Raw genomic sequence first — 112,845 nt, forward strand, 5'->3', positions numbered from 1 at the left:
CGCCTGTTCGATCAGCGCGGCTTCGTCGTCGAAGGGCATCGCCACCAGCACCGGACCGAAGATCTCTTCCTGGCAGATGCGCGAACTATTCTGGAGTCCTTCCAGTATGGTCGGCTGATAGAAGAAGCCGTTTTCGCGATCGTCGCCCACGGGACGCTCGCCGCCGCACAGCAGGCGCCCGCCCTCTTCCAGACCAATCGCCACGTAGCGCTCCACCGACTCGCGATGCTTCGCCGTGATGAGCGGACCCATCTGCGTATCGGGCCGCGACGGGTCGCCCACGCGCAGCTTGCGCGCGCCTTCCACGAGCCGCTTCATGAACGCGTCGTAAATCGAGCGCTGCACGAACAACCGCGATCCGGCGATACACGAGAGCGCGCCAACGCACCCGATACGATCGATGCGCCTGGCAAGGTCACAGCTTCAGACCGCCCGAGGCCTCGATGACGGCACCGGTGATATAGCTGGCAGTAGTAGTCGACGAGGTTGATCGCATTCGACGGCGTGAAGAACACCAGAAGGAGCAGCCGGACCCGCCAGTGCCTCGGCGTACAGATCGACCGGGACGCCATCGACATTCGTGCACACCGACACCTCGCCGCCCCACTCTTCGATCATGCGACGCCCGCCATCTCGATTACCGCTCGGTGTCAGCGCGGGAGTTTCGACAAAACGGCTCTCGACGAGCAGTTGCAGGGCTGCCGCGTGCAGCGCCCGCAGCGCGCCAGGTTCGCAAGCGACTGGGTGCAGATGTCTGAAGCTGGCCTGAGCGTTGTTCGGCCCGCACAGGGTTAACTCGCCACCGCAGCCGACGCTGTGCTTCGGCGGCCAGCGTCAAAACGGACCCAAAAATTCGAACTCGTTCTGATGGGCTGTCCACTCGTGGTTGAGAGCGAATACGAATAGGCGCCTTCAGCTTCACGTCGCAACGCGTGGATCTGCTACGCAGTGCGCATTCGGCCGACGTCAAGCCGAGGGCGTGGCGAATAGTCAGTTGTCGTCTGACCGGACAGGCGGGCGCTCGTGCGGTACCGGCTCCTCTTTATCTGCATCCGGTACAGATGACTCGGTCTGAGGCGTCGCGCCAGGGAGCGGCTTGTCTCGCGTCCCAGGTGGCTCGACGGATGTTGTGGCGGGGTCTGACGGCATCGTATTCTCCGGATGACTGGGGAAAATCCCCACTACCACAGTAGCACTTAACATCCGGCGAGGAGCAGCCGCTCGCCGCATTGCCGGCGCAAGGTAACGTCGAGCCATTCAGATGTCCAGGTTGTCGGACACAGTTCGACGTACCCATCGATGGGTAACGCTACGTCTCGCCGGAATAAAATGGACAACGCAAAACGCCGGTTTGCACGCACGCATCGCCTAAAATGCAAGCATGCCCCCGACCTGGGAAGGAGGCTGCCATGGCCGAGTCGATGACGGGTGTGCTGTTTGGGGTGATTGCGCTGATCATAGCTGCAATATTGGTAACAGAGCACTACAAACGCGCGCATCACAGGAATCCCCAATCCCGCTGGCTGGACACGCATCCCGTGCGGGACTGGTTGCACCATAAGCATTGATGGCGCAGCCAGAATTAAAAGCCCCGCTCAAGGCGGGGCTGACCTGGCCGGACTGCATTCGGGACTGCGGCTTTGCCAATGGAGATGCGCCTTCAGCTTGCGGCATCCCCGACTGCGATCATCGTGATCGTCTGCTGATGCCAGTGCAATAGCGTCGAGGGTAGCGGCGGCTACGGGCGCGGGAGGGGTTTTCGTCATGCCATTTCCGGTTCGTTTGCGAAGCCGTGGTGGTCCGCAGCCGCCAGGCATCTCCGTCGGCAGCGGATCGCCTCCTCGGTGCCTTCTCGGCCGGGTTCGGGCGAGAACTGCCGGTGCGCAGATAGCGCCAAACCGCGTTCGCGCCAACGATGCAATGCGCCCTGTTCGGGTGCCAGGATCCAAAGACGACCACGCTGGAGACGAATATGGCCCGCGCTGAAAACACGCACAACGGCTTTGAATATTCAGTTCAAACGCTCCCGAAACAAGGCGTCGGCGGTGCGGATTTGCAGATATTCGGGTTCCGCGGCTTCGTGCTTATCCCGAACGACACCGATGCTCAGCCCGCCACGCAAATTCCGGTTCAATGCCTTGAAGAAGAGGGCTACCGTCACGAAAACTGGGCGCTGGATGCTGCCATTGATGAAGCAAAAGCCATCATCGACGGCAAGCGCCCACTGAAAGGCCCGACAGCGCTCCGATAAGAGTGGCAGACTTACCGAACGCCGCGCGGCATGCCTGGATGGCCGCGGCGTGGTGCGCGAATTCGCTCGAATCGACGGAATGGCTGGAACCGCCTTCGAGACGCACCTCGATGTCGGTGACGGGATAGCCTGCCAGCGCTCCGGTTTCGGCGGCATCGCGCCCCCCTGCTCCACCGCCGGGATGAACTGGCGCGGCACAGCCCCGCCAGTGATTGCGTTTTCGAAGCGCATGCCCGAGCCGCGCGCGCCGGGGTGCAGCGAAAGAATCACATGGCCGTACTGGCCATGCCCGCCAGTCCGGTGGACAAAACGCCCTTGCTCAGCCGCCACTTCGCGCGTGATGGTTTCCTTGTAGGCCACGCGCAGCCGCCCCATTTTCGCCGCTACACCGTATTCGCGCTCCAACCTGTCCAGCAAGATTTCGAGGTGACAAAATTGCTTCAGGAGTCCGTCGAAGAAGCAATTTTATGCAGAATCTCTTGAAGTGAAATTGTTCTCGTTATGAGCTCGCGGATCGTGCCGGCCTCTTTCGCTCAGCAGGCGTGCGAGCGGACAGGACTATTCGTAATGTGGGCCTCGCGTCGTGGGCAACGCGCGCTGCGCATGATGATGGCAATCACATGCGCGGCGGATGGTGCCGCACGACGTGCTCGCGATGCCAGACGACGGCTTCAAGCCGCGAATGAAGATCGAGCTTGTGCAGCAGGTGCTTGACGTGGACCTTGACCGTGCCCACGCTGATATCGAGTCTGCGCGCAATGGCCTTATTGCACAGGCCCTCGACGAGATAGTCGAGCACCTCCTGCTCGCGCGCCGAGAGATGGGTCTCGCTGGCGTGAAGCGGCCGGTCGCCCGACAGCGCGTGAACGAGATTGCCGGTCACCGACTCGCTGAGCACCGCGATACCCTCCAACACCTTGCGCAGGCTCAGACACAGTTCCTCGGGCTCCATGTCCTTCAGCAGATAGCCGTGCGCGCCGGCGCGCAGCGCGGCCACGACATCCCGTTCGCTGTCGGAAACGGTCAGCACAATGATGCGGGCGTCAACGCCTTTCTCGCGCAGCAGCGCGATCGTCTCGACCCCGCCCATCTCAGGCATGTTGAGGTCGACCAAGATCACGTCCGGCTTAAGGTCGAGCGCAAGTCCGACGCCTTCGAGCCCCGACGCCGCTTCTCCGACAACGTGAAAGCCCGCGTTCATCTGGATGAGTTGCGCCACGCCTCGACGGAACAACGCATGGTCGTCGATCAGAAGAACGGTGCGGACCGATTCCATAGTCCTTTCATCATACATAACGATAATACGCCGACGATCCATTGATCGCTTCCATCATAGACCACCGGTGCAATCGCGCGGCCGTTATGCCGCTTGCCGGTAGCTCATCGCCGGCCGTTCGTCGGGTGGCGGGAAGACCCGCCAGCAGCCGTCGCCGTGCCGGAAGAAGAAGAGCGCTCGAGGATTGGTCGGATGCGAGACCTCGACGCAGATGAACCGTGTGTTGCCCGCCGCCGTGCGGCCGAACTGCGTCACGTGGGCCGGCACGGCCGGGGTCGGCGCCAGCCACTTCTCCACCAGCCCTTGCAGGCTTCGTTTCTGCGTGTTCATCGCTTGCTTCCTTGACTCCGCCTCTCGAACATCCAGCCTGCACAGCATCGTGTTGCTCACGCGGCCGCCCTGACGAGGTCGTCGGACAGCCCGAACTGGCGCGCGATCGTCAGAAGCCGCTCGCGCCACTCCCACTTGCCGAACACGTCGTGGACGTTTTGCAGACAGCTGAGCAGCTCGATTGCGACCGGGTCGTAGACATTGATCCGCGAGCGAAGCAGCGCCCTGCGCAGCGCGGCGATACCCACGTCCATGTACGCTGGTATTGCGTCCAATGACTGTTTGCCGATATAGCGAACCGGCACCCCTTCAATCGCCGTCGTGTAATCGGAAGGCTTGATCAGGCTGCCGACAGGGCATCCTCCGCAGTAGCCACGATATGCGCCGCCACCAAGTGGCAGCAGCGCCGCGCGACCTTGGCAGAAAAGGTGCTGCACTGCGTGGTCGAAGATCTGCTGATAGGTCAGAAAATCACGGCTTTTCATGATGCTGCTCCGCCAAATCTGTCGTCGATTCGTGTCTCTAGTATGGCGGGTCGACAGCGCCTTGAAATCCGCCAGAGGGGGCTCCCCCTTTTGGGGTATTGGGAGCAATCAACCCAGAAAGCCACGACGGATTTGACGCTTACCGGTAGATTTGCTCGCGCGAGGACCGTTTGTCTGGCACTTCGTTATCAAACAATTCACCCCAATGCGTACAGTGCTCCCGTGCGACGCGTCGCTCACGCACGAGGACATGACGCGATACCGGCAATTCCCCACCGATCCCCAGCCCAACTCGACGTGGATCACCGAAAACGGTGCCCGCTATTCGATGGACGATCCGCGCTGGCGACCGTTCGCGCGCCGGCTAGAGCCGGGCAGCATCAAGCAGGCCGTCGTCATCATTGACGGCAGAATCGCGGAGCGGCTGCTTTTTCCATATCGACATAAATGTAGGACTGGAGATTGCATCCGATTCAAAAAGTTGATCCCTTTTATTATTTTAAAATTCTGTGCGAAGGTCCCGTGAGACGCGCAGCTGATCGAAATGGTCGCACATCGGACCGACGCTCAGTCGTGCCAAGATCGTCGCGGCTACCGATGCGGTGTTGATGTTCGCGAATTCAGCCGGGCTCAGGTGAAATTCCTTCGCAAACAATGGCATTAATGGCGCACACGCGAACCACGCGAAGAAACAAACGAAGAACGCGATCCATCGAAGTTGAAACGCGCATGGGGACCGTGCGCAAACTGAAAATATCGATGCGGGTGGCTTTGCCTGGCATGAGGTGTCTATCATATAAGACGGCGTATCCCCGATGCGAATGTTGCTCCCGCCTCCGATCTGGTTTTCCCCAGTGCGGACGAGGGTATTTAACATCGAAGAATGTTATCGTTTCGATTCGGCTTTCGGGCTCTACAAAATCACCACTTGAAGCAAGGGAGTCGGTTGACCCGATCTTGTCCTCACGCAGCATGCGGAATTCCTCTGCGCAATTTGTCGGGCATTTCAATCCGGAGCAAACGGTCAAGTTTGGCCGTGCATTGCAGATAACGTCGACGGCAAACCAAAGTTATTTGTTCATCGTAAATTCGGACTATCTCCTGCATTAAACGAGTTGCGTCATCGCCAAGGCTCCAGTCATCCGTTGCGTACGCATGTTCGGCGGCTGCGTCCAACGCAATCGAATTGATGAGCGACTTGTGTTATCAGCGCTTTCCTTCGTGGAAACCGTGCCCTCTGCGGAATCCTTCCGGCCAGCAAAAGGAAAGGCGTCCGGGCCGCGTTGACATTGAGTGTTCAGGTTAATCCGGCAGACCTGATTGACAAGTGCATCGAACAGCGGGGTGAAAGAGCGTCTCAACCACACTGCCGCCTCCTTCATTCACAACCTCTGCACCTCGCTCCCGAGCATCACCCACGCATTCAAGCAGATACTCGCACTTGCGCTTGTCAGGCAGCGGCGTGATTACGACATCGGGCTCCCACGGCATGCCTCGCTTAAGGGCATTGACTGCCTCAGCGAAGCGCTTCACAAATTGCTCCGCAATCGACTGGTGCACCCAAATCATCTTGATTGCCGTACAGCGCTGCCCGTTAAACGATAGCGCCCCTGCTACGCATTCACGAACGGCAAGGCGCTCAGGGAGCACGATCACGCCGACCATCAGTTGCTCCATCGCCTCGCTATAGAGCGAAGCAATACAACGATCCTCGTGAGCCGACCGATGCAAATCGAGCGCGCGCCTCAAATGACGCACGAGCCGCTCACAGAGCGCACGATCGTCGTTCGAAAACGGAGACGCGCTCTCGGGCCGAGTGAGCCGGAGACCCTATAGCGACTGGTCCGTGCCGGAAAAATCAATCGCCATGACGTGAAACATGCCGCGCGGCGCACACTACGTCGGGTAATGGCTCGACGCGCGCCATTGTGCTTCCGGGAACAGGTCGCCGTTCGTCACGAGCATGCCGACCGGCAACGCTGAAAATGGGCTCAGCGCAAGGTGGGGATTGCGCAGGTCCACGATACGTCGGTCTGCACTGCCGGAGAAAATCACGCTGCCCTCTTGCAGGGTCGGGGATTGACGAATGAAGGGGTGCTGCGTGTCCCGGTCCCGCACGCTCGGACAACGTGAGTGTGGTACAGGCGTGAAGACTGTCGCCGAGAAGACGACCCCAGGTGTGATCTGGATGCGCGATTCGGGATTCATGCACCGATCCCGGTGCCAGGCGGCTGGTGCAACTCTCGATATGGATCGCCAGCGAACGCCGGCCTTCAACCAGCGCCTCGCCGGTTCCCTGAAAGTCTGCCTGGCCGCTGAGACCCGGGAATTCGCCAATACCCGTGACCGGATCGAACTCCACCGCGGCTTCGTTGCCGTTGATCATTCTGGGGCGAATCCACGGCCGGCGATCGGTCATGACGAGCACCCTGGGGTTGGATCAGCGTGCGTCGAGTGGATGCTCTTGCAGAAACGTCCGAAGGGCTTCGTTCATGCGTGTCTGCCAGCCTTCGCCCGTTGCCCTGAACACTTCGACAATATCCGCGTCGTATCGCATTGTCAGCTTGACCTTCGGATTTTCGAGCGGTGGCCGGCCCATGCGTTTCGGGGGCGCCGTTTGCGGACTGCTCATCGCATCAGGCGGCGTCGGCGTGGCGATGTGTCATGTCGCCGCGACCCGCAAGCAGACCGTCAACCGAGATGTCCTCGTCGATCTCGTCCCAATGCAGCCCTCCTGCGCTGATCTCGTAATGGAGCCGCTGCTCGGGCGTTGCGTGCAACAGTCTCGGAAACCAGGCAAGCGGAACGCCGAGCGTGCGCCCGTCTTCCAGCTCGACCCACATCACGAAATCGTCGAATCGCAGCTCTCTAGCTGAAGTGCTCATTCCACCTCCTTTCGATCAATTCGCGGTTCTGTTCGACCGCATCCATCAGCAGCGCCTGCTCCTTTGCCGAGAACCCTGAACTGCTGGCCACATGCACGTCGGGATAGAGCCAGATCTTCGCCACACTTGAGCCCAGCTGGGCGTGGATGTGAACCGGCTCGCGAGGGTCGCCTTCGTTCGAATAGAAGAAGAACCGGATACCGTTGTATCGAAAGACGACAGGCATTGACAACCCCGTTGAGATTGCACTTATTGTACCGTCAATAAGTCGGCGCCCAAAGCAGTTTCTGGGTGGGTAGAGGAGCACTGTGTTAGCAGAGTTTCCTGCGTGGGGGCGCTGAAGGCGTCCGGCGCGACAGGGAATCAGGGGCGTGCCAAGCGGAGCAGCCCTTCTTCTTGTCGCGTGAGAACGACTTCCCGTTTGACCCTGGCGTTGCGAAAGCTGACCGAGTCCATCACGTCCGAACAAGCTCACAGAGTGAGCATAGGTGCCGGAAAAACTGGGCGCTAAGCGTAATGCCGTTCATGCTTAACTGAACGGCACGTTTGCATTCGGGGCTCAATGGCCGGGTGACGCCGGGCTCCAAAATGGCTTCCACGACGGCCGCCCGGCGCAACCACCGAATGTGTGAAAGCGTGCCTAATCGGATGCACGGTGAAAAACACACATGCTTTCAATGAGTGCTGCGATCTTCAACACAGGCTCGCCGCGTTCGCTTCGATAAATCGCGTGATACTCGATCTGAGGCAATGCATCCTCTGTCTCGAACACGGCGAGCAGGCCCTGCGCTATCTCTTCCCGGAAGAACTCGGTCGGCAGCACACTGACGCCGAGTCCTGCGATCGTCAGTTGTCCAAGCACGGGAAGGCTGTTCGTGCGAGTGGCAAGGCGCGCGGAGACACCGTGTTCTCGCAGCCACACTTCATGAACGCGGGCGGTGACGGACGATTCGGCTTGCAGCAATAGCGGGTAATCGGCCAGCTCGCCCGGTTCGATACGACGCTTGCTGCCGAATCGCTGAGGACTGGCGACCCACGCCGTGCTGAGCGTGCCGACGACGATGTTGCAATACCCCGACGGCCAGCGGTCGATCTTTGGCACGACCACGATATCCAGGGCGTTGTCGTCGAACTGTTCGAGCAGCGTGCGGCTCGAGTTCACTTCCGGATCGATGGTCAGACGCGGATAGTGTTCGCGCGCGTGCTCGATGAAGCGTCGCAGCCATGTCAACGCCGAGATCTCCGTCACGCCAATTCGCAAGCGCCCCGCAAACGGATCGGGATCGAGCATCTCTTCGCCAATGCGCGCCAGCAGATCGACGACCTGGGCGGCGAGCGGCAGCAATGCGCGGCCTTTCGTCGTCAACGCGGGCCGCTTCTGGCTGCGCTCGAACAACTCGGCGGACAACGCCGCCTCCAGCTCCGCAATGCGCTTGGACACCGCCGACTGCGTTGTGTGCAGGCTCTCAGACGCCGCGCTGAAGCTGCCGAGCCGCGCCGTCGAGAGGAACGCCTCCAGTTGCTTGACCGTGGGATACATGGCATCTCCAGGAATTTTTCTCTTGATATCTCGCGAAAATTTATCGCTTTTTTGCATTCTTGTCGAAGCCTAGACTGCACCCATGAACAGTGAAGGGCACGGGCCCATTCTTTCAAGGGAGACAGGCATGACAGAGTCGGGCATACGCATCGAGCCACGCGCGCAGGGACTGAACGAGCGGCAAAGGGAGGCCTTCGCCGGCCTGCCGGTTGCCGCATTGAGCGACTGCATGGGCCGCTGCACGGGCACGATGCATCTCGCACCCCGGCACGGCGACGCGCCGCTCGTCGGCAACGCGGTGACGGTCAAGACGCGGCCGGGCGACAACCTGATGATCCACAAGGCGTTCGACGTGCTGAAGGCCGGCGACGTCCTCGTCGTGGACGGTGGTGGCGCCTGCGCCAACGCATTGGTCGGAGACCTGATGATGCAGATGGCGCGGCGCATCGGCGTGGCGGGTTTTGTGATCGACGGTGCGGTGCGCGACGTAGCGGCGTTCCGCGAGGCGCGTTTTCCCTGCTATTCGCGCGGCGTCACGCATCGCGGACCGTACAAGGACGGCCCCGGCGAAATCAACACGGTCGTGACCATCGACAGCATGGTGGTGTATCCGGGCGACCTGATCGTCGCGGATGCCGATGGCGTGCTGGCGATTCGCCCCGACGATGCCGCGGAGGTGCTGGAGCACGCGATTCGCCACGTCGAAAAGGAACAGGCGTTTCGCGCGGCGCTTGCGAACGATGCCGTCGATCGCACGTGGGTCGACGCCCGCATCGCCATCCTGCAGGGAGCATGCCGATGAGCACGGTCACAAACATCCTGCCCACGTCTGCTCGCCTTGCGCGCATCAAGCCATCGGCTAGCGGTTCGGCGCGCGAGCGCGTGATGCAGCTGATGCGCGAAGGGCATACGATTCTCGATCTCTCGATCGGGGAGCCCGATCTCGATACGCCCGACCACGTGAAAGCCGCCGCCATCGAAGCGATCACGCGCGGCGATACGAAATACACCGGCGCAGCAGGCACTCACGCGTTGCGCGAAGCCGTGGTCGAGAAATACCGGCGCGAGAACGGCGTGACGATCGATGCGTCTCAGGTATTCATCGGCAGCGGTGCAAAACAGGTGCTGCACAACGCGTTCGCCGCGACCCTCAACGCGGGCGACGAAGTCGTCGTTCCGGCGCCGTACTGGGTGTCGTATCCCGACATGGTCGCGCTCAGCGACGGCGTGCCTGTGATCGCACCGGCATCGGCGGCGCGCGACTACAAGCTGACAGCCAGCGAACTCGATCGCGCGATCACGCCGCGCACGCGCTGGGTGGTGCTGAATTCGCCGAACAACCCGACCGGCGCTTCGTACAGCGAGCGCGAACTGCGCGAACTCGCCGATGTGATTCTTTCGCACGAACGCGTCTGGCTGCTTAGCGACGACATCTACGAGCACTTCCACTACGGCAAAGGGAAGGCGCTCACGCCGCTCGAAGTCGTGCCCGAACTGGCCGAACGCTCGCTGTCGGTCAACGGGGTATCGAAAACCTATGCGATGACCGGCTGGCGCATCGGCTATGGCGTCGGTCCCGCGTCGCTGATTCGCCAGCTCGTCACGCTGCAGTCGCAAACACTCAGCTGCGTTTCGTCGATCAGCCAGGCCGCAGCGACGGCCGCGCTCAACGGTCCGCAGGACTTCGTCGAGCATTGTGTCGCGACGTTCCGCGAGCGGCTCGATGCCGCGATGCACATCCTCGGCACCGTCGAGTTGCTCGACTGCGTGCGGCCGTCAGGCGCGTTTTACATCTTCCCCGGTTGCGCGCGCGTGATCGGCAAGACTACGCCTGACGGCAAGCGCATCGGCTCCGATGTGGACTTCGCCGCGTATCTGCTCGACCATGCGAAGGTAGCGGTGCTCGACGGCTCGGCCTATGGTGTCTCGCCATCCATTCGCCTCTCGTTCGCCACGGCACTCGATACAGTGAAAGAGGCCTGCCACCGCATCAAATCGGCCTGCGAAGCGCTTAAATAAGGCGCTCATATAACGACACAACGATGGAGACACTCACGTCATGAAACGGTTTCTCACCCTGGTCGCGAGCCTGATCGCGCTCGCGCACGGTGCCTTCGCGCACGCCGATGCCCTTGCCGACATCAAACAGCGCGGCACGCTCATTTGCGGAACGCTCGGCACCGCGCCGCCCTTCTCCTTTCAGGACCCGAAGACCCGCGAAATCGTGGGCTACGACGTGGACTTCTGCAAGGCGATCGCCGACGCATTGAAAGTGAAGCTGCAGGTCAAGCTGATTGCCGTCGATGCCCGCATTCCCGAACTGCTGCAAGGCCGCGTGGACGTGGTCGCGGCCAACCTTGGCTACTCGAAGCAACGCGCGGAGCAGATCGACTTCAGCGACGCCTATTTCGCGGGGCCTTCGAAGCTGCTGGTGCGCAAGGATGCGAATCTCACTTCGCTCGGCCAGATGGAGACGAAGCGCATTGCGGTGGTCAAGGGCTCGACCGCGGAACCCGCGGTGCGAAAGGTTCTGCCGCAGGCGAGCATCGTGAGCTACCCCGACCCCACCAGCGGCTTTCTCGCGATCCTGCAACACAAGGCCGATGGTCTATGCGCCTCCGAGCTTGCGCTGGTGAAGATGCAGCGCCAGGCGGATGCGGCAGCGCCGCTCGTGATCATCAGCCAGCCCGTGTTTTCGGAGCAATGGGGCATCGGCATCCGCAAGAACGAGCCCGCGTTGCGCGACGCCGTCGATCACGCGCTCGAGGCGATGGAGCGATCGGGCCAGGCCGCCGCGATCTTCGACAAATGGCTCGGCACCAGTAGCGAATACAAGATCCACCGCGGCTTCACGATCGCGGCGATTCAAGGGTGAAATTCAGGCCTGCACGACGGGTCCCGCGAGGAGTTTCTCCATGCACTATCAGTTTGATTTCGCAGCGGTGCTGCACGGCGACTACCTGAGGTGGTTCATCGACGGCACGCTCGTCACGCTCGCGCTCTTTGGCGTGGCGTGGGTCGGCAGCATTGTCCTTGGCGCTGCACTCGCCGTCGTCAGGCAAAGCGGCTTGCCTGGCGCCCCCCGCGCAGTGGCCGCGTACGTCGAATATCACCGCAATGTGCCGCTCGTCGTGCAATTGCTGTTCTGGTATTTCGCGGCGCCGAGCCTGTTCCCCGCGGCGTTGCGCGACTACCTCACGACTCACGGCAGCGAGTTTCCACTCGCTGCAGTCGCGCTCATATTATGCGCCGCAGCCTATGTTTCCGAGGACCTGCGCAGCGGCCTGCGCGCCATTCCCCATGGCCAGATGGAAGCCGGCCGCGCACTCGGCATGAGCTATCTGCTGACCATGCGCACGGTGATCATGCCGCAGGCGTTGCGCGTTTCGCTGCCCCCGCTCGTGAATCAGGCATTGCTGCTCTTCAAGAACACCAGTCTCGCCATGGCCGTGGGCGTCGCCGAGTTGACATATGAAGCCAAGGAAGTCGACAGCAACACGTTTCGCACCTTCGAAGCGTTCGCAGTCGCGACGGTCATCTATCTGGCGATCTCGTTCGCGATCATGTTCTGCGGCGCAAGGATCGCGCGTCGGTTCAACGCTGCGGGAGCAAGACGATGATCGACATCCTCAGCCAGTACTGGCAAACGTTCCTGGTCGGCCAATATCCGCAAGGTCCGCTGGGTGGCGTGACGTTGACGATTTTGATCGCCGTGTTCTGCATCTCCGCTTCATTGCCCATCGCATTGCTCATTGCCGTGTGCCGGACTTCGCCATGGCGCGCGCTGCGCTTGCCCGCGTTCGCGCTCGTGCAGTTCGTGCGCGGCATGCCGCTGCTCATGCTGATTTTCTGGGCCTATTTTCTTTTGCCGGCGATTACGCATGTCACGGTGTCGGGCGTGGTGACGCTCATCTGCGCGCTGATCATTTATCAGGCCGCGTACCTTTCCGAAGTGATCCGCGCCGGCATTGAAGGTATTGCTCGAGGACAAACGGAAGCCGCTCGCGCACTCGGACTCGGCTACGTCACCACGCTGCGTCGAGTGATCTTGCCGCAGGCGCTCTACAACGTCTTGCCGAGCATGCTGAGCGAGTTCATTTCGACGATCAAGGAGACGTCGCTCGGCTACGTGATCGGCGTGCAGGAACTCACGTTTGCCGCCAATCAGGTCAACAGCCAGTTGCTGACGCGGCCGCTCCAGGTCTACGTGCTACTGGCCGCAATCTATTTCGTGATCTGCTTTGCGCTCACGCGCAGCGTGCGCTACCTCGAAGTCCGCATGAACCGCAAACGCACGGCGCGTGCGGCATCGCAGCCGGTGTCCATCCTTTCGACCATCGCGGGAGAGTGAAGTGATAGAACTGAACAAGGTCGACAAGTCGTTCGGCCACCATCAAGTGCTGCGCGGCATCGACGAAACCATCGCGCGCGGCGAAGTTGTCGTCATTTGCGGGCCGTCCGGTTCCGGCAAGTCGACGCTGATCCGCACCATCAATGGCCTCGACAGCATCGACAGCGGCTCAATCGTGCTGAATGGAATTTCGGTGCACGCGAAAGGCACGAACCTCAACGCGCTGCGCCGTCAGGCTGGCTTCGTGTTCCAGCAATTCAATCTCTTTCCGCATATGGACGTGATGACGAACCTGACGCTCGCGCCTTTGCGTCTGTCGAAGGCTAGCCGCCGCGAAGCCGAGGAAAAGGCGAAGGGATTGCTCGACAAGGTCGGCTTGAGCCACAAGGCGGGCGCCTATCCGGGCACGCTTTCGGGTGGCCAGCAGCAGCGCGTCGCGATCGCACGCGCCCTGATGATGGATCCCGCCGTGATGCTGTTCGACGAGCCCACCAGCGCGCTAGACCCGGAGATGGTGGGTGAGGTGCTGCAAGTGATGAAGCGCCTCGCGCGCAGCGGCATGACCATGCTTTGCGTCACCCACGAAATGAACTTTGCGCGAGAGGTTGCTGATCGGGTCATTTTCATGGACGACGGCAAGATACTCGAGCGCGCCACGCCGCAAGATTTCTTCCAGAATCCGCAGCACGAACGCGCAAGGCGTTTCGTCTCGGATATCAAGGCGCACTGAGGAACAGGGGGCCTGTTGGCACGAATTTGGCATGCAAGGAACCCGCACGCTGAGCTTTTCGGATGGAAGCGTGTCAGTGAAGCGCGATTCGCCTGTTGTACACCGCAAGCGAGGCGGCGCTCCGCGGCTTCAAGGTAGTGGTCCCGTTCATAAAGTCGCGCGTCAACGGGCGACGCCGTGAAGGCCACCGCCCGTCGAATAGCAATCCGTCGCGGCCCCTCTTTTGGCTAGCGCCTCACTGTACCGGTGTGCCCGAGCCCGTCACCGTGCTGATTGGCTGGAACTTGCCGCCTTTTGCCTGATAGAGCGTCACGGTCGCAGCGCGAAGGTCGCCCTTGGCGTCGAAAGCGATCTTGCCGGTCACGCCGCCAAACTCGACCTTCTTCATCGCAGGCAGATAGAGAACAGGCGATCACCATGGAATCACCCTCACAACCAGCGCGTCCGCGAACGCCGCAGAGCGAACGCATCGAGGCGACGCAGCGCCGGGCAAAACCCTGCAGAACATCGAAGCAATGGCACGTTCCGGGGCAAAGCGCCAGCCGACGCGGGATGCGTTTAAACAGAAGTCAGCGCCAGAGCGATGCACTGCGGTGAACGCAATTGCATATCGTGGCCTTTGGATAGGCCCCACTTGCGCGGAATAGCTACTATTCTTTCAAACCGTCGCCTGCGAACCGGCTCGCATCAATCGTGACGTTCAGCGTCGGGATCAGGTACGGGGATAGTCCACTCATCCACCGCTTCCCCCGCTTCAGGTTCGCGCTCTCGCCGAAGTTCCAGGATGCGCCCGTGAGCGACAACGACTTTCAGGTCGAATCTCACGCCTTTTCGGAAGTGGAACAAATAAGCCGTGAAGGAGGCTGTGTCGCTGGCAAAGTAATCGTCGCTCAGAAACTGTCGGCGCGCGACACGTCCATCGCTTGCCACCCAATAATCGGCCATGGCGCAATCGAGCGACTTTGTCTGCCACTCCTTTCTCGGCAGGTCTTCGGGGAACGGCTCGAAATCCTGAGAAAACGCGAATATATCGTTCATCCTCGAGCGCGGCTTTGCTGCTGTTAGCGTCAGCCAAGGTTAGCATATCCTAAGTTTTCGTATATCAAGCTTCCGAATTCATCGACAGGAATCGCTCGTCCCGGTTGCTGCCTCCCCAACGTCATTCTGCATATCTAATTTAAGGAATAAGCCGATAGAATTTTCGGACACGGGCAGATACCGTCCTTTTATTCCGAGCAAGGGGACAGGCGAGCTTCCAGTTGTCGCTGGCCGTTTTTATGGCGACTTGCTGGAGAACTTTCGGCAAATTCCCCTGACTTGATACAGCCAGACGTCGCGTGGAAGCGGCCATCCTTATAGGGCCGGAGGAACAATAAAAAGCCAGCAGAAAACATGCGGGATGAATAGAATCAACTCACGACACGGGGAGAGCGCAATGCCCAAAGTTCGCGTGCAGCAGTTTCATGAGACGGATGACGAGTTCCACGAACTCGGTGGTCTTCAAGTCATTGATCTGACCGAAGCGGAGCTCACCGCGCTCCAGGACCATGACGGGGAAATCACATGGCTCGAAGGCCGAAGGGAATATTTTGGGCTCGCAGACGAGGAGCACGTGAAGGAGTGATCCAGGCCGGCGACGCCTGGGGCGCTTGCGCGACCCGCGTTACACCTGGGCCCGGGAAAAAGGCCCCAGGGCAGCCCCGCGGCCACACAAATACCCACGTCGCGGTTCAGGAGTGAGAGCCGCGCTGCAAGTCTATGCGTGCGTACCGTCCCAGGGCAAGGTTACGAGAGCTCACCCATACCGACACGGCAAAGTCGAGGTCGTGAGTAATTCATGACGCGCGATCGCGCACGCCTTCGTACAGGACACGCACGACCCGGTCAGCGCGTTCCCGGTGGCCAGGTGCGTGTACTGTGCATCAGACACTTCGCTCCCGATCGCTTCGCGGTGCTCCAGTTGCGCCATCGAGGCGACCGCAAGGGCGAGCAAGCTTCATAGCCCTGTAGCGCGCCGCCGGCGTCGTCGAACTCGTCATCGTGCAGGGGCGAGAGACGTGCTGTCTATAATGGCAAACTCACGATGCCAACGATTGCATGGAGCACTACCTTATGAGTCAACCCCGCGGGCGATATGCGGGATCCCGGGACAGCGGCCAACGCCAACCTCGCCACGAAAAGCAATCTCCGCCCAACCGGCAGAGACAACCGTATGTGAAGGCGCCTCCCCGGGACGCCACCCAGACTGCCTCCATTTTCAAAACACGATCGTTTCAGTTTCTGGTCGATGCGGTAGGCGCGGAGAATATCGCGATAGCCCTTGAATCCAGCATGTCGCGCGTGGCCGAACTCCTGAACGGCGAGCGGTTCACGCCCGAGACCGCCTTTCACATGGAAACCACGCTCGGGTTGCCACAGGGCTTTTTTGACCGGCCCAATCCCGGTCTCCCGGCCGAGACCATCGCTCGCCTGAAGTCACCGCTCGACCTCATTCAATCGGACGACGGAGCAGACGTCGAGCCGGAAACACCCAAGCCGGCTTCTGCCCTGGACGTCGGCCAACAACCCCTTTTTGAAGATAGTTTGTCCGAGGAAGCGCAAATGCCGAAGAATGCAACGGGCGGGTCGCCCAGGGCCGTCAAGAATCGTCGAAGCGAAACGGCCGAACCGACCAAACCTCATGCGCCGCGAAAAGCTTCGCCATCGAAGGACAAGACGTCGCCTGAAACGACCCAACAACAACCGCTGGCACTCAACGATGGCGCGGAGGTAGAAAACATCCGGCGCGCCAACCTTCACGTGCTCACGAGTCGCAACGGATCGAAAGCAAGACTGGGGGTGGTCATGGCGATGAGTGGATCCAACATGGCCCATCGGCTACATGGCAAGAAGCGCATGGACAGTGTCGAAGCAAACCGGTTCACGGAGCGCCTTGGTTTGCCAGCCGGCTGGCTGGACACCCCACGCGCCGAAGCCGAGATTCCGGAGTCGGTATCGCGTATGCTCGCCCCTGCTCCGCGTGGTCGCGTTTCGGCTCAACAACACGAGCCGCTTGCGCCCGTAACCAACGATGGCGTGCCAGGGAAGTCCACCGATGCGAAGGCGCACAAGGGGCGCGGGCGGACCCGCGCCCTGGGCGATTCGGAAAGCCCCTCACCTGTGTCGGCGGATGTCGCGGGAGAGAAAGACACGATCGTCGTCAACTCTCAAGATCCGGTCAGTGATCTTCCCGACGACCTTGCCGGTCGCTCACCTGAAGAAAGTCATGGTGAGGCCCCGGCAGCCGCACCGGCGCCCCTGGAGTCGCTCCCCGCCACCGCGATACCGCAGCGAAACCCGGTACCGCTCCCCTTTGCTTCGGTGACCAGCCTTGACAATCTTCACGGTATTGAACCGATAGCGGAAGCCTTGATCAAGACGCTGGCAGGTAAAGCACGCACGGGTCGCCTGGACGAACTGAAAGCGCTGGAACTTTTGCAGCAGGCGATCCTGTTGTGAGCTGGTGGTAGTGTGCCAGGCCCCCTCGCGTGACGACGCATCAAACGCATCGAGGTGGCCTGGGCCCGGTGTGCGCGAAAAATCGTCGCGTTCCGGGTCGACGAGGTCACGCCGAATCCCGCCGAAGGGTTCATCTTTTCCGATGCCACCTGGCGCGGCACCCGCTGCCTCATCGCTGAAAGGCAGCGCGTCAGCCAGCGCATGCAGGTCAAGGTCACGACTGCCATATGTGGTTACCCTGCACGAAGGCTGGCACGGGCGCACACCGCGATCCAGGTTTGTCGTGCATTGGGCCCGGCTTTCCGCCGGGCCGTCGGGGCCACTTGCCACTTGCGACTGCCGACCGGCAGATCGCTTTGCGCGCGACCTTCATGGCGCCGCTTATACGCTCCCTCTGCGGGTGATCCATGCCCAGCCCTCGGCGAGGGCATCAGCATGGGCCTGCTCGCGCAGAAACGCACCCCACGCATCGACGGGCCGGACGCTCTTCGCCTTCTCGAGCCAATGTGCGCGCTCATGCTCTGCGAGCCCGTTCCACCAGTCAATGCCCTCCTCTGGCGCGGCGTCGGGGTCAGCCGGATAGACACCGCTGCCCATCTCCTCGCCATCCAGGTAAAAGCGAAGGTGATAGCCGCCGCCGGGTTCAGCGGTGCGCGGTGAGACACGGTAGGTGTATTTGGGCATGCGGGGCCTCCGTGGTCAAGCTGGGTGGACCCACCTTGACCCGTGAACGTATCGCCGTGTCATGGTACTTCGGGCTGGCGTTGCCCGCCGTCACCCGATGCCTGCAAGCTGGATGCCTTTCGGTCCGGAAATGCGCGGCGGTGACATGGTGCGTACGCATCGTGTCGTTTCCGTGTCGATTGCCAGTGTGAAGGCCTGCGATCCGCGCTTGCGCCTGATTCACACCCGTCGTCCATGTTGTGCACCCCGACGATGGCTGACGCCTTCAGAAACGGATGCCGTCGGCGCGACCGGCGGCAGCCAGTCGACAGCCACGCCCTGACAGCCGTTGGCTTCCATTCAGCGCTGCCTTCTGCGGAAGTCCAGGGCAAGCGCGAAAAGCATGACAAAAACAATGAAAACCGCCTTCGCGAAGCACTCCGCCTCTTTGGCGAAGGGACTGAAAGCACACACTGCTGAAACGGCCGCGACAAGGAAAAAAGCGATTGAATATATCACTTAGGTGTCCAGAATTAAAACATCGTTTTCAACGGACAAGCCCCGCTTCGGGCGTCGGGAGAGGGCCACTGCGCCGGAAACTGCGATCCACGTTCATGCGGGGCAATCCATCGTCAGGCCGCACCGTTCCCGTCGCGAACGGCCTGGCCGGCTGTCGGGCCACCGTTGCCCGACCCGATAAAAAACGGCGTGCGCTCGCGCCAGGGCACGAGGGGGACGCCGTTGTCCGGGGTGAGGCGCCTGCGCGCCCTTCGTGGGCCACGCAAGCCCGATGTGTCCTGCACCCGGCACCGTTGCCGCTCACTCGACGCATCAAGCAATATTCGCGCCATTTTTATGGAACCCATCAACGGCCGAGGATTCCGCAGCCATGCACCACGGGCCATGCATCCTGCCGCCCCACAGCGGTGCGCCGCGACGCGATCCGCACCCGTTCTGCGCAGCGCGCGTATCGTCCGGGTGGCGACGCAGGCGCACGGTGCGCGGGTTCACGCCGCCCCGGAACGGGGGCCGACACGCGCCCCGCCGTCGCCGCCGCCTGTCACCCTGCCTGCCCATGGCCTCCTGCATCGATGGCTGATTGATGCATTGCATTCCTGATTAGATACCCGACGGGAATCCGGCAGTCCGGCTTCCGGCGTCGACAGGAGACGGTCGCGACTGACTGGCGCCGGGAGGCGGTCGACCGGTCTGCAGGCCGGAAGACCGTTGACCATTGCGGGCCGCGCAGCGGAGGGTGGGGGGACCGGCCGGATGACCGTTAGTTGCGATGTCAGCCCGGCCGGCCAGTTGTACGCCCGGAATTTGACATGGTGTCGCATTATCAATTTTGGAATGGGGGCGGCCCGTATTACCGAGGATCGTTGCGATGGGATGTTCCCTTATCGGACTCAAAGTTGGTCGTCGTGTCTGCGAACCCGTCTCATCGAGACTCCGGCCGGCTTCGCCACCGTCAAGGAGCCAGACGTTCAGGGCCACCGGCCCGGGACGCCACGCATTGCGCGGTCCAATCGCGTCGTTCCGTATTGTTTCGGCTGCGGCAACAGTGAGTTCGCCGTTTAGGTATTTACCCTAGCCATCGGACCTCCTAGACTGCTTTCACACCTGCGGGCAACCCCGGTTCGCAGCAAAAAATGCAAATCTGGAGGTAATTGTCATGAAGTCGCTGATCCAGGCTGTCGTTATCGCCGCCACCCTTGCTGCCCCGGTCGCAGTCTTCGCCCAGTCGAACCAGCCGTTGACCCGCGCACAAGTCCGTGAGGAACTCATTCAGATCGAAAAGGCTGGCTATAACCCGGCGAGTTCGAACCCCTATGAATACCCAGCGAACATTCAGGCTGCTGAAGCCCGCGTCGCTGCGCAAAACAGCGCCGTGGGCGGCGTGACCAGTGGTTCGTCACAGGAAGGGCACGCGGCGCAGTAAGCTGCCCTCCGCAACAGTCGCGATTCCCCACGGGCCCGCCAGCGCATCGTCGCGATGGCGGGCCCGTTGCGTTTCAGATGTTCGCCGCATTCGCCACGATCGCTTCCGGTTCAGTGGAGCCTGGCCGCGTGACGACGACGCGCGGTCGCAAGAAAGAAGCACGGCTTCCGTCTGCCCGACCGGAACCGCACCGATCACCTTCCACTGGAAATCGTCCCCGGCGGTCCGCTTCCGCAGGCGGCCATTGAAGTCGATGGTCGATTCAAATTCGTCGGTGGCCGCGAGGAGACGAAGGACCTGACGGCGTTCGTCGATGAACTCGTGTTCCCCGATTCTGAAATCACCCTCAAAGGCGTCGCGCAGACGCTCCAGAGCTACGCACGTGTCACCACCGGGTTCGTGGGAAAAGAGAACTTCCGGAATGTGGTACATGATCTGCCCGCCCTTCGCTCAGAACAGCGCGGCCTGTTCGTGGTGCGCCGCTTCCCCAGCCGTTGCTTCCCGCGCCGGACCACGCGCATCTGTTACCGGACGCGCCGCCGCTGCGTAGACGGTGCCGCCAGCCTTGAGGCTCACGACGAGCGCCTTGATCGCATCCAGGGCACTGGTGAAAGCCGTCGGCCGCCCCGGCACAAACCAGCCGGCGTTGTGTGGCACGGTGTCGTTCCTGACGCATCCGAGCTCTGCCGCGAGCACGCCAAGCGCTTCTTCCACCGTGTTGACCATCGGCAACGACGGCGGCGCGGAAAGAAGCGGCCGCTGAACCGCGGGCGCGACTGGCGCCGGTGCCCTGGCCGCAAGTCCGTCGTTATCCAGCAACGGGTCGCCGATCGCGGTATCCGGCGGGGTGCCCGGTCCCACGGGCTCCATCCACTGCATCATCCGCGCAAAGTCAGTGGCGTCCGGAAACCACCGGACGTCAGATCCATCGACAATCGCCTTGCGCGTCCCGCCTTTGTGGCTGAGCGTGTAGCCGGTGATCTCGTAGCCGCAGCGCTCCATGATGCGCGCCGCTCTTGCGTGTGACACCTGCGTCACCGCGTCGAGCGCAGGGAGGACGGGCGCAGCATCCTGCATCCCTTCGGCTGCGTCATGCAGTTTGGCCTCGCTGGCCTGAGCGGGCGTCGTGTCTTCCATGGGCTTCCTGGTTAAATCGATAATCCTGACTTCAGTCGTCGAGCAGGCGAAGTGGTGCGGGCACGAGCACAATCATCGACCGTTCGGCTTCAGGCGATGTCCAGGCGGGGCACACTTGAAGTCGACCCTGGCCGGCAAGATGAACACGTGGCGCCCTCTCGTCCACCCCGCCATCGCAATCGGGAGCTGAAACCAGCGCCCAGCCTGTCGCTGTTCCCGTATGAATCGGGCGCGATTTTATGCGCGCCGTGTTCGATGTTCAACATGTGTCGGCATCAACCGGATGGCTCGCGATCGCTGCGGCGCGCTTTGAGCAGCACGAGGCTGCGAATGTCGCTGGTTAATACGGGAGAACGTGCACCATCAGCGCAGCTGCTGCGACGAGAGCAAATGGCCAGGATCGCAGGGAAAGCTGCCAGTCCACCCTCGACGGCCAGGCTGATGCCAGAATTTGTCCGAGCAAGAGCCAGATGAATACGTCCCAGGATGACAACACGAATCCGTTGCGTACGCGCAGCAAGGCGACCAGCGGAGCGACGACGAAGCCCAACAGCGGGGCCAGGCTCGCCGGTGCCGCGTTCCACCACCGCAGGTTCTCGAATTCCACCACGCCGAACACATAGCTGCCGTCACGCGCGCGGCGTGGCCACAACGAGAGGCGAACCGGCCGCGCGCCCACGAAATACCCGACGATGAAGTGCTGCAGCTCATGTGCGACCGTTCCCGGGAAGGCGATCATCGCAAACGCGAAATTGGCACGCCCCCAGCGCACCAGGATCAAGGCCAGCAGGACAGCCGGCGAGAGGTAGGCGAGTACTGGCCTGAGCGGAACGCTGGCGGGAAACGGCATCATGAGTATCAGGGTTGCGCGATGACCACGCACGTTGGAGACACGGGATGCACTGCGGCGCCTTCAGCGCCAGAAGCCATGGCAACTGATCTGTCGAGAATCACGGTTTCAGAGCCAGGGTTGAATAATACGTTATGCCCCGACCAGCACCCCGTTGCTTCACGCAGGTCGGAGTGATTACGCGCGCCCCTGGTTTCGGCGAATGGAGTCATGAGCCCCATGCCTCCGCCGCTCTTTCGCTGGGCTGACACGGGTCAACTGAGTGCTTTACAACATCCCCGCAACGGAGCCCGGTTTTCAGGAGGGTGTCACGGCCGGCGCGCCAGAAGATACCAACGACTTCCATCGCACCTCATATGGTGGCCCGTACCCGCCCGTTGATCGTCATCGGCATTTTCACAAGCTCTTCGCGCTCGACACCGTGCGGCCCGATCTTCACAAGCTCACCAGTGCGGCATTGAAGACGTCGATGAAAGACCCGAGGCGCTGCATTGCCCCGCCGTCCGGCAGCGTGCGTTCTCGTTGCTGACTTCTCAGCGCATATCCCTTCAGCGTTTTACGCAAGCTCATCGAACAGGTCTGGCCCTCCACGAGACACAGTGGGCTCGGGGATCTCTCCGGCGCGGACCTGCGCCAGCAGGCCCGGCGGCAGCCAGACCTCCTCCAGCGTGCTGATTCCACCTTCGATCAACTGTTGCAGGAAGAAAGACGGTTTGTGGCCGGTCGTTTCGGCCAGTAGCCGAAGCCTGCGCTCGATGGCCGGATCGATGCGGACCGCTACAACTTTCAATTTTTCTGCTTTCCTGGGCCTGACCAACCTGCGCTCCGCAATTTTCAACGTACGCGCATTCTACGCGGAGCTCCCGGATGTAATGAACTTGCATGTCAGGATTAGTGCCAAACACCTCACATCGTACCTGCACGCATGTGTCCATCGTGCCCGCAACGCTTCGTGCTCGCCGGCTCGCGTCACGCGCTCGCCCGATGGCGTCGCGCGCGTTCACTCACCGCCTGCACGCCGACAAAATCACCATCAGTCACCGATGCGATCCCTACGCTGCCCGGCGAGGCAACTGACGTTTATTTTCCGGTGCGCAAACCTGGCTTCAGATCAGGAACCTGTCGCGGTTCTTCGGATGAATCTTGGCGACATTCAAAGAGCTGAAAGCACAAATGGCCGAGCTCGAGGCGCAGGCGGCGGCGGCCCGGGCCTGGGGACACCCACCGTGCGTCCGCAACTGATTCACCGATGCCTGGAAGAGCCCCTGCTGCCGCACGCCTCGGACAAGCGGCAACGAGATCGAAGCCGACGGCCATTTCGTGTGCGGACGCTGCTCTAACCTGCCGCGAAGCAGCGTACCAGCGAGCCGTGGCGCACTGCCGGATGGGGGCCGCGGGTTCAAATTTCCTTCAAAAATTCGACACTAAACACAACTATCAAGATAATCTCAGGAGTCTGATTCAATCAAAGATATTAAATTTAATTAGTTATGCGATATTACGTGAGGGGATTTGACCGAGTCGAAGAAAAACGCCAGAGCTAACGTCGCTCGTGTGATACCGCTACCCATTCGAGTCAATGATGGTATCGAACATACAAACGCTGACCCTCGACTCATCGCGATGCCGGTATTTCCACAAGCAGCGGCCGATCGAAACCGAGCTCTGCGGGTGCGAGGATCGCTTCGTTACGGACCGCGGCGCTGCGCGAGGCGACCTACGTTGATGCGCGCGGTCCCTCCCTCACCTCCCCATGGTCGGACGAGCACGACTATTGCACCGGGCTGGCCTACGTGCGCCATCGATCGCACGTAGCGTCGTCGAACGACACCTCTATGCGGATGTTCTGGCTTCACGGCATCCTTACCACATCCGACTTTCACGACAAACTGCGTGGCGCACAGTCCTCGATTGGCCAGCGCTGACCGCCCCGACCAATGCAATTTGACCCGAACCTCTGTCGTGCACTGCTCCCCTGCAATCCCCTTTGCCGCCGGAGGGCGTTAACTGTGTTTGCAAGGTACCGACAGTTAGTTGCGTTCCAAATTCATTGCGTCCAGTGAACAAAATGGACGTACCGCATAACCCTGAGGCTCCCCCGCAGGGTTATGTGTCGCTCCTACATATCCCCCTTTTCTATGACATCGGCCTTGCTGCACGTTACGTCGAAGCCATAGGGATATGGTGGAGTTCGGCCCCGTTACATGGAGCAGGTCACGACGGCCTCAAACCGGGCTGGAGTCTGAAACTCTCAATGATTCAGGGATAAATTTGGTGTCCGCTGTTGACCCGACCGCAAGGCCCACCAATATGCCGTCACGAGATCAGTCGGCGAGTTACGGACATGAAGCAATCGATCGTCCCGTCAACCAACTACGGGAGCACGTGTAAAAAGCATTGTTGTTACATGGGCCAAAGTCGACTCCTGAACATTACGTCGCTGCCCTGGAGCCATTCAATCGCGCATAGACGAACTGACCCAAGTACCATCCCAACTCCGTGTTCGTCAAAAAATCGTCCTCAGATACGTCAGCTGGATCCAGTTTCAGACGGCGAAGCATGAGCTTGCCAGCCCGAGATGCAACCCAACCCCGCACGTACTCCTTTCTGCCCTTCGGGTCTGAAGACTTGTAATGTTCGATTCCCCGCTCAGCCTCTTCGTTGATACGCGCCCGCGATTCCTCATCTCGCGAGGCAATACTTTGCAGAACTGATGAACGCAGATCGTCCTTTGCGGCCTGCTGTTCCGCGTCGGCGGTCAAGAGCCTGGTTTGTACATCGACCATCGTGCGTTCAGCTTCGGACATCTTCCAGTTGTCGCGGAGTGCCTGCATCAAATATCCCGATGGGCTCTTCTTGACCTGCCCACGGTGCAATCTGAAACGGGTGTATTCGATTGCCTGCTGGATGCGCTCATCGGTCCAGGTAGCGCGATTGTCCGAAATTTCGGCAAACTGCTTGGAAGAAAGATTGAATTCGTCCTTGAGGGCTTTGTAGATCACGCTGGCGTCCGCGAGGCTGGCCATCACGGCATCTGCAGTGTCCTTGCGTTTCAATATGAAGCGAATTCGATCGATCTTCTTTGACGACGTGGATTCAGTTCGAGTTTCGTAAGACAGATCGATATCTGAGACCTCGTTAATCTCCTTGACGGCCGGTTCGAGCCAGTCCCGCTTGAAGTATTTAAAAATCGCAGCGTTGGCGCCCATTTTTCCGGGCCACGTACGCATGACGTCAAGCGGAATCCACTCGGTGCGGCCGACTGGCACACTCGGCAAAACATTGTCGTAGATTGAACGCGCCAGGCTTCTCGTGAAAGCCGTCGATATGCGCAAGCTCAGCCAGTGGGACTTGCGTGGATCGCGAATGTGAGGAACGAGCGATGGATGGACGTCGAAGCTGATTCGCCCTCGGTGAAAGGCCACTAACCCCAGCAGCTGGACCTGGACCCACAAGTCATCTTCGTTGGGCTCCCGGTCGGACGGCGTGTTCGTCACGCGAATCTTGGCGTTCTGGGCCTCATCCGCGATTGTACGAAGGTGCTTGAGATTGCGACTGTCATAGCGCATCAGCCATTTGAAATAGTTCAGCTCGACGTCGAATTGGTTCAGCGGCTGCGGCTCTTGCGCGACAATAAAGTAAGCCGCGTCCAGGAACCTGCGTGCCGGAAGACCGAGATTTACAATTTCGGTGAAGAAGTTGTTTCTCTGGTACCCGATTTCACGACTCGCTTCGGAAACCGGAAGGCCCAGGTCGAACATATCCTCGAATAGAGCCAGCGCCATCTGCCGCGGCGTCGTTTTGTTCCCACCCTGGTCCGGATTGTTCGACGCCATCGTCACTGCCCCCAATTAGCCTTCGCGACTTTACCACCAACAGGTGAGGTGTCAACACAAGGAACCTCACCTTCGTCGTATTCCGAAGCCCATGGCCCAATGGTCGTCCTATTGGAAGACCAGAGTGCACAATGAGCCTCACCCAAATGCACAACAGATCTCACCTGTGCACGCTGGATTGGGCTATAAGCAACTGATTAAAAAGAGAAAACTCATCCAGAAAGCACGTATTCACAACAAACCTCACCTCTGTGGATAAAGTTTCGCACGCACATTGAGCCTCACCATTTCCCCACACTGCACCTCACTATCGGGTGATCGAAACCTCCCGATGATGCACAACGAACCTCACCTTGTGCACAGAAAACCTCACCTTTCGAAGGTTAAGGTATTGTTTTCATTACATATCTGGAGAGGCTGTTAGTTTGTCGGTTCGTTTTAGGTTTACAAAAACAACCTACTAACCCCGTCAGCAATGATTTCGATTACGCATGGAGAGTGGGTTCGATGCGACCTTTCGGCCCCGTCCGGACGGGGTGCAGCGCATTCATCAACCCGAGTCCCTGAAAATCGGGTTCAAAACCACGACATCAGGATTAGCTCTGTGTTGGCGAAGGTGAGGTTAGTTGTGCAAGGTGGAACGCGCTCTGAGATTTCGCGTTTCTTGATGCCAGATGGTGAGGTCCGTTGTGCTAGTGGATCGGTTTTGGCTGTCAATCTGGAGAAATCCACTTGGACGTGCACTACTCGACGCTCGCGGCTAGGGGGCGGTAGCCCCCAATGGTGAGGTCATTTGTGCAGAAATGTGAGGCCGTATCCGCTTGAGGGGCGGTTTCAGTGCAAAAATAGCGAAAACACTCCGATTTCCCGCACTTTTCGCCCGATCGAACTGGATTTTTTCGACATTTCCTGTATTCTGAGCTTCATCGAATTTCCTTCGAAAACCTCAGAATGGTAAAAACAAGCCAACTCCCAGCCGTAGATCGGACGGTTCCATTAGAACAGATCAGTGAGTTCGCCGAGAAAGTGTCCATTTTCACGGATGAGCTTCGTGAGACGATCCTCGCTCCAAGGCCTCGCAAGACTGCTCCGGTCTTCAAGACCGGTGAAATTGCGGCCATGTGCAACATCACGCATTCACAGGTGCAGTACCTGGCGACGAAAGGCGACGGGGAACTGCCGCCTGGAACAGCAGCGGGCGCCGGAAGGACAAGAACCTTTACCTTGGAGGAGGCTCGTGTCTGGGTGCAAAAGGTCTCCGATATATATCAGACGCCGCTGGTCACTGGAACCAAGGAGCCAGATGGCAAGATCATCATCACTGCGCAACTGAAAGGCGGATCAGCCAAGACGACGACGACCATGTGCCTCGCACAAGGGCTAACGTTGCGTGGACGCAAAGTTCTCGTTGTTGATCTGGATCCGCAGGCGTCCCTTTCTGAACTCTGCGGACTTTACGCAGAGAAGGACGTCACTCCTGAAGACACGGTTCTACCCTATATCTACGACCAGAGTATTGAAGGCGGACTTTCGGCGCGCGTGCAATCGACGTACTGGGACGGACTGGACGTCATCCCCGCTCATACCGAGTTGATTGGGGCCGAGTTTCATTTGCCGGCGATGCAAAAGGTGAAGCCCGGGTTCAAATTCTGGACTGTGTTGAGAGAGGGCCTTGAACCGCTGCGCAAGCAGTATGACTACATTCTGATGGACACCTCGCCGTCGCTCTCCTACATGAATTTGAACGCGCTGCTTGCCGCGGATGCGTTGGTGATGCCGATGGTCCCCGAGAATCTTGACTTCATCAGTTCACTATCGTTTTGGCGCCTGTTCTCGGACGTCTCCAAAAGCTTCATCAAATACGAGCAAGGAAAGAAGTACGACTTCATCTCCCTTTTGCTTTCAAGAGTGGACTACGGACGCACGTCATCGGCACCGATCGTCCGGGCGTGGGCTGAAAGCGCATACGAAAACTGGTTGCACGCGATCGAGGTGCCTGCCAGTTCGGTAATGAGCACTGGCGCTCTGGCTTTCTCGACCGTATTTGATGTTAGTAGCACCCACAGTGCGGCAAAGGCGCTCCAGCGTGTGCGACAGCCGTTGATTGATTACTGCCGCTGGCTAGACGAAATCTATGAAGAAAAATGGAGGACCGCGCAATGAGCAATATGCGTGAACAACTACTGGCAAAGACGGCTGGCATCCGGAAGACCTCGTCCATCAAGGAGGACGAGGTCAAGCGTTCGGAGCGGACGCAGACTGCCCCCGGGATGGCTGGTGCGCTCGCGGTTGCTCAACTCCGCGTGCAAGAACTGGAGGCCGCCGGCGTGACGTCGCAATTGCCGGTCGCCGAAATTGCGCCTAACCCGTGGCAGCCCCGCAGAGTCTTTAACGAAGCGAAACTGAGTGAGTTGGCTGAGTCGATTCGCGAGGTCGGACAGGTGCAGCCGATTGTGGTCCGGCGGGTTGAATCGGGTTACCAGATCGTTGCTGGGGAACGTCGCTGGCGTGCACACAAGGTTTTGGGCCTGGACACCATTAAATCGGTCGTCGCCGATTGCTCGGATTCTGATATGGCTGTTCTGGCGATGGTCGAGAACGTCAGCCGGGACGATCTTTCCGACTACGAGATTAGCTTGTCGATTCGGAGAACCGAGAAGGAGTTTCCCGATCGGAAGCGGCTGGCCGAAGCGCTGGGTCTTTCCCGGAGTGGTCTCTTCCAGTTTCTTAGCTTTGACAAGCTGCCGCCGTTCATCCTCAAAGATATGGATATCCAGCCGCGCTTGTTGGGTGCCAATGCCGCGGACGCGATCGTATCGACGATTCGCAAATTTGGAGAAGCCGGATTGTCCGCCGCGCGGGAGGTGTGGCCTGACGTGGTGTCGGGAAACCTTGATCAGGGCAAGGCTGCGGCAGCGATCAAGATGATCGCGACGCGCGGCGCAGTTTCCGCGACAGCGAACGAACGGAGCATCGACAAATTCTTTGCTGGGAAGGAGCACGCAGGGTCGATAACGAAGGATGCGAACGGCTTTGCTATCAAGTTCAAGCCCGGCATGGTGACGGATACACTTGAAGCCCAGATCAGAGAACTTATCAGCAAGACATTCAATCATCAGCCAAGGTGACCCGGACTGACTTTAAGAAGACCCGCGTGAAGCGGGTTTTTTTTCGACCTCAGCACCGGAAATTTGCCAGGACTTTAGACTTGCTTCGGGCGTTTGGACACACATTCAAACATGCACATCGCCGTGGGCGGGGGCAAATGCTTCACTGCGCTCGGGACGGAGAGGTGGTCGCGTCCATATTATGGACTTCGTCATTGAGCGTGCGGCCGTGATCGCGTACTCGATCCGATTGCGGTGGATGTGTCAGATATTTAGACTGAGCTACCCCCAAAGGAATTTGTCACCTGCCTTTCGCTGCGGTAAAGAGTCCATACTATGGACTGAGCGAAGAATCGCCGGTTGCTCGCGCCTCATGGCTGGGTGCCCAGGTGTGAAGCATCAATATGTTGTATCGGTTCGCCAGGACCGAGTCTGAGAGACCGGACTGCGCCCAACGTCCAACTTTCCAGGAAAACCGCCGGTTCAGCATCCGTAAGAAGGCCCGACTCACCTTTGGCCGTCGACTCGATAGGGCTCAAGAGATCAGCATTTCCGGCTCGAGCGAGCGGCATGCCGCTGCCATCGTGGCGTGACGGCGCCCGTTGTGCGCAAGTACTTTGGCCGCTATCTGGCGAGCGATTTGGCGGCTCTGCCGACGCTTCGTCGTGCACGATCGCTCCAGCGAGAGCGCTGATGATCATGGAATTGCGCCAGCAGCGCCTGCTACGGCCGCAGAATACTCGACAGGTTGGTGTGTCTGCCTCAACGGTCAGCCAGGTGCTGGCTTACGCCAGACGGTCCCGTTTGATTGATCTGCATCCTGACTTGCCGCATATCTATATAAGGTAAATCGTGCGCATTGCGCGCCCTAACCTTCGCGGACGTACCAGAACTCTGCTAACCGCAGCGACGCGTTCGCAAGCCAAGCAGACAGCATTACTACGACCGGCATCCGCGGCGTCGTGGCAATGCTCAGGCTACCCAATTCGAGAAATAACTTCGTGTGACGTAGCGCCGAGCATAGTGTCGCACTTAAACGCTACCCACGTCGCATCAGGATGCCTCAGATGTAAGGGCGAGGCGCACGCTTATTCGGGTGGAGAGGCTAGTTCATAGTATGGACTAGCCTCTCCAATCGACCGTCGCGCGCAACGTGCGAGTACTTGCGTACAGTGCGGATTAGCGTTCGTCTGTGCTGTTCATGAGGATTCGGTCAATGAAGAAGCGTGACGCGCCGCTTCATAGGTTGACGCCGTTCTGGCCCGTTTGGTTACGGGCGCAATCGCTCGAGAATTTGCATAGTTACAGCGGGCTTGTCACGACGCTTCGCCGACTCTGTTTTTTGAAAATTAAAGCCCGGAGATATCTACGATTTCACGGGAAGGCGGTGTTCACTCTATCCATCGGACTTACCATGAGCGAGTCCATACTATGGACTCGCTCAGGCACGATCGAACGATGCATAGTGTGGCAGTTCAGGAAGCTGCCACGCTCTCCACGGTTGTCGTTCCACTGCTTGGCCCCGAAATTTGACGTGGTTAGCAATCGGGCGCAGATGCGCTGACTGCTTTTCAAGGCCAAACATTGGCTGATTTGAGCCCCTCACCCCGATCTGGCAATTTTGCCTGCGGCGCTTTGGGTTCTCCTGTTGCGGATCATTGGCGACGTAACGACTCCCACGCTTGCATTGCGTTTCGCATTTCAATGCAGGCATTGCCTGACGCGGGATGCGGAGCTCGAGCGATATCTCACGCGGCGCGGCAGTCGATCAACACTTCTGACTGCCGGCAACGGGTGCCCGATCGTTCGTACCAGAGGGATTCTGCGCTGTCGGATGAGTGCCTATGAATGGGGCTAGTAGCCCAAACCGCGACCGTCATTGTTACGGAGTCGGGCTGACGCATCCCACGCCGAGCGTCGGTGTGACGTCATCCGTAGGAGCCGTCCTACGATGTCTCGCGAGCACACGCCTCGACATAGTTTTGGCAAGCAAGAATCCGCGGAGATTCCGCTCCAACGCTGGACCTTGTGGTGTCGTGACTAAAGCATGCGGCACGCCCCAGGTAAGCGGGTGTCGCCAGAATACTTCTGACTGTACAGAAGGGCGAACTGTGATTGATGCATCGACGCCGCTAGAGATGTCGCTAACTACAGAATTCCGTCCGATCAGGATTCCATGCGGGCTATCTTTCACAGGAAGGAACATTGAGTAATGTGGCTCTGGGGTGGTGTGGCACGCTCCGTCGGAACGCGATTAGCAGCACAACATCTTGCGCCGCGCCGTGCGATCCGGATCAGGTGCGCCGACAATTGATTCGGGTGTTGACCGTCAGGGAGAGCATCCGGGGGATGCGTAACCCTCCGGGTACTCTGACGGTTGGTTTTCAAACGGCATCGACGGTCGAGTGCGTTGTCCCAAATGCAAGTGCTTGATGACCAAAGGTGGCAGTGTCTGTGCGTGATGGCACCCGGCTGAGATTTACGGCGAGCGTCAGAGTGATCGGTTGTAGAATCGCCCAACCGCGGCGTCGACAGTGCAGCACACCGATTGGCTTGCGCTGGAAGCATTTAATCAAGGGCCGCGATTCGCCGCGGACCATTGAACGCAGGTGTCCAAACCTTGACTGCTTTCGCCGGATTCGGATTGATTGGCCGTGCATGAGAGCTTCTCGAAACGCTGCCGTTTATGGTGCACATTATGCAACTAACCGCACGAAACGTCCGATCATTGATCGTACAGCGCGAATTCCGAGGAAGGGCCTCCGACAATTACCCATGTCAAATACTCAAATCGTGGACAGTCACGGCTATAAGCCGGCGAATCACGACGGGCACTTTCGTGAAACATTCGGGGATGGTTAAAACGGGGGCCGAAACCCAGACCAGGCGGGTGGTTGGACCTAATCGCCAAGGAATGTTTCACGCATTCCCGGTGCGATTACGGCCAGTTTCACTCACCATCTCGCCCGAAGCCGCCAATTCTGACTTCCTGCGCTGGGATGTATCAAAAAACACGTAATTTGTAATGTCGTGGAGTTGGTGGAGGTAACGGACGGATTCGGCGGTGACCGGGGCCAAACCGTCGTCGGAGAAAAGTTCGCCTTTGGGGAAGTCTTGCGACATCGCGTGGGCTGGAGCGCAAGCTCCTTAAACAAGCTCTCGAAATATTCCTGCGCGCTCCACGCGAGCGATTGGGCGATCGATTTGTTGGCGAGGTCCATGGCGCCATCGTCATCGCCGGCTAGCACGGCATTGTAAGTCAGGGCATCGTAGTCGATCTTGACATTGAGTGCTTGTTGGTACGACGGACCCGCTTCTTGCAACGCTCGATGGCCAGGCGGTCCTGCCTGCGCATTGCAGGCGCGGTTGAGAGGAGCGAAAGGCGTCCATAACTGAAATGGGAGCGGCACCAGACGCATCGAAACGGCGCCTCGATTATGCTGGCGCTGACGATGTAAGGCGTCTCGCGTCGCCAGTGTGGACAACGCGTTTCGAGTGATTGTTGATGCGCGGGACAGCGGTCTTCCTCCTCAAGCTGATGCAGCACGCTGTGATAGCTGTGAGCCGCGCATTGTCGGCAATATCGGAAATTTGTGTGATACCGGCCATGCCGCTGGGCATCATGCAACGATACGAGCAACACGTTTCTGGGCAAACGTATCAAGCGGCATAGGTCCTTGACGTTGATCGCCTTGCGCACCGGCACCACGCCTTCAGACGGATCAACCACGGGGCACACCAGGTGGAGCAGTACATGGCCCGGCAGCGCGTTGGCGCAAGCGAACTTCCACAGGATCGAGAGCAGGGGTTCCCCCGGCATCAGCCATGTGACATTGAAGACGCCGTCCAACGCCAGCCGGAGTTGCCATTCATCGAATGTCAGAATCGGAAGGCGTGGCGGCTTGAGCGCATTGGCACTACGCTTGGGCAAGTATGCGTCCGGTGGCATGGCGGGACTGAATATAGCCGCAGTGTTGTACGGCGTAGGTCCACAAGGCTGACTCGGGACAGTAACCCGGCGCATCCTTGAGCTCGCTTTCCTTGAGCACAATCTCGACGGCACGTGCGAACGATTCCATTGGGATCGAGAGGCTTCCTGGCAAGCTCGCCTTGTGGTGTGCGGCGTCGAACGCCTGCAATAGCAGACCAGCGTCGTTGACCAGGCGATAGCCGGCGTCAAACGCTCGCGGCACGTAGAACCGCGTGAAGCTCCAAGGGGTGCCCTCCGGGTAGGCGGTCTGATCGTAGCCATTCAGGCACGTGGCGACATCCTCGGCATTCCTGATGCCGTAGAACGCAAGTTCCTCGACCATGAGACGCACGACAATTTGTGTTTTGCCGGCGACCTGCAAGGCCGTCTTCTGCGCCAGCAGTTCCTCTTGTCCGACGAGGAACGTGAAGAGCTTGATCTGCTGGCGCTCGAGCACGTCGTGGACATCGCGTAGCCATTCGTACCGACTGCGCGTTTGGTGCTGTGCAGTTTCAAAATTTCCTGCCGCAGTTTCAGATCGTGCGGTACGCCACGCCACGCCCCTTGTGCTTCGAGCATCAAGATCTGCATCAGGCTTGCCGTTATCCACGGCGACAGGATCGGCCAGGAGTAGCAATTCCTGACGGTCACCGTAGCAGACCTGGAAATCCGCGAGTAACCGGCGACCACCGAACTGGACAAAGCCAGGGCGTTCGCAGAAGGCACGCACGGTCGGATCTGACTCGAGCACGATCCATTCATCGACGGCGTAGCGTCGGTCGATTGCTTCGTTTAGAGTGCAAATAAAATCGTCAATTCGGAGCGCAGAATCCCAACACTACAAGGATTCCGAAGTGACAACTTTGTTTTCTTCTACGGAACGAGAGAGCCTTTTCAAAAAACGCTGCCGCCGGAAAAAGACGAGCGAAAATTTCACCCTCAACCCTGGGAGCCAGCGCGCCCCGTTTCCGGATCGGCGGAAAATTCGTGCCGTAAGTCATTGAACAGGCTTGAGCCCAAAGCAATCCAGCGTCCAGTGCTTCCTGTCCGGTATCCAAGACACCCACGACACCTGATGTCTCGACCAGCCTGTTGTCCCGGGTAATTGTGCCGCTCGCGGCATAACGTTCGGGGGCGAGCAGTTCATCCTGCTTCACTATTGCGTGACGCCACAAGACATAACCCCGGTACCTTTCCTGCTCCATTGCTTTCAACCTCGCTTGATTGACTTTCGGCTTACAGTGGTTGAGAGGTTCAGGGGAAACGTCGCGCAATAGTGTGGCTTCGAAGGTCAAAGCAGCCGGTCGTGGAACGGGCGTGGAGTTGAGTTTATGTGGGTTGCTTCGACGAGTCCTCGTCGATGTTCTCTGACAACGTGCGGTAAAGCATCTCCGCCATTCCTTGAGCCAGCCGGAAAGGTGTACAACGCGCAGGCCATTTTCGCTGCAGGCTACACGCGCGACATCACTTTTTACGGTGGCAGGCAGGCGCGTCCTGAGCAACAGGCCGTATGCAGATGCTTTACTCAGTCTGCCGATCCTGCCCGCGTGACGGGGTGATCCTCCGGCGCGCATTCGTCATCTGAGCGCCTGGCGACGGCTGACGAGCCAGGAGCCTCTGGAGCGAGGAAGATGGTATTGGCTTCGGGGCCCATTCGGCGCTTGAGCGGCGCGGCTCTCAAGCGGCGCCAGCACGCTCGGTCCTGATTGTGGCCAGTCTGCTCCCGCCGTATGTCATCTTTTTGCGTTCACGATTTCGCGTATGGGACGGAAAGGAGCATCGGTCACGCGAACGACGACCTGCAGGCATGTGTCTGGACAATAGGGCGTTGAACGGTTTGCGGCGAGGTAGCATTCGAACGGAAAAGGCAGCAGGTGCGGTACGCACAGACAACATCGGACGTGATTCTATTTTTATCCAGTGACATTCAAACCGTTGCGCGCCGCTCATTCAATTTGCACGAGCGTACTGATAAAGTCATAATCACCACCGCGACGATGGCGACAATTCTGACGCGCAGACCGAACTTCGATATGCCAGGGAAGTTCCAGGATCGCATGAACGGTAAACCCCACAGGGAGGAATAGAAATGGCTACGCTGGACGCAATCAATTCGAAAATTGCAAAACTCCAGAAGCAGGCAGCGACAATCGCCGAGAAACAGACGTCGGTGGGCCTGACCAAAATCCGTGAGCTGATGCAAAAGCACGGACTGACTGTCGCTGACATTGAAGCCTTTGTCGGCAAAAAGCGCGGTCGCAAGGCTGCAGCTACGGGTGCAAAGGCAGCAGCAAAAGCACCACGCGCGAGCGTCCATCACGTTGCACCCAAATACGCGGATCCGAAAACGGGCGCGACGTGGACGGGTCGTGGGCGCGCACCCCTCTGGATCCGCGACGTGAAGGATCGTTCGAAAGTCCTGATTGAAGGCGGTGCGACGGCTAGAGATACCGACGAAAAAGCGGCACCGGCGAAAACGGCATCTGCAAAGCGTGTTGCGGCGAAGAAGGTCGCGAAGCAGCCGGCCGTCGCGAAAAAGGCTGGCCGAAGTGCGGCTGCTCCGGCAACGGGTGTACGCGGACGTAAGGCCGCAGCACCCGCGAAAAAGGCTTCGGCACCGCGCAAGGTCGCTGCCAAGAAGGCACCAGCCGTCGTTGAGGCGACTGCGATGCCTGAAGTCGCGGCAGCGTAACGGGTGATTCAGCCGTGGCTGGCGGAGCGACATGCTGGCCACGCCGCATTCGCAGCCCGCTACGGCTGATCACTCAGGTCCCTTTGCGCGTCGCCTTACGTCGAGGTGACGTCTTTCCGTGAGGAAGCGCGGACGCAGGTCCGCGTGCCTTTAACCCCATGCCCCACCGTTTCGAGCTGGTTTCGCTGGCGTTGCCAGCAGACTGTCCACCGGAGTCGGTTCCTTCCGCGGTCGGTCGGCTGATCTCGGCCGCCTGGCCGGGCATGAGCCGCGCCCAACTCGTGGACCGTGCCCGTCGGCTCGACATGCGTGCGTCGCTGCGGGTGCAGCCCGGTTTCGGACCGGATGGGCTGACGCAGTTCAGGCTCGCGCTCAGCTTTGCGGATGAGCGTTTCGAACTGATCGCCCATGTACGTCGGGTTATTCGCCGACGCACAGGTGCAAGGCGCCAGAAACCGTCACTGCCTCCAGCGCGCGATATCAGGCAACAAAGCCTTTTCTGAGTTTTCCCGAGGCCGCGCAACGGCGCCGATCGTCAGGCAGGCGTCACCGCGGGAATAACAAACGCTAGAGAATCCTGAGATTGCGAATCTTTCCAATTGTCGGTGAGCGTTCAATGATCAGGCTGGCGATGAACTCAGGCAACAGGGCGCGCGGCACGTTCGCGGGAACATCGGTCACGAGTTGCGAGGGCACCTGAACGATGAATTCCTCCGACGCAGAGGCCAGGCTATGTTCGTAAGCGACGCGAATTTCCATGTGTTTTCGTTCGGGGAAGTTGTTGCCGGCAACGCATTCGGCGTGCGCAGCAGCCGTGCATCGTTCTGGCCGCAGTGTAGCGCGGAATGCCCTGGCCGTTGCTCCGCTGGGGGCTGTTGAATGGTTTGTTATGAGCGCCTGCGCGCTTTGCCAGCGATCGCAGGGTATGCCGATCGCGATCTCTCCTTTGCCACGCACGTGCGGGAGTTTGGTCTCCGTCTATGGGAACCGGTTACCAACGGGCTGCACTGGATAGCCATTTGACGGTTGCGTGCGGCTTGCTTCAAACCGCGCGTCTTCGCTTGGCGGCGAGGTTGAATGCGCGTCGCGCTGACTGATGTGTGATCCCGGTTCATGAGACACGATGAAGCTACCGTGCAACCTGGACGTGGCTTTCGTTGCTACGGGTGTCACGTGCAGCCAGATCAACGATTCGGGCACATTCTACCCTCCAGTGCGATCTGCCTCGATGAGCACCTCTCCGAGGCCACGCTCAACGCGTTCGATGTCCTCGATGCCCGAGCTTTCCGTTTCTTGCCCGGGTGATGAAGTTCGCGATGATGATGACCTGGGAGACGAGGTTGATCAGGGCGCGGTCCGCTTCACCATTGCGCAGACGCTCCAGCGCGATTCGTGCACGCAGCACGAAATCCGTGGCTTCTTTCCGGGGCATCGGTAGATACAGTGACTTTGCATGCGCACCCGTCGGTGGTTGACGCGATGATCGATAGCGCTTCTTGTTGGGCATGTCCGGTAGCCGGTCGATGGATTTCGAGACGACATATGGGGCCTTCGCGCAAGGGTCAAGAGCGAACGGCAAATTAATCCTTGAACCGGCTTGGTCTCGCAGTCAGTACAACGCCACGAAAGCAGGGCAGTTGCAGACGCCATACGGAATAGTGCAGGGAAAGCGTGGGATTATTCTCGCGCCTCATTGGCCCGGGAGAAACGAGAATTTGAATGCAACTAACTGTCAATTGCCCTCACAAACCGCCTGCGCCTTTTCAGGCGAAAGGAAAAGCGATCCGCAACGAGAGGCCGCATGACAGCCAGGCAGGCAGTATGACTTCCTGAGGGTGAGAGGCTGGCCTGCCGCACGGCAGTCATAGCAGTCATTCCCGGCTTTCCGTATCCGCTTTGCAAGCTGCTCGCAGTCGGCGTCAGTAAATGGAGCTAGAAGCAGCTTGCCCAGTCTGGATCGGAGGTGAAGACTAGACAAGCGGAAATTAGCGACAGCCACGACCATCGGGAACAAAATTGCTTCAAGAAAATGGAAGCGGACGGAGCACGTGTTCCAGCGCCCTGTATGTAGCTGGGCTCGAACTAGCATGGATATGCGTCGAGAATGTCATCCAGAACAGGAGTTCGTGACAACATCTGGAAGATCACACGGCAAGGAGATCCACCATGGCAGCGAATGTCACGGGCACGAAGAAAGCTACGGAAGTTTCACTATCGGAAGACCTTTTGTCCGAAGCCCGGGATCTCGGCGTAAATGTATCGCAGGCTGCTGACGCCGGACTGGCCAAGGCTGTGTCGGACAAACGTGCTGAGCTTTGGCTGAAGGTGAACGCGGATGCGATCGCGTGCTCCAACGTCTATGTGGAGCAGAATGGGTTGCCGCTTGATGAGTTCAGACGGTACTGATGAAGGGCCCGCTGTTGATGTGCGTCCCGCTAAATATGGCGATGTGCTCGACACAAGGCGGACGCACTGCGGATCGTATCCATAACGTCAATTGTCGACACGGCGCACGACTGTAAAACTATCAGAAGGGTCGTCTGGCACGCGTCACGCAACGTGACGCGTGGAAAGCCTGAGCAAGACATGACGGACAGAAGTTCAAATCGTCTGTGGATGACGTCGACGCTTGCGACGAACCAGAAAGACCGCGACCGGTCCAAGAATTTGGCGCCATGCACAAGCACGGCGGCACAGTTCGGTTTTCCGGCTTGACGCATTAGTCTGCAGCTAATCGGCCTTTGACATGGGGGCTGTCCTCGGATACTCGTACGGGTTTCGGCCCGGACCCAGTCATTCTGAGCTTGATTGGTAAGTGGCTCAGCGCGGGTGCGATGCATAACGGAGTGATCATTCGGACTGGGGAGTTCTTTTGTAGGCAAACGACACACTCCGGCGTGCAGGATCTATGCTGGATCTATTCCAGACAGCCACCTGGCTATTACTGTGCCCATGCAGCAGATTTGATGCCGTTGACGGGACGCCCCGTCTTCCGATCCACGCAATACAAAGGAGACACCATGACAATCCGAGTTGGACGATGGCTCAGCAGAAACGGTGGCGGGCTCGAAATCCTTTCCATCGGGCCAGGTGCCCATTTCACCGGGCGCTATCAGACCAAAGTGGGAAAACCTGACCCCAACGCATGGTTCGAAACGCACGGCATGACCGACGGCTCGCTCATCGGGTTCACAGTGCTCTGGAAGAATCAGTCGGAGCAGCATGCCTCGCTGACAACCTTTGCCGGTCGCTATCTGGCCGCGGGCGATCAGGATGGCCTCGGCGACGCATCGCGGGAACGGATCGAGGCCCAATGGGTGCTTGCCCGCCTCTATGAAGACGATGATCCCGGCAAGCCACACGCGATGTGGGAGACCTTTATCTCCAACTCCACCGTCTGGTACTGGACGCCCTGACTGATCATCCCAGCGCGAGCCCGGCGTGTACCAGCAATTGGCGGAAGACTGCCAATCGCACCGTACCGGTCTCCCCCAGTCTTTGACAAACATGCACGTGCGCGGTCATGTCGGTGTGGCCGCGCAACGCGTCCCTGCACTCGTGCTCCGAGGTCTCCAGGTGGACACCCGTCAGAATCGCACGGCCTTTGCCCACCCGTGAACTCACAATAGCGGGCGGGGCGTCTTCGATACCCGTGTAGACGGCCAGAATCTGCACATTGGAGCTCGGTGCATGGCCGAAATCGAAGCGACAGCCGCCATGGTAGTACGTGTAAAGCGACATCGGGGCATCGGTCAGTCGATCTGTCGTCCGAATTTCCACCGCAGCAGCGCTTCGCGGCGTGCCGTCGTAGGTGACGCCCCCCGTGAGCTCGGGTAACGAGCCGACCGCGAGCGCGTCCACGAAGCGCAGCTCGCGTGTGCCACAGATCGCGCCCCCGGTCCCGGCGTGGAATGCGAGCTCCCTGCACGCGTAGTACGCGCCCGCGCAAATGCCCAGGTAGGCACCGCCTTCTTCAACGAACTTTCGGATGCGCCCATTGGGACCGCCATTCAACGCTGTGCAGTAGGGCAGGTCGGCACCACCCGGCATGACAAACAACACCGCGTCATCGAAGAGCGCGGCGTCGTGCCTGATGTCATCGGCCATGACCGCGCGGATCTCGTACGCCCCGGGGCGAAGCTGCTGCCCGATCGTTCTCATCAGGCGCGAGGTCCCGTCGGAGGTTCCGGCATCGATATAGGTCAGGATCTGAGGCTTCGGCATGCTGATTCGTGGCGGTCCAGTGCGTATCTCGTTCATGGTCTTGATCCACTGAACGAATTGTGGTCTGGTTTCGTGATTACACTAAGTTTGTTTGTAATGTCAGCTTCCATGTTCCAGCAGTTCCGAATATTCCATATGACAATACAATCCCTTCGTCCCGCCAGTCGCCAATTGAAGACGTTGCCCGAGCAGATCGCCGGGCGCATCTTCACGTCCATCGCGAGTGGTGAGTACGCCCCGGACGAGCGCATCGGAAAACTGCCATGCCAGATTTGACCGTTGCTGATGCGCTTCGGCTCGCGATCAATACGCTGCGGGACGTCGCTGAATCGCGCAAGATGCCCGCTGGCGTCGAGCTGGACGATGTAACTGCCGGGCTGCATGCGGCCGCCGCTGATGTACTGGATGAATCGCTCGATCAGCTGCGCGGGTACGAATAGGAAAACTCCACGCGCTCGGCGTCATCGCTTTTGGACGGCCCGAACGAAATCCAGCCGTGCCCCCAAAGCGTGACCTCGTCACGGCGAAGGATGACCTCGTGGCCGCCGTCGATGGTGATGCGCGTGCCGTTTGAACTGCAGTCGAGCAGCACATACCGTCCGCTGCGGCACTCGATCGACGCATGGATCCTCGATGCGTGGCGGTCGTGCACGACGATGCTCATGCTCGCATGACGACCGATGGTCACTTGCGTCGATGCTTCATTCATCTCCACGCACACGTCCCGATAACGCAGAGTCAACACTGACGAGTCAGACGGGCCCTGCAGGTCGCTACCCAAGACTGTCTGATCGGCGCTTTGTTGCCAGATTGCCTCGAACAACTCCGTTGGCTGTCTCTTTCCCCGTGCCTGTATTGGGTAAAGATGGCGCGCCAAATGACGAAGTTCGGCAGGAAGGCAATCAATGGTGTCCTGGCTCGTGATGATTTGTCCTGGCGAAGCAAGCTCCCTGAGCCGGGCTGCCAGGTTCACGGTGTCGCCGAACACGTCGCCGGATTCGTCCGGCAATACGGTACCGTAGTGAAAGCCGATTCGCAGCGACATTGGAATTCCCTCTATCGACGGCAACTGGTGGATAGCCAACTGCATATCGATTGCGGCCTGCATCGCGTGTTCGGCAGACGGAAACACCACCATGACTTCGTCGCCGATGGTCTTGACGATTCGCCCACTCAGCGTTTCCGAACACGATTTCATCAGCGCGATACAACGCGCAATCGTCTCGAAGGCAACCATGTCGCCGACGGTCTCGTAGAGTCTCGTGCTGCCGCTTACGTCTGCGAACATGACTGACTTTTTAGACGTCTCAAGCTTCGATTCACCATCCATGAGCATCGCGTCAGGTCGTTCGCTGGCGCCGGAACGCCGCTCATGACCTGCTCCTTGGCAGGGCTTCGCTTCTCAGTGTAGTACCCGGTTCGGCGTCCGGTCGGTCAAACGCTGCCGCGTGGAACGCGGCCATCAAATCAAGCTTGATGCAAGCATGGAATGAGCCCCTAATTGTTCTCGAGTGCGCCCGATGGATCGCGAGGCGATATGCGCTGCACAAATTGCGGGCCGAGAACCGCGATGACGAGAGATTCTGCAAGTACTGCGGAACCGGGCGTGTGCGGATCTGCTTGCGTTGCGGCAACGCGTTGAGTCCGATCGTGAAGTTTTGCGGCGAATGTGGCGCGCTTGTCTGCGGGCCGTCATCGCCGTCGGAGCCGGCGCGCACGCGAGTGCCGGCTCCCCCGCCTGTCCAATACACACCTCATACATTGCTACGCGCATCGTGGCCGACCGGGCAGACCACCGTCTTGCGGACAACCGGGCTCTTCAGGATATGCTGAGATTCAGACGAACCGCCACAGTCTCGCCGCGCTCGACCAGGACGAATCGCGAAAGCCCGAACGACGTGCAGATCTGTACGACTGGATCGCTCAACTGTTGAGTCGCGCCTCGTCGATACCGCCGGAGGCAATTGTTTCCGCTCTGCTGAGCGAATCTCCAGATGAGTTGGAGAAGGCGGTGACCGGCCTGCAGGCAGAGCCACGCTTGCATGAGACGCTTGCTCACTGCAGGGCAGTTGCACATCGGCGCGTGAGCGAGCTTCGCGCGGCAGGCCAGAATTTCCCCGATATGACCGACAGGCTTCGCATCCTGGACGGCACGCCGGGGCAGTTGCAGGCCTGACTGAGTCCTCTCTCAACATCTCTACGTGCTGGGGACCGCTGAGCTCACTTGAGCTCGATGATCGAGCGGCCCGGAGGCGCACCCGCATCGAACTTGAAGCCGCCGGGGTAGGTGGTATCGAACGTCAACTGCGCCACGACGTTGCCGTGTGCGTCCTCGACGGTGAGCAGTGGCGGCGCCGTATAGACGAGTTTATTCGCTATGGTATCGAGTTCTATCTTGTGGGACGCAGCAAAGCCGGAAATATTGCCCAGAAACGCACCGGGGTTCAGCAGCACGAGCCGCGCACCGTTGCCCAGGAACTCGATGGTCTGGCTCGACGGCACGGCCTCGACCGAGGCGATGCCATTGAGCTGTAATGCGATCTTGCCGGTGTCGACGATCGTGCCGAGGCATCGCAAATGGCCATTCTCAGCGACCGTGATCGTGCTGGCGTTATCGATATCGCCGATGAGGTTCAAAGCGTTGGCGGCCGTTACCGTTCCGGCGATGTAGAAGCCCGCGGCCGCCGTCACCGTGCCGCTACCGCTCAGCGTCGCTGGTGGGTTGACGGCAAGGGCATTCGTTTCGATCTGCCCGCCGCTCAGGGTGAGCGTTCCATTCACGAGAATCGAAATGCCCGCGGACACGAAGCCGTTGTTCTCGACCGTGAGCGAGCCCGTTCCCATGTGCTGGACCTCGAGCTGATTCTCGACGACGAGGCGCGCGTTCCCGCCTGTGACCGTCACCGTTCCCACGCCTGCCGGCTGCGTACCCGTGGCCGGTGCCCAACCGATCGCGAGATCCTTCGCGACGACGGTCCCGCCTTCGCTAACCTCCAATGTCCCGTTGGCTTCGCGGCCGACAATGACCTGTCCGCGCGCCTGCAACAAGCCATTGGTTGACACCTGAACCTCGCCATTGGCACCCGGGTGGTTGCCGATCACGAGCGGCCACGGATAAATGAGCGGATCGTCGTTGCCGACGCTGACAGTGCCTGAATTCCGCACAATCAGTTGCCCTTTGTCTACCTGCCCCACGGACATCGGCAGATTGCCGCCGTCGACGACGGCATTTTCGCCGTCCACCACGAGCGTCGCATTCGACCCGGGGGCCTTGCCCGTTGGCGCAACGGCAGCCAGCATGATTCCGTAGTTGTCGATGGTGTGCGTTCCGGCTATCACGACACGGCTGTCTTTGCCGACTGTGAGCGTACCGACGAACGGTGCTTGCGCGCCCTGGGGGAGCTGAACCCCGATGTGCAGCATCGGTGCGGTCAGGACGGCTCCAGGAAGCAATGTCACCTCCCCGTTGACAGGGCTTCCGTAGGTCGCAGTCAACTGCCCCGCAACGCGATCCGTGCCTTGAAAAAATAGAGTCTCGACGGTCCCGCCGCCGGTGATCGCCTCGGCGGCACTCGCGATGGTGGCGAAATCATTCGGCCCCGGCGGCACGCTTGCCACCGTGCTTCCGAGGTTCCAATTGGCTGCCACGGCAAAGACACCCGTGCCCGAACTTCCCGTCCATTGATAGTTGGCCATCGTGACGCTCCCTGGCTGCCAATCGCGTCTGCCCAAAAAACACATAGACGATTTCGGGCGTTCCTTTGGAAGAATCGGAACTCGTCTTGCGCGAACGGTGTTCGAAATATAGTGCGAAATTCGCGCACTACAAGAAATTCGAGAGCGTGAAAGGTAGGGGGTAGGGCAAATGAGCTGCCAACTTTGCCTGGAGGTATTCCCACTCAAGAGTGACGCGTCTGATCAGCGTTCTGGACGGTTCGATTCTGCGCGTTTGCAAAATGGAGACCTATTGAGAATGCAAAGTTGAATTTCCTTTTCGCTTGTGCCGTTCGCGTTCGGAGGAAAAGCAAGGAGAATCTCATTCGCTTTTTGTCTTGGTGGTCTACAAATATTTCGATCGCCGATCGCAGAAAACCGGGGTGGCAACGGTTCATGCAATCAGCATAACGCAGCTCGCGTTGTCCTCCAGATACTCCAGAACTACCTGAAACCGAAACTGCTCGTCGTAATTCGCCATGAGAAACACCCCAAAGGTTGAATCGAAGTCCAGCTTTTGCGGGGCAGATCAAAACAACGGGCCATTTTCTATGTTTCACAACGTCCAAAGCATCGAAACGATGTTCATCGCGTCGCAAGCGGTGTCAACCCGGACAGCGATTTACATCGAGCGCCAGCAAGCGAAGTCGGCAGCTTGCCGCCCTGCGCCGCCGCGCATGGGCAACGATCAATACCAGCAGATCGTCAGCGAAGCTGGCAGCCTTGGAGTAGGTGTAGGAGGACGCAAACAAAGCCCTGTCGGCGATTTCCCAACACTGTTCAGGTAAGTGATGGTCACGCCCAAACTTGCATCGTCGCGATGCACGTTGGGATGCGCTTTGCGCGGATTGTGCCTGGATGGCATGACATGTGCATAGTGTGCTGCAAGCAGCTGGCCGCCTGACTGCTCCTGCAACCGCCCTGTTCAAGGAGACCCATCATGAATACGTTGACCATCCGCGATATTCCGATATCTGCAGAGCTTGATCACCAGGAAATGGCCAACATTCAAGGCGGTCGGATAAAAATCATCGGCCAGCACGCCGGCTCGCTCCTCACGTCCGCTGATGGCGACCCCGTCGGCGTGTATGTCGACGGCGTGCTGGAAAACTCCGTTGGCGACGGCTACTACCACGGCTGAGTTTCCAGCGAAATATCGACTGCAGAGGCACAGCGGCGTAACTGGGGAGGCTGACGTGGACCAAACGGGGCTGGGTTTGGCTGCAGGCACGATCGTGCTTGCGATCGCTGTGGTTGGCGTGGCGGCGCACTACCTCCGTGAGCGGCGTCGGGCTGATCTTCTGCGCAATTTCGATCACCATGAATGGTGGCAACGAACCCACGGTGCAGCCTGCACTTCAGATGGCTCCGATGCAGGAAGATGGGCAGTGCATACAAGAACGAGGCGGACACAACGAACGGGGAATCAATTGTGAGCGACGGGGATCGACCGTGGGACGCCGCGACCACAAGAATAGGACGCCTGGAAGTAAAACCCGGTTGAATGTGATGAGGTTAGAAATAAAGAATAAACCGGGTTCCGCATTTCTGGCCGATTTCCATCAAGTGATGGAGGGTAGAGGGGGCGCGGGAAAATATAGCGAGAGCGTACTCCACCTGCGCATATGTTCATCCCAGTCTTGCACGAGGCAAGGGTGGCCGCTTTGAGCAGGACCTCATTCGATACAGGAGGAAATGAGCGAAGTGAAGCGGCTTGTTTGTGCAGACAACAAGACATGCCGCACCATTGGCAATCGTTAGAGGTAGCTCATCATGAAATCCCTTGGTAAAACCGTCGTTATCCTTACCATTATGGCAGCTCCGGTTGTCTCGTTCGCACAATCGGACACCGCCCTGACTGCTGCGCAGGTCCGCGCCGAGCTCGTCCAGCTGGAACAGGCTGGCTACCGCCCAGGTGACGGCGACAACACGAACTATCCAGCCAATATCCAGGCTGCCGAAGCGCGCGTGGCTGCGCAGAACGGCGCGAGTAGTTATGGCGGCATGGTCGGCGGGTCGTCAGCGTCTGGTGCGCCCGCGGCCGGTGACAGCATGAAACCGATTTACTTCGGTCAGTAAGCCATTGGGTTGACGAACCGTCTTGCATGGTTTCGGGGGCGGGCCGCGGTGCCTGGCGTTTCGAACCTGGCGACACGGCTCGGAGTGGACGTCGACCGTGAAGACCGGCACGTCGGAGCGTCCCACTTTGCCTGTAAGTCGGCTTTTACTGCGCTTGGCGCTGTAGATCTAGCGCGCCAGCCGATCCAACGCCGTACACGTTCGACGAAAGCCCCTTCCTCCGAATGGAGGGGGGCTTTTTTTGAGTTCTTCGCGGATTACCGGGATACGCGGCTGAGGCGGTCGGCGCAATCGGCACGAGAGCACCCGATGCCATCGAAACCACGCGCCTCGACTGAAACGAAGGGCACCCTGCGGATGTGACTGCGCGCTTTGTTGACGACGGGTGTTGATGCTTAAGGTCAAGAGAAAGGCCGGTGAGTTAGCAGTACAGACCGAGCATAGGGTTGCCGAAGTTCAATCCGGAAGGAACACAACACATAGGCCTCACAGGACTGTAGTTCCGCCAGGGGATTCTGACGTCGATGCCGATTTGACCCATATGCCGAAGTTCGCGTGACCCACCACGGTAGTCGGTCGACCCGTCGCTTCCCGCATTCCTTCCCTTCGAAAGATGGCCCAATGCCATTTCGACATGCTGGTCAATCGCATATCTGCGTCCACAAGGGATTCGGATTCGATTGAGGAAACAGGCAGACCGCCTCTGGGCATGGGCTCGCGTCGCCGGTCCATAAAAAGAATCTCCCGCCATAGCTTGATTTGGCAGTAGATTATTCAGTCATGGACGCCGAAAGCGTTATTAAAAAGAAGAAATTTTTTATTTTGGCTGAATAAACTTTTGTTCGGCACGGGGCTGGCCACAAACGCGGTAAATCCCCTGGCCTCGCGTTTTCACATTGCCGCCGGGATCCGGCGGCAATGTTCCCCGCGCTGCGAAGCCATCCCTTCACGGCGCCCAATCATATTGCCTGCCCACAAGGAAGGAACACTGATGGACCGACTGACGACCCATACCGCCGGAACGCTTTTTGGGCTTCATGGCGAACCCGCTCACGAACGCATCGTGGTTGCCAGCGATGCAGCATCCGGCCTTCAGGCGGTCATCGCGGTGTATAGCACCGCGCTTGGCCCGGCTTTTGGCGGTTGTCGCTACTGGCAATATGCGTCGGACTATGAGGCATACCATGATGCTCTTCGCCTCTCGCAGGGTATGGCCTTCAAAAACGCACTGGCTGGCCTGCCGTTCGGCGGCGGCAAGGCCGTCATCCTGCGTTGCCCCGAGTCGCTCGATCGGACTGAACTTTTCAAGGCATTCGGCCGCCTTGTGCATTCGCTGAACGGCATCTACATTACGGCCGAGGACGTCGGCACCACGTCAGACGACATGCGCGCCGTGCAGTCTGAAACATCGTGGGTGAGCGGCATTCCTCGTGCGGATGAGGCCTATGGCGGCAATCCATCGCCGCGTACCGCTTATGGCGTGTTTGTCGGCCTCAAGGCTGCCGTGCAGGTTGCGCTCGGACGCGACACGCTCGATGGTGTGTCGGTGGCAGTTCAGGGACTCGGCTCGGTTGGCTGGGATCTGTGCGAGCGCTTGCATCAAGCGGGGGCACAACTCATTGTGGCCGATATCGATGCGGGCCGAACCACCCGCGCCCGGGAGCTGTTCGGTGCACAGGTGGCCGATGTCGGGCGTATCGCCGGCGTCCACGCGGACGTATTCGCGCCGTGCGCGCTTGGCGGTTCGATTACTGAGACGGTTGCCGCGCAGTGCCACTTCAAGGTCATTGCTGGCGGGGCGAACAATCAGCTGCTATCGCTCGACAACGGCGACACGCTGCAGCGGCGCGGCATCTTTTACGCGCCGGACTTTCTGGTGAATGCCGGCGGCATCATCAGCTGCGTCCGGGAGTATCTCGGTGCCACCGATGCGCAGGCCGTTCTCGATGAGGTCGCGCTGATTGGTCCGCGCGTGCTTGAGCTCGCGGACCGGGTGCGCGTCACCGGTGTCGCGCCTGGCCGTGCAGCGGTCGCCTGGGCACAGGAAAAGATGGCTGCCGTCTGACGCTGGCGGGCCCGGGCGAACGGATGGAGGACCGGCTTCGCGACGCGGCGCGCTTCGTTGACGAGCAGTCGAACCCCAGCGATGCGCAGAAGAAGCTGCCCGGGAAGTTCGGTACGCAGCCCGCGCATGGCTTCAGCGAGACCGCCGGCGGCGACGGCGGCTGCCAGGTGCGGGCGCCGTCTTCGCGAGTGCCCATAGGGCGACGGAGACGAGAGCGCTGGCCGGCGCTCCCGGGTTAGTCCGCAGAGCAGATTGCGGGCATCTGGTGACACTGTGATGCGATTGCCGAACGGACTGGAGCAGGGTGCCCTGCTTCGTGGCGCTACGTCTCTCCCCCGTTTTATCCGCTATCTCGCAGTCTGACCAGGTCATACCTGCTGCATGTTGCATTGCACAAATTTATCTGGTAGTATTTAGGATTCCCCAATCTGCGCACACCGGATTCCGCCGGAGGCATTCCAGCCTCGATCGCCCGTGCGTCATCCACGATTCCGTTCGCACCCCGACAGATCAAATACTGATCTGTCGGGGTGCCCGCGACGATCGTCGGCCAACCTGTCGAGGAGAATGTAGTGGCAAATCCCGTTCGCGACGATTCAGTGTCCCGCGTGATAGCGGTTACGTCAAAGGGTGGCCGCCGCACGCCAAAGGGCAAGCCGCCAGCCGTCGAAACAGCGCTGGACATCCAGACGATGGCGCGACAGGACGAGGAGCGTCAACGCCAGATGCGCGCGCTGATCGCGCTTGGCCGTGAGCGCGGCTATCTCACGCACGTGGACATCAACGATCACCTGTCAGACAACGTTACGCAAACGGCCGCGATGGAGACGATCGTCAGTACGTTCAGCGACATGGGGGTGGCGGTGTACGAGCAGGCGCCGGACGCGGAGACGATCCTGTTAACCGGTGTCGCGCCCGCCGTGGCATCCGACGATCAGGCGGACGAGGAAGCGGAAGCTGCGCTGTCGACCGTTGATTCCGAATTCGGACGCACGACGGATCCGGTCCGGATGTACATGCGTGAAATGGGGGCCAGGGAACTGCTGACCCGCGCCGGCGAAATCGAGATCGCGAAACGCATCGAGGATGGCCTGCACGACATGATTCAGGCGATCGCTGCATGCCCGTCTGTCGTGGCCACCATGCTTGCCGAGGTGGACCGCATCGTTGCCGGCGAACTGCGTATCGACGAACTGGTCGATGGCATCAGTGACGAGGTGGACGAAAGCGCAATAACGCTGGACTCCGAAGAAGATGAAGCGGAGGCCTCCGCCTGCGACGATGACAGGGACGGTGACGATGGTGAGCCGGACGCAGGGGATCCGGAGGCAGCGAACGCAGCCCGTCTGGAGCAACTCACGAACGACAGTCTTGCGGTTTTCGCGCGAGTGCGTGCGCTGTTCGGGCAGTTGCCGGATATGCGTGCTACAGGCAAGGCACGTTCCGCGGCCGTTGCGCGAGTGCGCCCGGAGATCCAGCGTGAACTGGCGCGGATCCGGTTTACGGCCAGAACCATTGATCGCCTGTGTGCCAGTGTGCACGAACAGATCACGGAGGTTCGTGCGATCGAGCGCAGCATCCTGGAGATCGCCGTCGACCGTTGCGGCATGCCACGCGAGTCGTTTATCGAGTCGTTCCCGGGCCACGAGACTGACCTTGATTGGACCAGCCGCGTGGTGGCGACTTCGCCGCAGATTGGCGCGGCGCTCGAGCGACACCTGCCGGCCATTCAGGCCGGACAGCAGAAACTCGCCAACATTGAGGCCAGGGTCTCGCTGCCGCTGCAGCAGTTCAGGGAGATCAACCGCAGGATGAGTGCTGCGGAGTCGAAAATGCGGCAGGCCAAGCGGGAGCTGATCGAAGCGAATCTTCGTCTTGTTATCTCAATTGCCAAGAAATACGTGAACCGCGGCATGCCGTTCCTGGATCTGATCCAGGAAGGCAATATCGGCCTCATGAAGGCGGTGGACAAGTTCGAATACCGGCGCGGCTGGAAGTTTTCGACGTACGCCACCTGGTGGGTCCGGCAGGCTGTCACGCGTGCGCTTGCCGATCAGGCCCGAACCATTCGTGTGCCGGTGCACATGATCGAGGCGATCAACAAGCTGAACCGGATTTCGCGCGAAATCCTGCAGCAGACGGGACAGGAGGCACACCCCGCTGTCCTCGCCGAGCGTATGGAGATACCCGAGGAAAAGGTGCGCGGTATGCTCAGAATTGCGAAGCAACCGGTGTCGCTCGAGACCCCTGTGGGCGACGATGCCGACGCGACGCTCGGCGACCTGATCGAGGATGTCTCAGCGAGTTCACCGGCTGAGGCCGCCATTCACGCGAATATGCGTGCCGCAATCGATGAGGCGCTCGACGGGTTGTCGCCACGGGAGGCCAAGGTCCTGCGGTTGCGGTTCGGGCTCGATACGACCTCGGAACACACGCTTGGAGAGGTCGGCGAGCAGTTTGGCGTGACCCGTGAGCGAATCCGCCAGATCGAGATCAAGGCGATGCGTACGCTGAGGGAGCCCATTCGCGCTGACAGGTTGAGGCCGTTTGTCGAGCGCTGAGCAAAAGCGGGGCAGGCCCCCTGTCGACGCCCGACCGGCAGCGATGCTGCGTCGACCTGATCGCTGCTCCGCAGGACGCGTGCCTTGCCCGGGAAACTTACAACGGCGTGATGTTCGCTGCCTGTTTCCCCTTGGGGCCCTGCTTGACTTCAAAACTCACCTTCTGGCCTTCCTGAAGGGTTTTGAAGCCAGATCCCTGAACCTCGGAGAAGTGCGCGAACAGGTCTTCGCCGCCGTCGTCCGGCGTGATGAACCCGAAACCCTTGGAGTCGTTAAACCACTTGACAGTACCTGTTGCCATGTTCTGGATGTTCCTCGGAAGACTGGTTGTAGATGATGCCACTGGCCCGCGCCAGACGTGCGGCTATCTTTTGTAGCACAGGTGAGCCGTCGCCGACAATCCAGGGTTTTCAAAGGATGCGGTGAACACGTTGTGACGAAGGGCGAGATTGCGCAGCCTGAGGTTGCGACTTCATCCTTGGAATGCATAGACGCAAGTAAGGCAACGTTGCGCGCTCACCGTTACTGCACTGTCGCAGTGGCGAGCGCTTCCTGTCGAATGGTGGCGCATGCCTATGCGTGGCGCTCATCTGCCTGATCCAGCGATCACTCCGGGATCCGCACCCGATGGTCCAGGCGCGCGTGCGCGGCGTCAGCGACCTCCGTCGAGAGGGGAAGCCTGGGCTGATTGATGCTCAGGGAAAACCGATTCGCATCGTCGATATTGAATCAACGATGAAAGTGCCCGCCGCATCCGGGGGAGACGGCGGGCTGGAAAGCACATGACGCCTCGCTAGTGTCCCGTCGGCCGATTGCCGCATGAGGGCAGCAATCGGATTGAACGCGCGAATGGCAGTATGGTCTGCTTTCGGAGGGCAACGCGGATCAAGGATCTTCAAGATGACGGGCAGATTGATACTGTGTGTCGGCGCCGGCTCCAGTCTGGCCGCTCTCTTACGCGAGCCGTTGCGTCTGCCTGCGTAGCCTTGGCGAACAGGCTGCGAGCAACCGCGTTGAAGAGAAAGTTCAAGTCAGGGCAGGCATCTCCGCCGTGCCATCGCCGGATGGTCTAACCCTCTGAGTTGCGGGTCGTTGCTAACGCGCAGTTGCGCCGGTTGTATAGAGAGGCGCCTTGCCGTCCGGAATCGCGACACCGCCCTGCGCACCAGCAAGGGACAGGTAGGCGGGTAATCCTGCTTGGACCACCTCCGACAGGCTTCTGCAGTAATGCATCGCATACGAGAGGCAGGATGGCAGCATCAAGCTGCCGATGGTCAAGCATTCAGGGACACTGCGCGTGAGCGCGCAGCGCGCGGTGGTTTCCTGACAAAGCGCGAGCCAGTCGGCGTACGCTTGCGCGTTGACATGCGCGAGCGCCGTCCAGGCGCCCGCGAGAGCTCGCGTCGTGGGTGCGCTGCCAGGCGTCGGCGTCGATGATGCGGGATTGGGCATGAGCATCTCCAGCATGAACTGTTTCCTGACATCGTGAAAGGTACGCTTTCCGCAGCGTGATTCCCCGACACTATCCCCCAATTACAGGATTTGAGCCAGGACAAATACGTCGTACCGCCGCTTGCGATGCATCGCCCGTTCACTTCCGACATGGGTCGAGCAAACGCGAGCGTGTGCGCATGAGAGTGCATATAAGCGGGCACTGCGGCGCGGTTTACGCTCGCAGGAGGGTGAAGTCATGCCAATCGGGAATGTCAAGCGCGGGCCGCAATCGGCACGTGCCCGCCGCGTCGCTTTCGGCTTTGCACCGATGCCGATGCCGGGGGCTATCAGTTGCTCGAGTCCGGCCCCGTGCGGACAATCCGGCGCGTCGGCGCGCAGACCGACTGCGCCGCACCGACCTATAATATTTTATGGGGGTGTATGGGCACCTGAACGTTCCGGGGTATGGCCATGATCAATGCGGATCTTGGGGAACAGCTTGAGGACTACGTCGCCAAGTTGGTTAAGTCGGGGCGCTACGGCTCGGAGAGCGAGGTGCTGCGCGAAGGCATGAAGCTCATTCAGGATCGCGAAATGCAACTCAATGCACTGGATACGGTCATCGATCGCGGCATTGCTGATTCGGACGCAGGACGCGGCAAGCCCGCCGGAGATGTGTTCGACAGGCTTGAAGCAAAGTATCGTGAGATGGCGAGCACAAGGCCATGATTGTCCAGATACTTCCTGACGCTGAAGCCGACCTCGAGGCGATCGGCGATTACATGGCCCGCGACAACCCCCGTCGTGCGCTGGGTTTCGTGCGCGAGTTGCGCGAGAGGTGCACGCGGCTTGCGGACATTTTCCTTGCATTCCCGATCGTACCGCGCTACGAAGACCGTGGCGTGCGTCACCGGGTTTATGGCGGTCACCAGATTTTCTACCGTGTCGTTGGTGAGCCTCCCCAGCGCATCGACGTCATTCACGTCCTGCACAGCAGCGCGCGCAACTACGCCGCGATCCTTTTTCCCTGAATTCGCGTGAGCAATCCGACGACGATTCGCCTGCTTCTGCCGGTGTAGTTTCGCCTTTGAGCGGGAGCGCAGCGCTCTGGTTGATCTGTCAACACTTCATTGTCCGTCTATCGCGCCAGGAAACCGTTTTGCATCTGTCGGGCATCTTATTGGCGGCTGTGGCGGTGTTGTTCAAACGCGGTCTGGCATGCAACGCAGCGGGCCGTATAGGGCGCGGCGGCAAGCCGCTCATAGCCGATCGGGTCTCCGCAGTCGACGCATGCGCCGTAGAGGCCGGCGGCGATGCGTGCCAGCGCGGCGTCGATCTGCTGCAGTTCGTCGAAGTCGTGCCGCGCGAGCGCAGCGCGCAACGCGTCGCCCGCCTTGCGCGATGCGGTCTCGTCGGGATGCGACTCGGGGCCCAGCGCTTCGGGCGGTCGGGCTCCGGCGAGATCTCCGTATTCGCCGTGTAGCGCCGCCAGCAACTCGCGATGGCGCTCGCGAAGCCTTTGCTGTAACAGCGCGAGTTTGGAAGAGGTGAGGGTGATCATGGACAGGTTCGGTGTGTTCTGTAACGCCCCCCGCGGCTAGCAAAGGGCATGACCGGTGGCGCTCAGTCGTTGATCCAGACGCGCGCCTGCTCCAGCTCGTTGAGGTGGAATGCCTTGATTTCGGCCTTTATGAAGAACCGCGCCAGATGCATCGAGGCGCGAATCCAGCCCGCGTCGGCCACGACGGCGGCGCGCGTGACCTTCCGCGCCACGGAAACGCCGAGCGTGAGGTCGGTCCACAGCGCCTTCGGCTCGATGCCGGTGAAATGTTCGATCCGCTCGAGCACGCGGGTCTTGCCGTTCAGTTCAAGATCACCCCGCATGCGTGCAATGGCTTCGCGCAGCTCGTGGTCGGTGATTTTGCCTTCGACGGAAATTTCGATAACCGGAGAATCGGGGTCGGTGTGATAGAGGATCATGGCAAGCCCCCTGGCCAGGGAGACGTTACATGCCCAGGCGCGGATGAGCGGTTGATGATTTCCTCATGGTACCCCTTTCACAGCGTTTTCATTTGTGGGTGAACCGCAGGCGGCTCTACCGATCTCGACTGCGATGGCCGAGTCTGCGGTCAATCAGATCCTGAACAAGCGCATGTGCAAGCGGCAACAAATGCGATGGTCACCACGAGGTTCATCTGGCATCAAGCGCTTCGGGATATTGCTCTGACGATAAAGTTCGGCCGCGAACGGATACACCGCGAAAAAATCATTCTGCCACCGCACCTCTTCAGCCTCGCCCTCGTCCCGCAGGAGCCAGACCCCCAATATGTACAGTGCGCGTTCACTTCGACGCCACGGCGGCCGCGCTCTTGTCCAGCAGAGCCCAATGGCCGTCGCGCACCACGAGGTCGATGCTCTTGACGCCGACGATCCGGCGCGTCTGCGGATCGAACGTCGCTTTTCCGTACACCACACTCGGCACGTCGCGCAGTTTCGGCAGCGCGTCGCGTACGCCGCGGCGCTCGAGGCCGCCGGTTCGCAGCGCATAGGCGGCGATGATCGTTGCGTCGTAGGCGAACGCGTTGAACGCGTCGGGCTCGCGATGGTATTTCGCCTCGAAGCCCTGCACGAAGCGCTGCACTTCCGGGCGCGGCTCGCCAGGGAAAAAGCTCGTGTTGGTCGTCACGCCGTTCACCGAATTGCCGCCCAGTTCGAGAAACTTCGGTGAATACACCGAGCTGGCCGCGACGATTGGCAGGCTGATTCCACTTTCGCGCGCCTGACGCACGATCTGCGCACCATCCGCGTAGTACGAGATCAGCACGAGTGCATCCGGGTGGGTGTCGCGCACGCGAACGAGCGTGGCACGAAAGTCCTTGTCGGTGGGCTGATAGCCTTCGGCGGCCACGATCTGCGCGCCGCGTGCGTTCGCGGCCTTCACCAGCACGTCCTTGCTCGCGCGGCCCCAGTCAGTGTTCTGATAAAGCACGGCGAGATGCTTGTAGCCCTGCTTGACCGCGAGGTCCGCGATCAGCGGCTGGGCGTCCGCCTGGCTGATCGAAGGACTCCAGATGAAATCGCCACCCTTCGTGAAGTCCGGATGCGAGTTCGTGAAGCCGAGCTGCACGAGACCTGCGCGCTGGTAGATCGGCGAGGCAGCCATGGAGGCGGGGCTCGAAAAATCGCCGAGTTCGATCAGGATGCGCGGGTCGGAGACGAACTTCTGCGCGATGGCGACGGCCTGGCGCGGATCGCTCTGGCTATCTTCGAACACGTACTGCAGCGGACGGCCGTTGATGCCGCCTTCCGCGTTGATCTGGTCGAGTGCGAGGTCGAAGCCTGCTTTCCACTGCGCGCCATATTGGGCATTCGGACCGGTCAGCGGGCCGCTGACGCCGAAGTAAACCGGCTCGCCTGTCGCGGCGCCGGTCGCCGATGCAACAGGCGCGCAGAGCGCCGTGGTCAGGCCGAAGGCGAACAGAGCGGCGAGCCGCCCCAGGAAAGGGCGGCGCGAGCCGGGCGCGTGTCGAGCGGACATGATAGTAGGTCTCCGTGGCCGATTGGCGATAGAACGTAAAGTGTCCGATGCCGGCGCCATTCGTACAAACAAACGATTCGCATATCCATATGCGTGCCGCGCTTCAGCTACGCGCCCAACGATTGCATAACGAACGATCGCCCTGCGCGAAAAGCACATACAGGAATAAGCATTCCAGCAAAGCGCAAATAAGCAATGGCTCGATTCTTGGTTGGTCGGCTTCTTTTCAGCATGGTTAGATCGTCGCACTCCATCCCATTCAATTGCATCGGAAAACAGCATGGCAAGCGTATTGGACAAGAATAAAGGCGGCGCGCGGGTATTGCGTACGATGGCGGGCGCGAGCGCGCTGCACCCGCAATGACCGGCCCCGGCGAACGGACGGAGTCGTCATGAGCGCGTGGCTCGACTACACCATCAACGGACTGATCGTCGGCAACATCTATATGCTGCTCGCGGTCGGGCTCGCCCTGATCTTCGGGGTGTCGCATCTGATCAACTTCGCGCACGGTTCCGTGTACATGATCGGCGCATTCATCGGCTGGCTCTGCCTCGCGCGGCTCGGCCTGCCGCTGCCGGTTGCGGTCGCCGCGACGATTGCGGGCTGCGCGCTGCTCGGCATCGTGATCGAGCGCATCGGTCTGCGGCCGTTGCAGGGCGCCGCGCGCATCGCCCCGCTGCTCGCGACCATCGGCATCAGCTTCGTGCTCGATCAACTGGCGCAGTTGATTTTTGGGCCGGACCCGCGGCCGGTGCCGGCGTCGCTCCCCTACTGGACGTTCACCATCGGTGGCGCGACGATCGGCTCGCTCGACGTGCTGATCGCCGCCATCGGCATCGGTGCGGCAGCCGTGCTCTATGCGTTCCTGCGCTATACGCGGCTCGGCTGGGCGGTGCGCGCGACCGCGCAGGATCGCGACGCGGCGAAGCAGATGGGCGTTGACGTGGACGCCGTGAACCGCGCCGTCTTCGCGATCGCGTGCGGGCTCGGCGGCCTGAGCGGTCTGCTCGTCGGCATGTACTACAACAGCATCGATCCGGCGATGGGTTTCCAGGCCACGCTCAAGGGCGTCGTGGCCCTGCTGATCGGCGGCCTCGGCAACGTGCCGGGCGCGATTGCGGGGAGCCTGCTGCTCGGGCTCGTTGAGAGCTATGGCGTGGCGTGGTTCGGCACGAGCTATCGTGACCTGTTCGCGTTCGTGCTGCTACTCGCATTCCTCGTGTGGCGCCCCAACGGCCTCTTCAGCGCGAACCGCCGTCTGCCGCCTGAACCGTTGACGGGCACGTTTCTCCCGAACCGGCGCGCGTTGAACGTGCCGCCGTGGGCCGCGGCCGCCATATTCGCGGTCGCGTTTGCACTGCCGCTCGTCGCGCCTTCGCCGTATCTGTTGCAAACACTCACGAACGGCTGGATCTTCGCGCTCCTCGCGCTGAGCCTCACGCTTGTTGCGGGCACCGTGGGGCAGATCTCGTTGGGGCACGCTGCATTGCTGCTGATCGGTGCTTACGCATCGGCGTTGCTCTCGGTCGATTTCGGCTGGTCGCCGGCTGTGACGATTCCGCTCGCCGGCGTGCTGACCGCCGCCATCGGCACGCTGCTCGTGTATCCGTCGTTCCGGCTGCGTGGCCATTACGTTTCGATCGCGACGCTCGGCATCGGTGAAATCGTGGGGCTCGTGATACTCAACTGGGACAGTCTCACACGCGGACCGATCGGCGTCACCGGCATTCCTCCGCTCGCGCTATTTGGCTGGACGCTTACCGATGCACGCGTGGTCTACTGGTTCACGCTGGCCGTAGTGGCCGTGCTTGCGCTGCTGCAGGTGCGCCTGCTGCGCTCGCATCTGGGACGCACGTGGCGTGCGATCCGCGAGGACGACGTGGCCGCGCGCGCCTATGGTGTGCGGCCCAACCGCTACAAGGCCATGGCCTTCGCGTGCGGCGGCTTCGCGGCCGGCATCGGCGGGGCGATCGCGGCACACCTGTATAGCTACGTGAATTATCAGACGTTCGACTCGCAGGTGTCGATCCTCGCGCTGACCATGGTGATCCTCGGCGGGCTCGGCAATGTGGTGGGCGCGATCGTGGGCGCGACAGCGCTCATCAGCCTGCCCGAGCTGTTCCGCTTCGCGGCTGAGTACCGGATGCTCATCTACGGCGTCGTCTTGCTGCTGCTCGTGCGGTTCCGGCCTCAGGGCCTGTTCGGGTCGGTCTGAGGGAAGTGACGATGAGTGAAGCGAACAACATCAACGCTGCACCGCGCGACGTCCTGTTCGACGTGCGCGGCGTGACGCGCCGCTTCGACGGGCTGACGGCCGTCGGCGGCGTCAGCTTCTCGATTACGCGCGGCGAATGCGTGAGCGTGATCGGGCCGAACGGCGCGGGCAAGTCCACGCTGTTCAACCTGCTGGCGGGCGCCGACATGCCCGATGAGGGGGTGGTCCGTTTCGACGGCGAGGACGTCACCGGCTACGCACCGGAGCAACTGGCCGCGCGCGGCGTCGCCCGCACGTTCCAGCATGGCCGCGTATTCGGCAATCTGAGCGTGCTCGAGAACGTGCTGATCGGCGCGCATTCGCGACTCGCGCTGGCGCGGCCAGGCTGGCCAGTGGTGGGTGCGTGCGCCGAGGTGCTGCGCGCACTGTTCGCGCCGCGCAATGTGCGCCGCGAGGACGAAGCGTTGCGAGCCGAGGCGAAGACGCTCGTGGCCCGCTTCGGCACACGCCTCTTGCCGCGGCTGGACGCGCCGGCGCATAGCCTCTCCTACGCGAACCGGCGGCGCGTGGAGATTGCCCGCGCGCTGATGCTGCGTCCGCGCATCCTGCTGCTCGACGAACCCACCGCGGGCATGAACGAGTCGGAGACCGCGGAAATGCTCGAACTGCTGCGCGAATTGAAGGCCGAAGGTCTGACCATTCTGCTGATCGAGCACAAGCTCGAACTCGTGATGACGCTGTCCGACCGCGTGATCGTGCTCGACGACGGGCGCGTGATCGCCGAGGGCCTGCCGGCTGCGGTGCGCGACGATCCAGCGGTGATCGAGGCGTATCTCGGGCATCGCCATGTCGGCAGCGACACGGACCACACGGGCCACAGAGGCCACAACGAAGCGGCGGCCGCATGAGTGTCACCCTGTTTTCCGATTCCTCGCCCCGAACGGGTCGCGCCATGACCGAACTCTTGCTGAAGCTGGAACAGATCGACACGTTTTATGGCCAGAGCCAGGTGCATTTCGGTGTGAGCGTCGAGGTGCCGCGCGGCGAGATCGTCTGTCTGCTGGGCGGCAACGCGAGCGGCAAGTCGACGGCGATGAAGGTGATCCTTGGCTTGCACAAGCCGCGCGCGGGCACGGTGAGCTTCGACGGCAAGCCGTTGAACGGGCTGTCGACCGCGCAGATCGTGCGGCTCGGGATCGCGTCGGTGCCGGAGGCGCGGCGCCTCTTCGGCGACATGAAGGTGCGTGAAAATCTGCTGATGGGTGCCTTCACGCGCAAGGACCGCGACGGCGTTGCCGCCGACTACGAACGCATGCTCGAAATGTTCCCGCGCGTGAAGGAGCGGCTCAATCAACGGGCAGGGACGCTTTCAGGCGGCGAGCAGCAGATGCTTGCAATGGCGCGTGCGCTGATGAGCCGGCCCGCGCTCGTCTGCATGGACGAGCCGACGATGGGCCTCTCGCCGCTCTATGTCGACAAGGTGCTGGAGATGATTCGCGCCATCAACGCGCAAGGCGTGACGTTCTTCATGGTCGAACAGAACGCAAGCCTCGCGTTGCAGATTGCGCACCGCGGCTACGTCTTGCAGACGGGACGCGTGGTGCTCGAGGGCACGTCGGCGGAGTTGCTGGGCAACCAGCGGATTCGCGATGCGTATCTCGGCGGCGCGCTCGCCGCGCAAACTGCATCGTGAAGCTCACACGCAGACTGCCCGGCGCGACGTCAGGAGGGTGCCGCCTCAGACAAACACCTCGGGATAGACGAAACGAGCCACATCGACGCGTTCCTTGACGAGCCCGAGTCCATGGAAGGTGTCGACGATGTCTTGCTACTCCTTCACGATGTCCGGTGTGACGGCGACGGTCGTGTAGTTGCGGCGCCCGGTCGAGAGCTTGAGCACGGCGGGACGCACGCCAAGCTGCGGAGCGAGCAGGTCGGCTGTTTCCTGTGGATGATCTTGCGTCCACGTATTCGTCTTCTTGAGTTCGCCAAACAGCGCGCGGATGACTTCCGGGTTGGCCTTGACGAACTCCGGCCGCGCCAGGTGGAACGTGCCACGTTGGGCCGCTTCGCGAGCGAATCTTTCACGCTAACGTTGTTCCCGTGGCTCCCAAGGGAACGCTAAGGCAGGCCAGTTTGCCGCTCACGACCGCACGAGTTCGAGGGTCGCCTGATGCGTAAGCGCGTCGGGCAGCGCGCGGGCGTTGGCGGCGTGAGCGGTGCGGATCGTGACGCCGAATACGCCTTCGCCGCGACGCGCGAGCTGCGTGCGTAGCCGTGCTTCCAGCAACGCGCTATCGCCTTGTTCGTTCGCCGTGGTAGCGGCGTTCGTGCCCGCGCGCGGCGCGAAAAGCGCGAACGTGGTCGATCCGACCGGGAGCGTGGCGAGGCGCACGCCTTCGCCCGGCACCGTTGCGACGTGCGGATCGAACGAGTCGCCGAGGAGCGAGCGATAGCGGCGCAGGCTAGCGTCGATATCGTTCACGGCGACGGCGATGCTCGCGACACCTTGCGCGCCGTTCGCATGTTTTCGCACGTTACCTTCGGCGACGCGGAGGAATCGCGGCGTGAGGTCGCCACACAGGAAAGGAAGATCTTTCGATGCAGGACGGCCGAGCTGCCATTCGATGCGGGTGCCGTCCGGCCGCGTGCGGCCGCCCGGAATCGGGCCTTCGTAGTGCAGGCCGCGAGAGGCCGCCGTTTCGATGACCTTGCCGACCGAACCGGGCAGCAAGGCGAAATCGACATAGCCGTCGCCGACGCGGTGCCCCGCGTCCCACCACTTGTGCTCGCGCGCGTCGCGCAGGAAAGCAATCAGCTCGAGGTAACTGCCGTCTTCGAAACCGATGAGCGCGTTATGCGTCGCGCCATCGGCATGCGTGCCGCCGCGCTGGACCGTGAAGCCAAGCTCGCTGAAATCGGCAATGGCCGGTTCGAGATGCTGGACGCGAATGACGATGTGATCGAGCGACAGGGACATCGGGCAGTTCCTCCTTGGGACGCAGCGCGGGACCGGAGTCCGGCACACGGTGTGCGATGGGATCGGCGAACTTCATTCTATTGACCACCCTCACCACGGCGAACCAAAGGTTTCGCATAAGGTTATCGGGGAAAGGGGGGGGGCGGCATGGTCAATGGGAACGGCGATGGCCGCACGCAGGCGTCGCCGTGGCAAAGGCGCCCGGGGATGCCTGGTGTTGCCCTGCGCGTTAGCCATTTGCATATGAGAACAAATTGGTTTTCAGCCCCTCGTGCACGGCACGACAATGCGCCAGAACGGAGTCGGGCTAACGGGGGTTTGTCGTTCGAGCTGTTGACGGGCCCTCCCGGCGAGCCTTCCGGTAACAGGTCGCGATTGAGGGAGAACCCGTGAAGAGGCCGCCGTTACTCAATCTAGCCGCGATTGCGGGTGTGATCCTGGCGGTTGCGCTGATCGGTATCCGGAACGTTCAGGGCAATTCGTCATACCAGATCCTGAACGTTTCCTATGATCCCACCCGCGAGCTGTACAGCAGCCTGAATACCCGCTTCATCAGCCTCTACCAGCAGCAAACCGGCATCCGGCTGGCGATCGAACAGTCGCACGGCGGGTCGTCACGGCAGGCGCGCTCTGTCGTCTCGGGCGAGCAGCAGGCCGATGTCGTCACGCTCGGCCTCTACCCCGATGTCGACGCATTGCGGCGCAACGGACTCGTCGCCGACGGCTGGGCCGCCCGGCTGCCCAATCATTCGCAACCTTATTACTCGACTATCGTGTTCGTCGTGCGCAAGGGCAATCCGAAGCACATCCACGACTGGCCGGACCTCGTGGCTTCCGGTGTCGAGGTCGTCACGCCCGATCCGCGCACTTCGGGTAACGGCAGGCTGAGCGTGCTTGCGGCGTGGGGCGCCGTCACCACGCGCGGCGGGACCGAAGCGTCGGCGCGCGACTATCTGCGCTCGCTGTACGCCCATGTGACGAGGCTCGATGCCGGCGCCCGCGGGGCGGCCAATACGTTCACGGTCGAGAAAGTCGGCGACGTCCAGCTCGCGTGGGAAAACGAGGCGTTGCGCGAGGTGGCCGACGCGCCGGGCGACCTGGAGCTCGTCTACCCGCCCGTCAGCATTCTGGCCGAGCCCGTTGTGGCGTGGGTCGATGCGAACGTTGCCCGCCACCACACCGAACGTTATGCGCGCGCCTACCTGACGTTCCTTTTCAGCGACGCGGCCCAGCGCATCATCGCCGAGGCGGGGTACCGGCCCTTCAACGCGGCCATCGCGCGCGAATTCGCCGGGCGTCTGCCGCCCCTGAACCTTTTCCCCGTGACGGCGATTGCCCGCGACTGGGACGATGCGGATCACCGGTTCTTCGACGAAAACGGCATCCTGGCCACGCTGCCCGGACGCTCCGTCGCGTCGGGACCGGACTCGGGCAGGGGCTGACGATGACGACGACGCGCGCCTCAACCCTGCGCTACGACTGGAACTCGGGCCGGCGAGACTTGCTGGCGGGACTGACGGTGGCCGCCATTTCCCTGCCGCAGGGGATGGCCTATGCGCTGATCGCCGGTGTCGATCCGCGCTTTGGCCTGTATTCGGCAATCGTGGTGACGCTGGTCGCGTCGCTGCTGGGTTCGTCTTCGCATCTCGTCAACGGGCCGACTAGTGCCATCTCTCTCGTCGTGTTCAGCGCGTTGGCGTTTCTCGATCCGAACGACACAACCAGTCTCTATGAAGCGATGTTCCTGCTGGGCGTGATGGTCGGCATCGTTCAGATCGGCATTGCGGTTTTCAGGCTGGGCGATCTCACGCGCTACATCTCCGAGTCGGTCATCATCGGGTTCATGGCCGGCGCGGCCGTGTTGCTGGCGATCGGCCAGATCGGCAACGCGCTCGGCGTGAGGGAGAAAGGCGACGGCCACCAGCACGTGCTCTACCGATTGTGGCTGACGCTCTTCCACGGCGATCACGTCAACCTCAAGGCACTTGCCGTCAGCGCGAGTGCGATCGTGCTCGCGCTGCTGCTGCGTCGCGCCGTGCGACGCTACCGCTTGCCGCAGATCGACATGTTCGTGACGCTGCTCGTGGTCTCGGCGGCGGCGTGGGCGTTGGGATGGTCGGAGCGGGGCGAGGGCGGCCATACGGCGATCGCGGTAATCGGGACGCTTCGCGCGGGTCTGCCCACGCCGCACATCCCGGTGATCCGCTGGAGCTGGATCGGTCAGCTTTCGTCGAGCGCGGTGGCGATCGCGTTTCTCGGCCTGCTCGAGGCGCTCTCCATTGCCAAGTCGATTGCGCACCACACGCATCAGTCGCTCGACTACAACCGCCAGTGTCTCGCCGAGGGGGCGGCGAATCTGGTTGGCGGATTCTTTCGCTGCCTGCCGGGCTCCGGTTCGCTGTCACGCTCCGCGATCAACTTTCAGGCAGGCGCGCAGACACGCGTGTCCGGTGTCGTCAGCGCGGTCGTCGTGGCGCTCGCCGTTCTGGTGCTGGCGCCGCTGACGCGCTACATCCCGAAGCCCGCGCTGGCGGGTCTGCTTCTCGTGACCGCGCTGCGCCTGATCGACGTCGAGCGGCTGCGTTATACGCTGCGGGCGTCGCGCTACGATGCGGGCCTCGTCGTCGCCACGACGGCCGCGGCATTGCTGGTGGGCGTCGAGTTCTCGATCCTGATTGGCGTGGCCCTGTCGATCCTGCTGTTCGTGCCGCGTGCCGCCCGACTGAAGGCGAGGGAACTGGTGGTCACCGAGGAAGGCGTCGTGCGGGAGCGGTTACCCGAGGACCCGCCATGCAGTGCAGTCGCGCTGTGGGATTTCGAGGGCGAGTTCTTCTTTGGCGCGGCGCCCGAGCTGGACCGGTATCTCGACGCGCTCGAGGCGCACACGAGCGAGCGGGGCATCCGCTATCTCGTCCTGCGCTTCAAGCGCGTGAGGAACCCCGACGTCGTGTGCATTGAACGGCTCGAGCATTTCCTGCGCGACGCGCAACGCAAGGGTCTCGTGGTGCTGCTGGCCGGCGTACGCCCGGACTTCCAGGAGGTTTGCCAGCGACTGCGGTTCACCACCTGGTATCCCGCTGAGCGCTTTTTCCCCGAGGAGGACGAAAACTGGTCGGCGACCGTGCGGGCCGTGCGGTACGCCTATGCCCACCTCGGCGATCGCAACACCTGTACACACTGTTCGGACCGCGTGGATGCCGCCCGCAACAGTGCCCTCTACTACCTCGTATGACTGTTCGTGCCGTGTAGAAACATCGGCATTCGGGAGCATCCATGAAAGTCCACTCATTGATTCGACGCAACCGCACGAGAGAGACACCGTGGGGCAGCGGCGACGGCGAAGGCACGCCGCCCTCGCGCGGCACGATTGTCGCCGTGATCGTCATCGCCATCGTGCTGGCCTGTGCCGAAAGAGAAGTTTCAGGTGCGCGTGACGGATCATTCCGCTCGCAACTCGCGACCTTCCTCCACAGCATCGTGGGCGCGCGTCCGGGCTGACATGAACGGGACGCGTGAGTGCGTCCCAACAGCGCCGCCGCCATATTCATAGCCGCGTTCCTGAGATATCCATCTGCCAATTCCTTATTGGAGTGCTCCGCGCGGGCTTTCTATACTGGGCTTTCCATCAGCACTCGCATGTGGCGAGTGCCAATCTCACCGAGCAACCGAGAACACTCCGGAGAAAGCCACCCATGAGCCTGCGCCCCCTGCACGATCGCGTGATCGTCAAACGACTCGACCAGGAAACCCGTACCGCGTCGGGCATCGTCATTCCCGATAGCGCCGCGGAAAAGCCCGATCAGGGCGAAGTGCTGGCCGTGGGTCCGGGCCGACGCGACCACGACGGCCGCCGTATTGCGTTGGACCTGAACGTGGGCGAGCGCGTGCTGTTCGGCAAGTACGCCGGGCAAACCGTGAAAGTCGATGGTAACGAACTGCTCGTACTGCGCGAAGAAGACATCGTCGCAGTCGTCAATCAATAACCGGGAACCTGAGAGAACGTCACCATGGCAACCAAAGACATCGTATTCGGCGATATCGCCCGCAGCAAACTCATCGAAGGCGTGAACCTGCTTGCAGACGCCGTGAAGGTCACGCTCGGCCCGAAGGGACGCAACGTTGTGCTCGAGCGCAGCTTCGGCTCACCCGTGGTGACCAAGGACGGCGTGTCGGTGGCGAAGGAAATCGAACTGGGCGACAAGCTGCAGAACATCGGCGCGCAGATCGTGAAGGAAGTTGCCTCGAAAACCAGCGATGCGGCCGGCGATGGCACCACGACCGCCACCGTGCTTGCCCAGGCCATCGTGCGCGAGGGCCAGAAATATGTGGCAGCCGGGCTCAATCCGCTCGACCTGAAGCGTGGCATCGACAAGGCCGTGGGCGCCGCCGTCGAGGAACTGAAGAAGATCAGCAAGCCCACGACCACGAGCAAGGAGATCGCGCAGGTCGCGACGATCTCCGCCAACGGCGAGGAATCGATCGGCCAGCGGATTGCCGAGGCGATCGACCGCGTCGGCAAGGAAGGCGTGATCACGGTGGAAGACGGCAAGTCGCTCGCCGACGAGCTCGATGTCGTGGAAGGCCTGCAATTCGACCGCGGCTATCTTTCCCCGTACTTCATCAACAATCCCGACAAGCAGATCGCAGAACTCGAAAGCCCGTTCATTCTGCTGTACGACAAGAAAATCTCGAACATCCGCGACCTGCTGCCGATCCTCGAGCAGGTGGCGAAAGCGGGGCGTCCGCTCTTGCTCATCGCCGAGGATATCGAGGGTGAAGCGCTTGCCACGCTCGTCGTCAACAATATTCGCGGCGTGCTCAAGACCGTCGCTGTGAAGGCGCCGGGTTTCGGCGACCGCCGCAAGGCGCTGCTCGAGGACATCGCCATTCTCACGGGTGGCCAGGTGATTGCGGAGGAAACGGGGCTCACGCTCGAAAAGGCCACGCTGCAGGAGCTGGGGCGGGCCAAGCGCATCGAGGTAGGCAAGGAGAACACGACTGTCATCGATGGCGCGGGCGAAGCGGCCGCGATCGAAGCGCGTGTGAAGCAGATTCGCGTGCAGATCGAGGAAGCGACCTCTGACTATGATCGCGAAAAGCTCCAGGAGCGTGTGGCGAAGCTCGCGGGCGGCGTGGCGGTGATCAAGGTGGGTGGCGCAACCGAAATCGAGGTGAAGGAAAAGAAGGACCGCGTGGACGACGCGCTGCACGCCACGCGTGCGGCCGTCGAAGAAGGCATCGTGCCGGGAGGCGGCGTTGCGCTGATCCGCGTGCGCCAGGCGATTCTCGACCTGAAGGGCAACAACGTCGACCAGACGGCGGGCGTGAAGATCGTGCTGCGGGCGCTCGAGGAGCCGCTGCGCCAGATCGTCACGAACGCGGGCGAGGAAGCGAGCGTCGTGGCCGCGCGTGTCGCGGAAGGCGCAGGCAACTTCGGCTACGACGCGGCCACGGGCGAATACGGCGACCTCGTCGAGAAGGGTGTGCTCGACCCGACCAAGGTGACGCGTACGGCGCTGCAAAATGCCGCTTCGGTGGCAGGCCTGCTGCTCACGACCGATGCGACCGTGCACGAAGCACCCAAAGCGGCGGCTGCGACGGCACCGGCCGGTGGTCCCGGCGGCGCCGATCTGGGCTTCTGAGGCAAGCCGTACGCGCCATACACCCGGACCGCCGTGCATCGCGGCGGCCCTGGTCGACTTCCACCGGCTGAATATCCACCATGACGACACTCAACGCGTATCTGGCACAAAAGCGCACGGCGTGGCTCGCAAAAAAAGAAGCGGCCCGCGGCGATCCCACATTCAAGGCCACACCGCTCAAGGCGAATGTGCGTGCGCTCGGCCGCAGCGGCGTGCGCGAAATCCGCATTCGTGATTTTCAGGTGATCAGCGACAGCCCGCCCGATTTCGCGGGCTATAACCTCGGACCCGCGTCGCCCGAGTTGCAGCTCGGCGTGCTGGGTAGTTGCCTCACGCACATTACGCTGATTCAGGCAGCGGAGCGCGGCCTCGCCATCGATTCGATCGAAGTCGAAGTGACCGGCGAGCAACATCCGCTCGCGCAGCAGCCGGGCTTCGAGAATATCCCGATCTTTCCGCACAATATCCGCTACACCCTCGATATCGTTTCGCCGGAATCGGCGCAAACCATCCGCGAGCTGCACGAAGCCGTCGAAGCGGTGTGTCCCATCTTCAATTTGCTCAAGCAACCGCAGGTCATTGAAGGGGAATTGCGCCATACGGCGCCCGCTGGCGGGGCGAAGGAAAAGGCGGCCTGACATCGCCCGTTTAACTGAACAGCAAGGCGGCGCATGGAGCTCATCCATGCGCCGCCTTTTTTGCCTTTGTAGCCCGCATTCCAATGAGGTTTTGGAGCGTGCGTGCCTCATTACCAACCGGAAGAAAGTTCAATGACGAACCCAATTCGCAGTGAAATCGATTTCGATGCTGACGGCCGCCACGCAGGCTATCTGCGCCTCCCGCATTCCGTGCATCGCTCAGCCTATGGCTGGCTGCCGATACCCGTGGGCTCGGTGCGCAACGGCGCGGGGCCTGTCGTGCTGCTCATGGCCGGCAATCACGGCGATGAATACGAGGGGCAGGTGCTCGTTTCGCAACTGCTGCGCGAGATCGAGCCGCAATGGGTACGCGGCCAGCTGATCTTTCTGCCGATGGCGAATTTCCCGGCGGCCGAGGCTGGGCAGCGTACCTCGCCGCTCGACGGCGGCAATCTGAATCGCAGCTTTCCCGGCAATCCACAGGGTACACCGACCGAGGTGATTGCCGATTACATCGAAAATACCTTGCTCGCGCGCGCGCAATATCTCGTCGATCTGCATTCGGGTGGCAGTTCGCTGCTCTACCACGGCGCCAACATGCTCGCGATCGAGCCGGAAGACGAAGCCCAAAACGAGCGGTTGCGCGCCTTGCTCTCGGCATTCGGTTTGCCGCGTGCGTTTCTTCATCCGGCCAATCGGGTGCATTCGTCGACTGCGGCGCGGCGTCAGGGCGCGCTGTCGATCGTGACGGAGTTGGGCGGCGGCGGCATCGTTCAGCCCGCGCTGCTGCGCGAAGCGCGACAGGGGCTGCTGCATCTGCTCGGCGCCATCGGCGTGCTCACGGGACCGCTCGTGCCGGAGCGAGCGCCCGGCGAAACGCATTTTTTTCGTGTATCCGGCGCGGCTCACTATGTGTACGCGTATGAGCGCGGAGTTTATGAACCGCTCGTCGCCCTGGGTGACCAGGTGCAGGCCGGGCAGGCGGCCGCGCGCATCCATTTTCCCGACACGCCGCTTCGCGAACCCGTGACGGTCGCATTCGCGTCGGCGGGTGAAGTGGTGTGTCAGCGCGCATTCGCGGCCGTGCAGCGCGGTGACTGTCTGTTTCATCTGGCCGAGCCCGATAATGGCTGAATCCTGCGAGCAAGAACGCCAACCGGTTGGCGAAAACGCAGCAGCGAAAGATGGAAAATCGGATCTATAAAGATATTCGAAAAGCTTGGTTATGCCGGCGGCAACGAGGCGTTAATCTCTCAGAAGATTCAGGGCATTCCCTGATTTGGTTTGAAGCAACAATAACGCAGCAAATGCCGTCTTTAGCGATCGATGCAATGGCGGCTTTATCCTCTTTTCAACGCCACGACAATGACCATTCGCATTATCGATACCTCACCGCTCGATCCGGTTGCGAAGCCGTTGATCGACGCGCTGCAGTGGGAATACGCGACGCGATACCGCGAATTCCGCGAGGATAGCGGCGCTTCCGCCGCGCAGGAGCTGGCGCGATATCCCGCCGAACGGTTCTTGCCGCCCGAGGGCGCGTTCATCGTGCTGGAGCGCGATGGAGAAACGATCGGCGGTGGCGCATTCAAGCGCTACGACGCGCAAACGGCCGAACTCAAACGCATCTGGACTCGCGCTGATCAACGCCGCCAGGGCCTCGCGCGCCGTGTGGTGGCCGAACTCGAAGCGCGTGCGCTGCGCCAGGGCTACCGGCGCGTTTTCCTCACCACCGGATTCAAGCAGCCTGAGGCGTGGGGTTTATATACCGATTCCGGCTATACGCCGCTTTTCGACCGATCGGTGGCGCCGGAAGTGCTAGTGCATCTCGCTTTCGGAAAAGATTTGTTGAATCCGCTTTCGACAGACTTGCTTGACGACCTCCGTCAGACCGAGCCGTTTGGGTTGCAGCGCTGACTGTGTGACTTCCATTCTTCTGCCAGACATATCATGACCTTTACACGTCCCCTGATCGCAATTGCCAGCGTATTGGCGCTCGGCGCCGCAGGCATCGCATCGGCTGCCAGTTCGTTCGACCTGAGTCCGGAGCAGCACGGGCGCATTCGTGCGCAGGTCGATGCCGCTGCCGTCAAATCGATTCCACAGAATTACCCGTTCGTGGCGAAGGATACGATCACGATTGGTATCGTTCCTGCGCAGCCACCCATCAGCAGTTATGCCACCGACGCGAAAACGGTCGTGGGCTTTGACCCGGACCTCTCGCAACTCGTGGCTGACGGTCTGGGCCGCAAACTCAAGGTGGTGACGCTCGCCTGGCCGGATTGGCCTCTGGCGCTGCAGTCGGGCAAGGTCGATGCGGTCATCTCCAACGTGACGGTGACCGAGGAGCGCAAGGAGAAGTTCGACTTTTCGACCTACCGTCGCGACGAGCTCGGCTTCTACGTGAAGGCGGACAGCGGGATCAAGTCGATACGCGAGCCGAAAGACGTGGCTGGGCTGCGCGTCATCACCGACGCGGGGACCAACCAGGAAAAGGTGCTGCTCGAGTGGGACAGGGAGAATGTCGCGCACGGCCTGAAGCCGGTTTCCATCCAGTATTACGACGACGATGCGGTGCGTATCGTTGCGCTGCAGTCGGGCCGCGCCGACGCGATCTTCAGCGTCAATGCCGTGCTGGCGTATGAGGCGGCGGTGCAGGGGAAAACGCGCCTCGTTGGCACCGTGAGCGGCGGTTGGCCGCGCACCGCCGAAGTCGCGATCACGACGCGCAAGGGCAGTGGACTTGCTGTGCCGCTCACGCAGTTGCTGAACGATCTGATAGCCGACGGCAAATACCGGCAGGTGCTTGACCGGTGGAACCTCGATTCCGAAGCGATTGACCGGGCAGCAACTAACCCGCCGGGCCTGCCGAAAACCTGAGGGTGCCGTCGTTTTCTTCGTCTGCGGCAGCGAATATTTAATTCGGATTGCAGATGATAAAAGAAGGTTCGTTGAAACATGCGCCACGAGTTTCACTTCAAGCTTGAAGCGGCGGCGCGCGTCACGCGGTAAACGAAGGAGCAGTGTATGTCGGACGGACTCGCCCCAGCGGCGAAATGGACAGGGCGCCCGCGCCAGTACGGCGCGCGTCAGCAGAATCCGGTGCGCCGCTATCTGGGAATCGGCTTCGTGCTGCTTCTTCATGGGCTCTTTATCTGGGCGCTGATGAACGGTCTTGCGAACAAGGTCGTGCAGATTATCCAGAAGCCGGTCGACGTGAGGATCATCGTGCCGGCGAAGCCGCCGCCCCCGCCGGTGCCGGTGAAAGTGGTGCAGACACGGCAGCCGAAGGTCACGCCACCGCCCAAACCGTTCGTGCCCCCGCCGGAGGTCAAGGTCGCGCCACCGCCTGAGCCGACGATTTCGCATCAGTCGATTCCGGTGCCCACGCCGGTCGTTCCGCCGCCACCCGCGCCCGTTACCGAGCCAGCGCCCGCGAAGCCGGTCAGCCACGAGGTGGGCGTGGTGTGTCCGAACGCCGAGAAGATCCGCGGTTCGGTCGCCTATCCGCAGGAGGCGCAGGACAACAACATCACGGGTGACGTGCTGATCTCATTCGTGGTGGATGCACAGGGACACGTGACCGACGAGAAGGTGGAGCAGTCGGCCGATCCGCTGCTCGACCGCGCCGCATTCAATGCGGTGAAGAAGTTCAACTGCATTGCACAGGGCGAGTCCGTGCGCGTGCAGGTGCCGTTTTCATTCAACCTCAATTGAAGGCCGCGAGCCGGATAGTCATCCATCGCGGCGCAGCATCAACTGGAGTCCCCTGGAGCAATGATGAAGAACATTTCCTTTTCCGCCGGGGCGCGCGGCTTTCGGGTTGCCGCTATCGCCATCGCAGCCGTTGCCGGATCTTTCGGCGTATCAGGCGCTGTCTGGGCGCAGGCGACGCCGGCGGCCGCCGAAGTCGCGAACCCATACGGTCTTGGCGCCTTGTGGGCAAACGGGGATTTCGTCGCCCGGTTCGTTCTGCTCGTGCTCGTAGCCATGTCGATGGGCAGCTGGTACATCATGATCACCAAGTTCGTGGAGCAGGCGCGCGCGGGACGCCGTGCGAAGTCGGCCGACGACACGCTCTGGAGCGCGCCGTCGCTTGCTGTGGGCGTGGCGGAACTCGACGGCAGCTCGCCGTTCCGCTTCATCGCGGAGACCGGCCTCGAAGCCGCCCATCACCACGCTGAAGCGCTGCTCGAAGAGGTGGATCGCAACACCTGGATTCAGGTCTCGATCGACCGTTCGACCGCGAACGTGTCCAATCGCCTGCAGGATGGCCTCGCGTTTCTCGCGACGGTCGGTTCGACCGCGCCGTTCGTGGGCCTGTTCGGCACGGTCTGGGGCATCTATCACGCACTGACGGCGATCGGCATTGCAGGGCAGGCGTCGATCGACAAGGTGGCGGGACCGGTGGGCGAGGCGCTCATCATGACCGCGATCGGGCTGGCTGTCGCCGTGCCCGCCGTGCTCGGCTACAACTTCCTCGTGCGACGCAACAAGTCGCTGATGGAACGCGTGCGCGCGTTTGGTGCGCAACTGCACACGGTCCTGCTCTCGGGACGCAAGCGCCCGGTGCGCGCTGTGGCGAATGCGGGCTGACGCGGCAAACAGGCGGAGCGAAATGCCATGGCCATGAACGTAGCGCAAGAGGGCGACGAGGACGAGATCATCGCCGCCATCAATACGACACCGCTCGTCGACGTGATGCTGGTGCTGCTGATCATCTTCCTGATCACGATTCCCGTCGTTACACACACGGTGCCAGTGCAATTGCCGAAGGAGACGGTCAGCCCGCTCCAGACGCGGCCGCAAAGTATCGAGATAGCGGTGAACAAGAATGGCGACATCTTCTGGGACGAACGGCGTGTCGACGCCGCAGCGCTGCTCGCGCAACTGAAAGCCGTCTCGCAGAAGTCGCCGCAGCCTGAAGTGCATGTGCGTGGCGATCAGGCCACGCATTACGAGTTCATCGGGCGCGTGGTGACGCTCTGCGAGCGGGCTGGCATCGAGAAGGTGTCGTTCATCACCCAGCCGCCTGCGCGCGGCGAGTAACGGGAGCACCCTATGGCAATGAATGTTTCCCCGGATTCGGCGGCGAACGAGCCGGACGTGCTCGTCGACATCAACACGACACCGCTTATCGACGTGATGCTGGTGCTATTGATCATGCTGATCATCACCATTCCGATCCAGATGCACTCGGTCAAGATGAATCTGCCGGTGGGCAATCCACCGCCGCCGGCAGCGCCGCCACCGGTCGTTCAGGTCGATATCCGGCCGGATGGCGGGCTGACCTGGAACGGCACGCCGCTTTCGGGCCGGGCAGATCTCGAACAGCATATGGCGCAAGTCGCCGCTCAGACGGATCAGCCGGAGATACACCTGCTGCCTGACCGGCTTTCTCCCTACAGTGCGGTGGCGGAAGTGCTCGCCGCCGCGCAGCGCGAGGGCGCGACGAGGATCGGGCTCATTGGCAACGAGCAATATATGCAATAGCGGTGGTTGTGCGATTAATGCGAAAATAGTTCGCATATTCACTCATTATAATCGGGAATTAAAATAAACCGATGGCTGGTGCAACGTAACGATGCACGCCATTCGGCAACCACGATAAATTAATCAATAAGTTATCCTAATTTAAACTGTCACGCTGGTCGATCCGGAACCTGAGCCGCTCCGCTCGCCTATCGACGCACCCGACATTTGCGTGCCGGCCACCGTCTCGCGGCGGTCATTCCAGATTCCCGGACACCCATGCCCTTGGGCCGATCCGCTCGGCCGTGGATAGGCGTGCGCGCGCCCCGGCGTCCTGGAAACCCGATCCCCATTTGCAACCTGTTGGTATTGGAAAAGTGATGCAAGTAATCAAGAACAAACGGTCTGACCACGGCAGTCACGGCGTACGCATGAAGGTGATGTCGCTCGCGGCATTCGCGGCGTTTACGGTGGTTTGCAATGGCGCGGCGCTGGCACAGGAAGCGGCCGCGCCCGACGCGGCGAGTGCGCCGGCAGCGCAACCGGGGAGTGGGCAGCCGTCGGCGCAAAAGGAGAAAGGCGCGGCGGCGCAATCCGGCAGCGCCTCCACGACGGTGCAGCAGGACACCGTGGTTGTCACGGGCACGCGTACCGACACGCGCGCCAGCAAGAGCCTGACGCCCGTCGATGTCATCAGCGGCGCGCAGCTGCAGTCCACTGGCCAGAGCAACCTGCGCGACGCGCTCGTGCAGCTTTCGCCCTCGATCGTGCGCGAAACCTATGCCGGCGACGCCGCCGTACTCACCGACGCACTTTCGCTGCATGGCTTGAGCCCCGATCACGTGCTCGTCCTGGTGAACGGGAAAAGGCGCCATACGACGGCGAACATCGCGCTCGATGGTGGTCTGAACGAGGGCTCCACCGGTGTCGACATCGACATGATTCCGGTGGCGCTGATCGACCACATCGAAATTCTGCGTGACGGCGCAGCGGCGCAATATGGCTCCGATGCGATTGCGGGCGTCATCAACATCATTCTGAAGCGCGCCTCGCACGGTGGAGAGATCCAGTCGACGACCGGCCAGACCTATGCCGGCGACGGCCTCAAGAATACCGAATCGGCGAATATCGGCCTGAATCTGGGTGACAAGGGCTTTCTCGACCTGAGTGCCGAGTACGCGCGTCAGAATCATACTGTGCGCACGGGGCCGGACGATTATTTCGGGACCTTTGCGCCGGGGCATGGCTACTACAATCCCATCGAGGGCGATCCCTCCAGTACGCGGGAGTCGGTCGGTTTCAACGCAGGCTACTACCTGGGCGACGACGTCGAGCTCTACGGCTTCGGTACTTACGCCCACCGCGACGGCAGCGCCTATCAAAACTACCGCCCGCCCTCAGTGCTGCCATCGATCTATCCGAACGGCTTCGTGCCCCAGGAGACGATCAACGAGAACGACTACTCCGTGACGGCGGGCATCAAGGGGCAGAATCTCTTCGGTTGGTCGTGGGACCTGAGCACGACCTATGGCGGCGATCACGATGTGATCGGTATGGTCGACTCCGCCAATACCGGGCTTTACGCGGCGCAGGGCTACACGCCCACGACGTTCCATCTGTCGACGGTGAGCAATACGCAGCTGACGAACAATCTCGACTTTTCGAGAGCTTTCCAGCTGCCGGTGTTGCCCGCTCCGCTGCAGGTGTCGTTTGGCGTAGAGCAGCGGCGCGAGACATACACGGTGGGCGCGGGCGACCCGGCTTCGTACGTCTATGGCGGCGCGCAGGCGTTGCCGGGCCTCGCGCCGGTCAGCGCGAGCGACAATTCACGCAACGTCATTGGCACGTATATCGATCTCTCCACGCACCTGACGCCCAAGTGGCAGATCGACCTCGCCGGACGCTTCGAGCATTACAACGACGTTGGCGACACGACCAACGGCAAGATCTCGACGCGCTACGACTTTACGCCTGCCATTGCGTTGCGCGGCAGCGTGAGCACGGGCTTCCGCGCGCCGTCACTCGCGGAGGAGTACTACACGAATATCAACGAGTCGCCCGCTTCAGCGAGCGGTCTGCTAGCGGCGAATTCCGCGGCCGCGAAGCTCATCGGCGCTCAACAGCTCAAGTCGGAGGAGTCGACCAACTACAACGTCGGGCTCGTGCTCACGCCAGCAAACAACCTGCACGTCACGCTCGATGCGTATCAGATCGACATCCGCAATCGCATCGTGCTGGGCGGTACAGCGTCGGGCGCAGAGGCGATCGCGGCACTGGAAGCGGCCGGCCTGTCGATTCCCGGCACGATTCCGGCTTCGGCGGTGTCTGCAAGCTACTTCACCAACGGCGCCAGCACGCGCACACGCGGGCTCGATCTGACCGGGACGTACCACACGAGCTTCGGCAGTTACGGCCAGGTGGACTGGGACTTGGGCGTCAACCTGAATACGACCTCTGTCACGCATGTGGCTACGGGCGCCAACGGCGCGCCCGAGCTCAATGCGCAGCAGATCGGCTGGCTCACGACGTCTACGCCAAAGAACAAGATCATCATCGGCGGAACGTGGAAGCGCGACAAATGGGCGGTTAGTGTGCACGAAACGCGCTTTGGCACAACATCGGGCGAAGAGACCTATATCGTCGGCCCGAACGCGTTCTCCACCACCCAGTTCATTCATTTCCAGAACGCCGCGCGCTATGTCACCGACGTCGAGGTTCGCTACGACGTGACGAAGAAGTTTCAGATCGCGGTGGGCGCGAACAATCTGTTCGATGTGTATCCGTCGAAGCTGCCCTATGAGGCCCAGCTCGAAGGCGCGCAATACGACGCGTTCGCCTCCACGATCGGCGTGAACGGCGGGTTCTATTACCTGCGTGCGCGTTACCAATTCTGATTGTGTTGACTATGCATAGAAGAATTTGCTCGTAAGTATCTGGCTTTGCCGTAGACATAATGGCAAGGAGGCATTCGCGTGACTTTCCTGAAACAGCATTTCCCATGCGCAGGGCGCGTGGGGCGGGAGTGATATATGTCCTGGTCCCTTTCGATTCTCGACAAGAGTCCCATCGCGGAGGGCGCGAGCGCGCACGATGCATTGCGCTTCTCGGTGCGGCTGGCACAGCGCGCCGAAGCGCTCGGTTACCGCCGCTACTGGATCGCCGAACACCATGGCGCACCAGGTCTTGCCAGCTCCGCACCGGAGATCGTCGTTTCGCATCTGCTTGCGCACACGTCGAAAATTCGCGTGGGTTCCGGTGGCGTGATGTTGCAGCACTACAGCCCGTTCAAGGTGGCTGAGTCGTTTCGCGTGCTCGCCTCGCTCGCGCCGGGGCGCGTGGATCTGGGCGTGGGCAAGGCGCCCGGCGGCCTGCCGCTCACCACTCGCGCGCTGCAATGGTTTCATGACAAGCAGAAAAAGCCGGACTTCGCGCATCAACTTGCGGAACTCGACGCGTTTCTAAAGTGGGGCGTCGCCGAAGATCATCCGCTGGCGGGCGCGATTGCGTTGCCCGTTCCGCCGGAAGCGCCACAGCGCATTCTGCTGGGCGGCAGCCCCGAAAGCGCACGGCTCGCCGCGCAGCACGACTGGCAGTTCTGCTATGCGGGCCATTTCAATGGCGACGAGGCCAATATCGGCCGCTCCCTCGACGCTTACCGCGACGCGACGGGCCGAACGCCGCTGCTCGCCCTTTATGCATTCGCGGCGGCCTCGCGCGAGGAGGCCCGCAAGCACGTCGGCGCATTGCGCATCTTCAAGCTGCAACTGTCGACTGGCCAGAGCGTGAATCTGCCGAGTCCCGAGGCCGCGGCGGAATTCGCGCGCCAGACCGGCGTGTCCGAATACCGTCTCGACGAATTGCATCCGCACGTGCTTGCCGGTACGGCTGACGAAATCCGTGCGGAGCTCGATGCATTGCATGCGCGCTTCGGCATCGAGGAGTTCGTCATTGATACACCGGTGACGGACTATGCGTTGCGCCTCGCCTCGATCGAGCGGCTAGCCGGCGCGGAAATTGCCGCGCGCGTCTGAACTTCCCCTTTCATTCCTGCTGGACGGACAAGAACATGACTCAGCGTAATCTCACTTTCGGCATCATGCTGCATGGCGCGGGCGGCCACATGAACGCCTGGAAGCATCCGGGCGGTCCCGCGGATGCGAGCGTCAACCTCGACTTCGTGACCGGTATCGCGCAAAAGGCGGAAGAAAACGGTGTCGCATTCGCTTTCGTTGCCGATGGCCTCTATATCAACGAAAAGTCGATTCCGCATTTCCTGAACCGCTTCGAGCCGATTTCGATTCTCTCGGCCCTGGCGACGGCAACCTCGAAGATCGGCCTCGCGGGCACGCTCTCGACGTCGTACAGCCACCCGTATACGGTGGCGCGGCAGTTCGCTTCACTCGACCTCATCAGCGGCGGCCGCGCGGGATGGAACGTTGTTACGTCGCCGCTCGAAGGGTCGGCGAAGAACTATGGCGGCGAGCATCCGGACCATGCGCTGCGCTACGAGATCGCCGACGAGTACCTCGAGGTGGTGCAGGGGCTCTGGGACAGCTGGGACGACGATGCATTCGTGCGCGATCGCGAGAGCGGGCGCTTCTTCGATCGCGAGAAGCTCCACACCCTTGATCACAAGGGCCGCTTTTTCGAAGTCGCCGGTCCGCTCAATATCCAGCGCTCGCCACAGGGACAGCCGGTCATTTTCCAGGCCGGCTCGTCCGATTCCGGTATCGATCTCGCCGGCAAGTACGCGGACGCTGTGTTCACCCACTCGCCCTCGCTCGAGGAAACGCGCGACTTCGCCGAGCGTGTGCGCCAGAGTGCAGTGGCGCATGGCCGGGCGGCGAGCGACGTGAAGATTTTTCCCGGCATCGGCCCCATTGTCGGCACCACGCTGGAGGAGGCCGAAGCGAAATACCGGGTGATTCGGGATCTCCTCAACGTGGACGAAGCGCTTGCCTACCTCGGCCGCTTTTTCGAGCATCACGACTTCTCGCAATACCCACTCGACGAGCCGTTTCCCGATCTTGGCGACCTCGGTACGAACAGCTTCCGCTCGACCACGGACCGCATCAAGGCCGATGCCCGCCGCAACGGTGCGACGCTGCGGGAGGTTGCGCTGGCCGTCGCCACGCCAAAAACACAATTTCTCGGCACGGGCGAGCAGATCGCCGACGAGCTGGTCCGCTGGATCGACGCAGGCGCCGCGGACGGTTTCATCCTCGGTTTTCCGGCGCAGGCCGAAGGGCTCGACGACTTCGTGAAACACGTGATTCCCGTGCTCGAAGCGCGCGGCCGCTATAGCCGCCGCCTGAGCGGAGCCACGCTGCGCGATCACCTTGGCTTGCCGCGCCGCGCGAGCCGCTATGCGCTGTCTCCGGCGCAGTAAACGGCTCACATGCCTGGCAGGGAATCCGAACCATGAGCGATACGACGCAAATTGCCTCCACGCCTCACGTGCATCACGCCCACGCAGGCGAGAGCGCGCCCGACTATGCCCGTTACCGCGTCGTGCCCGCGCGCCACCCGGCGCGCACGGCCGGCACCGTGCTGGCGATCGCGCTGATCGCCCTCGTGTTCTTCTCCGTGCTGGGAAATCCACGCTGGGGTTGGGACGTGTTCGCGCAATGGTTCTTCGCCGAGCCGGTGCTCGAAGGGCTGGGGCGCACGATCGTGCTGACGGCGCTTGGCGCGGCATTCGGCTTCGCGCTGGCCGTGCCACTTGCGCTGGCGCGCCTGTCCCGCTCGCCGTTGCTCGCGGGCAGCGCGTGGGCGTTCATCTGGCTGTTCCGCTCCATCCCCCCCATCGTCCTGCTGCTGTTGCTGAACAACCTTGGCTATCTGTACGAGACGGTGTGGATAGGCGTTCCGTTCACGCATATCACGCTGTTCAGCGAGCCGACAACCGAGCTCATCAGCCCGTTCTTCGCGGCGGTGCTCGGCTTGTCGCTCAATCATGCCGCGTTCGCGGCGGAAGCGTTTCGCGGTGGCATTCTGTCCGTCGATCACGGTCAGCGCGAAGCCGCTGCCGCGCTCGGGCTGCCTCAGGGCAGGCAGGCGTGGCGCATCCTGCTGCCGCAGGCGATGCGCGCCGTGTTGCCCACAGCGTTCAATGACGTGATCGGGCTCGCGAAAGGCACGTCAGTCGTTTATATCCTTGCGATGCCCGATCTGTTCTACACGGTGCAGATCATCTATCACCGCAATCTGGAAGTGATTCCGCTGCTGATGGTGGCGACCGTGTGGTACCTGGTGATCCTCACCGTGTTGTCGGCCATTCAGGTGCACGTGGAGCGCCACTACGCGCGAGGCGCTTCGCGCGAGCAGGTTGCACGCTCGCCGCTATCGGGCCTCGTGAAGCTGCTGCGTAGTGCCCGCGTCGCGCAAACCACGCGTAGCGGCGCGGCCGACGTCGCAGCGGATGCCGCGTGGGCGCAACGGCGTGTGGGTGGGACGGTAGGAATCCACAACGTGTCGAAGAGCTTCGGCGCGCTCAAGGTGCTCGACAACATCTCGTTGACCGTGCCATCCGGGAGCGTGACCGTCATTCTCGGTCAGTCCGGTTCGGGTAAATCGACACTGCTGCGTTCCATCAATCACCTGGAGAGCGTGGACGACGGTTTCATCGATATCGATCGCGAACTGGTGGGTTATCGCCGCGAGGGACGCACGCTCTACGAGCTGAAGGAGAAGGAGATTTTGCGGCGCCGCGCCGACGTGGGCATGGTGTTCCAGAACTTCAACCTCTTTCCGCATCTGACTGTGCTGCAAAACCTGGTCGAGGCGCCGCTCGCGGCGGGCGTGCCGCGCGCACAAGCCGAAGCGCAAGCGCTTGCGCTGCTCGCGCGTGTCGGTCTCGGAGAAAAGGGCGACGCGTGGCCGCGCCAGCTTTCGGGCGGCCAGCAGCAGCGGGTGGCGATTGCGCGGGCGCTCGCGCTCAAGCCCAAGGTCCTGCTGTTCGACGAGCCCACTTCCGCGCTCGATCCCGAACTCGTCAACGAAGTGCTCGACGTGATCCGACAACTGGCGCGTTCCGGTACGACGCTCATCATCGTGACCCACGAAATCGGCTTCGCACGCGAGGTCGCGGACACCATCGTGTTCATGGACGGCGGCCGCGTGGTGGAATCGGGGCCGCCCGCCCAGGTGCTGGCGAATCCCGCTCATCCGCGCACGCGTGAATTTCTTTCGAAGGTGCTTTGATTTCGCTTCGCTTCGCCAAAACCCGTTTATTTACTGATTCCATTTGCTGATTATTTGCTGACTAAAGATTATCTGACTATGACGACTCGCGATCTGCTGCTGTTGCTGGAACCTGGTTTTGCCGATCCCGCCTACCCGGGCGAACGCTTCATCTGCCCGCATGGCGCCCCGATCGAGGCACTGCTCGCCAGCGATCCCGCCGGCGTGGCGAGGCTCGACGTGAAGCGCGTGGGCTTCACGCGCCCGCGGCAGGCGGTGATCGAAGTGCTGGACGAAGCCCACCAGGGGTTGCCGGTGCTCGTGCTCGGCGACGAGCAGCCGCTGCCCGACGACGCCCAAACGCTGGGCGGCCGTCATTATGTGAGCGATCCGAAGCGCATTCTCTCGCTGCTCGCCGAGCGTCACGGTTTTCCGAAGGTCCATTGACGCATCGCCCATTTTTTGAAAACCAGCGGGAACACGCCATGTCTGTTTACGAAGCGGAGGCGCCGGTCGTCGCCGCAACCGGGCTATCGCAGTCGGTGGTCGACTGGGTCCATCAACTCGTCTCCATCGACACGACGAGCCACCTGCCCAACCTCGGTCTGATCGAGACGGTGCGCGACGCGCTCGCGCGCGAAGGGATAGACGCAACGCTGATTCGCGACCGGCGCGAAGGCTGGGCCAACCTGTTCGCGACGGTGCCCGCGCACGACGGCTCGACCGACGGCGGTATCGTCCTCTCGGGGCACACCGACGTCGTGCCCGTGGCCGGCCAGGACTGGGAGAGCGACCCATTCCGCCCGCAGTGGCGCGACGACCGGCTCTACGGACGCGGCACCTGCGATATGAAGGGGTTTATCGGCACTGCGCTCGCACTGGTGCCGCGGATGCGCGCGACGAAGCTCGCGAAGCCGATTCATTTCGCGCTCTCGTACGACGAAGAACTCGGCTGCGTGGGGGCGCCCTCCATGATCGCCGAACTCGGCAAGCGTGGCGTGCGTCCGTCCGGTTGTATCGTGGGCGAACCGACCGGCATGCGGCCCGTCATCGCGCACAAGGGCATTCATACGTACCAGTGCTGCGTGCGCGGGCACGCGGCCCATTCGTCGCTCACGCCCAAAGGCGTGAATGCGATCGAGTACGCAGCGCGGCTCATTTGCCATATTCGGGATATCGCGGACCAGTTTCGTGCGCAGGGGCCGTTCGACGATCTGTTCGATGTGCCGTTCACGACGGCGCAAACGAGCCTGATCGAAGGCGGTAATGCGATCAATACGGTGCCCGCCGAGTGCCGCTTCTCTTTTGAATTTCGCAATCTGCCGCAGGTCGAGCCGGCGGCGGTCTTCGCGCGCATCGAGTCATGGGCGCGCAATACGCTCCTGCCACAAATGCGCAGTGAACATCCGTCCGCCGATATCGAGTTCCGGCAGCTTTCCTCATCGCCGGGACTCGACGCAGCGGAGGAGGCCGCCATCACGCAACTCGTGCGGGCGTTGACGGGCGACCGGGAGCGGCGCAAGGTGGCATACGGCACCGAGGCCGGGCTCTTTGCGCAGGTGGGAATTCCCACGGTGGTTTGCGGGCCAGGCCATATCGAGCAGGCGCATCGAGCGAACGAATATGTGTCGCGGGAACAACTTGCCAGTGGCGAGCAGTTTTTGCGGCGGCTCATTCGGGGGCTCGACGCGGAGGTGGGCGAAACGCATGCACAGGCGCGGGGTGATCGATGACGATCGTATTGCCCGCAGGTCAATTGCAGGAACAGTTTGTGTACGTCTCGGTGCGAGACCCGCGAGCGCGTCCGCTATTCGACGAACTGGCCTACGAATATCACAGCCGGTATAGCGACGTGATCGACCCGGAAATGTTGCGTCAGGAGATGGTCCGTTATCCGGACGAGGCATTTGCGACGCCGCATGGCGCCTTCGTGCTGCTGCTGCGCGACGGCGTGGCCGTGGCGGGCGGCGCGTTCATGCGCCACGCCGACGCAGGCACCGCCGAATTCAAGCGGATCTGGGCGAGCCGCCATTGCCGTCGCCAGGGTCTGGCGCGACGCGTGCTCGACGAACTGGAGGCGCAGGCCGCGAGGCAGGGCTATACGCGCGTGTTTCTCGGCACGGGACCACGTCAACCCGAGGCAATCGCGCTGTATCAAGGCAGTGGCTATACGCTGCTCTCCGCGCACGATTTCGGCGAGGACGCACCACCAGGCTATCACTTCGAGAAGGCGCTGACGGCGGCAGTGGCATTGCATGGAGCGTGACGCGTTGCAAATCGATGCGGGCGCGCGCTTTGTAGAAGGCTGCGAATCCGGCACCGTCGAGGCTGCGCGCGCGACGGCAAAAGAGCGCCTTCTCCTTGGGATTTGCGTCGGCGTGGGCTTCACGACGCTGCTCGATCAGACCGTCTTTGCGCTGGCGGTACCGCGACTTCGCGAGGCGCTTCACGCGACGGACGCGCAGTTGCAGCTCATCGTCTCGATCTACTCGATGGCCTTCGGTCTCGCGCTCGTGCCAGCCGGACGTCTCGGCGACATGATCGGCCGGCGCCCGCTTTTTCTCTTCGGGCTCGTGGTGTTCACCGGGTGCAGCCTGGTGGGCGGCATCGCGCCGAATGCGAGCATGGTGATCGCGGCTCGACTGCTTCAGGGGCTCGGTGCGGGCATCCTCAATACGCAGGTGCTCGGCCTCATACAGGACCGGTTTCAGGGCGCGCGCCGCGCATGGGCGCTCGGCCGCTATGCGTCGGCGGGTGGATTGTCGGCGGCGGTGGGGCCGATTCTCGGCGCCATGGTGCTTGCCTTTACGCCTTATGCAAGCGGTTGGCGCTGGCTGTTCCTCGTGAACGTGCCGTTCGGCGCGCTCGCGTTGGGGCTCGCGCTGCGCCATCTGCCGCGCAGTGGCGAAGCACGGGGACGTTTTTCGCTCGATGCAGTCGGGCTCGTGTGCCTTAGCGTGGCCACGCTCGGCTTGATGGGCGCCACGCTCGTCGCACCTGGCGCCACGTTTGCCGCGCGCGATTGGCTCGCGGTCGCATTGATCGCCCTGGCGAGCTTCGCGTTATGGGAACGCCGCTACGCGAAGAGCGGGCGCACGCCTATTCTCTCGCGCGGACTCGCCCGCTCACCCGGCTATGTGCTTGGCGCGATCGTTGCGATGTGCCAGTTCGCGGCGGGGCTGACGTCCGGCATGGTCTCGACGCTGTATTTTCTCGGCGGCTTCGGTATCGGCCCGACCTTGTTCGCCGCGCTAACGGTGCCTGGCGCACTCGGCATGATGGTCATGTCCGCGCGAAGCGGGCGTTTTCTCCAGCGCTTCGGGCGCACGGGCATTACGTTCGCGATCGCTGCGCACGCGCTTTTGACCTCGGCGCAGGGCGCAGCCATGCTGCTGCTTCCGCGCGGCGCGGTGTTGCTCGTGTATCCGCTCATCGGCCTGCTACAGGGTGGCGCGAGCGGGCTGATCCACGCGCCGAACCAGGCGCTGAGCCTGGCCGAAGCGGGCGAGGGCGAAGGGCGGGGCGTGGCTGCGGGCTTTTATCAGTTGACGCAACGTCTCGCGAGTGCGGTATCGATCTCCTGGGGCAGCGGATTGCTGCTCGGCAGCGCCACGGTAGGCGCCGCGCTCGCCGACTATCGGGGCGGACTCGTCGCGGCACTCGAACTCGTGCTCGCACTGACGGGCATGGCCGGGCTTGCGAGCGTCGCGGACATGCTGCGCCGTTCACGCCGCGCCTGAATGGCCATGCTTTCGTTGTACGAGCTGGATCGGATTGCCGTCGAGATCTGCGACCCATGCGGCCCTGAGTGTGCCGTCGAGGAAATCGTGCGTGGCAGAGAGCACTACCGCGCCGTTTGCCGCTAACGCTTCGAGTGCGGCGTCGGTGTTGTCGGTCCAGAGCACGATTTCCATACCCCGGCCTTCGCCTGGAGAGAGGCCGTGGCCCGCGCACGCGGCTCGTGCGGACGCGATGCCGGGCGTGAAGCCGTCGAGCTTCAGTTCGACATGCACTGGCAGCCCCGCGGCTGGCATGCGAAACGATTCGACAAATCCGGGACGCGTGTAAAAAGCGGCGGCGCGAGAGACGTCGTTCGCATAGAGATTGATCATGGGTGATCCCAGTAGCGTCACGTCCGTTCGCTGTGGAGATATTAAGGATGACGATGTTATCAGGATGCCAACACCGAAAAATGGCCGATTGATAGAAAGGCGCACACGTATGAAATGAATTGTGGCGCTTATTTACATTCGAGAAATAAATGGTTGGATCGACCTTCCGGCAGAGCGACCATCCGTTGCTTGATCAGGCAATAAAGACAGAAATATTCTGCTATTTTCACGATGGGGTTGTTAATGCGCCGGGAACGTTCAATCAAACACGACAAGCATTTATTTGCAGGATTCCATAAGAAAGCCATTCCATTCGCGGTTTTTTCACTCGCTTATGCAGGCACGGCCTGGTCGCAGAGCACTAACACAGCAACGACATCAGCATCATCGCAGCCCGACGGCAACGCACAACCCACCACTCAGGTGCAGGATCGTGTCGTAGTGACGGGTACGCGCACGGCGACGAAGGTGACAAAGAGCCTCACGCCCGTCGACGTGATTACGTCGGCGCAACTGCAGAGCACCGGGCAAAGCGATTTGCGCGACGCGCTCGTCGCGCTGTCTCCATCGATTCAACGCCAGGCGATGGGCGGCGCCCAGGCGGCGCTGGTCGATGTGTTGACGCTGCACGGGCTCACACCGGACCAGGTGCTCGTGCTCGTGAACGGCAAGCGCCGGCACTCCACCGCGACGATCTCGCTCAATCCTGGTCCGCAGCAAGGTTCCACGGGCGTCGATCTCGATCTCATTCCAGTCAGCGCCGTCGATCATGTGGAAATCCTGCGTGACGGCGCGGCCGCGCAATATGGCTCCGATGCGATTGCGGGCGTCATCAACATCATTCTCAAGTCCGACACGAAAGGCGGCTATATCGAGAGCCTGACCGGGCAGACGTATCAGGGCGACGGCCTGCGCCAGACCGAATCCGCGCATTACGGCCTTGCGCTAGGTGCGGGCGGGTTTCTCGATCTGAGCGCGGAAATCTCGCGGCAGAACCATACGGATCGCACCGACCCTTACGCACATACCGGATCGCTTGCGGGCTCGGAAAGCAACCGCTATATCGGCGATCCGTCGAGCACGCGTGAGGTTGTCGGTTTCAACGCGGGCTACTACCTGAGCGATAGTGTCGAGCTGTATGGCTTCGGCACCTATGCCCACCGCGATGCAGCCAGTTATCAGACGATCCGCGGCGCCACCGTTTTACCGGAGATCTATCCGAACGGATTCTCGCCGCAGGACTTGCTCAACGAAAATGACTTCTCGATCACGGCGGGTGCGAAAGGCGACGCACTGTTTGGCTGGAAGTGGGACTTGAGCACGACCTACGGCGGCGACTACGATAGTTTCAGCCAGGCGGATTCGGAGAATCTCGGGCTGTATCAGGCGACCGGGCATACGCCGACGAACTTCTATATCGGCAGCCAGCAAAGCACGCAGTGGACGAACAATCTCGATTTCACGCGGCCGTTTCAGCTGCCCGTATTGCCCGCACCCGTCAACGTGTCGGTTGGCTTTGAACAGCGTACCGAGCGCTACGCGGTAGGCGCGGGCGAACCCTATTCGTATCTCTACGGCGGCACGCCGGCGCTGGTTGGACTGTCTCCGGCGAGCGCGAGCGATAATTCGCGCAACGTGCTGGGCACCTATATCGATCTTTCCACCAAGCTTACGCAGAAATGGCAAATCGATCTCTCGGGACGCTTCGAGCACTACAGCGATGTGGGCGATACGACCAACGGCAAGATTTCCACACGTTACGATTTCACGCCATGGATTGCGGTACGCGGTAGTGTCGGCACGGGATTTCGCGCGCCGTCGCTCGCACAGGAGTACTACACGACACTGAGCCCGACACCCACGTCTGCGTTCGCGCTGCTCGCCGCGAATTCGGCCGCTGCGCGCGCGCTCGGTGCACAGCCGCTCAAGCCGGAGGAATCGACGAGTTATAACCTCGGCTTCGTCCTGACGCCGACGCGTGATATCAACGTGACGATCGACGCTTACCAGATCGACATCCGCAATCGCATTGTCGAGGGCGGCTCGCAGGCTGGCCAGAACGCGATCAACGCCATCGCGCTGGCGGGCTTTTCGACGCCGCTGGGCATTCCGGCCTCGGCGATCTCCGCAAGCTACTTCACCAATGGTGCGAACACGCGCACGCGCGGCCTCGATCTCACGGCGACGTATCACACCTGGCTCGGGCAATACGGCACCATCGACTGGGATCTCGGCCTCAATGTCAACAATACGACGCTGACTCATCTTGCACCTGGCGCGAACGGGCAGCCGCTGCTCAACGCACAGCAGATCGCCTATCTGACCACAGGCACGCCCAAGAACAAAATCATCCTGGGCGGTGTATGGAATTATGGCAAGTGGGGCGTGTCGTTGCATGAAACGCGCTATGGAACGACATCGGCCGAGGAGTCCTACCGCACCGGACCGAATGCTGGCTCGGTCACCGTCTTCATTCCGTTCACCAACAAGGCCGAGTACACCACCGATATCGAGGCCCGCTACGAGGTCACGAGGCAGTTCGAGGTGGCGCTGGGCGCGCGCAATCTCTTCAACGAATACCCGAACAAGCTACCGCTCGCGGCGCAATACGCAGGCGCCGTTTATGACACGACGACTTCCGCCATCGGCGTCGACGGCGGCTTCTACTACCTGCGCGCCCGCTACCTGTTCTAGTTCGACCGACAACACCCGACCATTGAAGGACCGTCATGCAACGAAGAGTATTCCTGATGAAACTCGGTGCGCTGGCTACGGCGCCGCTGGCCTTGAACGACATCGCTCGGGCTGCCACGCAGACCTATGATTTTTCCCCGCAACAGAACGGGCGCGTGAGGGCGCCGGAAAATCCCGCCGCACGGCGCCTCGCGGCGGAATATCGATTCGTTACGCCGGGTGCATTCAGCGTGGCGATCTCGCCGTTCGCCGCGCCCCTCGCAAGCTATGCGACGGACGCGAGGACCATTGTGGGTTCCGAACCAGACTATGCGCAACTGGTTGCCGATGCGCTCGGACTGAAGCTCGCGCTCATTCCCGTTGCCTGGGAGGACTGGCCGCTCGGGCTCACCTCCGGGAAATACGACGCGGTGATCGCGAATGTCGGCGTGACCGAGAAGCGCAAACAGAAATTCGATTTCACGACCTATCGCCTGGGACTGCATGCCTTTTACGTGGCGTCGAAGAGCACCATCCAGTCGATTCGCGAACCGAAGGATATCGCGGGGCTGCGCATCATCACCGGGTCGGGAACGATACAGGAGCGCATTCTTCTCGAGTGGAACCAGCAGAACGTGGCGAGCGGACTCAAGCCGGCCGCGTTGCAGTACTTCGAGGATCTCACGTCGTCCGTGCTCGCGCTGCAGTCCGGCCGCTCCGACGCCATCTTCAATCCGCACGCGCCATTGGCCTATGCGGCGGCAACGCAGGGAAACATCCGGCTCGTCGGCACGGTGAATGCCGGCTGGCCGCTGCGCGCGGACGTCGCCGCGGCCACCCGCAAGGGCAGCGGTCTTGCGGCAGCCCTCACGGAAGCGACGAATGGGCTGATAGCCGGCGGCCAGTATCGTGCCGGGCTCACCCGTTGGGGTTTGCAGGATGAGGCCATTGCACACGCCCAGACGAATCCGCCTGGGTACAAGGACGCCTGAAGCGCTAACGGATTGAACTTTGAACGACTCTCAATACCGGAATCTGACCACGACATGAGTGATTTGAACATCAAACATATTGCGTTTCTAACGCCTGGAAATTATCCCGACGAAAACCCGGCCGCCGGATTCGAGCGAACGCTGGAACTGTTCAGCGCGGGCGAAAAGCTCGGCTACGACAGCGCCTGGGTGCGGCAGCGTCATCTGGAGCGCGCCGTTTCTTCCGCGGCGACATTTCTCGCGGCGGCAACGCAACGGACCCAGCGTATTGGCCTCGGCGCAGCGGTGATCCAGATGGGCTACGAAAATCCGTTCCGTCTGGCGGAGGATCTGGCCACCGTCGATATCCTGTCGAACGGCCGACTCAATGTCGGCCTCAGCGCGGGCGAGCCGAACCACGGCGCGCTGCTCGGCGAACGCTTCTTCGACACCGACCCGGACCTCGTCGACTTCTCGCATGCGCGCGTGGCACGTCTTCGCCGCAATCTCGCGGGTGAATGGCTGGGCGACGAAGACACGACTGTCGAATCAGCCGCGGGCAAGGTGCGGCCGCGCGTGTCGCCCTATGCACCCGGGCTGACGGACCGGCTATGGTACGGCGGTGGCTCACGACGTTCGATCGAGTGGGCCGGTCGCAATGGTTTCAATTTGCTGATCGGCAATATCACCACGGGCGAGGGCACTGACGATCATCGCGAGGCGCAACTCAACCAGATCGCGCTGTTCCGGGAACACTGGGCCGAAGCGCGCGCGCCGCGCATCGCGGTCGGGCGCGTCATCGTCCCCACCGACAGTGCGGATGCCGCGACGCGGCAGCGTTACCGCGAATTCGCCGAGGGGCGTCGCGCCCGTACGCTCGCCCCGCTGGGTGAACGCCGGGTCCTGTTCCTTCCCGACCTCGTGGGACCGGCTGAACAGATCGTCGAGCAGCTGCATGCCGACCCGGTACTCGCGCAAGTGAGCGAGCTACGTCTCGAACTTCCGTACGACTTGCCGTTCGAGAACTACCAGCAGATTCTCGAGGACTTTATCGTGCGCATTGCACCAGAACTGGGCTGGATTGCGGCAAGCGCATCTAGCCCGTCGCTACCGTCCGGCCTGCCACGCGGCGCAGAAGTGTAGTTCCGGGGTGATATTGCTGCCGGTAATGACAAAATGTCCCTTCACCCGCCGATTTCATGGGACTTTTTGTCAGAATCTCCTTGAGAGGGGCTGACTGATCCTGCGCCCTGGCGGACCCCCGCTGGACCCGGGTGATGTTCGCCGGATATCCGGGCGACGACCGCCGCGCCATGCGCCATGGGTCGATGGACCCGTGGCGAGGCGGCCCTGCCGCGGCGCGTGGAACGGCACCGCGATCGGCGGCCCGTCAGGCGTGCGCGCGGTGGGCTTCCTGTACGCCGGACGCGTGTCAGGTGACATACTCCCGGCCATGGCGCCGGGGCATCACCAGGCGACTTTATTTCCCTGACGAGTCACTGAGCTCTGCGGAGCGAAGACGCGCGATATCATCCCGCAAACAGTGTACGGTGCGTTGCATCACCGCGTCGTCCGGGCCATGGCCGCCCTGAAGCCGTTCGATATGTTCCGTGAGGGTTTGAACCAGCGCGACAAGTGTACGCTGCTTCCGTGACTCCAGCAGTTCCAGATAGGCGTTGAGCGAGCGTTCAACGACATACATGGACGCGCTGTCCTCCAGGGCACTGCGGGCACTGAAGTAGAATCCCCAGCGCCCGAATACCCGCCCCAACGAACGTGGCAGCACCGTTGACGGCAAGGTTTCGCGAAGAATGAAAGCGGGTGCGACGAACGAAGCCGGGCGCGCAGGGGCGAGTCGAGCCGGTCCCGGCGTGTCAGCCAGATGATGAAGGGCGACGCTCGCTCTCGCGTGCAGTGTCTCGACGGTTCGCGTTGCCGCGCCGGAAAGAGAAAGGGCGCGTGCGTTCGCGGCGAGTTCAACAAGCCGGGTGGCGTCGAAGGACATATCGTGGGTTTCTGACCATAGCGCGGCGGCGTTGTGGGCAATTTCGCTCACGAGACTGATCATGGTTCGCTCGACCGTTTTTGCAGGGTCTGTTTGCGAACGAATGGTCGCGTCAACGGCATCGCGGCTTGCCAGCAGGGCTTGCAGCGCCTCGTCGCGTTGCGCGCCCGCGTGGGTTGCTGGCACATGCCACATCAGGCGAACCTCGAGTGCATCCAGTACGTCGCGACGTAACGTTGCAAGCTGGCGCAGCCGCATTTCAGTTCGTTGTTTGCGGCACTGCGCGAGCGCATCAGCAAAAGGGCCATCGATCCAGGCACGTCGCCAGGGTGGGTCTTCCTCCCGGGTGCTGACCAGATAGACGGGAATGTCCAGGCGGGTGCTTTTCCAGAGCCCACGCACGACGTGTTCGTAGATTCGCCACCGGTCGTCTGCGGTCACAAGATCGATCTTCGTGACGAGCACCGCAACGCGTGCGCCGCGGCTGCAGAGCTGACGCACGAGCGCCGACTCACGCAACGTGAGCGGCGCTGTCGCAGAAATGAGCACAACTGCGATATCGCACCACGGCGCCGTCGGTGGGCTCCCCTGCACAATGTCCCATTCTTCCCAGTCGACGCCCGGAGTGTCGATGAGGGTGATGCCACCGGAAAGCAGAGGAGCCGGGCATTCGAACGTGATCCGTGTGATACCCCTGGCGTTCCCGGGATTGGAATGCTCGTCGACAAATTCGGCGATGCGCGCGCGGTCGATGAGTTCGATCTTCGTGGTGACGAATTCGACGGTACCCCGCTCCACTCTTCCGTGATGAATCTCGACAGGTATGGCCGTTGTCGGCAGCGCCGTAACAGGAAGCAGCGCGCTGCCCAGCAGGCTGTTAAGCAGAGAGGACTTTCCGGCACTGACGGCCCCGAACAGACCGACGACGATATCGGTCGAGCCGTAGTGACGCGCGAAGTCCATGCTACGGCGATGAAGATCGCCAAGTCCGTGCGACGCGGTAATGCGTTCGAGTTCCGCTATCAGCGGATGCGCAGGGGCGCCGGTTGAGGCGCATTGCGGGCCGGCGGAAGCCGGCGAGGCTACCGGCCTTTCCGACGGGGTGCCGATACCGATGTCCCTGGAAAGCGAGCCCTGAAGCGCGTCGAGCAATCCCATCAGATGACCGACGAGTCTACTGGCATCTTCCTCGACGTCCTCGCTCAAGCCTTGATCGGCTGCCGTGCTGGTCGCGCTCGCAGTGCGCGGATCCAGTTCCGAAAGCGCGAGCATGGCTTCGCTGATACGGAGTCGGCAGGATTCAATGGCGCTGGTCGTGGGCGCGGGCAGGGAAAGATGGTGACGCGCGGTAATGGTCTGCATCGCGCTACGAACCCGTTCCAGCTCATTCAGCATGAGCTGATGCTGGACCGGCACGGCGTCGGCGAGGCGTGTGGGAAACGGTGACTGCTGCACGACCGGATTGAGGTAATGCAGCGCATCGGTGAGGCACGCATCGATCCGGACGAAAACCTCTCCTGCGCGTCGTGAGTAGGCGGGAGGGAACGTATGATCTTTACCATTTCGCAACATGGCGATCTCTTCGTTCAGTGGGTGCCCAGTGTTTGCAGGATTTCGCACCAGCCACCGCACCAGCCAATGGCCGCGATGAGCGCGCCGCGATCCTCCGCAGAGTCCGTTCCGCGACTGTCCCAGCGAAAGGAATGCTCGAAGCGCCCGAGATGCCCGGAGATACGGGAAACGGTCGCGCCATGGTGGCGCAGGAGCGTCGCACCATCGTGCTCCATGGCTGCAATCAGGTGAGCGCGGCAAAGGACATCGCTGTCATTTCCGGCGCATTGACCGCAGATATAAGGCACCCATCCGTCGCGATTTTCGCTTGCGAACGCCCGCGCGTTCGCAAGATCCCGGCCGTAGGCAAGCCGCTCCGGTGGCGCGTTTCCCGATGACTCTGGGCCGTAGCCCAGGCTGCACATATGGCATGGGCCGGAAGGACGCAGCCGGTGTCGTGCGACCCCTGCCGGTGCCACGCTGTACAGACCATGACCGCCCAGCAGGTGGTCTGCGTGGTGGATCAGTTCGTTATACAGAATGGTGCTGCCGTGGATCAGATGCGGGCGAAAGGCCGCCTCGACGCAGAAAAAGGCAAGCGCATGCCGTGCGCACATCCCCCAATGCGCATTGAGACGGGCGCGGACGTCCGCGTCCATGATGCTGCCCTGGATAAACCACCACAGAAAATCAACCTCGCCGTCGGACAGCGTCAACGCGCAAGGGGGAGCGAGACCAGAAGGGGCGGGCACGGTGCACTGTCCGGTAAGTCAAACGGGACGCAAAACCTGGACAGGGGCATTGAGATGACCCAGCAGCTCCCGACCAGGAACCGTAGGCATCATTAGCCGGACAGCGCCGGCGGTTTGAGGAGGTATGCCATCTCCCTCAAGCACAGGTTCATTTTAATGACGGCATCTCAGATTGGCAACGGATCCGCCGAATTGATATCTGAGTTGTCCTACACTGTGGCTAGAGACCGGGGGGGCGTGAGAAATGGCGGAACCATCGGAGAACACGAGACGGGCGCTGCGAGGACATCTTTGGCATCTCCTTGAGCTCCTTGAAAAGGTGCGCGAAATATGTGGGCCGGAGGCAAATAGCAGCGTACGCCTCAATTATCTGCACCGGCTGGATGGTGAAAGGCTGCATGATGTCGAGCGTTTCCTCGAGAGATTCAACGACGAGGTCAATTGGGCGGCAATTCAGTGGGGAATCGATATCGACAGGGAACAGATTGAAGCGATCCATGCGCTCTCAGTCTCACTGCAGTTCGTTGGCATCGCGCTTGAGGAGATGTCGCCGTCGCGTCTGTCAGGCTTTGGGGCGCTCGATCCCGCGTTCGAGAAGGACTACGCGGTGTTTCTCCAGAGACTCCGTGGCCACCTCGGCACGCTTCAGCGTGCACTGGTGACCAGCGAGACGGACCGCCCAGCAGTTTGATTGGTCTGGTGCCTCACGGTCCCCGAAGGCCGACATGATCACGTTAAAGGATGCGGGAACGTTGCTGCCTGCGCCGATGCCGTTGTGGTCCATCGCGGATTCTCCCGTTAGCTCCGTAGCGTTGCGACCAGCCGTTTCGGGCGCAGCAAGAGTCCCAGGCCGTCGACCGCGTGGCGAACGACGACATCGGCGACCTCCAGTGCGTCAGTGGCAAGTCCCTCAGACCCGAGCACGACGATGGCCAGCGCTGCCTGTTTGAGCATGAGCGCGTCATTGCGTCCATTGCCCATTGCTGCGACCCGGTCCGGGCCGAGGCGTCGTACGTAATCGGCTTTCGCAAGCGCCTGCCCAGCGGTTGGCAGGCAGAGGATTTCCACGGGGCAATTGCGCAGATGGTCGCGCGCATCGCCGTAGGTGTTGCCCGTGACCACGTGAAGGTCCAGTTCATTGGCGAGTGCCGCCAGACGTGACTCGACGCCGTCGAGCAGTCGCCCGTCAACGGCGAGCGTTCCGTTGAAGTCGAGAACAAGATGCTCGAGGTTCAGGGTACGAAACCCCGGGATGTCCAGGAAGATCATCTGTCTCTCCTTGTGCGCCACTGCGGGAAATCGGGCCCGCCACGGCGCAATCTGGCGATTGCGCGTGCCATCGGAGCATGGGAAGACAGACGACATGCGCAACAGCGCGACCCGATGCCAGGACGGCTGGAGGCATCATTAGCCGGTCGGCGCCGGCGGTTGGCGGAGAATGCCATCTCCGTAGATCTGTGTTCTCACTCTAGACAATGGCAGGAAGCTGCGCAATCGGGTTTTGAGGTGCGAAAGACGGATGTTTCATCCTGTCGGGTATTCGGGGGGCGCCCGGAATGGTCAGCGGCGCGGGCAGTGGCGGGTGCGGATTGTGCGTGCTACACTGCCCGGAAAGGAGATGGCATTCCTCCTTAACCAAACCGCCGGCTTTGCCCGGCTAATGATGCCTACGGTCCCTGGGTCAGGAGGTCGTAGGCATTGCCAAGGCGTCCTGCTGCCCAGATTGGTTCACGCTACGAATCTGGTTTTTCATGCGATCAGTTCCTTTTCCGCGCCGTACCGGGCGCGGTGAGTGCGTACGCACATTTTCGCTCGATGTGGCAGACCGGTCGTCCTTGCGGAGGCGCCCATGAAGGGGAGCCAGCTGACCCTCTACGCCGCGAACCAGAGCCACCGTATCAAGCACCTGACGGTGGTCGACTGGTTGCTCGACGAAGCCAGACAGGCCGGCATCATCGGCGCTACGGTCGTTGAAATCGCGGAGGGAGTGGATGCCAGGGGCAAATACCATGCCGCGCGCTTCTTCGAACTCGTGGATCAGCCGGTCGCCGTCACGCTGATCGCTGCGGACGAACGGATCGACGCGATGCTCGCCCGGGTCCGCGAGGGTGGCATTCGCCTTTTCTACACGCGCGCGCCGATCGAATTCGATACCCTGGGCACAAAGGGAGGCCAGTGATGGATTTCAACGCAATTCCCCCGGGCGATAACGTGCCTGTAGAAGTGAATGCCATCATCGAAATCCCCGCGCAGAGCGAGCCGGTGAAATACGAGGCAGATAAACGTCTCGGACTCCTGAGGGTCGACCGGATCATGAGCGCAGGTATGCGCTATCCAGCGAATTATGGATTTATCCCGAGAACCCTCGCGAGGGATGGCGACCCGCTCGACATTATCGTCATCGCGCCATTTCCTCTTGAGCGACTCTCCCTGATCACCTGTCGCCCGGTCGGCTTGATGAACATGACGGACCAGGCCGGACCCGACGAAAAGGTGATTGCGGTCCCGACGGACGGCGTCTGTCCGTCGACCCGGGCCATCACGGAGCTGGATCACGTGGGCGAATACACCCTGAACCAGATCCAGTTTTTCTTTGAGCACTACAAAAAGCTCGAACCGGGCAAGTGGGTGCAGTTCGAGGGCTGGGCGAATATCGATGCCGCGTATCAGGCAATCCGCAGTGCGATTGCCGCATTTCACGACGCGCATCCCTGAATCCGCTGTCTTCTTACATCAAGATGGCCGCTTGCCGCAAAACACCCGGCCGCCGCCTGTGAACGCAGAGTCAACTGGAGCCGCGATGAGCAACCATGCTGTGATTGACACGATACTGGCCGATGAAATTCTCGATTCGCGAGGCAACCCGACCGTCGAGGTCACCGTCACGCTCGGCAACGGGATCACGGCGAGTGCCGCGGTGCCTTCAGGGGCCTCGACGGGCGAATTTGAAGCCGTCGAACTGCGGGACGGGGATCCCAGGCGCTATGGTGGCAAGGGGGTGCTCTCCGCGGTCAGGCACGTGAACGAAGAGATCGCCTGGGCGCTGACGGGTATGAGAGTGGACGACCAGCGACTCATCGACGAGAAGCTGATTGAGGTGGATGGCTCCGAGACGAAAGCGGTGCTGGGTGCGAACGCGATCCTGGGCGCCTCGCTCGCCTGTGCGAAGGCTGGGGCGATCGAGAGTGGCTTGCCGTTGTTCCGCTACCTCGGCGGGACAAACGCGCACTTGCTGCCGGTCCCCATGTTCAACGTGCTCAATGGCGGCAAGCACGGGCATCAGGGCCCGGACGTCCAGGAGTTCAAGCTTGTCCCGCTTGGCGCGCCGACGTTTCGCGAGGCACTGCGCTACGGCGCGGAGACGTATCACGCACTCGGGGCCGTGCTTGCCGATGCCGGCGCGTCGACGAATGTGGGTGACGAAGGCGGCTACGTGCCGCAACTGCCTTCGAATGCAGAGGCGATGGAACTCATTTTGAGGGCGATAGAGCGTGCAGGATACCGGCCAGGGGAGGACATCGCGATCGGTATCGATCCGGCGGCGAGTTCGTTCTACGAGGACGGGCGCTATCACCTGACCCGGGATAACCGCGTGCTGACCTCAGCGGAGATGATCGCGTACTGGGCAGACTGGGTGAGCCGCTATCCGCTGGTGTCGCTCGAGGATCCGCTTGCGGACAATGACTGGGAAGGGTTCGCCGCGTTGACGCGCGAGCTGGGCAGCCGGGTGCAGATCGTGGGCGATGACCTGTTCGTGACGAACCGTAAATTCCTGCAACGAGGCATCGACGAGCACTGCTGCAACAGCATTCTGATCAAGCTCAACCAGATCGGCACGGTGACAGAAACGCTGGACACGGCACAGCTCGCATTCTCTGCTGGATACACCTGTCTGGTCTCCCACCGTTCAGGGGAAACGGAGGACACCAGTATTGCTGACCTCGCGGTTGCGCTGGGATGTGGTCAGATCAAGTCAGGCGCGCCCGCGCGCGGAGAGCGGGTGGCGAAGTACAACCGGTTGCTGGCCATCGAGAGATTGCTCGGCGACGACGGCCGTTTCGCCGGTCGCGCCGCGTTTCGTCTAGCCCATGGCCAGACCTGAAACGATAGCCGCGACCAGCAGGAGAATGAGGAGATGGCCACGTCCGCGTCGATCGCCCGCGTAACGGGAGAGGAAGTCCTCGATTCGCGGGGTAATCCAACCGTGCAGGTGACCGTCGTGCTCGACGACGGATCACTCGCAAGCGCAACGGTGCCGTCGGGTGCCTCGACGGGGGATGCCGAGGCCGTTGAGTTGCGTGATGGCGACCGGCTGCGGTATGGCGGCAAGGGCGTCCTGAAGGCGGTCAGACACGTCAACGAGTTGATTGGCCCCGCGCTCACGGGTCTGCTTGCCGATGACCAGTGGCGTGTCGATGCCGTGCTGATCGAACTCGACGGGACGGATTTCAAGAGCCGGCTCGGCGCCAATGCCACACTTGGGGCGTCCCTGGCGTGCGCACGGGTTGCCGCGCAAGCCTGTCGCCTCCCGCTCTACCGCTATCTCGGCGGCGATGCAGCGCATATTCTGCCCACGCCGATGCTCACCGTACTCGACGGCGGCATCCATGGCAACGGTGGCCCCGATCTGCAGGAATTCATGCTGGTGCCGCTTGGCGCGCCGACGTTTCGGGAGGCGCTCAGATATGGCGTGGAAGCCTGGCATGCACTGCGTGAGCTGCTGGTCGAGCGCGGTACCGCGACAAACTTGGGGGACGAGGGGGGCTTCGTGCCGGCGCTCTCGTCAAACGGGGCGGCGCTCGACCTGATGATGCAGGCAATCGAGCGTGCCGGATACCGGCCCGGTGAAGACATCTCGCTGGCCCTCGACTTTGCGGCGACCAGCCTGTGGCACGATGGCCGTTACCGGCTGGAGCGGGAAGGGCGCAACCTGTCAGCGCAGGAAATGGCCGGATTGTGTCACGAGTGGGGCGAGCGGTATCCGCTTGTTTCTGTCGAAGACCCACTGATGGACAGTGACTGGGATGGCTACGCGCAGCTCACGCGCGCGCTCGGCGACCGGATGCAGATCGCCGGTGACGACCTGTTCGTCAGCAACCGGTCTTTTCTTGTGAAGGGCATCGCGCAGCGATGCTGCAACTGCGTCGTCATCAAACCCAATCAGGTCGGAACCGTCACGGAAACCCTGAACACCGCGCGCATGGCACTCGCCGCGGGCTATTCGTGCATGGTGGCACACCACTCCGGTGAGACGGAGGACACCAGCATTGCGGATCTGGCCGTCGCACTGAACTGTGGCCAGATCAAGGCGGGGGCGCCAGCGAGAGGTGAGCGCGTTGCCAAGTACAACCGCCTGTTGACGATCGAGGGCAGTCTCGGCGAAGGCGCGCACTATGCCGGGCGCTCGGCATTTCAGCGCACACGTTGACCGGCGGTGCGCCGTTTCTTGGGACTACGGAGAAGGGCGTGGACGGCATACCGAGGCTACTCCATGATCGGGATCTTTTCGAGGCGCTACTGCAGCACGTGAGGGCACTCGACGATGCGACCCGCGAAGGGGCTGTCTTTGGCTACCCGGTGGTTCTCATCGGCCATCGCGTCGTTTGCTGTGTGTACGGGAGTGGTATAGGAATCAGGCTGCCGGCAGACGATGCACAGCGCCTGATCGACTGTGGAGGCGCCGTTTATTTTCAGCCGTATGGACGGTCGGTCATGCGTGAATGGGTGGAGATGCGCGTTGCCCGCGACCGGCTGCATGAAATCACACCCGTGCTGAGCGAAGCGATTCGCTTTGTGAGGGGTCTCGAAGGCAGTGCCTGACGAGGTCTGGCGTCCGTGGGTCCGTGGTCGCACGTTTCGCCGCGCCGCAACATGCGTCGGGCCTGTCGTCATGCACTAGAATGGCTTGAGGGGCCGCCGGCCCTGGAGCAGTCATCCTCGTGACGGCATTCTGGTGTCGTTTGACGGAGGCAGACATGAACGGCTACCAGCTGACTTTCTATACCGAACAGAATCGGCGCCACGGTCATCATACGGTCACCGAATGGTTGCTGCATGAGGCGAAGCAACTCGGCATTCATGGCGCCACGGTCATCAATTGCGCCGAAGGAACGGGGCATGCGGGCGCGCATCATGCCGCGCATGTGCTTATGCTCGCCGATCAACCGGTCCAGATTATCCTGGCGGTTACGGAAGAGGAGGCTGACCGGATGCTCGACGCGGTGAAAGCCGGGCATGTGCACGTTTTCTATACCCGTTCGCCCGTGGAGTTTGGCGTGCTCGGCGACGATGGCCACGAGGGGCGCGAAAGCGCCGGTAAGCATTTTTCGCTCTTTCACCGGCGGGCGCACTAGCAGAAGTCTGCGGGCTTGCATGTACCGGGGTGTCTCCTATACTCGATACTGTTGTTTGCGGAGATGGCATCCTCCCTTAACCGCCGCGTCCTCCTCCGCGCTGCTAATGATGCCTGCCAGTCCCCGGTAGCCGGGGCCGGCAGGCATGTTTGGCCGGCTCGCATTCACGAGCATCCCGGGCATATCAATGCCAGAAAAAAGCGAAGAACATGGGATGCACCGACGAGTTTTCATGGCGAATTCCCTGTTGCGTTGACCTTTGCAACCCCCTGCGTACCAGGCATCCGTTGCCGGCGTATGGGCGTGGCCTGCTGCAGGTCGGCGTATATGCCCCTGGCGGCGTCGGAGCGCGGCCATGAGTGCGCGCGACGTCCTGCTGCAGATCGCCCAGGTGGTCACCGTGCTCGCGCTGTCACCGCTGCTGCAGGGGATGATCCTGCAATGGGAGGAACGCATCCAGCGCGGACGCGGGCCGGGGATATTCCAGCCCTACCGCGATTTGCGCAAACTCTTCCTCAAGCAGATTGTTGTGCCCGACACGGCGTCGTGGATCTTCTGGTGCGCACCGATCGTGGCGTTTACCTGCATGATGACGGTGCCCATCCTGATTCCGGTCCTCACCGATTTCCCGCTGCCCCTTTCCGATATGGGTGACATTCTCGGCGGCGGGCTCATTCTCACCCTGGGTTCCTTTGCAATCGTCCTGGCGGGCCTCGACTCGGGGAGTGCCTATGGCGGCATCGGATCGAGCCGTTCAGTGATGCTCGGCATCCTGGCCGAGCCGACGTTGATCCTCGTGCTCGTAGGCATCACGTTGCTCGCAAAGTCGATGCTGCCGTTCGTGGTCAATCACCTGCTGGTCCAGCAGCCCTCGGTGTACTGGAGTCCGGCGCATCTCTTTCTCGTTTTCGCTTTCTTCGTGCTCCTGCTTGTCGAAACAGACCGTCTGCCCATCCATTCGAGCACGCATATCGAGGTGTACATGATCGAGGAGGCACGCATCCTCGAATACTCGGGCCCCCTCCTTGCACTGCTGAAGTGGGCATCGATGATGAAGCAGTTCATCCTGTTCACGATCTTCTGCAACGTACTCACCTTGCCCTGGGGACTTTCGCAGCACGGTACGGCGATCGGGGCGCTCGGCGCCGCAGCGGGCTTGTTCGCCCGGATGCTCGTCGTGGTGCTGGCGATCGTCCTCGTTGAGACGGCGCAGTCACGCCTGCGTTTTTTCCGCTACCAGGAGCCGCTCGCAGCATCGTTCATGCTCGCGGTGCTGGCGATTGCTGCAAACCAGCTACGGTGATCCGATGCTCCTTGCCCACCTGAGTCCTCTGGCGGCCTCCCTGTTCAGCCTTCTGGCGATCGGCAGTCTGTTGCTCGCGTTCGTCATGCTCGGGTCCCGCTGGCTCAAGGATTACCTGCTGGCCTTTACGGCGGAATCGTGGCTGATCGCAATTCTCTCGGGCACGGTCGGCTACTACGGCAACTACCACGAGCTCTATCTCGTCGCCGTGCTCACCGCGCTCTTTCGTGGGCTTGTCCTGCCGTACCTGATCTGGCGGATCATTGCGCGCCTGTCTGTGGAGCGGGAAGTGCACCTCACCCTGCAACCGAGTTCGTGCCTTGTGCTCGGCGCGCTGCTGGTGCTCTTCGCCTTCGTCGTGTCGAATCATCTGGGCGACGCACTGGGTCTGGGTGGCACCGTCGTCGTGCTTGCGCTGACGGTCATGCTGTCGATGAAGCTCATTGGCTTTCTGATGCTTGCCGTGCGACAGGAAGCGATCAGCCAGGTGCTGGGCCTGCTCGTTCTTGAAAACGGCATTTTTCTCGGTTCGCAGATTCTGGTCCCCGGTATGCCGCTCCTGATCGAACTGGTTCTGTTGTTCGATCTGCTCGTCATCGTGGTGAGCTTTGGTGTGCTCGTTCGTTATCTTGTTGCCCACGTGGGTAGCACGAGTAGCCGTGAGCTCCGGCGCCTGGTGGGGTGATCATGATCGAAGCGTGGCTCGTTATAGTTGTGGTCGCACCCATACTGTCCGCCGCGATTGCCGGAGCGAGCCAGCATGGGCGCGTCGCCGAATATGCCAATCTCGCGGCGGCCGTCGTGTGCCTCATCGCCTCCCTGTGGCTGGTGATCCATGTCGACGGCACCCGGACCTTTATCAACGGTTACGTGCTGTTCGATGCGCTCGGTGCCTGGACGCTCGTGTGTACGTGCGTGGTCTACTGCCTGGCCTCGATCTACGCCGTCGGCTATATGCGTCTGCTTCGCGAGGAAGAGGCACGCCTCCCCGGCTTTTACGCGCTGTTTGCGCTGTTCGCCGCGACAATGATCTGCGGGCCGCTGATGAACAATATCGGCGTCTACTGGATCGCGATCGAGCTGACGACCCTGGTGAGCACATTCCTGGTCGGTTTCGAGCGGGGGCAGGAAGCGATCGAGGCGGCCTGGAAATACATCATCGTCGTGTCGGCTGGCATCAGCCTGGCGCTGCTGGGCACGGTGCTCTTTTACTGGTCGGGCAGTCTCGTCCTCGGTCCCACCTACGATATGACCTGGGACACCCTGCGTCACGCCGCGCCCCGCATGAGTCCCGCGCTCACGCAGATGGCCTTTCTGCTCGTGCTGGTCGGATATGGGACCAAGGCCGGGTTGGCGCCCATGCACACCTGGTTACCTGACGCCCATAGCGAAGGGCCAGCGCCTGTCTCGGCCATGCTCTCCGGGGCGCTTTTGAACACGGCGATGCTCGGCGTCGCACGCTTCCTGACGATTACGGATGCGGCGAGCGGATCCATGCTCCCGCGGACCGTGCTCGTCGCGTTCGGTGCTTTTTCGCTGTTCGTCGCCGCGTTGTTCATTGTGCGGCAGCAGGGGATCAAGCGGCTCATGGCGTATTCGAGCGTCGAGCACATGGGGGTGCTGGCACTCGGATTCGGGTTCGGCGGCCCGCTCGCCATCGCCGCGGTGCTGTATCACATGCTCAACCATTCATTGAACAAGTCGCTGATGTTCTTCGGCGCCGGCAATGTGATGCGGGCTTATGGAACCAAGGACATCGATTCGATCCGGGGCGTCTGGTCCCGCTTTCCGGTAACGGGCGCCTTGTGGATCGCGGGGGCAGTCGCGATCACGGGCGCGCCCCCCTTTGGTCTCTTCCTGAGCGAACTGGCGCTGATGCGCGCGGGGTTCGCCACGCCCAACGCCTGGGCCGTTATCGTGATGTTGCTGCTCCTGATCGTGATCTTTATCGGGTTCCTGAATCACTTTCGGACCATGTATTTTGGCACCCGGACGCCGGTTGCCGCTCCCGCGCCCGTCACCAATGATGTCGAGGTGAGCACCTGGATGACGGTACCGATGTGGATGGCACTGCTGCCCGTATTCGTGCTTGGCATTTGGTGGCCGCAGGAATTGTGGCGCTATTTCGAGGTCGTCGCAGCGAACCTGGGTGGAGGCGCGCGATGAAGAACTGTGAGTACGTCACGCTGCCGGTAGACGAGCTCGTGGCGCGTGCGCGGGCTCTGGTGGCTGCCGGCGGGCGATTTCAGGGCGTTTATGCGTGGTTCCCGCCTGCATCGGACGCAGAGCTACGCTACGTCGCCACCTTGCCCGGCCAGGAGAAGTTCCATGGCTGGCGCGTGCAGGTGAACGGGCGCCCGGCGCCAAGCCTGGCCGCGATCAGTCCACTGCTGGGCTGGCACGAGCGTGAAGTCATGGAAATGAGCGGCGTCGCGTTTTCGGGGCACCCGGAGCCCGAACGGTTGCTTACGGCATTTCTGCCGCACATCGACCGGGGCCCCCTCGAGCCTGCCACCGCACAAGGCGAGAGCATTGCGGCAAAGCTGCCCGCACCGTCCCTGCCGGCGGTATCGGGCAAGCATGTGCAACTGCTGCCCTTCGGGCCGGTGCGGGCCGACGTGCTGGAGTCCGCGCAGTTCATTTTCTACTATCTGGGCGAAGGGATCCTGCACTATCACCCGAACCTGTTTCTCAAACATCGGGGCATGGAAAAGCAGTTTGAGGGCATGGACGTCGGCTCGGCCACCTTGCTTGCGGAACGGGTGACGGGGATCGACAGCGTGGCGCACACGATCGCCTATGTCCAGGCCATCGAAGATGCTGCGGAGTGCGAAGTGCCACACCGGGCCCGGTGGATCCGGCTGATCGCGGCGGAACTCGAGCGCATCTACAACCACCTCCACTATCTGGGCCACCTGTGCCATACGACCACACTGAAGGTTGGCGAGGCACAGGGCAAACTGCTCGAGGAGCGGGCCAAGCAGATCAACGCTCGCGCCAGCGGTAGCCGTTTTCTGCGCAGCCTCGTGTGGCCAGGTGGCGTGAGGCATGACCTGGATCTCCGGACAGTCAATGAAGGACTGAAGGCATTGAAGCCGCAGATCGATCAGTACATCGGGCTGATCGAAAGAACCACCAGTCACCTGGATCGCCTGATCTCCACGGCGCCATTGAGCCAGCAGCTCGCATTCGACCAGGGTGCGACCGGGCCCATTGAGCGCGCCTCAGGCGTGGATCGCGACTTGCGGCGGGACCATCCGTACGCGGCGTATCGTACGCTGCAGCCCGAGGTTGCGGTGGCACAGGAGGGCGATGCTGCCGCGCGGATGCGGGTTCGCATCGCCGAGTTGCGCGCCAGTATTGCGCTCGTCGACAGGGCCATTGTCGAGGGCCCGCCAGAGGGCCCGTTATCTGCCGCATGCGTACCCCCGAAGGGCGCAGAGGGACTGGGATGGTCGGAATCCCCGCGCGGTACGGTCCTGTATGCCGTGCATCTCGACGCGCAGGGGCGGCTGCTGCGCGTGAAAATCAAGTCTCCGTCGTTCGCGAACTGGCGTGTTTTTCCGTCGACCGTGCACGACAGCAACATGATGGACTACGCCATCAACGAGGCCAGTTTTGGCCTGACGATTTCGGGCTGCGCCCGCTAGCCGGTACAGGCATTTCGAGGAACGTGCACCATGTCACTCTGGACCTGGTTTGGACTCAAGGAAGGCAGTGCGAGCACGGACTGGCCGTTAAAGGGTGACGAGGACGGGCAGCAGGGCGTGCTGGGCATGCCACGCTACGACCCGTCGAAATGCCGGCCGCACTGCGACGCGTGCGTCCTGGCCTGCGTGACGCACGCCATCAGCCTCAAGCCAGCGGAGCACACGACAACGACGCCGGAAGTCGACTGGGGACGCTGCATCGTGTGCCAGCGCTGCACGGAAGTTTGCCCGACGGGAGCCTTTACGGAATCGGCGGACTGGGCACTTGGCGTCAGCGAGCGGCTCGACCTCAAATGGGACGAGGCAATGAGCGAACGGATCCCCCGCGAGGTCGTGGAGCGCGGGCGTCGCGCCTTCGGCCGCAGTCTGCATATCCGGCACGTGGACGCGGGGTCGTGCAACGGCTGCGAGTCCGAGCTTCAGGCGTTGAACAATCCGTTCTACAACCTGCACCGGCTGGGCATTTTCTTTACACCGTCCCCCCGTTTTGCAGACGTGTTACTGGTCACGGGACCGGTCACGAAAGCGATGCACGGGCCCCTTCTCGAGACATGGGAAGCGATGCCGCAGCCCCGTTGGGTCATCGCGACGGGTACTTGCGCGGTTTCGGGGGGCGTCTCAGGCGGAAATTACGCTTCGTGCACCGGACTTGACGGTGTCGTGCCTGTCGATATCTATCTTCCCGGTTGTCCGCCCAATCCGGCAGCGTTGATTCACGCGCTATTGATGATCGTTGGGCGAGCACAACAGCGAATGAGGGGAGGCCGGATTGAACGCTAACCCGTTGCTTGGCCTGGCGGTCGCGGTGTGGGTGCTGGCCGCCATCCTGTCTCCGGTGCGGGTCATGCACCGCGTGGCGCGTGCACTGCTTGGCGCGGGCTGCCTGCTCGGCATGCTCGCGTGCATTGTCGCCTTGCCGCTGGGCACGCCGCCCGTAGCGCTGGGTATCTCGCTGGCGTCTCATCCCGTCTCATTCGCAGTCGAACCGTCGGGTTTATGGCTGCTGGGCTTCGGTCTTGTCCCGGCGATCTTCGCCTGCTGGCTGGGCTCTCCGCTCGCGGGTCGCTCAGGGCGCTGGTATTCAGGCGCGGCATTCAGCCTGCTCGGCGCACTCGGCGTGGTGGGCCTGCAGGACGGCACTTCGCTGCTGGTGGCGTGGGAGGTCATGAGCCTCGGCGGCGCACTGATGCTTGCGGGAGAACGAGCAGAGGAGAACGAAGCGAAGCCGATCTTGCTGATGCTCGCGCTACTGGAGGTGGGAGCAGTCGCGCTGGTCTTTGCGATCATCGTGCTCGACCATGCAGCCGGTGGCATCGGGTTTGGCAGTTTCGCCGGCGGCGCGACGACATCCACCGATGTGGTGTCCTGGTTTGCGGGCATTGCGCTGCTGGTCGGGTTCGGTGCGAAGCTCGGCTTGCTGCCCTTCTATGAATGGTTTCCACGGGCCTATTCAAGCGGCAGTGGCGCAACGGGTGCGCTGTTCTCGGGTGTCGTGCTCAATGCCGCGTACTTTGCCTTGAGCCGTGGCTGGAACATCTGGCTCAATGTGGCCGTTCATCCTGATACGGCGATCGGCCTGGGCGTGATCGCCATCGCAGCGGGCGTCATCAGTGCGATCCTGGCGGTGCTCTTTGCGTTCCAGCAGGATGACTGGCGCGCGTTGCTGAGCTACTCGTCGGCGGAGAACGCTTCGATTGCCATCGTCATGCTTGGCGTCACGCAGCTTTTTCGTGCCGACCATCTCCCGGATCTGGCCGGGCTCGCGTGGACGGTGGCGCTACTTCATCTTGCGGGTCACGCGCTGGCCAAGGGCGCGCTTTTCCTGACCGCGGACGGCGTTTTCCTTGCATCAGGCAATTACGACATCGTCCAGCACGGATGGCTCAAGCGTAGCGGTTTTCTCCTCGGGCTCGGTGCCGTGTTTTCGGTGATGAGTCTCGCGTCGATTCCGCCGCAGGCCGGCTTCGTCAGTGAATGGTATGTGTTCCAGTCCGTGTTTCAGGGCTTCCACCTTTCGTCGTTTGTCGGACGGCTGGTGCTGGTGCTCGCCGGCGCCGGGCTCGCGCTGGCCGCGGCCGTCGCGCTGGCCACCTTCGTCAAGCTGTTCGGGCTGGGCTTGCTGGGATTGCCGGATGTCGACGTCACGCCGCTGGTGCCCCGGACAAACGCCATCTCGGTCGGCATTCTGGGCCTTTGCGTGCTTGCGGTGGCAGTCGGCGCACCCCTCTGGCTGAACGCGCTCGCAGCGGACGCCCAGGCGCTGTTCAACGCCAACAGCCCACAGGCGATGGTCGCCGGGTGGCTGCTGGTTCCCCTGACTGACAAGTTCGCCTTCATCTCGCCGTCGAAGCTCATCATCGTGATGCCGCTGCTCGCCATTGTGCCTGTCGCACTGCTATGGCTGACGAGGCGCCGCGCAGTCAGGCGTGTTCCAGTGTGGTTTGGTGGCATGACGACGAACCCGCGCGACGCCATGACCACCGCACTGACGTTCTCGAATGCGATGCGTACGTTCTATAGCTTCGTGTACCAGCCCACCATCAGTACGACGCGCGAGCATGAGCAGCGCGAGTACTTCATAAAGCGCCTGGTGTTTGCCGCAGGCGTGACGGATCTGTTCGAACGGCACCTGTTCGACCCTGCGGTACGGATTGTGAACCGATGCGCGGAGACGCTGCGCGCCCTGCAGTCGGGCGACCTGAATTTTTATCTCGCATTGATAGGAGGATTGCTGATCGCGATCCTGTTCCTCACGCTCCTGTAGTGTCGTCCTCCCCAGGCCCCGCCGCAGAGCCTCAAAGGGCGGGCTCGCCAGTCTGCTCTCGCGGCTCTCTAACCGTGCGCAATCGGCGCGCGGCAGGGCGGTTTGTGCGTCCTTTCTGCGACACCCGGGTTGCAGGAGGGCACATCGTCCCTTACAATCGCCGGGCTTTCGGAGATGGCATGCCTCCCTTAACCGCCGCGTCCTTTTAGCGGCTGATGATGCCTACGAGTTCCTGGGTGAAGGAGGTCGTAGGTCGTCCGTGCGGTGCCCCCGTCGCCCAGGTTTGATGACGTTTCAAACCTGGAAAACATGAAAAACCTGAAGTCTCTCGAGCAGGTCGCGATGCTGCCGTACATGGCGCGCTGGCTGCTCCTGTCCTGCATACTCGGTGCACTTGCCGGCACCGCATCCGCCGTCTTCCTCTACGCGCTTGATCGCGCAACCGATATCCGCCTCGACAATCCCTGGCTGCTATGGCTTTTGCCGTTGGCGGGCTTCGCCATGGGCTGGGTCTATCATCGTGTGGGCAAATCGGTCGAAGGGGGTAACAACCTGCTGATCGACGAAATCCACGATCCGCAAAAGATCGTTCCCAAGCGCATGGCTCCGCTCGTGCTGATCGCGACGGTGGTCACTCACCTGTTTGGCGGATCCGCGGGCCGTGAAGGCACGGCTGTCCAGATGGGCGGGGCACTCGCCGATCAGGTGACGGCCCTCTTTGGGCTCGATCGCGAGGAACGCCGGATTCTCCTGATGGGCGGCATCGCGGCGGGCTTCTCCTCCGTATTCGGCACGCCGCTGGCCGGCGCGATCTTTGGACTCGAGGTGCTGGCCATCGGCCGCCTGCGTTACGACGCACTGCTTGCCTGTATCGCGTCGTCGCTCGTGGCCGATCAGGTGTGCCGTGCCTGGGGCATCCATCACACCGTATACAGCATTCCGGTCATTCCCTCCGTGACGGCGCTGGGCGTGGGCTCGGTCATCGTGGCGGGGATTGCCTTTGGCGCGGTGGGCATGCTGTTCGCAGACTCGACGCACGCCTTGTCCGCATTCATCAAGCGCAAGATCGCCTACGCCCCGGCGAGACCGCTCGTGGGTGGCGCAGTCGTTGCGGTGGCGGGCGTCGTCCTGAACGTCCCGCAGTATCTGGGGCTGGGAATTCCCACGATTGTTCAGGCGTTCAACGGACCGCTGCCGGTCTACGACTTCGCCGGCAAGTTCGCCTTTACGGCTGTCACACTCGCGTCCGGCTTCAAGGGTGGCGAGGTGACGCCGCTCTTCTACATCGGCGCGACGCTTGGTAATGCGCTGGGTCATGTGCTCGCGTTGCCGATTCCGGTGCTTGCGGGTCTGGGCTTCGTTGCCGTGTTCGCCGGTGCTGCAAACACGCCGATCGCATCAACCATCATGGCCATCGAGTTGTTCGGCTCGGACATTGCGGTCTACGCGGCGCTCGCCTGTGTCGTGGCCTATCTCTTTTCCGGGCATACGGGCATCTATCGCGCCCAGCGCGTCGGCCACGCAAAACACCCGCTGCTGCCTGCGGGAATGCGTCTTTCTGATATTCCAGCGCTTCGGCGCGCGCGTCGTGCAGCCGCCGCAGCGGCTTCGCCGAGCCAGTCGTGACCCCCATACCAGTTTCCAGAACATCATGTCCAAGCTGATTTCGCTTCGCCTGTATTTCCATCATTCCGAGCGCGCTCATGTGCAACATCCGAAACGCTTCTGGCAGCGCCTCACGCGCCCGAGTCTCGCACGCCATCTGCTCAATCACGCGAAGCGCGCGGGTATCGAGCAGGCCGTGCTGCACCGTGTCCACGCGGGTTATCTGAACGGGGACAGGCTCCATCATGAGCATGTCGAAGTAGCGCATCACCGCTTTCCGCATTGCATCGAGCTGATCGACCTGGAGAGCAAGGTGAGGGCGTTCTGGGGCACGCACGGCCAGGGCCTTCAAAACGTGCGCGCCGTGTTTCTTCCCTGTGAAAAAGCGGCGGTCGAGGGCTGAATCGTTGCCCGGGCCACTGGCTCGTGCTGTTGCACATCCAGCTACACCCGAAGCGGTGCTGATGCGAAGGACCGGCACGGCATTCCCCCGTGATTTGTGGAGGCCGATGTGAAGGACACCCGTGGAGGTCTGGCGGAGAGGCGCGCCATGCGCTTAGTCCTTCTCGTCGGTGTCCTGAGCTTTTTCGCGGACTTTACCTATGAGGGCGCGCGCAGTGTCCTTGGCCCGTGGCTCGCCACAATGGGGGCGTCGGCCACGATCATCGGGATGGTTGTCGGCTTTGGCGAACTGCTCGGTTATGGGCAAGGCCATTCGCAATCCGCCGCGGGACGTGATGCTTGCCAGCGCCGCAAAGCGCATCGGCGGATATGGCCGGGCCTTCGGGATTCACGAGCCTCTGCCGCCAATACTTGCGGATCAAGGCTGTTCAAGATCGATGCGCCCGCCATCAAGGTCACTTCATTGTTCGTGACCTTGCGCGTGCGGCAACGCGAAGTCGCGAGTGCCCGGCGTATCCGGTGCGTCTAACTGGTAGCCGACGCCGAGCATGACCGCAGTAGTCGAGGGCCCCCTCGTTACCTGCACGTGATTGAGTTGCAGATTCGCTATCCAACGCCGATGAATACCACGTGGCGCGCCCGCTGTAGACGACGCCCCAGCCGTGCGTATTCGAGTAGCCAAGGCCTTGTTCGGTGGCCTCGGTGTCAAAGTAACGATAGGGGCCCACACCGGGAGCGATGACGAACCTCCCTTGGGCGAGTGGACATCCGCCCCATACCTGCATGAGCGGACCATCTCGTTGATGATCGCGAATATGTCCTTCGTCAAGGCACGTGATACTGCCGGCGAGGTACCGGCCGAATCCCTCCGTATAGTCGAGCGACCATGCGTAGGAATGGCTATGCTCACCCGTCAACGGTCCGCTGTACAGCCCGAACTCTTGAGCCGATGCGTGGCCGGTCCCAATGCATAGCGCCGCAGCGGCAACGGCGAGCGTCCAGTTCGCCTTCATCGATGTGTTCGTGGGGACCGGCGTAGCCGTAGTTGATGGCGAGCGAGTTCAGGCGGCGCGTTTCTGCTGGACCGGTTTTTTGCGCGACTTGCACGTGCCTATCTGATGTTATCGGGTCTTTGCCTGCTCGCAATGTCTGGTCGGCAACTATCAGCTGCGATCCGCAGGGCAAGGGCGAACGTCGGGAAGTGGCCGTACCGGGCGCAGGAAATGGCATAGCGCTGTGCTCAGCCGGCGCTCGATACCCGGGTTCGATGCGTAAATCAGGGCTTCCGCGAAGTGCTTGAGGCACACCCCTGAGGTGACCGGCGGCGCGTCTTCGTTGGGCTGCGCGCGGGACACGTTCCGGACCAATTGGGCAATGGCCCTGCGCGCCGCAATTTCTTCTGTGGCGCAGCCGGGGCACGCCTCGCGCTGGAGCGCTTCACGCGCGCACGCCGTACCGTTCGCCTGGGCCGCGCTGCCGCCGACCGCGTTGAACCAACGAAGTTTGCTGCGTCGACGTCGTTTAGGTCGTTCGCCGGGTCCCGGCGCGGTGGTCGCCGGACGACCGGGCAGCGCGGTCTGGAGATAGCGCTGAAGCGCCGCACGCTGCAGGCCTCGGTCTGCCTGCGCGAGGCAGAGCAGCAGGTGGTTGCGGCAGGTCGGAAGCGTAATCCACCCAGGTTGTTCAAGACGCACGTTTTCTGCGGCGGCCATCAGCCATTGGCCCCGCGCAATGCGGATCGCCTCGCAGACCGGGCACGCACAGAGCGTATCCGATCGGGGCACCCCGTCGCGCGCGAGTGGGTAAAGAACACCTTGCAGGGCAGTGACGCGGTCATCGGAGCGAATCTCCGGCGGTGTGTCGAGCGTCGTGATCGCCGTGCGGGCCAGGTCGCGCAACTGGCGCACGAGACGACCGCGCAGGGGCGGTTCCGTACGCTGGACAAGGAGCTGGGTGTGGACGAAGCACAGTGGTGGCAGGGAGGCGCGCTTGCCGTCGTTTTCGAGGCCGCGTAGCACGCGGGCCACGGCGCGTCCTTCGCTGCGGTGAAAGTATATGCAGGCCGGACAGCGCCCGCGCGCATTGAACAGAATGTCCTGGAGCAGTTCGTCCTGCAGGGCCGTGCGCTCAAGCAACGAGGCCAGATGGCGGCCCCCTTCACGAATGGTTGCCTCCAGTTCACGTGGCACCTTGCTGTCAGGCGATGCGATCATGGCTGCATGATCCGGACAGAATCCCATGCTCGTCGCGATGGTCTGCGCGAGTGCCGCCCGTGCGCGTGCATCGCGCATCAGACGTCCGAAATATCGCCCGTCCGCATCGGCAAGCCGCGCGCAGATAACACATTCAGGACCCCCAGCGGCAACGGCAGGGGGCGTCAAATCTGCGAGGCGGGTGCCTGGAACGACGAAATGGTTGTCGCACGGAGCGGCACCGTCGGACAGGGAGGATCGCAAGGAGGGCATGGCCGTCACGTTCAGGGTCTGCTTACGTGACCTGGGGGATGGCACTGGCAGACAGCCTACGGCGTCCCCCCCAGGGGTCCGTAGGCATCATCAGTCGCGCAGAAAAAGCGCGGCAGTTCGAGGGAGGATGCCATCTCCTCCCGGACAGTCTAGCGCAGATCGAAACGGTACTGCAATGCGGGGAGCGATGCGCGGTGCCTTTCGCTTTCGCGCGGGTCCCCGCAAACACATTGCGACGCACATCAAGCGGCGATAATATTCATGAACACTGGTGGAGATGGCATTCTCCCTGACCGCCCGCCCGGGCTGATGATGCCTGCTGGCCTGTTCGAAGGCGGCACTGGCACGACCACCAGTTCCCTTTCGGCCAGATTGTGCCCCCTGCACGTGGCCGCGCCTCCGGTGTGCCGGCCCAGCCGTTCATGCGTGCCCCGGCCACTGCCAGACGTCCTGTTGTCCCTGCTGCAGTCGTTTCATTGCGATGGTCGCGCAAACACTGCGAGGGAAGGCGGATGGAACTCGACGGACAACGCATCGAAGTCTGGGAGGCGAACATTGCGGATCAACCCGAGTGGCTGGCGCATGCACTTGATGCGCTTGATGACGCCGCGGCAGCGCATGCAGGCTTCCATATACCCGAACACATTCACGCAATCCGTGTCTGCGGGCACAACCGTACAGGGCTTGTGGCGGGCTTGCCTGGCATGATCGCCGGACTCGGCATCAACTTGCACGGCTTCACCGCGTCGACAATTGGTCACGAGTTCGTCGCGTACATCGCGGCGGACTCGCAGTCTGATATCGACAGGATCGTGCAGGCATTGCGCCAGTTGTGAGCGGGCGGATGCCCTCGCCGTTGCGAAACGGAGGGAAACACGATGAACCTGCGTGAGTACGAAAACGCAAAGTTTGAGCTCGCCGGCATGCTGCGCGCCTTGTCGGAGGCGGCAAAGGCCAAGGGTGAGCCGACCGGTGAGAGGATTCGGGATCTGTTCGTTCGCCTCGCGGAAGACCGGTTCAACCTCGCCGTGGTCGGTCGCTTTGGACGCGGCAAGAGTTCGCTGATGAATGCCCTGATTGGCATGGAGCGCTTGCCGACCGGTATTCTCCCGCTCACATCGGTCATCACCGCCGTTGTCTATGGCAGTACTGAGAAAGTCATCATCCACTACGAAGGTCGGCATCTGGAGAAGGCTATTGAGCTCGACGAGCTTCCACAGTTCACTACACAACGTGGCAATCCAGGCAATGTGCGCGGCGTCAGGACCGCGGAGGTGCAGTTGCCCGCCGAACTCCTGCGGCGAGGGTTCCGATTCGTCGATACACCCGGTCTGGGATCAGCGATCGCGGAGAACACGCGCACGACCGAGTCCTTCCTCCCGGAAGCCGACGCGATGCTGGTGGTGACCAGCTATGACAGTCCACTGTCGGAAGAGGAATTTGCCGTGTTGCGCCTGGCCGCCCGGTACGACCGCCATGTATTCATGGTACTAAACAAGCAGGACACCGTGACGCAGGCGCAGCGTGAAGAAGGGCTCGCCTATGTGCACGAGACGTTGCAACGGGTCCTTGGACCGCGTCCCTCGCCGCCTTTTTCCGTTTCCGCGCGTGATGGCCTTGCCGCCAAGTTCCGGGGCGATCCCGAAGCGCTGCGGGAAAGCGGTGTGGCTGAACTCGAAGGCGCCCTGGTCAGCTTTCTTGTAGAGGGCAAGCGGCGTGCCTTTCTGGCGAGCTTTTGCGAACGGATCCTGAATGTCACCCGAATGGATCCATCGGACGCGGAATTTGCCGCGGTAGCGCTCCAGCTTCAGGAGTACCTTCATCGGCTCGAAGCTGACAGCGGTAGTGTGCGCAACCCACGTCCGCGCGTTCCCGATTCCGACACTGATCTTGGCTCGCTGCACACTCTCCAGCCCTGCGAAATCTGTGAGCGCATCCAGTCCGTCAGCTTCGACTTCTTGTGCCGGTACCAGTATGAATTGAGCGTCAGCGCGCAGTCGCAGACACGGCATGCGCAGACGAAGGGCCTCTGCGTCACGCACACACGACAGCTCGCGGCGCTTGCGTCACCACGCGGTATCGCGATTGGTTACCCCGCGCTGCTCGGAGCACTGTCCTCTACGTTGGAGCGTGCGGCGCGCGCGTCGTCGGGTGGGCTGCGGGACGTGCTCGATCGCAAGGACGTGCTGCCCGATACGCACGAATGTGCGTTGTGTCGACTGTGCATGGCGACGTTGCAGACGACGATCAAGGAGATTGCGGGCCGTCTGGCGCAGGACACCACCCATGGCGTCGATTCATTGTCCGGCATCTGCATGGTGCACCTCCCAGCCCTGATAGCCGGGCTGAGTGACGCTGGGCTGACGGAGCGAGTGCTCACACGCGAGGCAGCGATCCTCTCCAGGCTGGCAGACGATCTGAGGCGTTATGCGACGAAGCATGACGCCATACGCAGGCAGCTTGCCAGTGCCGAAGAGACAGACGCTGCAGAAAGGACGCTCAAGTTGATCGCGGGGCTGGTCAACGTGCACGTGCCGTGGACCGACGAGTGAGCAGGGGTGGCACACGCGATCTGCAATTTGATGACACCCGCGATTTGCGTGATCACGGAAGGGGGCACAATGAAATCGGCTGGCCGCGACCCATTTTACTCGCTTATAAAATCGGGATTCCTGTTTGCCAAGTAGTGCCTCCCCTCGCCACGCCTTATCGCGACACCAATGCGTGTGCCCGGTAGGTGGCCGGACGCCTTACGGATGGGGCAACTGAAAGAGCAGGTGGGCTCGGTGCGATGGCAATGTGCGACGGCATGGTCACGAGCCTGGCAGTCGACCCTGCCGGCCTGGGATCAGTGGTCCGCGTGCAGCATGACTGAAAAGCTGACGGGCGCC

Annotated in this window: 111 protein-coding genes, 6 pseudogenes and 7 riboswitches (1 of these 124 only partly in view); of the genes and pseudogenes, 76 read left to right on the top strand and 41 right to left on the bottom strand. The window is 61.6% G+C overall.

Going from position 1 to position 112,845, the window contains the following annotated elements:
- Positions 1-372 (bottom strand): annotated as a pseudogene (locus tag BO1_RS50605) (aldehyde dehydrogenase family protein); the annotation flags it as partial.
- A 114-nt stretch (positions 373-486) separates the two neighbouring features.
- Here BO1_RS50605 and BO1_RS11295 point away from each other — a divergent pair.
- Both BO1_RS11295 and BO1_RS60170 read left to right on the top strand, forming a co-directional pair.
- On the top strand, positions 487-795 hold the full coding sequence (locus BO1_RS11295) for a hypothetical protein (protein WP_028217655.1): 309 nt from the start codon (positions 487-489) through the stop codon (positions 793-795).
- Positions 796-1,409: 614 nt separating this feature from the next.
- Positions 1,410-1,568: a hypothetical protein gene (locus BO1_RS60170; protein ID WP_167338329.1), complete on the top strand. Its 159-nt coding sequence runs from the start codon at positions 1,410-1,412 to the stop codon at positions 1,566-1,568.
- 443 nt (positions 1,569-2,011) lie between these two features.
- On the opposite strand, the gene BO1_RS62275 is transcribed toward BO1_RS60170, so the two are convergent.
- The 11 genes and pseudogenes from BO1_RS62275 to BO1_RS11360 all read right to left on the bottom strand — a co-directional run bounded on the left by BO1_RS62275 (position 2,012) and on the right by BO1_RS11360 (position 8,767).
- On the bottom strand, positions 2,012-2,668 hold the full coding sequence (locus BO1_RS62275) for a hypothetical protein (RefSeq protein ID WP_218002799.1): 657 nt from the start codon (positions 2,666-2,668) through the stop codon (positions 2,012-2,014).
- A gap of 199 nt (positions 2,669-2,867) precedes the next feature.
- A complete protein-coding gene (narL, locus tag BO1_RS11315; protein ID WP_028217658.1) occupies positions 2,868-3,527 on the bottom strand; it encodes a two-component system response regulator NarL in 660 nt (219 codons plus the stop codon).
- A gap of 84 nt (positions 3,528-3,611) precedes the next feature.
- Entirely contained in the window at positions 3,612-3,857 is a 246-nt protein-coding gene (locus BO1_RS11320) for a hypothetical protein (protein WP_028217659.1), read from the bottom strand.
- Between the two features lie 56 nt (positions 3,858-3,913).
- Positions 3,914-4,342 carry a hypothetical protein gene (locus BO1_RS11325; protein WP_028217660.1) on the bottom strand — a complete coding sequence of 143 codons (429 nt, stop codon included), beginning with the start codon at positions 4,340-4,342 and terminating at the stop codon, positions 3,914-3,916.
- Positions 4,343-4,868: 526 nt separating this feature from the next.
- Positions 4,869-5,124, bottom strand: a pseudogene (locus BO1_RS57315) (MFS transporter); the annotation flags it as partial.
- A gap of 520 nt (positions 5,125-5,644) precedes the next feature.
- Positions 5,645-6,007, bottom strand: a complete 363-nt coding sequence (locus BO1_RS11335; protein WP_407669933.1) for an aldehyde dehydrogenase family protein — start codon at positions 6,005-6,007, stop codon at positions 5,645-5,647.
- A 231-nt stretch (positions 6,008-6,238) separates the two neighbouring features.
- The gene (locus BO1_RS58975) at positions 6,239-6,550 is read right to left on the bottom strand and encodes a hypothetical protein (RefSeq protein ID WP_156992212.1); all 312 of its coding nucleotides are present in this window, start codon (positions 6,548-6,550) and stop codon (positions 6,239-6,241) included.
- Between the two features lie 232 nt (positions 6,551-6,782).
- Positions 6,783-6,944: pseudogene (locus tag BO1_RS50615) on the bottom strand (BrnA antitoxin family protein); the annotation flags it as partial.
- A gap of 34 nt (positions 6,945-6,978) precedes the next feature.
- The gene (locus tag BO1_RS11350; protein ID WP_028217662.1) at positions 6,979-7,227 is read right to left on the bottom strand and encodes a DUF2442 domain-containing protein; all 249 of its coding nucleotides are present in this window, start codon (positions 7,225-7,227) and stop codon (positions 6,979-6,981) included.
- Complete coding sequence (locus tag BO1_RS11355) at positions 7,211-7,453, bottom strand: DUF4160 domain-containing protein (RefSeq protein WP_028217663.1); 243 nt, start codon at positions 7,451-7,453, stop codon at positions 7,211-7,213. Before BO1_RS11355 ends, BO1_RS11350 begins: the two co-directional genes overlap by 17 nt.
- Positions 7,454-7,867: 414 nt before the next feature.
- Entirely contained in the window at positions 7,868-8,767 is a 900-nt protein-coding gene (locus tag BO1_RS11360; protein ID WP_028217664.1) for a LysR family transcriptional regulator, read from the bottom strand.
- Positions 8,768-8,894: 127 nt separating this feature from the next.
- Between BO1_RS11360 and BO1_RS50620 the strand changes: the two genes are divergently transcribed.
- The 6 genes from BO1_RS50620 to BO1_RS11390 are packed head-to-tail and all read left to right on the top strand — an operon-like array spanning position 8,895 to position 13,848.
- On the top strand, positions 8,895-9,569 hold the full coding sequence (locus tag BO1_RS50620; RefSeq protein WP_043284535.1) for an RraA family protein: 675 nt from the start codon (positions 8,895-8,897) through the stop codon (positions 9,567-9,569).
- Positions 9,566-10,786 (top strand): aminotransferase class I/II-fold pyridoxal phosphate-dependent enzyme, encoded by a 1,221-nt coding sequence (locus tag BO1_RS11370; RefSeq protein ID WP_043284539.1) that lies wholly within the window; start codon positions 9,566-9,568, stop codon positions 10,784-10,786. Before BO1_RS50620 ends, BO1_RS11370 begins: the two co-directional genes overlap by 4 nt.
- Positions 10,787-10,826: 40 nt before the next feature.
- Entirely contained in the window at positions 10,827-11,642 is an 816-nt protein-coding gene (locus BO1_RS11375; protein ID WP_028217666.1) for an ABC transporter substrate-binding protein, read from the top strand.
- 40 nt (positions 11,643-11,682) lie between these two features.
- Complete coding sequence (locus tag BO1_RS11380; RefSeq protein WP_043284541.1) at positions 11,683-12,387, top strand: amino acid ABC transporter permease; 705 nt, start codon at positions 11,683-11,685, stop codon at positions 12,385-12,387.
- Positions 12,384-13,118, top strand: a complete 735-nt coding sequence (locus tag BO1_RS11385) for an amino acid ABC transporter permease (protein WP_028217668.1) — start codon at positions 12,384-12,386, stop codon at positions 13,116-13,118. Before BO1_RS11380 ends, BO1_RS11385 begins: the two co-directional genes overlap by 4 nt.
- 1 nt (position 13,119) lies before the next feature.
- Positions 13,120-13,848, top strand: a complete 729-nt coding sequence (locus BO1_RS11390) for an amino acid ABC transporter ATP-binding protein (protein ID WP_028217669.1) — start codon at positions 13,120-13,122, stop codon at positions 13,846-13,848.
- A 235-nt stretch (positions 13,849-14,083) separates the two neighbouring features.
- Here BO1_RS11390 and BO1_RS58980 read toward each other — a convergent pair whose 3' ends face one another.
- Positions 14,084-14,236 (bottom strand): hypothetical protein, encoded by a 153-nt coding sequence (locus BO1_RS58980; RefSeq protein WP_156992213.1) that lies wholly within the window; start codon positions 14,234-14,236, stop codon positions 14,084-14,086.
- Between the two features lie 299 nt (positions 14,237-14,535).
- Positions 14,536-14,886 (bottom strand): hypothetical protein, encoded by a 351-nt coding sequence (locus tag BO1_RS11400; protein ID WP_028217670.1) that lies wholly within the window; start codon positions 14,884-14,886, stop codon positions 14,536-14,538.
- A 397-nt stretch (positions 14,887-15,283) separates the two neighbouring features.
- Between BO1_RS11400 and BO1_RS11405 the strand changes: the two genes are divergently transcribed.
- Complete coding sequence (locus BO1_RS11405; RefSeq protein ID WP_028217671.1) at positions 15,284-15,472, top strand: hypothetical protein; 189 nt, start codon at positions 15,284-15,286, stop codon at positions 15,470-15,472.
- Positions 15,473-15,960: 488 nt separating this feature from the next.
- Positions 15,961-17,346 carry a hypothetical protein gene (locus BO1_RS11410; RefSeq protein WP_028217672.1) on the top strand — a complete coding sequence of 462 codons (1,386 nt, stop codon included), beginning with the start codon at positions 15,961-15,963 and terminating at the stop codon, positions 17,344-17,346.
- Positions 17,347-17,727: 381 nt separating this feature from the next.
- On the opposite strand, the gene BO1_RS11415 is transcribed toward BO1_RS11410, so the two are convergent.
- Positions 17,728-18,030, bottom strand: coding sequence for a hypothetical protein (locus BO1_RS11415; RefSeq protein WP_028217673.1), 303 nt, complete (start codon positions 18,028-18,030; stop codon positions 17,728-17,730).
- 328 nt (positions 18,031-18,358) lie between these two features.
- On the opposite strand from BO1_RS11415, the gene BO1_RS61985 reads away from it, so the two are divergent.
- On the top strand, positions 18,359-18,532 hold the full coding sequence (locus BO1_RS61985; protein WP_407669934.1) for an MbeB family mobilization protein: 174 nt from the start codon (positions 18,359-18,361) through the stop codon (positions 18,530-18,532).
- A 1,152-nt stretch (positions 18,533-19,684) separates the two neighbouring features.
- Complete coding sequence (locus BO1_RS11425; RefSeq protein WP_028217674.1) at positions 19,685-19,951, top strand: DUF4148 domain-containing protein; 267 nt, start codon at positions 19,685-19,687, stop codon at positions 19,949-19,951.
- On the opposite strand, the gene BO1_RS11430 is transcribed toward BO1_RS11425, so the two are convergent.
- From BO1_RS11430 to BO1_RS61045, 3 genes are all read right to left on the bottom strand, one after another.
- Positions 19,925-20,383, bottom strand: coding sequence for a hypothetical protein (locus BO1_RS11430; protein ID WP_028217675.1), 459 nt, complete (start codon positions 20,381-20,383; stop codon positions 19,925-19,927). The genes BO1_RS11425 and BO1_RS11430 overlap by 27 nt on opposite strands.
- Before the next feature lie 18 nt (positions 20,384-20,401).
- Complete coding sequence (locus tag BO1_RS11435; protein ID WP_028217676.1) at positions 20,402-21,088, bottom strand: hypothetical protein; 687 nt, start codon at positions 21,086-21,088, stop codon at positions 20,402-20,404.
- A 340-nt stretch (positions 21,089-21,428) separates the two neighbouring features.
- Complete coding sequence (locus tag BO1_RS61045) at positions 21,429-21,941, bottom strand: hypothetical protein (RefSeq protein ID WP_052409427.1); 513 nt, start codon at positions 21,939-21,941, stop codon at positions 21,429-21,431.
- Between the two features lie 259 nt (positions 21,942-22,200).
- Here BO1_RS61045 and BO1_RS61050 point away from each other — a divergent pair.
- A pseudogene (locus BO1_RS61050) lies at positions 22,201-22,353 on the top strand (YbhB/YbcL family Raf kinase inhibitor-like protein); the annotation flags it as partial.
- Between the two features lie 20 nt (positions 22,354-22,373).
- On the opposite strand, the gene BO1_RS61750 reads toward BO1_RS61050, so the two are convergent.
- The 3 genes from BO1_RS61750 to BO1_RS11455 all read right to left on the bottom strand — a co-directional run bounded on the left by BO1_RS61750 (position 22,374) and on the right by BO1_RS11455 (position 25,774).
- Positions 22,374-22,508, bottom strand: coding sequence for a hypothetical protein (locus BO1_RS61750; protein ID WP_281179182.1), 135 nt, complete (start codon positions 22,506-22,508; stop codon positions 22,374-22,376).
- Positions 22,495-22,728, bottom strand: a complete 234-nt coding sequence (locus BO1_RS11450) for a hypothetical protein (protein ID WP_245643770.1) — start codon at positions 22,726-22,728, stop codon at positions 22,495-22,497. Before BO1_RS11450 ends, BO1_RS61750 begins: the two co-directional genes overlap by 14 nt.
- Before the next feature lie 1,642 nt (positions 22,729-24,370).
- On the bottom strand, positions 24,371-25,774 hold the full coding sequence (locus BO1_RS11455; protein ID WP_028217679.1) for a replication initiation protein: 1,404 nt from the start codon (positions 25,772-25,774) through the stop codon (positions 24,371-24,373).
- A 951-nt stretch (positions 25,775-26,725) separates the two neighbouring features.
- Between BO1_RS11455 and BO1_RS11460 the strand changes: the two genes are divergently transcribed.
- The 3 genes and pseudogenes from BO1_RS11460 to BO1_RS61055 form a co-directional block, all read left to right on the top strand.
- On the top strand, positions 26,726-27,937 hold the full coding sequence (locus BO1_RS11460; protein ID WP_028217680.1) for a ParA family protein: 1,212 nt from the start codon (positions 26,726-26,728) through the stop codon (positions 27,935-27,937).
- Positions 27,934-28,902 carry a ParB/RepB/Spo0J family partition protein gene (locus BO1_RS11465; RefSeq protein WP_028217681.1) on the top strand — a complete coding sequence of 323 codons (969 nt, stop codon included), beginning with the start codon at positions 27,934-27,936 and terminating at the stop codon, positions 28,900-28,902. The genes BO1_RS11460 and BO1_RS11465 overlap by 4 nt, the downstream gene beginning before the upstream one ends.
- A gap of 467 nt (positions 28,903-29,369) precedes the next feature.
- Positions 29,370-29,712 (top strand): annotated as a pseudogene (locus tag BO1_RS61055) (IS481 family transposase); the annotation flags it as partial.
- Positions 29,713-32,140: 2,428 nt separating this feature from the next.
- Here BO1_RS61055 and BO1_RS58990 read toward each other — a convergent pair.
- The 3 genes and pseudogenes from BO1_RS58990 to BO1_RS57330 form a co-directional block, all read right to left on the bottom strand.
- A complete protein-coding gene (locus BO1_RS58990; RefSeq protein WP_156992215.1) occupies positions 32,141-32,812 on the bottom strand; it encodes a hypothetical protein in 672 nt (223 codons plus the stop codon).
- A complete protein-coding gene (locus BO1_RS61060; protein ID WP_245643771.1) occupies positions 32,799-33,602 on the bottom strand; it encodes an ATP-binding protein in 804 nt (267 codons plus the stop codon). Before BO1_RS61060 ends, BO1_RS58990 begins: the two co-directional genes overlap by 14 nt.
- A gap of 256 nt (positions 33,603-33,858) precedes the next feature.
- Positions 33,859-34,056, bottom strand: a pseudogene (locus tag BO1_RS57330) (hypothetical protein); the annotation flags it as partial.
- Positions 34,057-34,940: 884 nt separating this feature from the next.
- Between BO1_RS57330 and BO1_RS50630 the strand changes: the two are divergent.
- Both BO1_RS50630 and BO1_RS57335 read left to right on the top strand, forming a co-directional pair.
- Positions 34,941-35,543 carry an H-NS histone family protein gene (locus BO1_RS50630; RefSeq protein WP_043284545.1) on the top strand — a complete coding sequence of 201 codons (603 nt, stop codon included), beginning with the start codon at positions 34,941-34,943 and terminating at the stop codon, positions 35,541-35,543.
- Positions 35,544-35,701: 158 nt separating this feature from the next.
- Positions 35,702-36,046, top strand: a complete 345-nt coding sequence (locus BO1_RS57335; RefSeq protein WP_084687886.1) for a hypothetical protein — start codon at positions 35,702-35,704, stop codon at positions 36,044-36,046.
- Positions 36,047-36,110: 64 nt separating this feature from the next.
- Here BO1_RS57335 and BO1_RS11490 read toward each other — a convergent pair whose 3' ends face one another.
- On the bottom strand, positions 36,111-36,302 hold the full coding sequence (locus tag BO1_RS11490; RefSeq protein WP_028217684.1) for a hypothetical protein: 192 nt from the start codon (positions 36,300-36,302) through the stop codon (positions 36,111-36,113).
- Positions 36,303-36,795: 493 nt separating this feature from the next.
- Entirely contained in the window at positions 36,796-37,050 is a 255-nt protein-coding gene (locus BO1_RS58995) for a hypothetical protein (RefSeq protein ID WP_156992216.1), read from the bottom strand.
- 659 nt (positions 37,051-37,709) lie between these two features.
- Between BO1_RS58995 and BO1_RS11500 the strand changes: the two genes are divergently transcribed.
- Positions 37,710-37,949 carry a type II toxin-antitoxin system CcdA family antitoxin gene (locus tag BO1_RS11500; RefSeq protein ID WP_028217685.1) on the top strand — a complete coding sequence of 80 codons (240 nt, stop codon included), beginning with the start codon at positions 37,710-37,712 and terminating at the stop codon, positions 37,947-37,949.
- A gap of 614 nt (positions 37,950-38,563) precedes the next feature.
- Positions 38,564-38,959, top strand: coding sequence for an avidin/streptavidin family protein (locus BO1_RS57340; protein WP_167338331.1), 396 nt, complete (start codon positions 38,564-38,566; stop codon positions 38,957-38,959).
- 4 nt (positions 38,960-38,963) lie between these two features.
- Here the strand turns inward: BO1_RS57340 and BO1_RS11510 are convergent, their stop codons facing one another.
- On the bottom strand, positions 38,964-39,767 hold the full coding sequence (locus BO1_RS11510; RefSeq protein WP_028217687.1) for a BPL-N domain-containing protein: 804 nt from the start codon (positions 39,765-39,767) through the stop codon (positions 38,964-38,966).
- Positions 39,768-40,030: 263 nt separating this feature from the next.
- Between BO1_RS11510 and BO1_RS60175 the strand changes: the two genes are divergently transcribed.
- A complete protein-coding gene (locus BO1_RS60175) occupies positions 40,031-40,207 on the top strand; it encodes a hypothetical protein (RefSeq protein ID WP_167338332.1) in 177 nt (58 codons plus the stop codon).
- Here the strand turns inward: BO1_RS60175 and BO1_RS11525 are convergent.
- Complete coding sequence (locus BO1_RS11525; RefSeq protein ID WP_028217689.1) at positions 40,186-41,097, bottom strand: adenylate/guanylate cyclase domain-containing protein; 912 nt, start codon at positions 41,095-41,097, stop codon at positions 40,186-40,188. The two genes, BO1_RS60175 and BO1_RS11525, sit on opposite strands and share 22 nt — an antisense overlap.
- A gap of 146 nt (positions 41,098-41,243) precedes the next feature.
- Between BO1_RS11525 and BO1_RS61990 the strand changes: the two genes are divergently transcribed.
- Positions 41,244-41,600 (top strand): double zinc ribbon domain-containing protein, encoded by a 357-nt coding sequence (locus tag BO1_RS61990; RefSeq protein WP_156992217.1) that lies wholly within the window; start codon positions 41,244-41,246, stop codon positions 41,598-41,600.
- 178 nt (positions 41,601-41,778) lie between these two features.
- Positions 41,779-41,943, top strand: coding sequence for a hypothetical protein (locus BO1_RS61065; protein ID WP_245643772.1), 165 nt, complete (start codon positions 41,779-41,781; stop codon positions 41,941-41,943).
- A 44-nt stretch (positions 41,944-41,987) separates the two neighbouring features.
- Here the strand turns inward: BO1_RS61065 and BO1_RS11535 are convergent, their stop codons facing one another.
- Positions 41,988-43,463 (bottom strand): hypothetical protein, encoded by a 1,476-nt coding sequence (locus BO1_RS11535; RefSeq protein WP_028217690.1) that lies wholly within the window; start codon positions 43,461-43,463, stop codon positions 41,988-41,990.
- Positions 43,464-43,960: 497 nt separating this feature from the next.
- Between BO1_RS11535 and BO1_RS59005 the strand changes: the two genes are divergently transcribed.
- The 5 genes from BO1_RS59005 to rpoD all read left to right on the top strand — a co-directional run bounded on the left by BO1_RS59005 (position 43,961) and on the right by rpoD (position 50,186).
- Entirely contained in the window at positions 43,961-44,269 is a 309-nt protein-coding gene (locus tag BO1_RS59005; protein WP_156992218.1) for a hypothetical protein, read from the top strand.
- Between the two features lie 152 nt (positions 44,270-44,421).
- The gene (locus tag BO1_RS11545; protein ID WP_028217691.1) at positions 44,422-44,622 is read left to right on the top strand and encodes a hypothetical protein; all 201 of its coding nucleotides are present in this window, start codon (positions 44,422-44,424) and stop codon (positions 44,620-44,622) included.
- A 632-nt stretch (positions 44,623-45,254) separates the two neighbouring features.
- Positions 45,255-45,560 (top strand): DUF4148 domain-containing protein, encoded by a 306-nt coding sequence (locus BO1_RS11550; protein WP_028217692.1) that lies wholly within the window; start codon positions 45,255-45,257, stop codon positions 45,558-45,560.
- A gap of 991 nt (positions 45,561-46,551) precedes the next feature.
- The gene (locus tag BO1_RS11555; RefSeq protein WP_028217693.1) at positions 46,552-47,625 is read left to right on the top strand and encodes a Leu/Phe/Val dehydrogenase; all 1,074 of its coding nucleotides are present in this window, start codon (positions 46,552-46,554) and stop codon (positions 47,623-47,625) included.
- 572 nt (positions 47,626-48,197) lie between these two features.
- Complete coding sequence (gene rpoD, locus BO1_RS11565) at positions 48,198-50,186, top strand: RNA polymerase sigma factor RpoD (RefSeq protein ID WP_028217695.1); 1,989 nt, start codon at positions 48,198-48,200, stop codon at positions 50,184-50,186.
- 97 nt (positions 50,187-50,283) lie between these two features.
- Here rpoD and BO1_RS11570 read toward each other — a convergent pair whose 3' ends face one another.
- Entirely contained in the window at positions 50,284-50,487 is a 204-nt protein-coding gene (locus BO1_RS11570; RefSeq protein ID WP_028217696.1) for a cold-shock protein, read from the bottom strand.
- Between the two features lie 794 nt (positions 50,488-51,281).
- Positions 51,282-51,653 (bottom strand): hypothetical protein, encoded by a 372-nt coding sequence (locus BO1_RS11575; RefSeq protein WP_028217697.1) that lies wholly within the window; start codon positions 51,651-51,653, stop codon positions 51,282-51,284.
- 438 nt (positions 51,654-52,091) lie between these two features.
- Here BO1_RS11575 and BO1_RS11580 point away from each other — a divergent pair, with 438 nt between their 5' ends.
- Both BO1_RS11580 and BO1_RS11585 read left to right on the top strand, forming a co-directional pair.
- Positions 52,092-52,349: a type II toxin-antitoxin system ParD family antitoxin gene (locus tag BO1_RS11580; RefSeq protein ID WP_028217698.1), complete on the top strand. Its 258-nt coding sequence runs from the start codon at positions 52,092-52,094 to the stop codon at positions 52,347-52,349.
- Positions 52,350-52,402: 53 nt separating this feature from the next.
- Positions 52,403-52,651, top strand: a complete 249-nt coding sequence (locus BO1_RS11585; RefSeq protein ID WP_407669935.1) for a type II toxin-antitoxin system RelE/ParE family toxin — start codon at positions 52,403-52,405, stop codon at positions 52,649-52,651.
- 146 nt (positions 52,652-52,797) lie between these two features.
- Here BO1_RS11585 and BO1_RS11590 read toward each other — a convergent pair whose 3' ends face one another.
- The 3 genes from BO1_RS11590 to BO1_RS11605 all read right to left on the bottom strand — a co-directional run bounded on the left by BO1_RS11590 (position 52,798) and on the right by BO1_RS11605 (position 55,158).
- Complete coding sequence (locus BO1_RS11590) at positions 52,798-53,181, bottom strand: TraR/DksA family transcriptional regulator (protein WP_028217700.1); 384 nt, start codon at positions 53,179-53,181, stop codon at positions 52,798-52,800.
- A 62-nt stretch (positions 53,182-53,243) separates the two neighbouring features.
- Positions 53,244-53,600, bottom strand: coding sequence for a SpoIIAA family protein (locus BO1_RS11595; RefSeq protein ID WP_028217701.1), 357 nt, complete (start codon positions 53,598-53,600; stop codon positions 53,244-53,246).
- 361 nt (positions 53,601-53,961) lie between these two features.
- A complete protein-coding gene (locus tag BO1_RS11605) occupies positions 53,962-55,158 on the bottom strand; it encodes an ABC transporter substrate-binding protein (RefSeq protein WP_043284549.1) in 1,197 nt (398 codons plus the stop codon).
- A gap of 392 nt (positions 55,159-55,550) precedes the next feature.
- Here BO1_RS11605 and BO1_RS11610 point away from each other — a divergent pair, with 392 nt between their 5' ends.
- From BO1_RS11610 to BO1_RS11625, 4 genes are all read left to right on the top strand, one after another.
- On the top strand, positions 55,551-57,374 hold the full coding sequence (locus tag BO1_RS11610) for an ABC transporter permease (RefSeq protein ID WP_028217704.1): 1,824 nt from the start codon (positions 55,551-55,553) through the stop codon (positions 57,372-57,374).
- A gap of 11 nt (positions 57,375-57,385) precedes the next feature.
- Positions 57,386-58,282, top strand: a complete 897-nt coding sequence (locus BO1_RS50640; protein WP_043284551.1) for an ABC transporter ATP-binding protein — start codon at positions 57,386-57,388, stop codon at positions 58,280-58,282.
- A gap of 44 nt (positions 58,283-58,326) precedes the next feature.
- On the top strand, positions 58,327-59,067 hold the full coding sequence (locus tag BO1_RS11620) for an ABC transporter ATP-binding protein (RefSeq protein ID WP_028217705.1): 741 nt from the start codon (positions 58,327-58,329) through the stop codon (positions 59,065-59,067).
- 111 nt (positions 59,068-59,178) lie between these two features.
- On the top strand, positions 59,179-59,499 hold the full coding sequence (locus BO1_RS11625) for a hypothetical protein (RefSeq protein ID WP_028217706.1): 321 nt from the start codon (positions 59,179-59,181) through the stop codon (positions 59,497-59,499).
- Positions 59,500-59,517: 18 nt separating this feature from the next.
- On the opposite strand, the gene BO1_RS11630 is transcribed toward BO1_RS11625, so the two are convergent.
- Positions 59,518-60,354 carry a VOC family protein gene (locus tag BO1_RS11630; RefSeq protein WP_028217707.1) on the bottom strand — a complete coding sequence of 279 codons (837 nt, stop codon included), beginning with the start codon at positions 60,352-60,354 and terminating at the stop codon, positions 59,518-59,520.
- Positions 60,355-60,743: 389 nt separating this feature from the next.
- Here BO1_RS11630 and BO1_RS50645 point away from each other — a divergent pair, with 389 nt between their 5' ends.
- The 21 genes from BO1_RS50645 to BO1_RS11740 all read left to right on the top strand — a co-directional run bounded on the left by BO1_RS50645 (position 60,744) and on the right by BO1_RS11740 (position 83,028).
- Positions 60,744-61,796, top strand: coding sequence for a sulfate ABC transporter substrate-binding protein (locus BO1_RS50645; RefSeq protein ID WP_084687890.1), 1,053 nt, complete (start codon positions 60,744-60,746; stop codon positions 61,794-61,796).
- A gap of 2 nt (positions 61,797-61,798) precedes the next feature.
- Positions 61,799-63,586 (top strand): SulP family inorganic anion transporter, encoded by a 1,788-nt coding sequence (locus BO1_RS11640; protein WP_043284554.1) that lies wholly within the window; start codon positions 61,799-61,801, stop codon positions 63,584-63,586.
- A gap of 41 nt (positions 63,587-63,627) precedes the next feature.
- The gene (locus tag BO1_RS11645) at positions 63,628-63,852 is read left to right on the top strand and encodes a hypothetical protein (RefSeq protein ID WP_156992220.1); all 225 of its coding nucleotides are present in this window, start codon (positions 63,628-63,630) and stop codon (positions 63,850-63,852) included.
- A gap of 194 nt (positions 63,853-64,046) precedes the next feature.
- Positions 64,047-64,337, top strand: a complete 291-nt coding sequence (locus BO1_RS11650) for a co-chaperone GroES (protein WP_028217710.1) — start codon at positions 64,047-64,049, stop codon at positions 64,335-64,337.
- 24 nt (positions 64,338-64,361) lie between these two features.
- On the top strand, positions 64,362-65,996 hold the full coding sequence (groL, locus tag BO1_RS11655; RefSeq protein ID WP_028217711.1) for a chaperonin GroEL: 1,635 nt from the start codon (positions 64,362-64,364) through the stop codon (positions 65,994-65,996).
- Between the two features lie 80 nt (positions 65,997-66,076).
- Positions 66,077-66,634 carry an OsmC family protein gene (locus BO1_RS11660; protein WP_028217712.1) on the top strand — a complete coding sequence of 186 codons (558 nt, stop codon included), beginning with the start codon at positions 66,077-66,079 and terminating at the stop codon, positions 66,632-66,634.
- Between the two features lie 132 nt (positions 66,635-66,766).
- Positions 66,767-67,768 (top strand): succinylglutamate desuccinylase/aspartoacylase family protein, encoded by a 1,002-nt coding sequence (locus BO1_RS11665; protein ID WP_028217713.1) that lies wholly within the window; start codon positions 66,767-66,769, stop codon positions 67,766-67,768.
- Between the two features lie 231 nt (positions 67,769-67,999).
- Positions 68,000-68,551 (top strand): GNAT family N-acetyltransferase, encoded by a 552-nt coding sequence (locus BO1_RS11670; RefSeq protein ID WP_028217714.1) that lies wholly within the window; start codon positions 68,000-68,002, stop codon positions 68,549-68,551.
- Positions 68,552-68,584: 33 nt separating this feature from the next.
- Positions 68,585-69,514: an ABC transporter substrate-binding protein gene (locus tag BO1_RS11675; RefSeq protein ID WP_043284555.1), complete on the top strand. Its 930-nt coding sequence runs from the start codon at positions 68,585-68,587 to the stop codon at positions 69,512-69,514.
- 147 nt (positions 69,515-69,661) lie between these two features.
- On the top strand, positions 69,662-70,351 hold the full coding sequence (locus BO1_RS11680; RefSeq protein WP_028217716.1) for an energy transducer TonB: 690 nt from the start codon (positions 69,662-69,664) through the stop codon (positions 70,349-70,351).
- A gap of 63 nt (positions 70,352-70,414) precedes the next feature.
- On the top strand, positions 70,415-71,230 hold the full coding sequence (locus tag BO1_RS11685) for a MotA/TolQ/ExbB proton channel family protein (protein ID WP_043284583.1): 816 nt from the start codon (positions 70,415-70,417) through the stop codon (positions 71,228-71,230).
- A 27-nt stretch (positions 71,231-71,257) separates the two neighbouring features.
- On the top strand, positions 71,258-71,683 hold the full coding sequence (locus BO1_RS11690) for an ExbD/TolR family protein (RefSeq protein WP_028217718.1): 426 nt from the start codon (positions 71,258-71,260) through the stop codon (positions 71,681-71,683).
- A 12-nt stretch (positions 71,684-71,695) separates the two neighbouring features.
- Positions 71,696-72,127 carry an ExbD/TolR family protein gene (locus BO1_RS11695; protein WP_028217719.1) on the top strand — a complete coding sequence of 144 codons (432 nt, stop codon included), beginning with the start codon at positions 71,696-71,698 and terminating at the stop codon, positions 72,125-72,127.
- Positions 72,128-72,486: 359 nt separating this feature from the next.
- On the top strand, positions 72,487-75,000 hold the full coding sequence (locus BO1_RS11700; protein WP_245643773.1) for a TonB-dependent receptor plug domain-containing protein: 2,514 nt from the start codon (positions 72,487-72,489) through the stop codon (positions 74,998-75,000).
- Between the two features lie 135 nt (positions 75,001-75,135).
- On the top strand, positions 75,136-76,137 hold the full coding sequence (locus tag BO1_RS11705; protein WP_028217721.1) for an LLM class flavin-dependent oxidoreductase: 1,002 nt from the start codon (positions 75,136-75,138) through the stop codon (positions 76,135-76,137).
- Between the two features lie 35 nt (positions 76,138-76,172).
- The gene (locus BO1_RS11710) at positions 76,173-77,495 is read left to right on the top strand and encodes an LLM class flavin-dependent oxidoreductase (protein ID WP_028217722.1); all 1,323 of its coding nucleotides are present in this window, start codon (positions 76,173-76,175) and stop codon (positions 77,493-77,495) included.
- A 32-nt stretch (positions 77,496-77,527) separates the two neighbouring features.
- Positions 77,528-79,309 (top strand): amino acid ABC transporter permease/ATP-binding protein, encoded by a 1,782-nt coding sequence (locus tag BO1_RS61755; RefSeq protein ID WP_084687891.1) that lies wholly within the window; start codon positions 77,528-77,530, stop codon positions 79,307-79,309.
- Between the two features lie 78 nt (positions 79,310-79,387).
- On the top strand, positions 79,388-79,735 hold the full coding sequence (locus tag BO1_RS11725) for a DUF3088 domain-containing protein (protein ID WP_028217723.1): 348 nt from the start codon (positions 79,388-79,390) through the stop codon (positions 79,733-79,735).
- 38 nt (positions 79,736-79,773) lie between these two features.
- The gene (gene argE, locus BO1_RS50655) at positions 79,774-81,021 is read left to right on the top strand and encodes an acetylornithine deacetylase (RefSeq protein ID WP_043284556.1); all 1,248 of its coding nucleotides are present in this window, start codon (positions 79,774-79,776) and stop codon (positions 81,019-81,021) included.
- Positions 81,018-81,554: a GNAT family N-acetyltransferase gene (locus BO1_RS11735; protein ID WP_028217724.1), complete on the top strand. Its 537-nt coding sequence runs from the start codon at positions 81,018-81,020 to the stop codon at positions 81,552-81,554. Before argE ends, BO1_RS11735 begins: the two co-directional genes overlap by 4 nt.
- 4 nt (positions 81,555-81,558) lie before the next feature.
- Positions 81,559-83,028 carry an MFS transporter gene (locus BO1_RS11740; protein ID WP_167338333.1) on the top strand — a complete coding sequence of 490 codons (1,470 nt, stop codon included), beginning with the start codon at positions 81,559-81,561 and terminating at the stop codon, positions 83,026-83,028.
- Here BO1_RS11740 and BO1_RS11745 read toward each other — a convergent pair.
- The gene (locus BO1_RS11745) at positions 83,014-83,400 is read right to left on the bottom strand and encodes a VOC family protein (protein WP_028217726.1); all 387 of its coding nucleotides are present in this window, start codon (positions 83,398-83,400) and stop codon (positions 83,014-83,016) included. The genes BO1_RS11740 and BO1_RS11745 overlap by 15 nt on opposite strands.
- A gap of 243 nt (positions 83,401-83,643) precedes the next feature.
- Between BO1_RS11745 and BO1_RS11750 the strand changes: the two genes are divergently transcribed.
- Genes BO1_RS11750 through BO1_RS50660 form a run of 3 tightly spaced genes read left to right on the top strand, consistent with a single transcriptional unit; the run spans position 83,644 to position 88,187 of the window.
- Complete coding sequence (locus BO1_RS11750) at positions 83,644-86,094, top strand: TonB-dependent receptor plug domain-containing protein (protein ID WP_028217727.1); 2,451 nt, start codon at positions 83,644-83,646, stop codon at positions 86,092-86,094.
- Between the two features lie 56 nt (positions 86,095-86,150).
- On the top strand, positions 86,151-87,065 hold the full coding sequence (locus BO1_RS11755) for an ABC transporter substrate-binding protein (RefSeq protein WP_028217728.1): 915 nt from the start codon (positions 86,151-86,153) through the stop codon (positions 87,063-87,065).
- 54 nt (positions 87,066-87,119) lie between these two features.
- Positions 87,120-88,187: an LLM class flavin-dependent oxidoreductase gene (locus BO1_RS50660; protein WP_043284560.1), complete on the top strand. Its 1,068-nt coding sequence runs from the start codon at positions 87,120-87,122 to the stop codon at positions 88,185-88,187.
- A 337-nt stretch (positions 88,188-88,524) separates the two neighbouring features.
- On the opposite strand, the gene BO1_RS11765 is transcribed toward BO1_RS50660, so the two are convergent.
- Complete coding sequence (locus tag BO1_RS11765; RefSeq protein WP_028217729.1) at positions 88,525-90,621, bottom strand: dynamin family protein; 2,097 nt, start codon at positions 90,619-90,621, stop codon at positions 88,525-88,527.
- A gap of 14 nt (positions 90,622-90,635) precedes the next feature.
- Positions 90,636-91,352: a hypothetical protein gene (locus BO1_RS59015; protein WP_156992221.1), complete on the bottom strand. Its 717-nt coding sequence runs from the start codon at positions 91,350-91,352 to the stop codon at positions 90,636-90,638.
- Between the two features lie 76 nt (positions 91,353-91,428).
- Positions 91,429-91,496, bottom strand: a riboswitch (Fluoride riboswitch).
- 100 nt (positions 91,497-91,596) lie between these two features.
- On the opposite strand from BO1_RS59015, the gene BO1_RS11780 reads away from it, so the two are divergent.
- The gene (locus BO1_RS11780; RefSeq protein ID WP_028217732.1) at positions 91,597-92,043 is read left to right on the top strand and encodes a hypothetical protein; all 447 of its coding nucleotides are present in this window, start codon (positions 91,597-91,599) and stop codon (positions 92,041-92,043) included.
- A 107-nt stretch (positions 92,044-92,150) separates the two neighbouring features.
- Here BO1_RS11780 and BO1_RS11785 read toward each other — a convergent pair whose 3' ends face one another.
- Complete coding sequence (locus tag BO1_RS11785; RefSeq protein ID WP_028217733.1) at positions 92,151-92,621, bottom strand: HAD family hydrolase; 471 nt, start codon at positions 92,619-92,621, stop codon at positions 92,151-92,153.
- A 122-nt stretch (positions 92,622-92,743) separates the two neighbouring features.
- A riboswitch (Fluoride riboswitch) is annotated at positions 92,744-92,810 on the bottom strand.
- Between the two features lie 147 nt (positions 92,811-92,957).
- A riboswitch (Fluoride riboswitch) is annotated at positions 92,958-93,029 on the top strand.
- 172 nt (positions 93,030-93,201) lie between these two features.
- Here BO1_RS11785 and BO1_RS11790 point away from each other — a divergent pair.
- The 15 genes from BO1_RS11790 to BO1_RS61995 all read left to right on the top strand — a co-directional run bounded on the left by BO1_RS11790 (position 93,202) and on the right by BO1_RS61995 (position 108,018).
- Positions 93,202-93,531: a DUF190 domain-containing protein gene (locus BO1_RS11790; RefSeq protein WP_028217734.1), complete on the top strand. Its 330-nt coding sequence runs from the start codon at positions 93,202-93,204 to the stop codon at positions 93,529-93,531.
- Positions 93,531-94,067 carry an inorganic diphosphatase gene (gene ppa / locus BO1_RS11795; protein ID WP_028217735.1) on the top strand — a complete coding sequence of 179 codons (537 nt, stop codon included), beginning with the start codon at positions 93,531-93,533 and terminating at the stop codon, positions 94,065-94,067. Before BO1_RS11790 ends, ppa begins: the two co-directional genes overlap by 1 nt.
- Before the next feature lie 85 nt (positions 94,068-94,152).
- Positions 94,153-95,454 carry a phosphopyruvate hydratase gene (eno, locus tag BO1_RS11800; RefSeq protein ID WP_028217736.1) on the top strand — a complete coding sequence of 434 codons (1,302 nt, stop codon included), beginning with the start codon at positions 94,153-94,155 and terminating at the stop codon, positions 95,452-95,454.
- 33 nt (positions 95,455-95,487) lie between these two features.
- The gene (eno, locus tag BO1_RS11805) at positions 95,488-96,780 is read left to right on the top strand and encodes a phosphopyruvate hydratase (protein WP_043284563.1); all 1,293 of its coding nucleotides are present in this window, start codon (positions 95,488-95,490) and stop codon (positions 96,778-96,780) included.
- A 38-nt stretch (positions 96,781-96,818) separates the two neighbouring features.
- Entirely contained in the window at positions 96,819-97,172 is a 354-nt protein-coding gene (locus BO1_RS50665; protein ID WP_043284565.1) for a hypothetical protein, read from the top strand.
- 155 nt (positions 97,173-97,327) lie between these two features.
- Positions 97,328-97,705, top strand: coding sequence for a DUF190 domain-containing protein (locus BO1_RS11815; RefSeq protein WP_028217738.1), 378 nt, complete (start codon positions 97,328-97,330; stop codon positions 97,703-97,705).
- 50 nt (positions 97,706-97,755) lie between these two features.
- Positions 97,756-97,828, top strand: a riboswitch (Fluoride riboswitch).
- Positions 97,829-98,060: 232 nt separating this feature from the next.
- Positions 98,061-99,008 carry a respiratory chain complex I subunit 1 family protein gene (locus BO1_RS11820; RefSeq protein WP_028217739.1) on the top strand — a complete coding sequence of 316 codons (948 nt, stop codon included), beginning with the start codon at positions 98,061-98,063 and terminating at the stop codon, positions 99,006-99,008.
- Positions 98,986-99,693, top strand: a complete 708-nt coding sequence (locus BO1_RS11825) for a hydrogenase (protein WP_245643774.1) — start codon at positions 98,986-98,988, stop codon at positions 99,691-99,693. The genes BO1_RS11820 and BO1_RS11825 overlap by 23 nt, the downstream gene beginning before the upstream one ends.
- A 2-nt stretch (positions 99,694-99,695) precedes the next feature.
- Positions 99,696-101,174: a hydrogenase 4 subunit F gene (locus BO1_RS11830; RefSeq protein WP_043284567.1), complete on the top strand. Its 1,479-nt coding sequence runs from the start codon at positions 99,696-99,698 to the stop codon at positions 101,172-101,174.
- Positions 101,171-102,658 carry a hydrogenase large subunit gene (locus tag BO1_RS11835; protein WP_028217742.1) on the top strand — a complete coding sequence of 496 codons (1,488 nt, stop codon included), beginning with the start codon at positions 101,171-101,173 and terminating at the stop codon, positions 102,656-102,658. The genes BO1_RS11830 and BO1_RS11835 overlap by 4 nt, the downstream gene beginning before the upstream one ends.
- 30 nt (positions 102,659-102,688) lie before the next feature.
- Positions 102,689-103,498, top strand: a complete 810-nt coding sequence (gene nuoB, locus BO1_RS11840; RefSeq protein WP_028217743.1) for an NADH-quinone oxidoreductase subunit NuoB — start codon at positions 102,689-102,691, stop codon at positions 103,496-103,498.
- Positions 103,488-105,482 (top strand): proton-conducting transporter transmembrane domain-containing protein, encoded by a 1,995-nt coding sequence (locus BO1_RS11845; RefSeq protein ID WP_043284569.1) that lies wholly within the window; start codon positions 103,488-103,490, stop codon positions 105,480-105,482. The genes nuoB and BO1_RS11845 overlap by 11 nt, the downstream gene beginning before the upstream one ends.
- Before the next feature lie 161 nt (positions 105,483-105,643).
- Positions 105,644-105,714: riboswitch (Fluoride riboswitch) on the top strand.
- A 77-nt stretch (positions 105,715-105,791) separates the two neighbouring features.
- Entirely contained in the window at positions 105,792-107,108 is a 1,317-nt protein-coding gene (locus tag BO1_RS11850; RefSeq protein ID WP_028217745.1) for a voltage-gated chloride channel family protein, read from the top strand.
- A 25-nt stretch (positions 107,109-107,133) separates the two neighbouring features.
- The gene (locus BO1_RS11855) at positions 107,134-107,490 is read left to right on the top strand and encodes a DUF190 domain-containing protein (RefSeq protein WP_028217746.1); all 357 of its coding nucleotides are present in this window, start codon (positions 107,134-107,136) and stop codon (positions 107,488-107,490) included.
- A 108-nt stretch (positions 107,491-107,598) separates the two neighbouring features.
- Positions 107,599-108,018 carry a hypothetical protein gene (locus BO1_RS61995; RefSeq protein ID WP_043284571.1) on the top strand — a complete coding sequence of 140 codons (420 nt, stop codon included), beginning with the start codon at positions 107,599-107,601 and terminating at the stop codon, positions 108,016-108,018.
- Positions 108,019-108,652: 634 nt separating this feature from the next.
- On the opposite strand, the gene BO1_RS11870 is transcribed toward BO1_RS61995, so the two are convergent.
- Positions 108,653-109,780 carry a hypothetical protein gene (locus BO1_RS11870; protein ID WP_028217748.1) on the bottom strand — a complete coding sequence of 376 codons (1,128 nt, stop codon included), beginning with the start codon at positions 109,778-109,780 and terminating at the stop codon, positions 108,653-108,655.
- Positions 109,781-110,028: 248 nt separating this feature from the next.
- Positions 110,029-110,101, bottom strand: a riboswitch (Fluoride riboswitch).
- Between the two features lie 117 nt (positions 110,102-110,218).
- A riboswitch (Fluoride riboswitch) is annotated at positions 110,219-110,280 on the top strand.
- A gap of 186 nt (positions 110,281-110,466) precedes the next feature.
- On the opposite strand from BO1_RS11870, the gene BO1_RS11875 reads away from it, so the two are divergent.
- A complete protein-coding gene (locus BO1_RS11875; RefSeq protein WP_028217749.1) occupies positions 110,467-110,790 on the top strand; it encodes an ACT domain-containing protein in 324 nt (107 codons plus the stop codon).
- 42 nt (positions 110,791-110,832) lie between these two features.
- Positions 110,833-112,506, top strand: coding sequence for a dynamin family protein (locus BO1_RS56315; protein WP_028217750.1), 1,674 nt, complete (start codon positions 110,833-110,835; stop codon positions 112,504-112,506).
- A gap of 296 nt (positions 112,507-112,802) precedes the next feature.
- Here BO1_RS56315 and BO1_RS11885 read toward each other — a convergent pair whose 3' ends face one another.
- Positions 112,803-112,845: the 3' end of a YceI family protein gene (locus BO1_RS11885; protein WP_043284573.1), read on the bottom strand. 566 nt of this gene lie beyond the right edge of the window; 43 of the gene's 609 nt are visible here — the last part of the coding sequence; the start codon falls outside the window, past its right edge — the gene reads right to left on this strand; its stop codon occupies positions 112,803-112,805.

This window comes from Paraburkholderia oxyphila NBRC 105797, from assembly GCF_000685075.1.
In the GTDB taxonomy this organism is placed as follows: Bacteria; Pseudomonadota; Gammaproteobacteria; order Burkholderiales; family Burkholderiaceae; genus Paraburkholderia; species Paraburkholderia oxyphila.

What these genes read in the sequence shown, in the direction of transcription:
- BO1_RS11325 (WP_028217660.1), bottom strand. Translation starts at nt 4,342, where the DNA reads ATGAAAAGCCGTGATTTTCTGACCTATCAGCAGATCTTCGACCACGCA.
- BO1_RS61750 (WP_281179182.1), bottom strand. Translation starts at nt 22,508, where the DNA reads ATGAGCTTGCGTAAAACGCTGAAGGGATATGCGCTGAGAAGTCAGCAA.
- BO1_RS11830 (WP_043284567.1), top strand. Translation starts at nt 99,696, where the DNA reads ATGATCGAAGCGTGGCTCGTTATAGTTGTGGTCGCACCCATACTGTCC.
- BO1_RS11490 (WP_028217684.1), bottom strand. Translation starts at nt 36,302, where the DNA reads ATGGAAATTCGCGTCGCTTACGAACATAGCCTGGCCTCTGCGTCGGAG.
- BO1_RS60175 (WP_167338332.1), top strand. Translation starts at nt 40,031, where the DNA reads ATGCCAGATTTGACCGTTGCTGATGCGCTTCGGCTCGCGATCAATACG.
- eno (WP_043284563.1), top strand. Translation starts at nt 95,488, where the DNA reads ATGGCCACGTCCGCGTCGATCGCCCGCGTAACGGGAGAGGAAGTCCTC.
- BO1_RS11750 (WP_028217727.1), top strand. Translation starts at nt 83,644, where the DNA reads ATGCGCCGGGAACGTTCAATCAAACACGACAAGCATTTATTTGCAGGA.
- BO1_RS11815 (WP_028217738.1), top strand. Translation starts at nt 97,328, where the DNA reads ATGAACGGCTACCAGCTGACTTTCTATACCGAACAGAATCGGCGCCAC.
- BO1_RS11405 (WP_028217671.1), top strand. Translation starts at nt 15,284, where the DNA reads ATGCCCAAAGTTCGCGTGCAGCAGTTTCATGAGACGGATGACGAGTTC.
- BO1_RS11375 (WP_028217666.1), top strand. Translation starts at nt 10,827, where the DNA reads ATGAAACGGTTTCTCACCCTGGTCGCGAGCCTGATCGCGCTCGCGCAC.
- BO1_RS60170 (WP_167338329.1), top strand. Translation starts at nt 1,410, where the DNA reads ATGGCCGAGTCGATGACGGGTGTGCTGTTTGGGGTGATTGCGCTGATC.
- BO1_RS58975 (WP_156992212.1), bottom strand. Translation starts at nt 6,550, where the DNA reads ATGAATCCCGAATCGCGCATCCAGATCACACCTGGGGTCGTCTTCTCG.
- BO1_RS11670 (WP_028217714.1), top strand. Translation starts at nt 68,000, where the DNA reads ATGACCATTCGCATTATCGATACCTCACCGCTCGATCCGGTTGCGAAG.
- BO1_RS11360 (WP_028217664.1), bottom strand. Translation starts at nt 8,767, where the DNA reads ATGTATCCCACGGTCAAGCAACTGGAGGCGTTCCTCTCGACGGCGCGG.
- BO1_RS57340 (WP_167338331.1), top strand. Translation starts at nt 38,564, where the DNA reads ATGACAATCCGAGTTGGACGATGGCTCAGCAGAAACGGTGGCGGGCTC.
- BO1_RS11350 (WP_028217662.1), bottom strand. Translation starts at nt 7,227, where the DNA reads ATGAGCACTTCAGCTAGAGAGCTGCGATTCGACGATTTCGTGATGTGG.
- BO1_RS11745 (WP_028217726.1), bottom strand. Translation starts at nt 83,400, where the DNA reads ATGATCAATCTCTATGCGAACGACGTCTCTCGCGCCGCCGCTTTTTAC.
- BO1_RS11680 (WP_028217716.1), top strand. Translation starts at nt 69,662, where the DNA reads ATGTCGGACGGACTCGCCCCAGCGGCGAAATGGACAGGGCGCCCGCGC.
- BO1_RS11435 (WP_028217676.1), bottom strand. Translation starts at nt 21,088, where the DNA reads ATGGAAGACACGACGCCCGCTCAGGCCAGCGAGGCCAAACTGCATGAC.
- groL (WP_028217711.1), top strand. Translation starts at nt 64,362, where the DNA reads ATGGCAACCAAAGACATCGTATTCGGCGATATCGCCCGCAGCAAACTC.
- BO1_RS11585 (WP_407669935.1), top strand. Translation starts at nt 52,403, where the DNA reads ATGGCCCGCGACAACCCCCGTCGTGCGCTGGGTTTCGTGCGCGAGTTG.
- ppa (WP_028217735.1), top strand. Translation starts at nt 93,531, where the DNA reads ATGGATTTCAACGCAATTCCCCCGGGCGATAACGTGCCTGTAGAAGTG.
- BO1_RS11570 (WP_028217696.1), bottom strand. Translation starts at nt 50,487, where the DNA reads ATGGCAACAGGTACTGTCAAGTGGTTTAACGACTCCAAGGGTTTCGGG.
- BO1_RS11650 (WP_028217710.1), top strand. Translation starts at nt 64,047, where the DNA reads ATGAGCCTGCGCCCCCTGCACGATCGCGTGATCGTCAAACGACTCGAC.
- BO1_RS11455 (WP_028217679.1), bottom strand. Translation starts at nt 25,774, where the DNA reads ATGGCGTCGAACAATCCGGACCAGGGTGGGAACAAAACGACGCCGCGG.
- BO1_RS11700 (WP_245643773.1), top strand. Translation starts at nt 72,487, where the DNA reads ATGCAAGTAATCAAGAACAAACGGTCTGACCACGGCAGTCACGGCGTA.
- BO1_RS11675 (WP_043284555.1), top strand. Translation starts at nt 68,585, where the DNA reads ATGACCTTTACACGTCCCCTGATCGCAATTGCCAGCGTATTGGCGCTC.
- BO1_RS11465 (WP_028217681.1), top strand. Translation starts at nt 27,934, where the DNA reads ATGAGCAATATGCGTGAACAACTACTGGCAAAGACGGCTGGCATCCGG.
- BO1_RS11685 (WP_043284583.1), top strand. Translation starts at nt 70,415, where the DNA reads ATGAAGAACATTTCCTTTTCCGCCGGGGCGCGCGGCTTTCGGGTTGCC.
- BO1_RS11425 (WP_028217674.1), top strand. Translation starts at nt 19,685, where the DNA reads ATGAAGTCGCTGATCCAGGCTGTCGTTATCGCCGCCACCCTTGCTGCC.
- BO1_RS11510 (WP_028217687.1), bottom strand. Translation starts at nt 39,767, where the DNA reads ATGCCGAAGCCTCAGATCCTGACCTATATCGATGCCGGAACCTCCGAC.
- BO1_RS11640 (WP_043284554.1), top strand. Translation starts at nt 61,799, where the DNA reads ATGACGACGACGCGCGCCTCAACCCTGCGCTACGACTGGAACTCGGGC.
- BO1_RS11870 (WP_028217748.1), bottom strand. Translation starts at nt 109,780, where the DNA reads ATGCGCGATGCACGCGCACGGGCGGCACTCGCGCAGACCATCGCGACG.
- BO1_RS59005 (WP_156992218.1), top strand. Translation starts at nt 43,961, where the DNA reads ATGAGAAACACCCCAAAGGTTGAATCGAAGTCCAGCTTTTGCGGGGCA.
- BO1_RS11370 (WP_043284539.1), top strand. Translation starts at nt 9,566, where the DNA reads ATGAGCACGGTCACAAACATCCTGCCCACGTCTGCTCGCCTTGCGCGC.
- BO1_RS11550 (WP_028217692.1), top strand. Translation starts at nt 45,255, where the DNA reads ATGAAATCCCTTGGTAAAACCGTCGTTATCCTTACCATTATGGCAGCT.
- BO1_RS58980 (WP_156992213.1), bottom strand. Translation starts at nt 14,236, where the DNA reads ATGAAGAAGGTCGAGTTTGGCGGCGTGACCGGCAAGATCGCTTTCGAC.
- BO1_RS11625 (WP_028217706.1), top strand. Translation starts at nt 59,179, where the DNA reads ATGGAAGGTGTCGACGATGTCTTGCTACTCCTTCACGATGTCCGGTGT.
- BO1_RS11590 (WP_028217700.1), bottom strand. Translation starts at nt 53,181, where the DNA reads ATGATCACCCTCACCTCTTCCAAACTCGCGCTGTTACAGCAAAGGCTT.
- BO1_RS11545 (WP_028217691.1), top strand. Translation starts at nt 44,422, where the DNA reads ATGAATACGTTGACCATCCGCGATATTCCGATATCTGCAGAGCTTGAT.
- eno (WP_028217736.1), top strand. Translation starts at nt 94,153, where the DNA reads ATGAGCAACCATGCTGTGATTGACACGATACTGGCCGATGAAATTCTC.
- BO1_RS61990 (WP_156992217.1), top strand. Translation starts at nt 41,244, where the DNA reads ATGCAAGCATGGAATGAGCCCCTAATTGTTCTCGAGTGCGCCCGATGG.
- BO1_RS11460 (WP_028217680.1), top strand. Translation starts at nt 26,726, where the DNA reads ATGGTAAAAACAAGCCAACTCCCAGCCGTAGATCGGACGGTTCCATTA.
- BO1_RS11430 (WP_028217675.1), bottom strand. Translation starts at nt 20,383, where the DNA reads ATGTACCACATTCCGGAAGTTCTCTTTTCCCACGAACCCGGTGGTGAC.
- BO1_RS11690 (WP_028217718.1), top strand. Translation starts at nt 71,258, where the DNA reads ATGGCCATGAACGTAGCGCAAGAGGGCGACGAGGACGAGATCATCGCC.
- BO1_RS11765 (WP_028217729.1), bottom strand. Translation starts at nt 90,621, where the DNA reads ATGTTGCGAAATGGTAAAGATCATACGTTCCCTCCCGCCTACTCACGA.
- narL (WP_028217658.1), bottom strand. Translation starts at nt 3,527, where the DNA reads ATGGAATCGGTCCGCACCGTTCTTCTGATCGACGACCATGCGTTGTTC.
- BO1_RS11790 (WP_028217734.1), top strand. Translation starts at nt 93,202, where the DNA reads ATGAAGGGGAGCCAGCTGACCCTCTACGCCGCGAACCAGAGCCACCGT.
- BO1_RS61755 (WP_084687891.1), top strand. Translation starts at nt 77,528, where the DNA reads ATGAGCGATACGACGCAAATTGCCTCCACGCCTCACGTGCATCACGCC.
- BO1_RS57335 (WP_084687886.1), top strand. Translation starts at nt 35,702, where the DNA reads ATGCCCCACCGTTTCGAGCTGGTTTCGCTGGCGTTGCCAGCAGACTGT.
- BO1_RS11665 (WP_028217713.1), top strand. Translation starts at nt 66,767, where the DNA reads ATGACGAACCCAATTCGCAGTGAAATCGATTTCGATGCTGACGGCCGC.
- BO1_RS11415 (WP_028217673.1), bottom strand. Translation starts at nt 18,030, where the DNA reads ATGCCCAAATACACCTACCGTGTCTCACCGCGCACCGCTGAACCCGGC.
- BO1_RS11695 (WP_028217719.1), top strand. Translation starts at nt 71,696, where the DNA reads ATGGCAATGAATGTTTCCCCGGATTCGGCGGCGAACGAGCCGGACGTG.
- BO1_RS11355 (WP_028217663.1), bottom strand. Translation starts at nt 7,453, where the DNA reads ATGCCTGTCGTCTTTCGATACAACGGTATCCGGTTCTTCTTCTATTCG.
- BO1_RS11580 (WP_028217698.1), top strand. Translation starts at nt 52,092, where the DNA reads ATGATCAATGCGGATCTTGGGGAACAGCTTGAGGACTACGTCGCCAAG.
- BO1_RS11735 (WP_028217724.1), top strand. Translation starts at nt 81,018, where the DNA reads ATGACGATCGTATTGCCCGCAGGTCAATTGCAGGAACAGTTTGTGTAC.
- BO1_RS11630 (WP_028217707.1), bottom strand. Translation starts at nt 60,354, where the DNA reads ATGTCCCTGTCGCTCGATCACATCGTCATTCGCGTCCAGCATCTCGAA.
- BO1_RS11500 (WP_028217685.1), top strand. Translation starts at nt 37,710, where the DNA reads ATGGCAGCGAATGTCACGGGCACGAAGAAAGCTACGGAAGTTTCACTA.
- BO1_RS11605 (WP_043284549.1), bottom strand. Translation starts at nt 55,158, where the DNA reads ATGTCCGCTCGACACGCGCCCGGCTCGCGCCGCCCTTTCCTGGGGCGG.
- BO1_RS11705 (WP_028217721.1), top strand. Translation starts at nt 75,136, where the DNA reads ATGTCCTGGTCCCTTTCGATTCTCGACAAGAGTCCCATCGCGGAGGGC.
- BO1_RS11595 (WP_028217701.1), bottom strand. Translation starts at nt 53,600, where the DNA reads ATGATCCTCTATCACACCGACCCCGATTCTCCGGTTATCGAAATTTCC.
- BO1_RS50640 (WP_043284551.1), top strand. Translation starts at nt 57,386, where the DNA reads ATGAGTGAAGCGAACAACATCAACGCTGCACCGCGCGACGTCCTGTTC.
- BO1_RS11835 (WP_028217742.1), top strand. Translation starts at nt 101,171, where the DNA reads ATGAAGAACTGTGAGTACGTCACGCTGCCGGTAGACGAGCTCGTGGCG.
- BO1_RS11660 (WP_028217712.1), top strand. Translation starts at nt 66,077, where the DNA reads ATGACGACACTCAACGCGTATCTGGCACAAAAGCGCACGGCGTGGCTC.
- BO1_RS11335 (WP_407669933.1), bottom strand. Translation starts at nt 6,007, where the DNA reads ATGGTCGGCGTGATCGTGCTCCCTGAGCGCCTTGCCGTTCGTGAATGC.
- BO1_RS11525 (WP_028217689.1), bottom strand. Translation starts at nt 41,097, where the DNA reads ATGGATGGTGAATCGAAGCTTGAGACGTCTAAAAAGTCAGTCATGTTC.
- BO1_RS11400 (WP_028217670.1), bottom strand. Translation starts at nt 14,886, where the DNA reads ATGAACGATATATTCGCGTTTTCTCAGGATTTCGAGCCGTTCCCCGAA.
- BO1_RS11575 (WP_028217697.1), bottom strand. Translation starts at nt 51,653, where the DNA reads ATGCTGGAGATGCTCATGCCCAATCCCGCATCATCGACGCCGACGCCT.
- nuoB (WP_028217743.1), top strand. Translation starts at nt 102,689, where the DNA reads ATGTCACTCTGGACCTGGTTTGGACTCAAGGAAGGCAGTGCGAGCACG.
- BO1_RS11780 (WP_028217732.1), top strand. Translation starts at nt 91,597, where the DNA reads ATGGCGGAACCATCGGAGAACACGAGACGGGCGCTGCGAGGACATCTT.
- BO1_RS11620 (WP_028217705.1), top strand. Translation starts at nt 58,327, where the DNA reads ATGACCGAACTCTTGCTGAAGCTGGAACAGATCGACACGTTTTATGGC.
- BO1_RS11855 (WP_028217746.1), top strand. Translation starts at nt 107,134, where the DNA reads ATGTCCAAGCTGATTTCGCTTCGCCTGTATTTCCATCATTCCGAGCGC.
- BO1_RS11725 (WP_028217723.1), top strand. Translation starts at nt 79,388, where the DNA reads ATGACGACTCGCGATCTGCTGCTGTTGCTGGAACCTGGTTTTGCCGAT.
- BO1_RS11410 (WP_028217672.1), top strand. Translation starts at nt 15,961, where the DNA reads ATGAGTCAACCCCGCGGGCGATATGCGGGATCCCGGGACAGCGGCCAA.
- BO1_RS11380 (WP_043284541.1), top strand. Translation starts at nt 11,683, where the DNA reads ATGCACTATCAGTTTGATTTCGCAGCGGTGCTGCACGGCGACTACCTG.
- BO1_RS11785 (WP_028217733.1), bottom strand. Translation starts at nt 92,621, where the DNA reads ATGATCTTCCTGGACATCCCGGGGTTTCGTACCCTGAACCTCGAGCAT.
- BO1_RS56315 (WP_028217750.1), top strand. Translation starts at nt 110,833, where the DNA reads ATGAACCTGCGTGAGTACGAAAACGCAAAGTTTGAGCTCGCCGGCATG.
- BO1_RS61045 (WP_052409427.1), bottom strand. Translation starts at nt 21,941, where the DNA reads ATGATGCCGTTTCCCGCCAGCGTTCCGCTCAGGCCAGTACTCGCCTAC.
- BO1_RS11820 (WP_028217739.1), top strand. Translation starts at nt 98,061, where the DNA reads ATGAGTGCGCGCGACGTCCTGCTGCAGATCGCCCAGGTGGTCACCGTG.
- BO1_RS50660 (WP_043284560.1), top strand. Translation starts at nt 87,120, where the DNA reads ATGAGTGATTTGAACATCAAACATATTGCGTTTCTAACGCCTGGAAAT.
- BO1_RS11850 (WP_028217745.1), top strand. Translation starts at nt 105,792, where the DNA reads ATGAAAAACCTGAAGTCTCTCGAGCAGGTCGCGATGCTGCCGTACATG.
- BO1_RS11755 (WP_028217728.1), top strand. Translation starts at nt 86,151, where the DNA reads ATGAAACTCGGTGCGCTGGCTACGGCGCCGCTGGCCTTGAACGACATC.
- BO1_RS11555 (WP_028217693.1), top strand. Translation starts at nt 46,552, where the DNA reads ATGGACCGACTGACGACCCATACCGCCGGAACGCTTTTTGGGCTTCAT.
- argE (WP_043284556.1), top strand. Translation starts at nt 79,774, where the DNA reads ATGTCTGTTTACGAAGCGGAGGCGCCGGTCGTCGCCGCAACCGGGCTA.
- BO1_RS11710 (WP_028217722.1), top strand. Translation starts at nt 76,173, where the DNA reads ATGACTCAGCGTAATCTCACTTTCGGCATCATGCTGCATGGCGCGGGC.
- BO1_RS11320 (WP_028217659.1), bottom strand. Translation starts at nt 3,857, where the DNA reads ATGAACACGCAGAAACGAAGCCTGCAAGGGCTGGTGGAGAAGTGGCTG.
- BO1_RS11610 (WP_028217704.1), top strand. Translation starts at nt 55,551, where the DNA reads ATGAGCGCGTGGCTCGACTACACCATCAACGGACTGATCGTCGGCAAC.
- BO1_RS50630 (WP_043284545.1), top strand. Translation starts at nt 34,941, where the DNA reads ATGGCTACGCTGGACGCAATCAATTCGAAAATTGCAAAACTCCAGAAG.
- BO1_RS58995 (WP_156992216.1), bottom strand. Translation starts at nt 37,050, where the DNA reads ATGCCCAACAAGAAGCGCTATCGATCATCGCGTCAACCACCGACGGGT.
- BO1_RS11875 (WP_028217749.1), top strand. Translation starts at nt 110,467, where the DNA reads ATGGAACTCGACGGACAACGCATCGAAGTCTGGGAGGCGAACATTGCG.
- BO1_RS11535 (WP_028217690.1), bottom strand. Translation starts at nt 43,463, where the DNA reads ATGGCCAACTATCAATGGACGGGAAGTTCGGGCACGGGTGTCTTTGCC.
- BO1_RS11385 (WP_028217668.1), top strand. Translation starts at nt 12,384, where the DNA reads ATGATCGACATCCTCAGCCAGTACTGGCAAACGTTCCTGGTCGGCCAA.
- BO1_RS11645 (WP_156992220.1), top strand. Translation starts at nt 63,628, where the DNA reads ATGAAAGTCCACTCATTGATTCGACGCAACCGCACGAGAGAGACACCG.
- BO1_RS50620 (WP_043284535.1), top strand. Translation starts at nt 8,895, where the DNA reads ATGACAGAGTCGGGCATACGCATCGAGCCACGCGCGCAGGGACTGAAC.